Here is a 115,343-nt window from a genome sequence, read left to right as displayed (position 1 = left end):
GCCGCCGTACTCACCACACCGCTTCGACCCCCATCCGGGCGACAACATCGGCCTGATCGTCGAAGACCTCAACACCGGCGGCAAACTGTTCTACGCACCGGGCCTGGGCAAGGTGGATGAAGGGCTTCTGGAAATCATGGCCGGCAGCGATTGCCTGCTGGTCGATGGAACGTTGTGGGATGACGATGAAATGCAGCGTCGCGGCGTCGGCACCCGCACCGGTCGGGAGATGGGACACCTGGCGCAGAGCGGCCCCGGTGGCATGCTCGAAGTGCTTGAGCAATTGCCCAACCAGCGCAAAGTACTTATCCACATCAACAACACCAACCCGATTCTCGATGAAGACTCGCCAGAACGCGCGGAACTGGATCGGCGCCAGGTTGAAGTGGCGTATGACGGCATGAGTATTGTGCTGTAGCGGATGACCCTATCGCGAGCAAGCTCGCTCCCACAGTTGACCGCATTCCCCTGTGGGAGCGAGCTTGCTCGCGATGAGGCCGGCAGCAGCAACACATATCCTGGTTGTTCCCCGGAGAATCGCAATGACTGACACCCCGATGTCCCCCGCCGAATTCGAAGCGGCTCTGCGCGCCAAGGGCGCCTACTACCACATCCATCACCCCTATCACGTGGCGATGTACGAAGGCCGGGCCACCCGCGAACAGATCCAGGGCTGGGTTGCCAACCGTTTCTACTATCAGGTGAACATCCCCCTGAAGGACGCGGCCATTCTGGCTAACTGCCCGGACCGCGAGATCCGCCGCGAGTGGATTCAACGCCTGCTGGACCACGACGGTGCGCCCGGCGAAGACGGCGGCATCGAAGCCTGGCTGCGCTTGGGCCAGGCCGTGGGCCTCGACCCGGACCAACTGCGTTCCCAGGAGCTGGTACTGCCCGGCGTGCGCTTCGCCGTGGACGCCTATGTCAATTTCGCCCGCCGTGCCAGTTGGCAGGAAGCCGCGAGCAGCTCGCTGACCGAACTGTTCGCCCCGCAGATCCACCAATCGCGCCTGGACAGTTGGCCCCAGCACTACCCATGGATCGACCCGGCCGGCTACGAGTATTTCCGCACGCGCCTGGGCCAGGCACGGCGTGATGTCGAGCATGGTCTGGCGATCACGTTGCAGCACTACACCACACGTGAAGGCCAGGAGCGCATGCTGGAAATTCTCCAGTTCAAACTGGACATTCTTTGGAGCATGCTTGATGCCATGAGCATGGCCTACGAACTGAAACGCCCGCCGTATCACAGCGTGACCGGGGAACGGGTCTGGCACAAAGGAATCACCTTATGAGTTTCGATCGCAGCAAGACCCCGACCTGGCGTCCCGGCTACCGTTTCCAGTACGAACCGGCGCAAAAAGGCCACGTGCTGCTGTACCCGGAAGGCATGATCAAGCTCAACGAAAGTGCCGCGCTGATCGGCGGTTTGATTGATGGTGAACGGGATGTCGCGGCCATCATCAATGAGCTCGACCAACAGTTTCCCGGCGTGCCCGAACTCGGAGACGACATCGAGCAATTCATGGAGGTTGCCCGTGCGCAGCACTGGATCGAACTTGCCTGATTCATCAAGGCAAGTACCGCCCAAACCCGAGGTCGGCTTGCCGCTGTGGCTGCTCGCCGAGCTAACCTATCGCTGCCCGCTGCAATGCCCATACTGCTCCAATCCGCTGGATTTCGCCGAGCAAGGCAAAGAGCTGAGCACCGAGCAGTGGATCAAGGTGTTTCGTGAAGCGCGGGAAATGGGCGCCGCGCAGCTTGGCTTTTCCGGTGGCGAACCGCTGGTGCGTCAGGACCTCGCCGAGCTGATCGTTGAAGCGCGCAAGCTGGGTTTCTATACCAACCTGATCACCTCCGGCATCGGCCTGACCGAACAGAAAATCAGCGATTTCAAAAAGGCCGGTCTCGATCACATCCAGATCAGTTTCCAGGCCAGTGACGAGCAGGTGAACAATCTGCTGGCCGGCTCGAAAAAGGCCTTCGCGCAGAAACTGGAAATGGCCAGGGCGGTGAAGGCCCACGGTTATCCGATGGTGCTGAACTTCGTCACCCATCGGCACAATATCGACCAGATCGACCGCATCATCGAGTTGTGCATTGCACTGGAAGCGGACTTCGTCGAGCTCGCCACCTGCCAGTTCTACGGATGGGCGCAACTCAATCGCGTTGGGCTTTTGCCGACCAGGGAGCAACTGGTGCGCGCCGAACGCATCACCAACGAATACCGCGCAAAACTGGAAGCCGAAGGGCATCCGTGCAAGCTGATTTTCGTCACGCCGGACTATTACGAAGAACGCCCGAAAGCCTGCATGAACGGCTGGGGCAGTATTTTTCTGACGGTCACGCCAGACGGAACCGCCCTGCCCTGTCACGGTGCCCGACAGATGCCGGTGCAGTTTCCCAACGTGCGCGACCACAGCATGCAGCACATCTGGTACGACTCGTTCGGCTTCAACCGCTTTCGCGGGTACGACTGGATGCCCGAGCCGTGCCGCTCCTGTGACGAGAAAGAAAAAGACTTCGGCGGCTGCCGCTGCCAGGCGTTCATGCTTACCGGCGATGCAAGCAACGCCGACCCGGTATGCAGCAAGTCGCCACAACACGGCGTGATCCTCAAGGCTCGCGAGGAAGCCGGGCACGCGACCCAGACCATCGACCAACTGGCCTTTCGCAATGAACGAAACTCACGCCTCATCGCCAAAAGCTGAACCTTTCAGCGCTGCCAAAGCCGTGGCCGCCGGTATCGACTTTGCCGAACTGCAGGTCGGTCGACAGGGCCTGTTTTGGAACGAATACCGCCCCGAAGACGCTGCGTGCCGGATCTGGCATTGGCGTGACGGCGCAGCGAAATGCCTGACGCCACCGGGGTTCAGCGTGCGCAGTCGGGTGTACGAATATGGCGGTGGAGCGTTGTGTCTGACGGACGATGGAATCGTTTTCGTCAATGAGGCCGACCAGCAGTTGTATCGGCAATCACTGCAAGACGAAGCGCCCGAAAGGCTGACGTCCGGAGCATGCCGTTATGGCGATCTGCAGTTCGCCAACGGGCAAGTGCTGGCGGTCGAGGAGCACCGCGATCAACACCGATTGGTGGCGATCGATCTGTTGGATGGCGCACGTCACTTGCTGGCCGAGGGTGCTGATTTCTACGCGGCACCGACGCTGAGCCCTGATGCCCGGCGCCTGGCCTGGATCGAGTGGAGTCGCCCGGATCAACCATGGACAGCGACCCGCTTGATGGTTGCCGAACGCCTCGCCAACGGCGGCTTTGCCGAGGCTCGTTGTGTGGCGGGCGATGGCGTTCAAGAGTCTGTGCAACAACCGCGGTTTGATGCCAGCGGTCGACTGTATTGCCTGACGGATCGCGCGGGTTACTGGCAGCCATGGAAAGAATCTGAAAAAGGCCTGAGCCCATTGCCAAGTGCCAGCGCCGACCATGGCCCCGCGCCCTGGCAACTCGGCGGCAGCACCTGGTTGCCGCTGAGCGATAACAGCTATCTGGCCAGTTGGACCGAGGGCGGGTTTGGCCGACTGGGCATAGGCGGCGACTCCAGCGCCGACTTTACCGGCGACTACAGCCGCTTCCGCCATCTCGCCGTGGATGAGCAGTTCATCTATTGCATCGCGGCGTCGCCCGTCAGTTCAACCGCCGTCATCGCCATCGACCGTCAGAGCCGGCAAGTGCAAGTGCTGGCCGGCGGCATCGCACCGCTTGCTCCCGAACAGATCAGCCGCCCGCAAACCTTGCGCTACCCAAGTGGCTCAGGCGAAGCACACGGCTTCTTCTACCCGGCGATGACCGGCGAGGCGAAACCGCCATTGGTGGTGTTCGTCCATGGCGGACCGACTTCGGCGTGCTACCCGATGCTCGATCCGCGTATCCAGTACTGGGCACAGCGGGGCTTCGCCGTGGCCGATCTCAACTATCGCGGCAGCAGCGGTTACGGCCGGGCCTATCGCCAGGCACTGCACCTGGGCTGGGGTGATGTTGATGTGCAAGACGCCTGCGCCGTGGTCAGTTACCTCAAGCAGCGAGGCTTGATCGACGGCGACCAGGCGTTCATTCGCGGCGGCAGCGCTGGCGGCTACACCAGCCTTTGCGCCTTGGCCTTTCACAACGTGTTCCGCGCCGGCGCCAGCCTGTATGGGGTCAGCGACCCGGTGGCGCTGGGGCGCGCGACCCACAAATTCGAAAGCGACTATCTGGATTGGCTGATCGGCGATCCGCAACTGGATGCCGAACGCTACGCCGCCCGCACGCCGCTGCTGCATGCCGGCAACATCCGCGTGCCGATGATCTTCTTTCAAGGAGAACTGGACGCCGTGGTCGTCCCGCAACAGACCCGTGACATGGTCACGGCACTGCAGGACAACGGCATCCTGGTCGAAGCGCATTACTACGCCGATGAACGCCATGGCTTTCGCAAGGCCGGTAACCAGGCCCATGCGCTGGAGCAGGAGTGGTTGTTTTATCGGCGGGTGATGGATTCAGTGGACTGAAGCCTGCGTTCATTGCCGAAACGGTGGCGTCCCCTTCGCGGGCAAGCCCGCTCCCACAGGTTCTGCTGCGTGCACAAATCCTGTGGGAGCGGGCTTGCCCGCGAAAGCGATCGATCTAACGCCGCAAAAATTCAGCGCTTGGCGATGATGTACACCGCATGCACGATCCCCGGAATGTAACCGCACAACGTCAGCAGAATATTCAGCCAGAACGCTCCGCCGAATCCTACTTGCAGAAACACGCCCAATGGCGGTAACAGGATGGCGATGATGATGCGAATAAAGTCCATGGGGCAGCTCCTGATTGGGGTGGGCTCGCTCGAGCCCTACAGCTAATCGACCTGTGCCGTTTGTCAGGGTTCAGTCACTCTACTCCCAAGTTCCGCCCCTTCGTTGAATTTCGCAGACAAAAAAACGCCCCACGCCAAAAGTATCGGGCGTGGGGCGTGCGTATTACCGCGAGACGGTTCTGGAATGTGTACAGGGCGCGCCTGATCAGACGGCAATCCCTTTGCGGCACTGCAATTGTGCGGTTCGCACTCGGGAGAAGGCGCGCGCCAGGCGCAGGAGCATTTCATCGATGTTGGCGTTGCTGACGTTTAGCGCAGGGGTAAAGCGCAGGCAGTCGGGTTGCGGGGCATTGAGCAGCAAGCCTTCGTACAGCGCGGCCTTGACCACCGCGTCAGCGGAGTCGTCCGACAGCGTCAGCCCCCACAGCAGCCCTTGTCCGCGCAACTCGCCGTGACCGTAACGATGGGCCAAACGCCCTAACCCTTCACGCAGGTGTTGACCGGCCTCTGCGACGTGCTTGAGGAAAGCCTTGTCCTGCACGGTATCGAGCACCGAAAGCCCCGCCGCGGTCATCAACGCATTACCGTGATGAGTACCCGCCAACTCGCCAATGTCGAAACAGCAAGCTTTGCCCCGCGCCAGCAGCGCGGCCAATGGCACGCCGCCGCCCAAGCCTTTGCCGAGCACGACGATATCCGCCGTGACGCCACAGGACTGTTCCGCGAGCAAGGTGCCACAACGGCCGATGCCGGTTTGCACTTCGTCGAAGATCAGCAAAATGCCGAGTTCACGGCACAGGCGTTCAACGCCCTTGAGATAGTGCACGGTGGCCGGGACCACGCCGGCTTCGCTCTGGATCGGCTCGAGCATGATCGCTACGGTCCGTTCATCCACGGCCGCATGCAACGCTGGCAGGTCATTGAACGGAACACGACTGAAGCCTGGCAATTGCGGCTCGAACCGGTTGGCCAATGTCGGACTGTCCGACGCCGAAATCGTCGCCAGGCTCCGGCCGTGGCAACCGTTGTTGGCCACAATGATTCGCGACGCACCGCCGCGATGCCGTTGACCCCATTTACGCGCCAGTTTGATCGCCGCCTCGCAGGCTTCGCTGCCGGTATTGAGCAGGTAGGCCTGATCACTGCCGGTGCTGGCACACAAATGTTCGGCGAGGCTGAGCATGCCGCGGTTATGCAGGCCAAAACCCGGGTTGATCAGCGACTGAGCCTGGGCTGTGATTGCATTGACCAGTACCGAAGGGCTATGACCGAGGCTGTTGGCCCCGCCGCCTTGGGAAAAATCCAGGTACGCACGGTCATCGCTGTCCCACAACCATGAACCCTGACCACGCACAAACACCTGTTTTGGCCGCTCGACACTGGGCATCAAGTACTCGCTGGAAAGGTTAACGCCTTGGGATGGCGGAGAGGCGTCCATGACCAGATCATCAAGACTGGGAGGACTGCGGCGCAGACTGAACAGGTTCATCTGAAAAAAACCCTTTTGAGGTTTTTTGCCTTACCTATGTAAATACCATCGAAGCAAAGGGTATTCATCGCGCTCTGTGGCCCTGTAAGCCCTGTGAATGCGGTTAGACTAGGCTCAGGCGAGGCGTTCAGCCATTTCGATTTCCCAGCATTTTCGATAAGTAATACTTATGGATTTCAAGCAACTGCGTTATTTCGTCGCGGTCTATGAAGAAGGCCACGTGGGCCGGGCCGCCGAGCGCCTGTCCATCTCCCAGCCGGCGCTGTCCCAGCAAATCCGCCACCTCGAGCAAAACCTCGATGTGAGCCTGTTCGAGCGCAGTAGCAAACGCCTGTTGCCGACTCTCGCGGCCCACACGCTGTACAACCATGCCCTGCCTTTGCTCGATGGCCTGCAACGGGCACGGGAAGCGCTCGGCAACTTCAAGGGTCAGGCGCTGCGCACCCTGGCCATCGGTGTATTGCAAACCGTGCACACCAGCCTCGTTCCGCAGATGCTCGAGCGGGTGCGCAAGGCGCAGCCGCATCTGGTGGTGCAGATCTACGAACTGACCGGCCTGGAAATCGAGCGGCGACTGCTCAACGGTTCTCTGGATATCGGCATCAGCTACCTGCCGCCCCGCCAGCCTGGCTTGCATGGCGTGATGCTGTACGAAGACGAACTGACCCTGGTCATCCCGGCAGAGCATCCGCTGCGTGAATTCAAGAAAGTGTCCATGAGTCAGGCTGCCGAACTGCCGATGCTGCTGCTGGGCGAAGAGTTTCAGATCAGGCAGATCTGGCAGGCACAGCTGACAAGCCTCGGACGTCGCCCACAGGTGCAAGCCGAATTGAACAACATGGCCGGCATCCTCGACAGCCTGCCCCACACGCGCCTGGCGACGGTACTGCCCGGTCGTTCGCAAAAGACCCATGGCAACCACGAACTGCTGTGGAAACCCCTGAGCGAACCGCGAGTGCCGCTGAAAGTCGGTTTAGTGTGTCGGGATGTGCAACGGCAGCAGGCATCGCTGGCATTGCTGCGGACATTGCTGGAAGAAGTGATAAATGGCCCGGACGGGCGCTTGAACAGCGCGCAGGCTCTGGATGGGCCAAGCTGAAAACTTTTCTTCAGGCAAAAGAAAACCCCGCCGAAGCGGGGCTTTGCAGACTGTTTCCCTGACATCCATTTCACTCCGCCGTCCTGGCAGAATCCTACGTGTCCCTGTTGTTGCTTTGCGCTTCCTGCGCTACGTCCATGAGAAGTAGATTAGCTGTGGATCCAATTTGCATCTATGGGAGAACAGCAGCACGTTATGTAAGAGAATGCTTACATAACGTTACTTCATCAGAATTGTCCCGCATCCAGCAGGAACAACGATTCGCTACCGGCCTTCACCGACGCGCTCAACGAGTGAATGCGCGGTAGCAGGCGGGCAAAATAGAAGCGCGCCGTGCCCAGTTTGCTGGCGTAGAAATCGTCCTGCGCTTCCTTGCCCAAAGCCGCCTTGGCCATCAGCGCCCACATGTAGGCGTAGGCCACGTAGCCGAACACCTGCAGATACTCGACCGACGCCGCGCCGATCTCGTTCGGATTGGTTTTGACCCGATCCAGCAACCACGCGGTCAGTTCATCGAGGGTGGTCACGGCGTCGTTCAGCGGCTTGGTGAACTCCGCGAGGTCCGCGCTGGCGGTCGCTGTGAAGTGGCGGATCTCGTCGGCGAACAGGTTGTAGAACGCCCCGCCGCTACCGACGATCTTGCGCCCGACCAGGTCCAGCGCCTGGATGCCGTTGGTGCCTTCGTAGATCTGGGTGATGCGCACGTCACGCACCAGTTGCTCCTGGCCCCACTCACGGATATAGCCGTGGCCGCCGAAGACCTGCTGGCCGTGTACAGTGGTTTCCAGGCCGAGGTCGGTCAGGAACGCCTTGGCCACCGGGGTCAGCAACGCCACCAGGTCTTCCGCGCGCTTGCGGGTGGCGGCGTCTTCGCTGAACTTGGCGGTGTCCAGTTGCATCGCCACGTAGGTGGAGAATGCACGCCCCCCTTCGTTCGAGGCTTTCATGGTCAGCAGCATGCGCCGCACGTCCGGGTGGACGATGATCGGGTCAGCCACTTTGTCCTTGTTCTGCGCGCCGGTTGGCGCACGGCTTTGCAGGCGATCACGGGCGTATTCCACGGCGTTCTGGTACGAGCGCTCGCCCGTGGCCAGGCCCTGGATACCAACGCCCAGACGCTCGTAGTTCATCATGGTGAACATCGCCGCCAGGCCTTTGTTCGGCTCGCCGACCAGGTAACCCACGGCTTCATCGAAGTTCATCACGCAGGTGGCGGACGCCTGGATGCCCATCTTGTGTTCGATCGAACCGCAGTTGGCCGGGTTGCGCGCGCCGAGGCTGCCATCGGCATTGACCATGAACTTCGGCACCAGGAACAGCGAAATGCCTTTCGGCCCCGCCGGTGCATCCGGCAGCTTGGCCAGCACCAGGTGGATGATGTTTTCGGTCAGGTCGTGTTCGCCACCGGTGATGAAGATCTTGGTGCCGCTGACCTTGTAGGAACCGTCGGCCTGAGGCTCGGCCTTGGTGCGGATGATCCCCAGGTCGGTACCGGCGTGGGGTTCGGTCAGGCACATGGAACCGGCCCAGATGCCGGCGTACATGTTCGGCAGGTACGCGGCTTTCAGTTCTTCGCTGGCGTGGGCGTTGATCGACAGGCAAGCACCGGCGGTCAGCATCGGGTACAGGCCGAACGACAGGCTGGCGGAGTTGACCATTTCCTCGACCTGGGCCGAAACGGCTTTGGGCATGCCCATGCCGCCGTAGGACGGATCACCACCGACACCGACCCAGCCGCCTTCAGCGTAGGTCTGATAGGCCTGTGGGAAACCTGCCGGCGTGGTGACGGCACCGTCCGCCCAATGGCAACCTTCTTCGTCAGCGGCACGGCTCAGCGGTGCGATGCTTTTGCTGGTGACTTTGCCGGCTTCTTCCAGGATGGCTTCGACGGTTTCTGCATCCACAGTCTCGGCCAGTGCAGGCAGTTCGGCCCAGAGTTTGGCGACCTCGAAAACTTCATTGAGGACGAAGCGCATATCGCGCAGGGGCGCTTTGTAGTCAGCCATGGCAAACCTCGCAAGATCTATACAGGTGATTCACAGGAAGAGTGTTTTCGTTGGGTCGGAGTGTACCTCAACAACTTTTGCGACACATAGGGTCAACTCATGACCGTTTTGTTATTTTTAGTCATTTACGTAGGCGGGAGTGAACGGATGAAACTGTAGGAGCGAGCTCGCTCGCGAAAAACCCCAAGGCGCCACTGGGCATCTGGTTTTACGCGTTATCGTTCACGACCATCGCGAGCAGAGCTCGCTCCTACAGAGGGCGATGTCAGAGCGCAAACATCTGCGCCGGCAGTTGCATCAGGCAATCGCTACCTGCTTCGACGGCCGCCCGATGAGCGGCAGTGCGTGGCAACAGACGCTTGAAGTAAAACTCGTTGGTCGCCAGTTTGCCCCGGCAGAAGTCACCATCACCGCTGCCCGCATCGAGCTGCGCCTGAGCCACCAGCGCCATGCGCAACCACAGGTAGCCGAGGATGATGTAACCGCTGTACATCAGGTAATCCACCGACGCAGCACCGACTTCGTCCGGGTTTTTCATCGCCGCCATACCGACCCTGGTGGTCAATTCACCCCACTGCTGGTTCAGTTGATTGAGCTGCGCCACATACCCGGCCAGTTGTGGATGTTCGGCGTTCGCCGCGCAGAACTTGTGGACGATTTTGGTGAAGCCACGCAGCAGCTTGCCCTGACTGCCGAGTACCTTGCGCCCGAGCAAGTCCAGCGCCTGAATACCATTGGTACCTTCATAGATCGGCGCGATCCGGCAGTCGCGTACCAGTTGCTCCATTCCCCATTCACGAATGAACCCGTGACCGCCAAACACCTGCATGCCATGGTTGGTCACCTCCAGCCCGGTGTCGGTCATGAAGGCTTTGCAGATTGGCGTGAGGAACGCCAGCAAGTCTTCGGCATCCCGGCGCGCCGTTTCGTCCGGGCTCAGGTGTGCAACGTCGAGCAACTGTGCGGTGAAGTAGGTCAGCGCGCGGTTGCCCTCGTTGAAGGCTTTCATGGTCAACAACATCCGCCGCACATCAGGGTGCACGATGATCGGGTCGGCGGCCTTTTCCGGCGCTTTCGGGCCGGTCAGCGAGCGCATCTGCAAACGGTCGTTGGCGTATTTGATCGCGCCCTGGAAGCTCGCCTCCCCCAGACACAGCCCTTGCATGCCGGTGCCCAGTCGCGCGTGGTTCATCATGGTGAACATGCAGTTGAGGCCCTTGTTCGGCTCGCCGATCAGGTAGCCCTTGGCCTCGTCGAAGTTCAGCACGCAGGTAGCCGAAGCCTTGATGCCCATTTTGTGTTCGATCGAGCCGCAGGACACGCCGTTGCGCTCACCCGCTTCCCCCGTCGCATCAGGCAGGAACTTGGGCACGATGAACAGCGAAATGCCCTTGGTCCCGGCCGGTGCGTCCGGCAATTTGGCCAGCACCAGGTGAATGATGTTGGCGCTCATGTCGTGCTCGCCGGCGGAGATGAAGATCTTGCTGCCGGAGATCGCGTAGCTGCCATCGGCCTGAGGTACGGCGCGGGTCTTGATGATGCCCAGGTCGGTGCCGCAATGGGCTTCGGTCAGGCACATGGTGCCGGTCCATTGGCCAGCGGTGAGCTTCTTCAAATAAGTCTGTTTCTGCTCCTCGGTACCATGGGCGTGGATCGCCGACATCGCACCGTGGGTCAGACCGGGGTACATGCCCCATGAGGTGTTGCTGGAAGCCACCATCTCGCTGATCACCAGGCCCAGAGAGATCGGCAACCCTTGACCGCCGTAAACCGGATCCGCCGCCAGGCCATGCCAGCCGCCCTCGACATATTGGGCGAATGCCTGCTTGAAGCCCGCGGGCGTCGTGACCACGCCATTGTCGAAATGGCAGCCTTCTTCATCGCCACTGCGGTTCAGCGGCGACAGTACGTTTTCGCAGAACTTCGCCCCTTCTTCGAGGATCGCATTGACCATGTCCGGGCTGGCATCGGTGGCCCCCAGCGCGGCGTAGTTGCTGTGAAAGTCGAAGACGTGGTCGATCAGAAAGCGCATGTCGCGCAAGGGAGCTTTGTACTCGGGCATGGTCATTCTCCATCGGCAGATTTCTCCAACCTACTGCTGCCGACCACGCCTCACAATCACTTTGCGCTCGCTGAATGCGCCATCATCACTCAACCGTAGCGGCGTCCATGCGCACGGCGCCACGGCGGTTCTGCCCGAACGCCATCACGCAGTTGCGCCCGGCGCCCTTGGCGCTGTAGAGCGCCTGGTCAGCGGACTTGAGCACCTCTTCGGGGGTGCGTTGTTCGATCCGTTCGGCAACGCCGATACTGACCGTCACCGACACACTCGACGCACCGGAACCGGCACGCCGCTGGCGCCCCTGACTATCGTCCTGCGGGCGGTTTTCCTGATTGCGCAGCTGAATGTTGTAAGTGGCGATGGACTCGCGGATGACTTCCAGGTGCGGCATGCACTCTTCGAGGGTCTTGCCTGCAAACACCAGGGCAAATTCCTCGCCGCCATAGCGATACGCCTTACCGCCACCGCCGATTTTCGACAGCTTGCTGGCCACCAGTCGCAGCACCTGGTCGCCGACGTCGTGGCCGTGGGTGTCGTTGAATTTCTTGAAGTGGTCGACGTCGCTCATGGCCAACACGTAGTTGCGCCCCAAGCGTTGCATGCGTTCATTCAACGCGCGACGGCCCGGCAGCCCGGTCAGTTCGTCGCGGAAGGCCATTTGATAGGCCTCGTGGGCAACGGCGGCGGCAATCATCAGCATCACCTGGCTGCACATGATGTTCAGCGTGAACGGCAGGATGAAGGTTTTCGGCAACATCCAGAACAACCCGAGCAGCCCCACCCATTGCGCGGCATGCAGCGGTCGCGGGTTGCGCCAGTATTGCCAGGCCAGCAACAGGAACGCAGCGATGAACACCGGATAGGACAACTGGATCAGGCTCATCCAGGCGCCATGCAAGGTAGGCCAGCGAATCTCCGACAGCCAGATCAGCAGCGCGTGTGGATAACTTTGCTCAAGCCCCAGCGCCACGCTGCCGACCGCCAGCAAGACCGCGAAGCGCGCCACCATGTCCTGGAACAGATGGGTGCGTTCCTGCCACGCCGCGAACACGCCAAACAGCAGCGGCAGCAGCAGGCAACACAAATGAAAGACCACCGCGGCGTCGTCACGCACCTTGCCGTTGTCGCGGTAATAGTCGGTCTGGGTGTCGAGCAGGAAGTAGGCGATGTACACCGTGACCATCAGAAACAGTTCACGCTGGCGTCGGTACACCGCGCAATAGGCGCCACCGAGCAACAACACCAGGGTGGGCAGCACGTTGAACAGCGACGTGAAGAAGACGTTCAGATCCTTGATGTAAGCAGCCGCAAGCCCCGCCACCAACAGCAGCAATGACGGCAGGAAATGACTGAAACGTACAGCAGATGAGCGCGGCAAGGGTAAAGCTCCGACCCGTCAAATCAATAGATGGCAATGTGCCAACTACTGTAACGGCAGGAAGCCCGAGTTACTGAGTGAATTACTGAGGTATTTTTCAAAGGGCGTTGCAAACATTTTCCACCGCCAACCTTTAAAGCAAAAAAGCCGCTGTTCCCGAGGGAGCAGCGGCTTTTTCAAGTACTTCGCTAAGGCTTAGTAGCCCAGGTCGAAGTTCTCTTCTTTCATGTCCATCAGGTTGTTGGCGCCCGACAGCATGGTTACGACGTGAGTGCGGGTACGCGGCAGGATGCGCTGGAAGTAGAAGCGCGCAGTCTGCAGCTTGGCGGTGTAGAACGCCTCTTCGGAAGTGCCGGCAGCCAGTTTCTCGGCAGCCAGGCGCGCCATGTCGGCCCAGAAGTAGGCCAGGCAGGCGTAACCGGAGTACATCAGGTAGTCCACGGAGGCTGCGCCGACTTCTTCGCGATCTTTCATGGCGGCCATACCGACCTTCATGGTCAGCTCGCCCCATTCCTTGTTCAATGCGGCCAGCGGAGCGACGAACTCTTGAACCGCTTCGTTGCCTTCGTTGGTCTGGCAGAACTTGTGGACGATCTTGGTGAAGCCTTTCAGAGCTTCGCCCTGGGTCATCAGCACTTTACGGCCCAGCAGGTCGAGTGCCTGGATACCGGTGGTGCCTTCGTACAACATCGAGATGCGGCTGTCGCGGACGTTCTGCTCCATGCCCCACTCGGCGATGAAGCCGTGGCCGCCGTAGATCTGCACGCCGTGGTTGGCCGATTCGAAACCGACTTCGGTCATGAAGGCTTTGGCGATTGGAGTCATGAACGCCAGCAGTGCGTCGGCTTTCTTCTTCTCTTCTTCGTCCACGCCGTACTTGACGATGTCGACCTGCTTGGCGGTGAAGTAAACCATCGCGCGGTTGCCTTCGGCAAATGCCTTCATGGTCAACAGCATGCGGCGTACATCAGGGTGCACGATGATCGGGTCAGCGGCTTTGTCCGGCGCTTTGGGACCCGTCAGCGAGCGCATCTGCAGACGGTCGCGAGCGTATTTCAGGCCGCCCTGGAAACCGACTTCAGCGTGGGCCAGGCCTTGCAGCGCGGTACCCAGACGTGCGGTGTTCATGAAGGTGAACATGCAGTTCAGGCCTTTGTTCGCCGGGCCGATCAGGAAACCGGTAGCGCCGTCGAAGTTCATTACGCAGGTAGCGTTGCCGTGGATGCCCATTTTGTGTTCCAGGGAACCACAGGACACAGCGTTACGCGCGCCAACCGAACCATCGGCGTTCGGCATGAACTTCGGCACGATGAACAGGGAGATGCCTTTGGTGCCGGCCGGGGCATCCGGCAGGCGGGCCAGTACGATGTGGACGATGTTGTCGGCCATGTCGTGTTCACCGGCCGAGATGAAGATCTTGGTGCCGGAAACCTTGTAGGAACCGTCGGCCTGAGGCTCGGCCTTGGTGCGCAGCATGCCCAGGTCTGTGCCGCAGTGCGGCTCGGTCAGGCACATGGTGCCCGTCCACTCGCCGGAAACCAGCTTGGTCAGGTAAGCCTCTTGCTGCTCAGGGGTGCCGTGCTCGGAGATGGTGTTCATCGCACCGTGCGACAGGCCTGGGTACATGCCCCACGACCAGTTGGACTCGCCAACCATTTCGCTGATGGCCAGACCCAGGGACTCCGGCAGGCCTTGGCCGCCATGCTCTACGTCGTGAGCCAAGCTTGGCCAGCCACCTTCGACGAATTGCTTGTAGGCTTCCTTGAAGCCAGTCGGGGTCTTAACGCCGGACTCGCTCCAGGTGCAGCCTTCGAGATCGCCCACGCGGTTCAGCGGAGCCAGTACCTGCTCACAAAACTTGGCGCCTTCCTCAAGAATGGCGTCAACCATGTCCGGAGTTGCGTCGGCACAAGCCGGAAGGCTCTGATAGTGCGCTTCGTAGCCGAGCAGCTCGTCACGAACGAAGCGAATATCACGCAAGGGGGCCTTGTAGTCAGGCATAGCGATAAACCTCTGCTGATGTAACCGGGAATGAACGACCGCATTGATTTGTTGTTGCGATCAAACAGTTGTTTGAAACATACGTTTACGCCCAAATCTTGTCAAGCGTCGATCTTTTTCCGTTCGTCACCGAAGATCAGGCACATCTGCGCGCAACCGCACGACGGACATTGACCGAGCGAGCCACCATGCAGAAAAGATTAGTTGAGTGAGAAGGACTTACGCAGAAAAACGCCGCGAACAGGCGCGGCGTTGGAGAGACGGATTCAATGAGGATCAGGCGAAAGTATCGATCAGCGTTCCGAGCACTTCGTCGGATGCCTTGGCGACTTTGGCGCCCAGTTCGACCTGAATTTTGCCTTGGGCCATGTCGACCACATTGCTGGCCAGGTCCGATTGCCGGCTGCGATCAACCGATCGCAGACGATCGACCTGCGCCTCGGAGGACTGGCTGGTGACCGAGCGCTCGATCGTCGTGTTGGCGATCTGCCCGGCGGCTTGATCGACACGGTTCTGCCCTGTCTGAAGGGTGCTCAGACCGGCATAAAAAGCGGGGCTTCCTGAGATTTCCATGGGAGAACTCGTCCTTTCAAAGGATCAACAGTGGCCATTGAAGCAGAGTGGCCGGCAAAACACTCGACAAAAACACTAATGGCACAGTGCCTTGTCATAGGCAAAGCCCACAAGCCACTCGCCTCAGTCCAACAGGTCCAGTTGCAAGTGCTCGGCCACTGCCTCGGCCGTAACGGCCTTGAGTTTCGGCACACGCCCCAGGCACGGTGCCGGGAGGCGCTCGGCCAGGGTAGCCAGGTTTTCTTCCAGCCGCGAGGTCTTCGGGTCGATGATGTTGGCCACCCATCCCGCCAGTTGCAAACCGTCCCGGGCAATCGCTTCGGCGGTCAACAAGGCATGGCTGATACACCCCAGGCGTACACCGACCACCAGGATCACCGGCAGCTTCAATGCGATGGCCAGGTCCGACAAATTGTCCTGATCCGCCAGGGGTACGCGCCAGCCGCCAGCGCCTTCGATCAGAGTGAAGTCCGCCTGCATGCCCAGAATCTGCCGCATCGGCGCCAGCAACGACTGCACCGTCAGCGCCACGCCTGCCTCTCGCGCCGCCAGATGCGGGGCAATGGCCGGTTCGAAGGCCATCGGATTGACCTGTGCGTAGGTCAGCGGCAGCGAACACTGCGCCAGCAAGGCCAGCGCATCGGCGTTGCGCAGGCCTTTAGGTGTCACATCGCAACCGGACGCGACCGGCTTGCCCGCCGCCGTGCTCAAACCCGCCGAACGCGCCGCATGCAGCAGCCCCGCAGCGACCGTGGTTTTACCGACATCGGTATCCGTGCCGGCGATGAAATAGGCTGCGCTCATAAGGGTTTCTCCAAAACGGCGTACACCACTTGATAAGTCGCCGGCAGTCCCTGGGCCTGACGAAACTGTTCGTAAGCCTCGATCAAACCCAAAATCCGCGCCCGGCCGGTCAAGCCACCCGGTCGCCCGGGATTGAGATTGTGCGCACCCAACGCCTTGAGCTCATGGGTCAGGCTGCGCACATCCGGGTAATACAGCACGTGCGCAAGGTTTTGCAGACTGACCATCCTCAAGCCGCTGGCCGCACACAGTTGTTGATAAACACCAAACTCCCGGAAGCGGTTGACGTGCACCATGCCGTCGACTTCGCGCCAGCTGTCGCGCAATTCAAACAACGTCCCTACACACAGACTAGCAAACGCGAAAATACCGCCCGGTTTCAGTACTCGAAAGGCTTCACTGAGCACCGATTCGAAGTCCGCGCACCACTGCACCGCCAGGCTGGAGAAGATCAGGTCGCAAGACGAATCCTGCAGTGGCAGTCGCTCGGCATCGCCGGCCACGAAGTATGTGGCACCCCCCAATGGCCGGGCGTGGTTGAGCATGCCCTCGGCAATGTCCAGCGCCACCCCGTGGCTGCCCGGAAATTGCTCACCCAGGGCACGACTGAAATGCCCGGTGCCACAGCCCAGGTCCAGCCAGCGCTGCGGTACGAAGTCCTGCGGCAAGCGCCCGAGCAATTGGCTGCCCACATCACGCTGCAGCTCGGCCACGCTGTCGTAGCTTGCTGCCGCGCGGGAGAATGAGGCTGCTACCTGGCGCTTGTCGGGCAAGGCGCCGGGCAGGTTGGGAAGGGATAAATCAGTCATCGCCGGACTCATGCAAAAAGGCCTGGATCGCCCCCGCCACACCGTGGGGATCCTCCAGGAGAAACACGTGGCTGGCCTGTTCAATCAGACCGATTTCGACATCCGGCAGCAATGCCAACAACTCGCCCGCCGCTTCCACCGGCACCAGCCCGTCGAGGCCGGCGAACAGATGCAACTGCGGACCGCGGAACGAATGCAGCGCCTGTCGTGTATCCAGTTGCGCGAGCACTTGCAGACCACTCAGCAACACCGGCGCAGCGGTGTTCGGGGCACCGCCGAGCAACAACCGCGACAATCCGCGTGGGTCTTCGGCGCCTTGGGCGCAAAGCAGTGAAAAGCGTTTCAAGGTCGCGCGCGGATCGGCTTCACATCCCGCCAGAAACGCATCGAAGGTTTCCCCGGACATGGCGCTTGTCCATTGATCATGAGCGACAAAAGAAACGTTGCTGGCCAGGGTGAACACACCACAGCAGCGATCGCCACGCCGGGCCGCCAATTCGCAGGCGAGCATGCCGCCCAATGACCAACCGCCCAGCCACACGTCTTGCGGCAAGGTCGAATCAAGCTCATCGAGCCACTCCTCAAGATCGCTCGACTCCAGCTCCGGCAACGGCTCGATCTCGACGCGCAGGTGCTCATCCAAACCGCGCAAGGCCGCCGCCAGAGGCTCCAGCGGTGAAACGCCAAGGCCCCAGCCGGGCAGCAGAATCAGACGATCACGCATGGCTTGGCTCCGGCTTCAGTTGTTGAAAACAATCGGCCAGTCCGTTTAACAATAGCTGTACCTGAGTCTCACTGTGGGCAGCCGTCAACGTGACCCGCAGCCGGGCACTGCCGGCGGGTACGGTCGGCGGGCGAATCGCGGTCACCATCAACCCGCGTTCACGCAGCATTTGCGAAAGGCGCACCGCTCGCCCCGCGTCACCGATCATGATCGGCTGAATCGGCGTGAAGCTGTCCATGAGTTCCAGGCCAATCTGCTCGGCACCTTTGCGGAACTGGCGGATCAGCGTCTGCAAATGCTCGCGGCGCCAGTGTTCGCTGCGCAGCAGTTCCAGGCTTTTCAACGTGGCGCAGGCCAGCGCGGGGGGCTGGCTGGTGGTGTAGATGTAGGGGCGGGCGAACTGGATCAGGCTTTCGATCAGCTCTTCGCTGCCAGCCACAAAGGCACCTGCCGTACCGAACGCCTTGCCGAGGGTGCCGACCAGCACCGGAACGTCATCCTGGCTCAAGCCAAAGTGTTCGACGATGCCGCCACCGTTGGCACCCAGCGGTCCAAAACCATGGGCATCGTCGACCATCAACCAGGCGCCTTTGGCCTTGGCTTCTCGGGCCAGCGCTGGCAAGTCGGCAATATCACCGTCCATGCTGAACACGCCGTCGGTGACCACCAGTGTATTGCCGGTGGCTTTTTCCAGGCGCTTGGCCAGGCTCGCCGGGTCATTGTGCAGGTAGCGATTGAACCGAGCGCCGGACAACAGCCCCGCGTCGAGCAGCGACGCATGATTGAGCCGGTCTTCGAGCACCGTATCACCCTGCCCCACCAACGCCGTGACTGCGCCGAGGTTGGCCATGTAGCCGGTGGTGAACAGCAACGCCCGCGGGCGACCGGTCAGGTCGGCCAACGCTTCTTCCAGGGCATGGTGTGGGGAACTATGGCCGATGACCAGATGCGATGCCCCTCCGCCCACACCCCACTTCGAAGCGCCGGCACGCCAGGCTTCGATCACTTGCGGATGATTGGCCAGGCCCAGGTAGTCGTTGTTACAGAACGCCAGCAACGGCTGGCCATCGACCACCACTTGCGGCCCCTGCGGGCTTTCAAGCAGCGGGCGCTGGCGGTAGAGGTTTTCGGCACGACGGGCGGCAAGGCGTGCGGCGAGATCGAAAGACATGCAGGCCTCGAAGTTCAGATCACAGAAATCAAAATGAATGCGATCCCTGTGGGAGCGAGCTTGCTCGCGATGGCGGCGTCACATTCAACATTGATGTCGACGGACCTGACGCAATCGCGAGCAAGCTCGCTCCCACAGTGTTTTGCATTCCAGCCAGAGAAGTCGGTGGAAGACTCAAACAGCCGCGTTGTAAAACTGCTCGCTGCTCTTCTGCTCCACCAGCGCCTGCTCGATAGCTGCCTGATGCACCTCGTCGGCGTGCTCTTCGCGGGCTTCCGGCAGGATGCCCAGGCGCGAGAACAGTTGCATGTCCTTGTCGGCCTGCGGGTTGGCGGTGGTCAGCAGTTTTTCGCCGTAGAAAATCGAGTTGGCACCGGCGAAGAACGCCAGGGCCTGCATCTGCTCGTTCATGGCTTCGCGGCCGGCGGACAGGCGCACGTGGGATTGCGGCATCAGGATGCGCGCGACGGCGAGCATGCGGATGAAGTCGAACGGATCGACGTCGTCGGCATTTTCCAGCGGCGTACCGGCGACTTTCACCAGCATGTTGATCGGCACCGACTCCGGATGCTCAGGCAGGTTGGCCAACTGGATCAGCAGGTTGGCGCGGTCGTCCAGCGACTCGCCCATGCCCAGAATGCCGCCGGAGCAGATCTTCATCCCCGAATCACGCACGTACGCCAGGGTTTGCAGGCGTTCGCTGTAGGTGCGGGTGGTGATGATGCTGCCGTAGAACTCCGGCGAGGTATCGAGGTTGTGGTTGTAGTAGTCGAGGCCGGCCTTGGCCAGCGCTTCGGTCTGCTCCTGATCCAGGCGACCGAGGGTCATGCAGGTTTCCAGGCCCATGGCTTTCACGCCTTCGACCATCTTCAACACGTACGGCATGTCCTTGGCCGACGGATGCTTCCACGCCGCGCCCATGCAGAAGCGGGTCGAACCGATGGCCTTGGCGCGAGCGGCCTCTTCGAGGACCTTCTGCACCTCCATCAGTTTCTCTTTTTCCAGGCCGGTGTTGTAGTGACCGGACTGCGGACAATATTTGCAATCTTCCGGGCAGGCGCCGGTCTTGATCGACAGCAGGGTCGACACCTGGACGCGGTTGGCGTCGAAATGCGCACGGTGCACCGTCTGCGCCTGGAACAACAGGTCATTGAATGGTTGAACGAAGAGTGCTTTGACTTCGGCCAAAGTCCAGTCATGACGCAGGGTGGCAGTGGTGCTGGCGCTCATGGGCGTTTCCTTTGAATTATGCTTTGGCAGTCGGCTGGGTAATGGAGTTTCACAGCCGCTTCACAGATGTTTCGGCATATTTAAGGAAGAGCGATGCGCTGTCAACCACGATACGAAGGACAGGTTTACATCTGGTTAAAAAACAAACAATCATGCCTTTTGTGCGATGAAGCGGCCGACGGCATTCCTCCTGTCTGCACGGCCTGCGAAATCGAGTTGCCCTGGCTCGGTGATCACTGTCTGACCTGCGCCCTGCCGCTCCCGGCCGCGGGACTGACCTGCGGCCATTGCCTGAAGCAGCCACCGGCCTTCGAACAAGTGATTGCGCCCTGGACCTACAGCTTTCCGGTAGACAGCCTGATCACCCGCTTCAAACACAACGCCAAGTGGCCGTTTGGCCGCCTGCTCGCCGAACTTCTCGCTCAATACCTGCAACATCGCTTCGAAGACGATCTGCTGCGACCCCAGGCGCTGATCCCGGTGCCGCTGGCCAATCGGCGCCTGCGCCAGCGCGGGTTCAATCAGGCGGCGATGCTGGCTCACTGGTTGAGTGCGAGTCTCGATATCCCTTGCAACGAACGGTTGCTGCTGCGCACTCAAGACACCGACGCCCAACAGGCATTGAACGCCGAAGCCCGCCTAAGGAACCTGCGCAATGCTTTCGCCCTGGCACCCGGCGCGGTCGTCAAAGGCCGACACCTGGCTCTGGTCGACGACGTACTGACCACCGGAGCCACGGCCCAGGCCCTGGCTCGCCTGTTGATGGACGCCGGGGCGGCGAGGGTCGACGTCTATTGCCTGGCCCGCACGCCCAAACCCGGCGAGACACCCTGACTTGACTCGCGCGGCCCAAGCGACCAACGTCCTCACCATCGTCACCACCCAAAGCGACTTGTCATGTCTTTGCCAACCTTGCTGTCCCAGCACATTGTCCGCCGTCCGCAGCGCATCGCCCTGCTGCAGCACATCGCCGAACAAGGCTCGATCACCCGCGCGGCAAAAAGTGCGGGCCTGAGCTACAAGGCTGCCTGGGATGCGATCGATGAGCTAAACAACCTGGCGCAGAAGCCGCTGGTGGAGCGGATTGTCGGCGGCAAGGGCGGCGGTGGTGCGCGCCTGTCCAACGAAGGTGAGCGGGTGTTGCGCCTGTATCAGAAGCTGCAAGCCTTGCAGGCCCAAGTGCTGGAAGCAACTGAAGACGCGAGCGATCTGGATCTGCTCGGGCGCCTGATGCTGCGCACCAGCGCGCGCAATCAGTTGCACGGCAAGGTGATTGCGATCGAACCTCAGGGGCGCAACGACCTGATTCGCCTCGAAGTCGCCGAAGGCGTGATCGTCGCCGCGCAAATTACCCACGACAGCACCGAGCGCCTGGAACTGCAAATCGGCACTGAAGTCGTGGCATTGATCAAGGCCGGCTGGCTCGACGTGCTGCAAATCGACTCTGTCGAAACGCCTGAAAACAATTGCCTCAGCGGCATCATCGAAAAAATTCTCGACGCCGACGACGGTCCCAGCGAAGTGCGCATCACCCTGCCCAACGGCCTGACTCTATGCGCCTTGGCCGAACCGAGTCATCTGCAAGCATCGGGGCTGACGTGCGGCAAACCGGTGCGCGTGGAGTTTTCGCCGTCCAGGGTTCTGCTGGGCACACCACTGTAAGCAGAACTGCAACAAAAGGTTCATGACTCATCTTTAAGGTGTCTGCAAAATCCGCAGGGAGCCTGAAATGAGCCTATTAGAAGAAAACCAGTCCACCGACCTCGAAACCATGGTCGGCCTCAGCCGTCGCGGCTTCATCAGCGCAGGTGCCCTGTGCGGCGCGGCGATGTTCCTTGGCGGCAACCTGCTGAGCCGCAGCGTGATGGCCGCCAGTGTCAGTGCCGGCAACAGCCAGTTGCTGGGTTTCGACAGCATTGCCGCCGCCACCAGCGACACCATCACCCTGCCGCCGGGCTACAAGTCCTCGGTGCTGATCAGCTGGGGCCAGCCCCTGCACAAGGACGGTCCGGCGTTCGACCCGAGCGGCAACGGCAGCGCCGAACATCAGGAAGTCCAGTTCGGCGACAACAACGACGGCATGAGCCTGTTCGAGTTTCCGGGCGAAAAAGACCGGGCGCTGATGGCGATCAACAACGAATACACCAACTACCGCTACCTCTACGCCCACGGCGGCATGCCGCAATCGGCGCAAGAAGTGCGCAAGGCGCTGGCCTGCGAAGGTGTGTCGGTGATTGAAGTGCAGCGCAAGAACGGCCAATGGCAGTTCGTCCAGGGCTCACGCTACAACCGCCGCATTCACGGCAACGCACCGATCACCCTGAGCGGCCCGGCCGCCGGACATGCCCTGCTCAAAACCAGTGCCGATCCGCACGGCAAGAACGTCCTGGGCACCTTCCAGAACTGCGCCAACGGCAAGACGCCGTGGGGCACCTATCTGACCTGCGAAGAGAACTTCACCGACTGCTTCGGCAGCAGCAACGCCGAGCAGAAGTTCGACCCGGCGCAAAAACGCTACGGCGTGGTGGCCACCAGCAAAGAAATCAACTGGCACCAGCACGACGAGCGCTTCGACATGGCGAAGAACCCCAACGAGCTCAACCGTCACGGCTGGGTGGTGGAGATCGATCCGTTCGATCCGAAATCGACGCCGGTCAAACGCACGGCCCTGGGCCGCTTCAAGCACGAAAACGCCGCACTGGCCGAAACCGGCGACGGTCATGCCGTGGTGTACATGGGCGACGATGAACGCGGTGAGTTCATCTACAAATTCGTCAGCCGCGACAAGATCGACCACAAGAACCCCAAGGCCAACCGTGACATTCTCGACCACGGCACCCTGTACGTGGCGCGGTTCGATGCCGGCGACGGCAACGTCGATCACCCGAAAGGCCAGGGTGAATGGATCGAACTGACCCACGGCAAAAACGGCATCGACGCCAGCAGCGGCTTTGCCGATCAGGCCGAAGTTTTGATTCACGCGCGTCTCGCCGCCAGTGTGGTGAAAGCCACGCGCATGGACCGCCCGGAATGGATCGTGGTCAGCCCCAAGGATGGCCAGGTCTACTGCACGCTGACCAACAACGCCAAACGCGGCGAAGACGGGCAACCGGCGGGCGGGCCGAACCCGCGTGAGAAGAACGTCTACGGCCAGATCCTGCGCTGGCGCACCGAGCGTGACGATCACGGTTCGAAAACCTTTGCCTGGGACCTGTTCGTCGTCGCCGGTAATCCGGGGGTTCACGCCGGCACACCAAAAGGCGGATCGTCGAACATCACGCCGCAGAACATGTTCAACAGCCCTGACGGTCTGGGCTTCGACAAGGCCGGACGCTTGTGGATTCTCACCGACGGCGATTCGAGCAACGCCGGAGACTTTGCCGGCATGGGCAACAACCAGATGCTCTGTGCCGATCCGGTAACCGGCGAGATTCGTCGCTTCATGGTTGGCCCGGTAGGTTGTGAAGTGACGGGGATCAGCTTCTCGCCGGACCAGAAAACCCTGTTTGTCGGGATTCAGCATCCGGGTGAGAACGGCGGTTCTACCTTCCCCGAGCACCTGCCCAACGGCAAGCCGCGGTCTTCGGTGATGGCGATTTCGCGGGAAGATGGCGGGATCGTCGGCGCCTGACAACCCCTCATCGCGAGCAGGCTCGCTCCCACAGGATTGGCGCGATTTCATATCTGGCGCATGACCTGTGGGAGCGAGCTTGCTCGCGATGGCGTCAGCACATACAACGCACACCTCAAGCCCACCCCCTAAAGCCCCGCCGTCTGCGCTACCATGCCTGGCCGGACGCAGCAGCCTGCTGCGCGCAGGAGTCAGCATGGCCCACCCGTTTGAAACCCTCACACCAGACCTCGTGCTCGATGCCGTCGAAAGCATCGGCTTTCTCAGCGACGCGCGCATCCTGGCGCTCAACAGCTACGAGAACCGTGTCTATCAGGTCGGTATCGAAGACGCCGAGCCGCTGATCGCCAAGTTCTACCGGCCGCAACGCTGGAGCAACGAAGCGATCCTGGAAGAGCACCAGTTCACCGCCGAACTCGCCGACTGCGAGGTGCCGGTCGTGGCGCCGTTGATCCACAACGGTGAAACCCTGCACGAACACAACGGTTTCCGTTTCACCCTGTTCCCCCGCCGTGGCGGCCGAGCACCGGAGCCGGGCAACCTCGACCAACTCTATCGCCTGGGCCAGTTGCTCGGGCGCCTGCATGCGGTCGGCTCGACCCGGCCGTTCGAGCACCGTGAAGCGCTGGCGGTAAAAAACTTCGGCCATGACTCGCTGGCCACATTGCTCGACGGCAACTTCATCCCCCGCAGCCTGCTGCCGGCCTACGAGTCAGTGGCCCGCGATCTGCTCAAGCGTGTGGAAGATGCCTACAGCAACACGCCGCACCAGAACATCCGCATGCACGGTGACTGCCACCCCGGCAACATGATGTGCCGTGACGAGATGTTCCATATCGTCGACCTCGACGACTGCCGCATGGGCCCGGCAGTGCAGGACATCTGGATGATGCTCGCTGGCGATCGCCAGGACTGCCTGAGCCAGTTGTCGGAACTGATGGACGGCTACAACGAATTCCACGACTTCGATCCCCGTGAACTGGCCTTGATCGAACCGTTGCGCGCCCTGCGCCTGCTGCATTACAGCGCCTGGCTCGCCCGCCGCTGGGACGATCCTGCCTTCCCCCGCAGTTTTCCGTGGTTCGGCACCGAGCGTTATTGGGGTGATCAAGTGCTGGCCTTACGCGAGCAGTTGGCGGCGCTCAATGAAGAACCGCTGAAACTCTTCTAACCCCACAGGTTGTCCGTGTTCACAAATGTCCTACCTATTCAGTCAGGACATTCGCAGACAAATCTCCTTACAATCCTCTCTTTGTTAGCTGCCTAAGCAAGGATTCTGCATGCAAGCCGCCAACCCGCGTCGCGGGTACATTCTGGGCCTGAGTGCCTATATCATCTGGGGGCTTTTCCCCCTCTACTTCAAAGCCATCGCCAGCGTGCCCGCAGTGGAAATCATCATCCACCGGGTGCTGTGGTCGGCGCTGTTCGGCGCCTTGTTGCTGATGGTCTGGAAGCATCCCGGCTGGTGGCGCGAGCTGCGGGAGAACCCCAAGCGACTGGCGATCCTGGCCCTGAGCGGCGCGCTGATCGCAGCCAACTGGCTGACCTACGTCTGGTCGGTGAACAACGGCCGCATGCTGGAGGCAAGTCTCGGTTACTACATCAACCCCTTGGTGAACGTGTTGCTGGGCATGCTGATCCTCGGCGAACGGCTGCGGCGCATGCAATGGATTGCCGTCGGCCTGGCGACGGTGGGTGTGGCGCAGCAGGTCTGGCAAGTCGGCAGTCTGCCGTGGGTGTCGTTGGTGCTGGCCCTGACCTTCGGCTTCTATGGCCTGATTCGCAAGCAGGCACCGGTCAAGGCACTGCCGGGGCTCGTGGTGGAAACGTGGATGCTGGTGCCGATTGCCCTTGGCTGGTTGCTGCTCAATCCGACGGCCAGCAGCGCCCAGGCCGAATTCTGGACCACGTCCCAGGCCTGGTGGTTGGTCGCCGCCGGCCCGATCACGCTGGTGCCGCTGGTCTGCTTCAACGCTGCTGCACGGCATTTGCCCTACACGACACTGGGGTTTCTTCAGTACCTGGCGCCAACCCTGGTTCTGCTGCAAGCCGTTCTGCTGTTTGGCGAGCACCTGTCGTCCAGTACCTTGGTAGCGTTCATGTTTATCTGGGCCGGTCTGGCGGTTTACAGCATCGATGCGTGGATAAGTTTGCGCCGCCGAAGCTGATCAAAAAACACACAAAAGCCTACAGGCCACGTCTCCCGTGGCCTGCATCATTCCTTCCCAAGGTTATCCACAGCGTGATCCCCGCCGATTGTGCGCAAGTGGCTGAAACTGCTGGTTTTTTGATCAGATCATGAAGAACCCCGGTCGGCGTGGCCTGGCGGGGTGTCTCTACAGGTTATCCACAGGCCGGTGCACGTTTAACTTGGATAACCTGATCAGGGATCACTGCGTAGCACCAACTCGACCATCAGATCGTCCGCCAGGGTTTCCAGGCGCGATTGCAGCACGTCCAGCGACAGCGTCAGCGGGACGGCAAGAATCGCTTCGGCATGGAACAACGGCTCGCTGCTCATCGGGGCCGGGCGCACTTCGGTGACCAGCCGTTCCAGACTCACCCCCTGCTCGCTCAACAGGCGTGTGATGTCACGCACGATCCCCGGACGATCATTTCCCACCAGTTCCATGGCGATCGGCTTCCAGGTGCAGGATTGTTCGATGCTGCTTTCGGCGACCAACACGCGAATGCCCTGGGCGGACAAGCCCTGCAGGGCATCGACCAATTCGTCGTAGGCCTCGGCCGGCACGCCCACCCGCAGAATGCCGGCGAATTGCCCCGCCATGCGCGACATGCGGCTTTCCAGCCAGTTGCCGCCGTGCTCGGCAATGCATTGGGCAATGCGCTCGACTTGCCCGGGCTTGTCCGGAGCAAAAACAGTGAGTACGAGATGGTCCATGGCGCAGCCCTCCAGTCATGACTTTTGTTATAGAGAACCAAGTATAGGCAAGGGGAACATTGTGGCGAGGGGGCTTGCCCCCGTTCGGCTGCGCAGCAGTCGCAAAATGAGCGGATGTAATTTTTCGTGGTACATGCACGGGAGCGGCTTCGCCACTCAACGGGGGCAAGCCCCCTCGCCACAAAAACAGGCACCCCATAGCAGAGCACCAAAGATAATGTGTACAACTTTTGATATTTAACTGGAACAATCCAATAGTTTTTTGAGAACATCACGCTCCCCGACGTGACCGCAATGCGTCATGGGGTCGCAGAACGACGTAATTAGTCTAATTTTCACAACCGCAATTCATCATGTAGTATGCCGCAGCGCGCACTACATAACGTTGGTTCGATGTCTGCCGCAGGCACGTTCGCAACCCTGAAAGCCCTGTCAGCAAGGCCCCAAGCCGTTGATTGGTCCCAACCCAGCCGCCTGTCATGGGCATGTACTGGTAGAGGGGTTTGTGGTTTAAATGGCCAGAGGCTTCATTGTTAAATTGAAGAGCTGAAAAGCGAAATAGCTGAGCAGAGTGAGGCAAGCAATGACTGAACACGTTCAAGTCGGTGGCCTGCAGGTCGCCAAAGTCCTGTTCGACTTCGTGAACAACGAAGCCATTCCCGGTACCGGCCTCACCGCCGATAAGTTCTGGGCCGGTGCCGACAAGGTCATCCATGACCTGGCACCGAAGAACAAAGCCCTACTCGCCAAACGCGATGATTTCCAGGCTCGTATCGATGCCTGGCACCAGGAACGTGCAGGCCAGGCGCACGACGCCGTGGCCTACAAAGCTTTCCTGCAAGACATCGGTTATCTGCTGCCAGAAGCGGCCGATTTCCAGGCAACGACGCAAAACGTCGATGAAGAAATCGCCCGCATGGCCGGTCCACAACTCGTGGTGCCGGTGATGAACGCCCGCTTCGCTCTCAATGCTTCGAACGCCCGCTGGGGTTCGCTGTACGACGCGCTCTACGGCACCGATGCCATCAGCGAAGCTGACGGCGCGGAAAAAGGCAAAGGCTACAACAAGGTTCGCGGCGACAAGGTCATCGCCTTCGCCCGTGCGTTCCTCGATGAAGCCGCGCCATTGGCTGCCGGCACTCACGTAGACTCCACTGGCTACAAGATCGTCGACGGCAAACTGGTGCTCGCCCTCAAAGGCGGCAGCAACACCGGCCTGCGCAACGATGCGCAACTGATCGGCTTCCAGGGCGATGCCGCTGCACCGACCGCGATCCTGCTGAAAAACAACGGCCTGCATTTCGAAATCCAGGTCGACGCCAGCACCCCGGTCGGCCAGACCGACGCGGCCGGCGTCAAAGACATCCTGATGGAAGCCGCGCTGACCACCATCATGGACTGCGAAGACTCGGTTGCCGCGGTCGATGCCGATGACAAAGTGGTGATCTACCGCAACTGGCTCGGCCTGATGAAGGGCGATCTGTCGGAAGAAGTTGCCAAGGGCGGTCAGACCTTTACCCGCACCATGAACGCCGACCGCACCTACACCGCCGTCGATGGCAGTGAACTGAGCCTGCACGGTCGTTCGTTGCTGTTCGTGCGTAACGTCGGTCACCTGATGACCATCGATGCGATCCTCGACAAAGACGGTAACGAAGTGCCTGAAGGCATTCTCGATGGCCTGGTGACTTGCCTGGCATCGATGCACAACCTGAACGGCAACACCTCGCGCAAAAACACCCGCACCGGCTCGATCTACATCGTGAAGCCGAAGATGCACGGCCCTGAAGAAGCGGCGTTCACCAACGAGCTGTTCGGTCGCATCGAAGACGTGCTGGGCCTGCCGCGCAACACCCTCAAAGTCGGGATCATGGACGAGGAGCGTCGTACCACGATCAACCTCAAGGCCTGCATCAAGGCGGCGAGCGAGCGCGTGGTGTTCATCAACACCGGTTTCCTCGACCGCACGGGCGATGAAATCCACACCTCCATGGAAGCCGGCCCGATGGTGCGCAAGGCGGACATGAAGGCGGAAAAATGGATCGGCGCCTACGAGAACTCCAACGTCGATATCGGTCTGAGCACCGGCCTGCAAGGTCGCGCACAGATCGGTAAAGGCATGTGGGCCATGCCGGACCTGATGGCGGCGATGCTCGAACAGAAAATCGCTCACCCGATGGCCGGTGCCAACACCGCCTGGGTACCCTCGCCGACCGCTGCTGCCCTGCACGCGCTGCACTACCACAAGGTTGACGTGTTCGCCCGTCAGGCCGAACTGGCCAAACGTGCCCATGCTTCGGTAGACGACATCCTGACCATCCCGCTGGCGGTCAACCCGCAGTGGACCGCCGAACAGATCAAGAACGAACTGGACAACAACAGCCAGGGCATTCTCGGTTACGTGGTGCGCTGGATCGACCAGGGTGTCGGCTGTTCGAAAGTGCCGGATATCAACGACGTCGGCCTGATGGAAGACCGTGCAACGCTGCGTATTTCCAGCCAGCACATCGCCAACTGGCTGCGTCACGGCATCGTCACCGAAGAGCAAGTGATGGAAAGCCTCAAGCGCATGGCGCCGGTGGTTGACCGTCAGAACGCTGGCGACGCGCTTTACCGTCCGCTGGCCCCGAACTTCGACAGCAACATCGCCTTCCAGGCGGCGGTCGAACTGGTGGTCGAAGGCACGAAGCAGCCGAACGGCTACACCGAGCCGGTCCTGCACCGTCGTCGTCGCGAGTTCAAGGCTGCCAATGGCCTGTAACTGAGCGTCTGCGCCGGATATGAAAAAGCCCTGATCGAAAGATCAGGGCTTTTTCTTTTTGGGCTGTCCGCGATCTCCCACAGAGGTAGTTCAGGGCTGACAGGCTTGGACTAAGGCTCCACCCCAAGTTCATGCTTGACCAGTTCCAGCAGCTTGCCGGCATCAATCGGCTTGAGCAGAAAGTCCACCACATTCAAATGCATCGCGGCGATCGCATCTTTCACGTCGGCATCACCCGAGACGATGATGATCGGCAACGCCGCCCGTACCGACTCGCGCACCTGTCGGATCAGGTCCAGGCCGTCGACGAGGCCCATGCGCAGGTCGGTAATCACCAGTCCGATCGAAGGTTTCTCCTCCAGCATCTTGAGTGCCACTTCGCCACTGGCCGCCGTCATGCAGTGAATACCGTCAAGCGCCAGGATCTCTGACAGCAGTTCCCTGGCGTCTTTATCGTCATCGACGATCAGCACCCGTTGTGGCGGCAGGTCAGGTTCCAGCATGACGGCGCTCAAGGCTTCGCGCTCGGCGTCGCTCAAAATATCGTGGTCGGACATGGCTTTCTCTACATGTTCAATTCATTTCCCTAGCACAGTGACGAGACATCGCTAAGCAGGCCTTAAATGTGCGCTTCGTCGGATATTTTTCCAATAGGGGGACGGAGAGGTTTTTCGCACAGTTGCGTAGGATTCTTCCGACATTTCAGCATACCAATCGCCTACCTAGACTTACGTCCAATGGGCACTCCGGCCACAGGGGTCGACCATGTCTGGGTCATCCGACAACAACAATTCAAAAAAGACTGCGGTAATGGTTATGAGTAAAGCGGACGCCTTCACACAGGCAGGGAAAACCGCGGTGTTGCAGAACATCCAGGGCACGTTGCAATTCCTCCAGCGCTTCCCGCCTTTCAATCAGATGGAACACGCTCACCTGGCGTATCTGGTCGAGCAATGTCAGATGCGTTTTTACGCCCCCGGCGAGAGCATCATCAAACCCGCTGACGGCCCGGTCGAGCACTTCTATATCGTCAAGCAAGGCCGGGTCGTGGGCGAGCGTCCGCATACGGTAAACGGTAGCACCGAAACGGTCTTCGAGATCACCACTGGCGAATGTTTCCCTCTCGCGGCGTTGCTGGGTGAACGGGCGACCCGCACCGAGCACCTGGCGGGCGAAGACACCTTCTGCCTGCAACTGAACAAGCCGGCATTCATCCGCCTGTTTTCGCTATCGGACACCTTCCGCAACTTCGCCCTGCGCTGCGTCAGCAGCCTGCTGGATCAAGTCAACCAGCAAGTGCAGCAAAAAGCCGTGGAAACCCTGGGCACCCAATATTCGCTCAATACCCGACTGGGCGAGTTGGCCATGCGCCACCCGGTGACATGCGCCCCGCAGACGCCATTGCGCGAAGCCGTGACGTTGATGCACGAACAACAGGTCGGCAGCATCGTGGTGGTCGATGAACTCAAGGCGCCACTGGGGATTTTCACCCTGCGCGACCTGCGCCAGACCGTGGCCAACGGCAGCAGTGATTTCAACGAAGCCATCGAAGGGTACATGACCCGGGCGCCGTTCTTCCTGTCGCCGGATCAGAGTGCATTCGACGCGGCGATTGCCATGACCGAGCGGCACATCGCCCATGTCTGCCTGGTCAAGGACCAGCGTTTGTGCGGCGTGGTTTCCGAGCGCGATCTGTTTTCCCTGCAACGGGTCGACCTGGTGCACCTGGCGCGCACCATCCGCAATGCCCAGAAAGTGGAAAACCTGATGGCGCTGCGGGGCGAAATCGGTCAACTGGTCGAGCGCATGCTGGCCCACGGCGCGTCTTCGACGCAGATCACCCACATCATCACCTTGCTCAACGACCACACCGTGTGCCGAGTGATCGAACTGACCCTCGCCGAAAAAGGCGACCCCGGCGTGCCGTTCAGCTGGCTGTGTTTCGGCAGCGAAGGCCGTCGCGAGCAGACCCTGCACACCGATCAGGACAACGGCATTCTGTTCGAAGCCAGGGATGCGGCGCATGCCGCCGAGATTCGCGGCAAGCTGCTGCCCATTGCCCAGCAGATCAACCAGAGCCTGGCGCTGTGCGGCTTCACCTTGTGCAAGGGCAATATCATGGCTGGCAATCCTGAGCTGTGCCTGTCCCGGGCCGAATGGGCGCGGCGCTTTGCGGCGTTTATCCGCGAGGCAACCCCGGAGAACCTGCTGGGTTCGAGCATCTATTTCGATTTGCGCGTGGTCTGGGGCAGCGAGCAAGGTTGTGAGCAATTGCGCCGGAGCATTCTCGACCAGGTCGGCGACAACCGCTTGTTCCAGCGCATGATGGCAGAGAATGCGTTGCGCAATCGCCCGCCCGTAGGGCGTTTCCGCGAGTTCGTACTGGCGCGAAAAAATGGCGAGAAGGCCACCCTGGACCTGAAGACTCAGGGTCTGACACCCTTTGTCGACGGCGCCCGGTTGCTGGCCCTGGCCAACGGTATCGAAACAAACAACACGCTGGAGCGTTTTCGCCAGTTGGTCGACAAGGAGGTCATCGATCCCCTGGACGGCGCCGCGTACGAAGAGGCCTATCACTTCATCCAGCAAACACGCATGCAGCAACATCAACTACAGACCCGAGAGAATTTTCCTTACTCAAATCGGGTAGATCCCGACAGCCTCAATCATCTGGACCGGCGCATCCTGCGTGAGTCCCTGCGCCAGGCACAGCGCCTGCAAAGCAGCCTGACCTTGCGGTATCAGATATGAGCCTGTTTTCATGGCTGCGCCCGGCCGGCCCGAGCTTGTCCGCAGACCTGCAACAACGTCTTCAACGCCTGCCGACGGTCACCGGATTGAGTGAATGCAGCCTGCGCGAGCAGCGCTGGGTAGTGCTCGACCTGGAAACTACCGGGCTGAATATGAACAAGGACCGGGTACTGTCCATCGGCGCCGTGGTGATCGAGGATGGCGCGATCGATTTCAGTCGACAGTTCGAGCGAACCTTGCAATGCGGCGAACTCAAACTCGGCCCCAGTGTGCTGATTCACGGCTTGGGCCCCAGTGCAATTGCTGCCGGCAGCGATCCGGCCGAGGCGCTGCTCGAACTCATGGAGTTTGTCGGCGACAGCCCGGTGCTGGCCTTCCATGCGCCGTTCGACCAGCACATGTTGGCGCGCGCCCTGAAGGATCATCTGGGTTACAAGTTGCAGCATGCCTTTCTGGATGTGGCAGATATTGCGCCACTGCTATGCCCCCAGGCGCACATTCGCGAGGCCGGGCTGGACGATTGGATCGACTGGTTCAAGCTCGAAGTCTTCGAGCGCCACCACGCCAGCGCCGACGCCCTGGCCACCGCCGAACTGGCACTGATACTGTTCAGCCGTGCGCGGCAGCAGCAGATTCATAGCCCGTTGAATTTGCAACAGCGCTTGAGTCAGTGGAAGCGCCGGCAGCAGGCGCCTTCCTTCTGACCCATACGCCATCCCTGTAGGAGCGAGCTTGCTCGCGATAGTCTTGAACGGTGACGCATGCTGCCTGGAAAAATGCGTCGCCTTCAAATTCATCGCGAGCAAGCTCGCTCCTACAGGGGCCTTCGCCAAATCCCCACCCGACCAACGCCAATTGCTTACCTCCCTCGCCTCTGCCACAATCGCGAACAATTCTCGTTAGTTAATATTTCCCAATCGGTGATGCGGCGTGTCGTCAGTCCCAAGCCCCCAAAGTGAGCTCGTCGGTGCGTTATATCGCGACCATCGCGGTTGGCTATTGGCCTGGCTTCGACGCAACGTCGCCTGCCCGCAGCGGGCCGAAGACCTGAGCCAGGACACTTTCGTGCGTTTGCTGGGCCGTGAGGAACTGAAGGCACCGCGCGAGCCGCGGGCATTCCTGGTGGCGATCGCCAAGGGCCTGCTGTTCGATTATTTCCGTCGCGCCGCGCTGGAACAGGCCTACCTCACCGAGTTGATGCTGATTCCCGAAGCCGAACAACCGTCGGCGGAAGAACAGCAAATGATCCTCGAAGACCTGAAAAACATCGACCGCTTGCTTGGCAAGCTTTCCAGCAAGGCCCGGGCGGCATTCCTCTATAACCGCCTCGACGGCCTCGGTCACGCGGAAATCGCCGAGCGCCTCGGTGTGTCGGTGCCGCGGGTGCGCCAGTACCTGGCCCAAGGCATTCGCCAGTGCTATATCGCGCTGTATGGTGAGCCGACATGAACCCGGTCAGTTCCAAACCGGTATCGGCCAGCGTGCTGGACGCGGCGATTGCCTGGCAGCTGTCCATGGACTCCGCCAACCCGGTAGAGCGCGAAGAGTTCGCCAAGTGGCACGCGGCCCATGAAGAACATGCCCGCGCCTGGCGCCAGTTGGGCATGCTCGACCAGCGTTTCAGCGTGGCCAGCGGCCCGGCCCGCACTGCCTTGCTGCAATCGCGCGAAGGCATTCGCCGGCGAGTGCGCAAGCTTGGCAACGGTGTCGCCAGTATCGTTGCCGTGATTGGCCTGGCCCTGTTCGCCGGGGATCGTTACCTGCCGATCGACTATTGGCTGGCCGACCAGCGCACCGCCGTTGGCGAGCAGCGCACCCTGCGTCTGGCTGACGGCACGCTGATCAATCTCAATACCCACAGCGCGCTGGATGTGCGTTTCGATGAAAAGCAGCGGCGCATCGTGCTTCAGGAAGGCGAAATACTGGTTGAAACCGGCCATGGCGATCCCCGGCCGTTCATCGTCGAAACCCGCGAAGGCAGCATGCGTGCGCTGGGTACGCGGTTTCTGGTCAAGCGCGAGGAGGACGGAACGCGCTTGAGCGTATTGCAGTCGGCGGTGGCGGTTCACCCTGAGTCCAACCCTGACGAAAAGATTCTGCGCGAAGGCCAGCAGGTACTGATCCGCAACAACGGCCTGGGCCCGGTTCTGGCCGTCAACCTCGGTGCGGATGCCTGGACTCGCGGCATGCTGGTGGTGGACAACACACGGCTGGAAGACCTGGTGCATGAAATCGGCCGCTATCGAAACGGTTACGTCGGGGTCGCGCCGGAAGTTGCCGACCTGCGCATCACCGGCAGCTTCCCGCTGCGCGACACCGACCTGGCACTCAACGCCCTGCTGCCGACCCTGCCGGTGCAGATCGAACAGCACACACAGTGGTGGGTGAAGGTCGTGGCCAAGGCCGATACCAAGCCCTGAATCCGCACACAGAACCCTGTGGCGAGGGGGCTTGCCCCCGTTGGGTCGCGAAGCGGCCCCCTGCATTTTTCTGACTGACTGTGTTCGCTGACGTCACGACTGCTACGCAGCCGAACGGGGGCAAGCCCCCTCGCCACAAAATGCGCATGCCTGAAGCTCCTCGATGTTTATTGAATAACTGAATCGAAATTATTTTCATCCAGCTCTATCACTTTTTGATTTTCGTACGGCACACAGGCAATTGAGAAATGTTTCCATTCAGGAGCCGCTGTATGCCTCGTTCGCTAGACTCCCTGTTACGCCGCAGTTTGCTGGCGGTTGCCATTGCCCTTTGCACCCCTTTGGCCAGCAGCCAACTGGTCGCCGCTGAACAGGCGTCCAGTGTCCGCGCCTACAACCTGCCAACCGCTCCACTGGTCAACACCCTGAACCAGATTGCCAGCCAGGCCGGTCTGGCCCTGTCGTTGAACCCATCCCTAGCGGCGGGCAAGACCTCGGCACCGGTCAAAGGCCAGTTCGACGCAGCCGGCGCCCTGCGCGAAGCCCTGCGTGGCACCGGGCTGCAACTGGAACAGAGCAGTGCGGGCACCTATAGCCTGGTGGCCGTGCCCGAGGGTGTGATGGACCTGCCGGTAACCAGCGTGATTGGTGTGCAAGACACTGAAAGCGCCTGGGGCCCGGCACAGGGCTACCTGGCCAAGCGCACCGCCGCCGGCACCAAGACCGACACCGCGCTGGTCGAGGCACCGCGTTCGATTTCGGTCGTCACTCGCGAGCAGATGGACGACCGCAACGCGCACACCCTCGACGATGCCGTGCGCTACTTGCCGGGCATCACCTCCAGCAGCTTCGGCAGCGACACCCGCGCCGACTGGTTGCGCGTGCGCGGTTTCGAGCCGACTCAATTCCTCGACGGCCTGCCACTGCCAAAAGGCGTGTACTCCAACCCGAAACAGGAAACCTGGAACCTCGACCGCCTGGCGCTGCTGCGCGGCCCGGCCTCCTCCGTGTACGGCCAGACCCCGCCGGGTGGCCTGCTGGACATGGTCAGCCGTCGCCCAAGTGCTGAAGCCAGCAGCGAGATCCAGCTGCAATACGGCAGCGACAATCATCGCCAGATCAACTTCGCCAGCACCGGCAAGATCGATGACGAAGGCCAGTTCCTTTACAGCCTCAGCGGCGTGCTGCGCGACGGCGGCACGCCCATCGACCACATCGATGACAAGCGCTACAACATTGCCCCCAGCCTGACCTGGAACATCGACGAAGACACCAAATTCACCCTGCTCACGCAGTTCACCCGTGACGATACCGGTATCACCAGTCAGTTCTATCCGATCCAGGGCACCAAGATCGACATGCCGTTCGGCGATATCTCCCACCACAAGAACCTGGGTGACCCGAACTACGACTTCTACGACCGCACCTACTACGCACTGGGTTATGCCTTCGAACACCGCTTGAACGATGTCTGGCAGTTCCGCCAGAACCTGCGCTACACCAAGTCGGAGCTGTCATTCCAGGCCGTGACCGTCAATAGCTACGGCCCCTCTTACGGGTCTGTTGTTGACGATCAAGGCAATTCCGGCCGTGGCACCACCAATGTCGACGAAGACATCGCCCAATTCGCCGTGGACAACAACTTCCAGGGCGACTTCGTCACCGGCGACGTCAGTCACACCTTGTTGATCGGTCTGGACCACCAGCGCAACACCACCAACTACCTCTCGATCTTCGGCACCGCGCCGGGCATCAACGTCAACGACCCGGTCTATGGCTTGCCGATCGAGCGTCCGGCACGCTCCACAGCCTTCTATGACTACGAACAGAAGACCCAGCAGACCGGCCTGTACATCCAGGACCAGATGGCCCTCGGCCAATGGCGCCTGACCCTCGGCGGTCGTGAAGACTGGGTCCACACCGGTACCACGTTCTTCAACAAGGGCGATGCCACCAACACCGAACGTGACAAGAACTTCAGCGGCAACGCGGCGATCAGCTACGTGTTCGACTCGGGCTTCGTGCCTTACCTGTCCTACGCCGAATCGTTCCAGCCGACCAGCAATGCCGTCGCCTCGCCGACCGAGTCGTTCAAGCCGACCGAAGGCAAGCAATGGGAACTGGGGATCAAGTACCAGCCACCGGGCAGCAACACCCTGCTGACCGCGGCTGTGTATGACCTGACCCAGAAAAACGTTTCCGTCACCAACAACGTGGGCAACGTGACAGTCACCAGCCAGACCGGCGAAGTGAAAGTCAAAGGCCTGGAGCTGGAAGCCGTTTCCGACGTGACCGAAAACCTCAAGGTCACCGCTGCCTACACCCTGGCCAAATCCGAAGTGCAAGAGGGCATCTACAAGGGCAATCGCCTGCAACTGATGCCTAACCAGCAAGCGTCGGTGTGGGGCGACTACACCTGGCACAACGGCGTGCTGGATGGTTTCGGCATCGGCGCCGGCGCGCGCTACACCGGCAATACCTATGGCGACCAGGCCAACACCTGGCTGGGCAAGGCCGACGCCTACACAGTGTTCGACGCCGTGGTTCACTACGACCTCGGTCGCCTGGACAACAGCCTCAAAGGCGCTTCGCTGGCCGTCAACGCAACCAACCTGCTCGACAAGGACTACATCTCGACTTGCGACAGCTACTACTGCTACTACGGCGACCAGCGCAGTGTCGTCGCCAGTGCAACCTACAAGTGGTAACGCTTTGAGCTGACACGCCCAATGACCAGGCCGTCCTTCGTGGGCGGCTTTGGTTTTTCTGAAGGCTATGAAATGAAAAGTAAAACAATTCGCCGCTGGTCCTTCGTCCACACCTGGTCCAGCCTGATCTGCACTGCGTTTCTGCTGATGCTGGCACTGACCGGCCTGCCGTTGATCTTTCACCACGAGATCGACCACTTGCTGGGCGATGCGCCTGAAGTGAAGGTAATGTCGGCGGACACCCCGCACCTGAATTTGCAGCAGTTGGTGGACGCGGCCGAGAAACATCGTCCCGGTGAAGTCATGCAGTACTTCGGCTTCGAGGACGATGAGCCCAACGCAGTGCTGACCATCATGGCCGCGACCGCAGGCACCGAGCCGAACTCGTCCCACACCTTCATGCTCGACGCCCGTACTGGCGAAGCGCTGGAAACGCCATCGGCCAACGGCGGCTTCATGATGGTCATGTTGCGTCTGCACGTGGACATGTTCGCCGGCTTGCCGGGCAAGTTGCTGCTGGCGTTCATGGGGATTGCGTTCGTGGCAGCGATCGTTTCCGGCACGGTGCTGTACTTGCCGTTCATGCGCCGCTTGAAATTCGCCACCGTGCGCCAGGACAAATCCACTCGCCTGCGCTGGCTCGACCTGCATAACCTGATCGGCGTCGTGACGTTGACCTGGGCGCTGGTGGTCGGCGTAACCGGCGTCGTCAGTGCCTGCGCAGACCTACTGATTGCCGCATGGCGCAACGACACACTGGCCGCGATGATCGCGCCATATCGCGATGCACCACCGCTGACTCAATTGGCGCCGGCCAACCGTTTGCTCGACATCGCCAAGGAAGTCGCACCGGGCATGCAGCCGGACTTCATCGCCTTCCCCGGCACACGCTTTTCCAGTGAGCATCATTACGCAGTGTTCATGAAGGGCAGCACGCACCTGACCTCGCACCTGCTGACACCGGTTCTGATCGATGCCAGCACCCTGCAAGTCACCGCAGTGGTCGAACGCCCGTGGTACATGGACGTCATGGGCATGTCACAACCGCTGCACTTCGGTGACTACGGTGGCATGCCGATGCAGATACTCTGGGCGACCCTCGATGTGCTGACCATCATCGTGCTCGGCAGCGGGGTCTACCTGTGGGTGGTGCGGCGCAAGGCTGCCAGGCCTGTGCTGGAAAAAGCGGAGAGCGTGGCATGAAGCCCCGGCAGTCGAACTTCTGGAAAGTGTTTAGCACTCCAATCGTCATCGCCTTGTTCAGCGCGGCAGGGTTGTTTGCCGCGTTGCTCGGGGATGGTGTGTGGGATTCGCTGAGCTGGCTAGGCTTGGGCATCCCCGCCGCTGTTGCCCTGCGGGGCCTCCTGCAACGCCCCTGAAGGGACATCCCCCCTGTAGGAGCGAGCTTGCTCGCGATGCACCCGAGCACTCCCCGGGGTGTCAGTCTTCCAACGTCATCGTTGACGACCATCGCGAGCAAGCTCGCTCCCACAAGGGGTCAAGCCATGATGCTTGAGCAATCAGACCAACGCGCTATGCTGCCCGACACTGCCACCGACCGAGACGCTGCCATGTCCGCCCCGAGCATGACCCTGTACCACAACCCGCTTTCCCCCTTCGTTCGCAAAGTCATGGTGCTGCTGCACGAAACCGGACAACAGAACCGCGTAGCGTTACAGACCAGCGTGCTCACCCCGGTCAACCCGGACCTGACCCTGATCGACGACAACCCCCTGAGCAAAATCCCGGCCCTGCGCCTGGCCGATGGCAACATCATTCACGACAGCCGGGTCATCCTCGACTACCTCGACCACCAGCACGTCGGTAACCCGCTGATCCCCCGCGAAGGCTCGGCCCGCTGGCGGCGCCTGACCCTCGCTTCACTGGCCGACGGGATCATGGACGCGGCCGTGCTGGTGCGCTACGAAGTCGCCCTGCGCGCCCCGGAGAAACACTGGGACGAATGGCTCGACGGCCAACGCGACAAGATCCGCCGTGCCTTGGCGCTGCTGGAAAAAGACGCGATTGCCGAGCTGACCTGCCATTTCGACGTGGCCGCGATCAGCGTGGCCTGTGCATTGGGTTACCTGGACTTGCGCCATCCGGATCTGGACTGGCGCACAGCGAATCCGCAGTTGGCGGCGTGGTATTTCGAGGTGAGCCAGCGGCCTTCGATGATTGCGACGATGCCGAAGGTTTAGCCTGGTGACACCAACGCACTATCAGTTCTGCTAGTAGGCAAAAACTGAAAAAGCTCCGATGCTCAAGGTCCTGCTATCCGGACCTTGAACGGAGTTCAGTCAATGCCCAATTCAACCCGTGAAACCGTACTGTGCCGCTACCATTACGATCCGCTGGATCGCCAGAATGGCTGTACGGCACTTCAGCAGCCCGCCATTCAGCGTTTTCATTGCAAAAGTCGACTGGCCACTGAAATTCAGGGCTCCGCTCGGTGGAGCATCTTTCAGCAAGATGACCAACTGCTGGCGCAACACAGTCACCTCGACGCCAAGGTGACCGCCACACTGCTGACAACTGACCAACAACGATCCGTGCTCAACGCACTAGAGGCGACTCAACCTAATCCCCTCGCCTACACGCCTTACGGTCATCGCCCGGCGAAGAACAGTTTACTCAGCTTGCTCGGGTTCAACGGCGAACGGCCGGACCCGGTGACCGGGCATTATCATTTGGGCAATGGGTATCGGCAGTTCAATCCGGTGTTGATGCGGTTTAACAGCCCGGATAGTTGGAGTCCGTTTGGGGAGGGTGGGATTAATCCATATACATACTGCGGGGGTGATCCGAGGAATCGGTTCGATCCGAACGGACACGCATTTAAATTTTTCTTACCGTTCTCAAAGGCATCTGGACTATTTGAGATACCGCGACCAAAATTCACATATAAAAAAGCGGCAACGTCTTTCAGCTATAAAACAGTTACACCACTCAACTCAAGCCCTGAAATTTCAAAACTTTCAACAAAGGAATTAGTTTCGGGAGTGCACGGAGAAATAACCGCGCCCCAAGGCCTGTTAGCTAAAATTCCAGAAACAAACCCCTTGACTCGCAGACCGTCTCTCGAAAAATTGCGCTCGAAAACCTTGGCGATAATAGAGTCCAAACTTCCTGAGGCTGAAAAAAATTATGAATTTTGGAGTAAAATTGATAAAAAAAAGAGGAGTTTTTTTCGCAACAGCGCGGATATATATCATTGAGACGATGTAAATGAGTATTTACCCCAAGCCAGATTCAACTTAGACAAAATCAATTACTACCGTAAAAACATTGACACCCTCACCAAAAATCAATTTGAAGCCTTTATTATAAGATTTCAGACAACGTAAATGACTAAAATGGGGCAGCAATTAAGACCAAGTAAGGGGACATATTTATTTTAAATCAATAAATCTGCCCCCTCACTACTCTATTTCCCCCTAATCTTCCTGACAGCCGGAAACAACTCGGCAATCAGCATAGCCAAAACCCTTCCCTCCCGCTGATCCTCCCTCAAACCCAGCGCCCGGCTCACTCCGGCGCTCCAACATCGAACGCCAACGGCTTGGTCGCTTTCTGCCCAACCCCATACCAATCCAGCCTCCGCGTCAGCACCATAAACACGCCCAGCAAGCCGAACAGCAGCAGCGAGCCCATCAACAGCGCGTAATCCTCTGCACTCAACAGCCCGTAGAGCAGCCCATACAACGCCGCCAATCCCACAGAAAAACTCAAGCCGTGGCGCACGCTGCGCAACACGTGGCAAACGTAGAACCCGATCAACAACACACAACCGCTGGCGGACAACAGGTACGCCAGAGCAAAGCCGATGTGCTCGGACAACGACAGCAACAACAGGTAGAAGAACGCCAGCGCCACACCTACCAACGCATATTGCACCGGGTGCACCGTTAGGCTTTTCAGCACTTCGAACAGGAAGAAACCGGCAAAGGTCAGGACGATGAACAGCAGCGCATATTTGATCGCCCGGTCGCTTTTCAGGTACTGGTCCACGGGTTCGATGAAGCTCACGCCGAAGCTGCGACCGAACAACGCCTCACAGCCACCGCGGGACACGCAGCTGTTCAGCGTTTCTTGCAGGTTGGTGGAGAAAAACGAGGTCTGCCAATGGGCGGTAAAACCTTGATCAGTGATCTCGCGCTGGGCAGGCAGGTAGTTGCCGATGAAGCTTGGATGCGGCCAGTTGGCATTCAACGAAACTTTACTGGTCTTGCCCACCGGCAGTATTTGTAACTGGCCGGTGCCTTGCAGCTTCAGGTCAAAACCGAAGGCCAACTCCGTGGCCTGCTTTGTCTCCAACGCCGGCAGGGTCACGTGGACGCCTTCACCCAGCCAGCTCACTTGGCTGCCCGGAATGAAGTCCAGGTTCTGGCCGTTGAGTTCAAGCTTCAAAGCGTTTTCGATACCACGAATGTCGCTGATGCCAACAGCGAGGAACGGCTGGTCGAACTGGTAATCGGCAAAATCTTCCTTGATGCCCAGTTGAACCGGCAGGGAAAAGTGGCCGCTGATGCGGTTCTCTGCATGAAACAACCGCGCCTGGTAAATACCTCGGGAACGCAGTTCGGTCTGAACGTCTGCGTCGAGTTCGAAGCGCTCCGGCAGAAAATACAAACGACCGCGCTCTTCACCGATCTCCTGATAACGCTCGTTGGTTTTTTCGTGCGTCTTCCAGGTGCGCACGACTTTACGATACGGCACCACCATCAGCGGGCCGCTCAATTGCTGGCTGTAACTGGAGCTGCGGGCAATGTCTTCGAGCACACCGTCGCGCAGTTGCTGGCGCTCCTGGATCACGCCGTTGATCATCAGCAGTGGAATCAGCAACAACAGAATCAACAGGGCAATTGCCCCGAGTTTTAGGGTCAGGCTACGGTTCATGGGACTCTCCCTGTTTTGGATGGGGAGAGTCTGGATTCGGTATGTGGTGGGGCCATGGGGGGAATGTGGAGATTGTGTGGAGATTCAGCCTGCTCGCGATTGGCCGTAACTCGGTCTTAAGGCAGGTGTAACTTCACCTCCACTCCGCCGTCGACATTACCAATACTCATCGTACCGCCATGCAGCTTGACCACTTCCTCGACAAAGTTGAGCCCGAGCCCGGTGCTTTTGCGCCCACTGTCGGGACGTGGCAACGAGTAAAAACGCTCGCTCAAACGCGGCAGCGCGTAGTCGGGAATCGGCTCTGCCTGATTGAAAAGCTTGAACCCGACCTGCTCGCCTGTCCGTTCGGCGGTGAATCGCAGTACACCTTCAACAGGGGTGAAATCCAGCGCATTGTCCAGCAGATTACCCAACGCCTGACGCAGCAGAAATGGCTCGCCGATCAGCACCAGGTCCGATGGAATCGTTTGCTCTACGCGCAACTGTTTACCTTCGATTCGCGCAGATTGCGCGTTCAGCAGGCCATCCACCAAAGCCGCCAATGGCACCGCCACCCGCTGCTCCAGCCCTTGGCGTTGCTCGACCTGCGCCAGGTTCAAAAGCCGCTCGATCAGCTGCTGCATGCGCGCACTTTCACTGTCGATATTGCCGACGAAACGCTGCCGCTGTGCCAGAGGCATATCGCCCTGCAACAGTTCTGCCGCGCCACGAATCGCCGCCAACGGACTCTTCAGCTCATGGGTCAAGGTGTGCACGTAACGTTCGACGTAGGCCTTGCCTTCAAGCTGCGTGCGCATCTGCTCCACTGCCGTGGCCAATTGCTCCAACTCACCGCCGCGATAATGCGGCACTTCAACCCGCCGGCCTTCACTGACGCCTTGGGCGTACGCCGTCAATCTTCGCAGGGCTCGGCTGAGCCACCAGGATAACAATGCACCTAACAGCAGACCGAGGCCGATCAGCCCGGCGCCGTACGCCAGCAACCGGCGTTCCGTGCGATCCACATAGGGCTGCAACGAGCTGTTGGGCTTGGCCACAGTGACCACGCCGATGATCTGGCCGTTGTCGCGAATCGGCGCACCGACGTGCATCACCGAAGACCCCGGATCGTTCGGGTCATTGCGCGTGGAGCGTGCGCCGTATTCGCCACGCAGGGTCAGGTAGACGTCGTTCCAGCGCGAGTAATCCTGCCCCACCGCCGTCCCGCTGGAGTCCAGCACGACGAAGCCCTTGGCGTCGGTGACGTAGATGCGGTGGTTGACCTGATTCTTTGGCAAGCCCCAGATTTTCGCTCCGGGCTGTCGCTCACCATAGGCCTTGAGCAGTTCCGGCCAGCGGTTCTGGTTGAGGCTGCCGGCCTTGAAGTCGTCGCGCAGGATCTCGGCCATCAGGTTGGCGGTATCGACCAGGGTTTCTTCGGTGGACTGGCGCACGCCGGGGCGGATCTCCTGCATGACCGTGTTGAGCACAAAGTAGCCGGTCAGGCCGATGAACAGTGCGTAGACCAGGAAAATCCGGACTCCCAGCGGCATCAGCTTTGTCCCGGGTTGTAGCTGTAGCCGAGGCCGCGGTGGGTCTGGATCGGTTCGGCGTCAGCCTTCACCAATCGCAACTTGGCGCGCACGCTCTTGATGTGGCTGTCGATGCTGCGCTCGTAACCGGCGTCGGCGGCCACACCCAGGGCATCGAGCAACTGTTCGCGGCTGAAGACTCGCTCGGGCTGCTCCAGCAGGCATTGCAGCAGACGGAATTCATGGCGGGTCAGGGTCAGCAGTTGACCGCGATAACTGATTTGCACACGTTCACTATCGATGCGAAACAACGTCGCCGACGGTTCACTGACCGTGCGGGGCGCCATGCGCTTGAGAATCACCCGGACCCGCGCCGCCACCTCCCGAGGGCTGAACGGTTTGACCACGTAATCGTCGGCGCCGATTTCCAGGCCCACGACGCGATCGATTTCGCCATCCCGGGCGCTGAGGAACATCACCGGCACTTCGCTGAAGCGCCGCAGTTGCTTGCAGGTTTCGAAGCCGCTGATGTCCGGCAGGCCGATATCGAGAATGATCAGATCCGCCGGTGTCTGGCGCTGGTGCTCCAGCGCCGCCGCGCCCAGGCTCAGCCATGTGGTGGTGAAGCCCTCGCCTTGCAGGGCGAAAACCAGGGTATCGGCAATGGCCGCTTCGTCTTCGACAATCAGGATATGAGGCATGGCGTCCGAGCCCGGCAGTGATGTGGGCGAACGGTGACTCAAGGGGGAATCGGCGTCAATCAGGCTGAGCTGATTGTCGCTCAAGTCTGTAGTACCTAGCAGTTCTGCTAGTAGGCAATGGATGAAAACAAGCTGATTCTTATAGCCCGTCTTTTTGGTACTGACACGGAGACCAGTCAATGCCTTCGCACTCTCTCAAAACGATTCTGCTGGCAACCGATCATCAGCGCTCGGTAATAAACGCCCTGGACGAGAATCGGCCACAACCCATCGCCTACACACCCTATGGTCATCGCCCAGCCGAAAACGGCTTGCTCAGCCTGCTGGGTTTCAACGGCGAACGGCCGGACCCGCTGACCGGGCATTATCATTTGGGTAACGGATATAGGCAGTTCAATCCGGTGTTGATGCGGTTTAACAGCCCGGATAGTTGGAGTCCGTTTGGCAAGGGTGGGTTAAATGCTTATGAGTATTGTTCGGGGGATCCCGTAAATCAAAGCGATCCAAACGGACACTACAAAGTACCCACATTAACTTTCGACAATATTTTTAAAAATGCCCACCAACTAGTTACCAACAGAAAATCTTATAGATTTTCCCACTTCTCAACAGCGGAAAGAGAAGTGATCAATAACTTCGGCGGTAGTGAAAAACTTAAATTTTTAGCCGAGTCAACTAAAACCGAACCTGATGCAATAGTAGCCAAGGTTTTGGCCGAAAAGGGTAAACCTTCCCGACTTGCCCTGCTCGGCGACGGTGAAGACATCAATAAATATCTGGAAAAATTAAGCACTCACATTTCTGATCTTGTTTCACAGAGAAATACAAATCGAGAACTTCTGAAAAAACCAGAATACCGCCAACATCTAAGCACCCGAGAACTCGACAATCTCAGACTCAATCAAAGAGATGTAAAAAATGAACTCTCCTACAGCATAATTTACTCACTGAAATTCAGAAGCCCAGGTCCAGACACCACGGACTTCAATGCAGAGAAGTGGACCCAGGCAGCGATAAGGAAAGGAACCCAATAAGTCAATCAATCAACAATCCGGCTTGTCCGCCGTAAACCTTCTCGCCGGATTCACCGCCGCGCCAAACTCACGCAACGCCTTGGCCCCAATCAGCAACGGATAGTTGAAGCTGCTGCGGTCAGTCAGGTTGACCTCGACCGTGCGCTTGACGTTGCCCAGGCACAATTCCAGATCGACCACCGGACGCTTGCTGGGTGCGGCAGTGTCTTCTTCTTCGTCCTCTTCGGAACGGGTCTTGATCTTGCTGATGCGCGCGATCTTGTGCTCGTAGACCTTGTTGCTCGCATCCTTGGTCGCGAGGCGGAAACGCACCCAGTCTTCACCGTCGCGGGTAAAGGTCTCGATGTCCTTGGCCGACAGCGACGCAGTCAGCGCGCCAGTATCCATCTTGGCCTTTAGCACTTCGCCGCCGATTTCCGGCAGGGCGATGTATTCGTAACGACCATAGAGGGTCGGCTCGGCGGCCATGACCGGCAGGGCGATGAGGGAGAGCGCTGCAAGAAGGGATTTCACGTAATGGGTTTCCATGAGAGTGAGCAGTCGGATTTTAGACCGTCGTGCGCTTGATCGTTCCCACAAGGTTACCGCCCCAAAAGTGAAACATTCGTCAGCACCGATTTGGCCTGTCGCCCGAAGCTGCTTATCATGGCGCGCCCAACCGCTTCCACGAGTGACTTATGCGCCGCCTGCTCACCGGCTGTTTCGTGACCCTGCTGCTCCTGCTCAACACCTTGATCCTGATCGGACCGTTGATGGTGTTTGCCCTGCTCAAACTGATCCTGCCCGGCCGTTTTCGCGATTACGCCTCATGGTCGGTGATGTGGATCGCCGAGACCTGGTCCGAGATCGACAAGCTGATCTTCCGTGTCTGCATCCCTACCCAATGGGACATCCGTGGCGGTGACGATCTGCGTCGCGACACTTCATATCTGGTGATCAGCAACCATCAATCCTGGGTCGACATCCCGGCGCTGATCCAGACGCTGAACCGGCGCACGCCGTTCTTCAAATTCTTCCTCAAGAAAGAACTGATCTGGGTGCCCTTCCTGGGCCTGGCGTGGTGGGCGCTGGATTACCCGTTCATGAAACGCTACAGCAAGACGTTCCTGGCGAAATACCCGGAACTGGCCGGCAAGGATCTGGAAATCACCAGACAGGCCTGTGAATTGTTCAAGCGCCAGCCAGTGACGGTGGTCAACTACCTCGAAGGCACCCGCTTCACGGCGGCTAAATGTGACCAGCAACAGTCGCCGTTCAATCACCTGCTCAAGCCCAAGGCCGGCGGGGTGGCCTTTGTGCTGGCAGCGATGGGTGAGCAGCTCGACGCGATTCTCGATGTGACAGTGGTTTACCCGCAGCAGACGATTCCGGGGTTCTGGGACTTGATCAGCGGCAACGTTCCGCGGGTCATCATCGACATCAAGACTCGCGAACTCGACCCGGCACTGTGGCAGGGCGATTACGAAAACGACCCTGCGTTTCGCGAGAAGGTCCAGAACTGGGTCAACCAGCTCTGGATCGAGAAGGACCGGCGCATCGACACGTTACGCGCCGGGCGCCGCTGAATCAGCTACCGGTGCCGGTGCCCCAGATGCTGCCCAGGCTGCTCAGCAGCGAACCGCCGACGCCCTGCTGACCGAAGTATTGCAGGAGCACCGGGGCAAACTGGCCGATCATGCCGCTGTCCATACCCAGGGCGCTGAAGGCGTTGTTCAGGTCGTTGGTGTCCTTGACGTTGCCCAAGGCGTTGTCCAGCCCTGCAGCTTTGCCGCTGGAGCCGAGCAGACCGGCCAGTGCACCCAACTCCCCGCCGCCCGAGAGCATGTCGATGCCCGGCACGCTTTTGGCCAGTTCCGAGTAGTCGGTCGAGCTCAACTGGTTCTTCGCCAGCCCCAGCATCGCCCCGGCGCCGCCAACGGCTTGCTCTGGAGTGATGTCCAATTCACTGAGGGTGCTCAGCAGGTTGGCGGTCTGCGGTGTCGGTGCGGCAGTCGCGGCCTCGTCACCACCCTTCATGCCGGCAATGGCATTGACCGCATCGCCCAGATTGAACTGTGCGAAGACCGGGCTGGCTGCCAGGGTCAGGAGTGATGCCAGTGCAAAACCGCGTGAAATCTTCATTCAGACATCCTCTTGCGTCATGAAAAACGCCCGGCTTACGGGCGCAAAGCTGCCGATTTGACCGGGCATCCTCAATCATGTTCCGTGCCGCGCATCCATTTTTACCCCCGCTCACGTATAAGAAACGTGAATTCCTGGATGCCACGCGATGAATGGTACGACCGAGCAGCTGGTGGGGCCGGTATTGAATCAGGAACCTTGGCAGACGTTTGAAAAAGATATCCAAGCAAAAACGGCGACCCGAAGGTCGCCGTTTTGTATTTCGCAAAGACTTACGCAGCACTAAACATCTTATGCGGATCAATCACAAACTTCTTCGGCACGCCCGCGTCAAACTCGCCATAACCCTGCGGTGCCTGATCCAGGCTGATCACCTGCACGCCCACCACTTCGGCGATGTTGATGCGGTCCCACATGATCGCTTGCATCAGCGCGCGGTTGTACTTCATCACCGGGGTCTGGCCGGTGTGGAAGCTGTGGGATTTGGCCCAGCCCAGGCCGAAGCGGATGCTCAGGCTGCCCATTTTCGCGGCGGCGTCGACGGCACCTGGATCTTCGGTGACGTAGAGGCCAGGGATGCCGATCTTGCCGGCTACGCGCACCACACCCATCAGTGAGTTGAGTACGGTGGCCGGGGCTTCATGCTTCACGCCGTCATGGCCGTGGCCGCGGGCTTCGAAGCCTACGGCGTCGATGGCGCAATCCACTTCAGGCTCACCCAGCAGCGCGGCGATTTGCTCGTGCAGTGGGGTGTCGAGGGACAGGTCGGCGATTTCGAAACCCTGGGCCTTGGCGTGGGCCAGGCGCACGGTGTTGACGTCACCGACGATCACCACCGCTGCACCCAGCAGGCGAGCGGAAGCGGCAGCCGCCAGGCCGACCGGGCCGGCGCCAGCAATGTAGACGGTGCTGCCTGGGCCGACACCGGCGGTCACTGCGCCGTGGTAACCGGTCGGCAGGATGTCGGACAGGCAGGTCAGGTCGCGGATTTTTTCCATCGCGCGATCGCGATCCGGCAGTTTCAGCAGGTTGAAGTCGGCGTACGGCACCATGGCGTATTCGGCCTGGCCACCGGTCCAGTCGCCCATGTCGACGTAACCATAAGCACCGCCCGGACGCGCCGGGTTGACGCTCAGGCAGACGCCTGTGTGCATTTCTTTGCAGGAACGGCAGCGCCCGCAAGCCACGTTGAACGGTACGGACACCAGGTCGCCGATCTGCAGGTTCTCGACGTCGCTGCCCTTTTCGATCACTTCACCGGTGATCTCGTGACCCAGGACCAGACCGGTTTGAGCGGTGGTACGGCCGCGCACCATGTGCTGGTCGGAACCACAGATATTGGTGGAAACCACGCGCAGGATCACGGCGTGGTTAATTTTCCTGCCACGCGGGTCCTGCATTTTCGGATAATCAATACTCTGCACTTCGACCTTGCCAGCGCCGAGATACACCACACCACGATTGCCAGACATGCTTTCACCTCGCTGTTGTTTTTATGGAACCGCGTTGCCCAGGCAGGCAGCGCGTTAAATGCTCGGGTTATTGCCGTTGTCATTTGTGTTGCTTGTAAGGGCCTCATCGCGAGCAAGCTCGCTCCCACAGGTTTTTGTGTCGTTCACAAATCTTGTGTCCGCCCCCGATCCACTGTGGGAGCGAGCTTGCTCGCGATGGCGATTTAAAGAACGACCGTTCTGTTGGCGTTCAAAAACACTCTTCTCTCAATGTGATACCCGACAGCCCGCGCCAGTGTCAGCCCTTCGATATCCCGCCCCTTGGCGATCAGGTCTTCCGGATAATGGCTGTGGTCCACCGCCTCCACACCCTGGGCAATGATCGGGCCTTCATCCAGGTCGTTGTTGATGTAATGCGCGGTGGCGCCCACCAGTTTCACGCCCTTGTTGTAGGCCTGATGGTAGGGCTTGGCGCCCTTGAAACCGGGCAGCAGGGAGTGGTGGATGTTGATCGCCTTGCCATCGAGCTTGCGGCACAGCTCCGGCGACAGCACTTGCATGTAGCGCGCAAGGATCACCAGTTCCGCACCGGACTCTTCAATGACCTGCCAGACCTGACGTTCCTGGGACGGCTTGTCGTTCGGATCCAGCGGGAAGTGGTAGTACGGAATCTGGTGCCAGTCAGCCAGTGGCTTGAGGTCCGGGTGGTTGGAGACCACGGCGGCCACGTCCATCGACAACTGGCCGATGCGCTGGCGATAGAGCAAATCGTTGAGGCAGTGATCGGCCTTGGAAACCATGATCACCACTTTCGGCCGGTAGTTCGGCGCGGTCAGTTCGAAGATCATGCCAAAGGCTTCACCGCGCTCGGCGAGGCCCGCGCGGAAGGACTGCTCGTCGAAACCGTCAGGCTGGCGGAATTCCACACGAATGAAGAAACGGCCCGAGAGTCGGTCATCGAAGGAATGGTGCTCGGTGACGTAGCAGCCCTGCTCGAACAGAAAGCGGGTCACCGCGTCCACGGTGCCGAGGACGCTGGGGCAGTCGGCGGTCAGAATCCATGTGTCTGGGGCGCGGCTCATGGTGCGGTGACTCCTGTGATATCTAAAGATGACGCTGCATCTTGTGGGAGCGAGCTTGCTCGCGATGGGCGTCAACGATAACGCGTACTTACTGGATCAACGCGTCGCCCTCAAGTCCATCGCGAGCAAGCTCGCTCCCACAAGTGATCGCCTCCATGGCGGGTGGTGATCAGGCCTGAACGCTGAGGCCGAACTCGGCAGAAGCATCCTGCAACCACAGCCACCAGTAATCCGAGAAGCTGCGACGAATCAGCAGTTCCCAGGTGTCTTCGGCGGTGTGACGGATCATCAATTGCGACTTGGCGAACACCGTGCCGACGGCTTTGCCCACCGGGAAGTTGTTCGGGTGCACGTCGTAGCTGGTGGACTTCATCAGTACCTGGCGCACGTTCGGGCCGCTCAGTTCGAGGAGTTGCTGGCCGCCGCTGACATTGACGATTGCAATGTGCAAATCGCCCAGTGCTGCGCGCAGTTTTTGCTCGGCGGCAAGTTCTTCACCGGTCGGCACGATCAGCAGCCACTCATCCGGCCCCATCCATTGCAGACTGGTTTCGCCTTTGACGATGACGCTCAGCGCGCCCGGCAACTCGATGCCCAGGGCCTTGTGCACGCCCGCGGCAAACGCGGCATCGTGGCCATCGCCGCGGATGGTCAGGTGGCCGAGGAGTTTTTTCTCGCGCACGGTCACGCCGGCGTTCTTGCGACCCTTGCCCACCAGGCTGGCGAGGTCGGCGTGATGCAGCGACGACTCGGCCTTGGCCCCGGAGGTTGGGCGTTGTTGGTAAACATTGGCTGCGGTCATAAAGCACCTGTTTTGAATTCTGTTGGTTCTGGCCCTTGTGGTGGCTGTTCTATCGCCATCGCGAGCAAGCTCGCTCCCACAGGGGTTAGGCGATCTCCTGTGAGAGCGAGCTTGCTCGCGATGGCGGCAGCTCACACCCCACAGGACCCGAAGCCTTTACACGTTCTGGCGTTCGCCTTTCGGATCAAAGAACACCGAAGAAACGATTTCCGCCTCGATCACGCTGCCGTCCGCCAATGGCGCGAAGACACGCTCGCCCATGCGGTTCAGGCCGCCCTTGACCACGCCCATGGCGAACGAATAGCCCAGGGAGTTGTGCAGGTAACTGGAAGTCACGTGACCCACCATGGTCATCGGGATGGCTTGCTTGGTGTTGAACACCAGTTGCGCACCTTCCGGCAGCCATTTGGTCGGATCGATCGGTTTCAGGCCAACCAGTTGCTTGCGCTGATCACGCACGCAGTCTTCACGGTTCATGCCACGCCAGCCGATCCACGAGAACGGTTTGGTGCGACCGACACACCAGCCCATGTTCAGGTCGTCCGGGGTCATCGAGCTGTCAGTGTCCTGACCGACGATGATGAAGCCCTTCTCGGCCCGCAGCACGTGCATGGTTTCTGTGCCGTACGGCGTCAGGTTGTACTTCTTGCCGGCGTCGACGATTTTTTCCAGCACGCCCATGGCGTAGTCGGCTTGCACGTTGACTTCGTACGACAGTTCACCGGTAAACGAAATCCGGAACACCCGCGCCGGCACACCACCGACCAGACCTTCTTTCCAGGTCATGAACGGGAAGGCTTCGCTGCTCAGGTCGATGTCGGTGACTTCAGCAAGCAGCTTGCGGCTGTTCGGCCCGGACAGGGTCATGGTCGCCCAGTGGTCGGTGACGGAGGTGAAGTACACCTTCATGTCCGGCCATTCGGTCTGGTGGTACAGCTCCAGCCACTGCAGCACACGAGCCGCGCCGCCGGTGGTGGTGGTCATGACGAAATGGTTGTCGGCCAGGCAAGCCGTCACGCCGTCGTCGAAGACCATGCCGTCTTCTTTGCACATCAGGCCGTAACGAGCCTTGCCCACATCGAGCTTGGTCCAGGCGTTGGTGTAGACGCGGTTGAGGAACTCACGCGCATCCGGGCCCTGGATGTCGATCTTGCCCAGGGTCGAAGCATCGAGCAGGCCGACGCTGTCGCGCACGGCTTTGCATTCGCGCTTCACCGCGGCATGCAGATCTTCACCGGATTTCGGGAAGTACCAAGGACGCTTCCACTGGCCGACGTCTTCGAACTCGGCGCCGTTTTTCAGGTGCCATTGATGCAGTGCGGTGTAACGCACCGGCTCGAAGATGTGCCCACAGTGACGACCGGCCACGGCGCCGAAAGTCACTGGCGTGTAGTTCGGACGGAACATGGTGGTGCCCATCTGCGGGATGGTCACGTTCAGCGAGCGGGCAGCGATGGCCAGGCCGTTGACGTTGCCGAGCTTGCCCTGATCGGTGCCGAAACCCAGTGCGGTGTAGCGCTTGACGTGCTCGACCGACTCGAAGCCCTCGCGGGTCGCCAGTTCGATGGCGGCGGCGGTGACATCGTTTTGCAGGTCGACGAATTGCTTCGGTGCCCGTGCGGTGCTCTTTTCATGGGGCACCTGGAACAGCGCCAGGGTCGGCTCTTCGAGACGGCTCAGGGCTTTCGGCAGTACGCCTTCAACCGTCTGGAATCCGGCTTCAGCAGCGGCGCGAGCGCCACCTTCAAAACCGTCGGCCAGGGAATCGCCAAGGCCGTAGACGCCGTTGATGCCACCGACGCACACGCGTTTCTGCGGTGCTTCGCCCGGTACGAAACCGAGGATGTCTTCACGCCAGATCGGCTTGCCACCCAGGTGCGAAGCCAAGTGAACCACCGGGCTGTAGCCACCGGAGCTGGCGACCACGTCGCAGTCGAGCCATTCGCCTGGGCTGGTCACGGTGTGGGCTTTGACGTCGATGGCGGCCACACGGGCAGCGGTCACGTGCTTGCTGCCACGAGCCTCGATCACGGCACTGCCGGTGAGGATGCGGATGCCTTTGGCGCGGGCTTCTTCCACCAGCGCACCACGCGGATTGCTGCGGGCGTCGGCGATGGCCACCACTTGCAGGCTGGCATCGAGCCAATCCAGGGCAACGCGGTAGGCGTGGTCGTTGTTGGTCGACAGCACCAGCTTCTTGCCCGGTGCCACGCCGTAACGACGCACGTAGGTCGAGATGGCGCCGGCGAGCATGTTGCCCGGCACGTCGTTGTTGCCGTAGACCAATGGACGCTCGTGAGCGCCGGTTGCCAGTACCACGCGATTGGCGCGGACCCGGTGAATGCGCTGACGCACCTGGCCAATCGGTGCGCGGTCGCCGAGGTGATCGGTCAGGCGCTCGTGAATGGTCAGGAAGTTGTGGTCGTGGTAGCCGTTGACGGTGGCGCGCGGCAACAGCAGCACGTCCGGGGTGTTCTTCAGCTCGTCGATGACGCTGGCCACCCACTCCATCGCAGGCTTGCCGTCGAGGCTTTCGCGGGAATCGAGCAGGCTGCCGCCGAACTCTTCCTGTTCATCGGCGAGGATCACCCGGGCACCGCTGCGCGCAGCCGCCAGGGCAGCCGCCAGGCCAGCAGGGCCAGCACCGACGATCAGCACGTCGCAGTGCTGGTTCATGTAGTCGTAGGTGTCCGGATCGTTCTCGGTCGGCGAGCGGCCCAGGCCGGCAGCCTTGCGGATGTACTTCTCGTAGGTCATCCAGAACGATTGCGGGTACATGAAGGTTTTGTAGTAGAAGCCCGGCGGCATCAGCTTGCCGCCGACCTTGCCGAGAATCCCCATCATGTCGTTGTTCACGCTCGGCCAGCCGTTGGTGCTGGTGGCGACCAGGCCCTGATACAGCGCCTGTTGCGTAGCACGCACGTTCGGGATCTGCGTGGCTTCGGTGGCGCCGATCTGCAGCACCGCGTTCGGCTCTTCGGCACCAGCGGCGAAGATGCCGCGCGGACGGGAATACTTGAAGCTGCGACCGATGATATCGACGCCGTTGGCCAGCAGTGCAGCAGCCAGGGAATCGCCTTCGAAGCCTTTGTAGTTCTGGCCGTTGAAGGTGAAGGTCAAGACTTTGTTGCGGTCGATCCGTCCGCCATTGGACAGGCGATTGATCTGGCTCATACCTTCTCTCCCAGAGCCGTGCTGGCCGCTTTCGGGCTATCGGTCTTGTCGGTGAATTGTGGCTTGGTGCCGATCTTGTAGGTTTCGAGAATCTCGTAGGTCACGGTGTCGCGGGTGACGTTGAAGTACTGACGGCAACCGGCGACGTGATCCCACAGCTCGTGGTGCAGACCGCGCGGGTTATCGCGGAAGAACATGTAGTCGCCCCACTCCTCGTCGGTGCAACTGCTCGGGTCCAGTGGGCGCGGGATGTGCGCCTGGCCGGATGCATGGAATTCCTCTTCGGAGCGCAGTTCGCCGCAGTGAGGACAGAAGATATGCAACATAGGGATTTCTCCTGTTAGTGGGCGACTGCTGCAGCGCCGTGTTCGTCGATCAACGCACCGCTGTGGAAACGGTCGATGGAGAAAGGTGCGGCCAGTGGGTGCATTTCACCCTTGGCCAGGCTTGCGGCAAATACGTTGCCCGAGCCAGGTGTAGCCTTGAAGCCACCGGTGCCCCAACCGCAGTTGAAGAACATGTTCGGTACCGGGGTTTTCGAAATGATCGGGCAGGCATCCGGCGTGGTGTCGACGATGCCGCCCCACTGACGGTTCATGCGTACCCGCGACAGCACCGGGAACATCTCGACGATGGCCTGGATGGTGTGTTCGATCACCGGGTACGAACCACGCTGGCCGTAGCCGTTGTAGCCGTCGATACCGGCGCCGATCACCAGGTCGCCCTTGTCGGACTGGCTGATGTAACCGTGTACGGCGTTGGACATGATCACGCTGTCGATAATTGGCTTGATCGGCTCGGACACCAGCGCTTGCAGCGGGTGGGATTCGATCGGCAGGCGGAAACCGGCGAGCTTGGCCATGTGCCCGGAGTTACCGGCGGTCACGACGCCGACGCGCTTGGCGCCGATGAAGCCCTTGTTGGTTTCAACGCCGATGCACACGCCGTTTTCCTTGCGGAAACCGATCACTTCGGTCTGCTGGATCAGGTCCACGCCCAATGCATCGGCGGCCCGGGCAAAGCCCCAGGCCACGGCATCGTGACGGGCCACGCCGCCGCGACGCTGGACGGTGGCGCCCATCACCGGGTAGCGGGTGTTCTTGGAGCAGTCGAGGTACGGAATCTCGTCGGCAACCTGTTTGGCATCGAGCAGCTCACCGTCCACGCCGTTGAGGCGGTTGGCACTGACCCGACGCTCGGAATCACGGATGTCCTGCAGGGTGTGGCACAGGTTGTAGACGCCGCGCTGGGAGAACATCACGTTGTAGTTCAGGTCCTGGGACAGGCCTTCCCACAGTTTCATCGCGTGTTCGTACAGGTGCGCCGACTCGTCCCACAGGTAGTTGGAGCGAACGATGGTGGTGTTGCGCGCGGTGTTACCGCCGCCCAGCCAGCCTTTCTCGACCACGGCCACGTTGGTGATGCCGTGTTCCTTGGCCAGGTAGTAGGCCGTGGCCAGACCATGCCCGCCACCACCGACGATGACCACGTCGTAGACCTTTTTAGGGGTCGGCGTGCGCCACATTTTCTGCCAGTTTTCATGATGGCTGAGAGAGTGTTTGAAGAGGCCGAAGCCCGAGTAGCGTTGCATAGTCATTTACTCCAAAACCGCACTCAGCGATAAACCGGGAAGTCCGCGCACAGGGCTGCCACTTGCTCGGCGACATTGGCCTCGACATCGGCGTCGCCGAGGTTGTCGAGGATGTCGCAGATCCAGCCGGCCAGCGTGACGCACTGGGTCACCTTGAAGCCGCGAGTGGTGACCGCCGGGGTACCGATGCGCAGGCCAGAGGTCACGAACGGCGACTGTGGATCGTTCGGGACAGCGTTCTTGTTCACAGTGATGTGGGCGCGACCGAGTGCTGCATCCGCCTCTTTGCCGGTGAGGCCCTGACGGATCAGGCTGACCAGGAACAGGTGGTTATCGGTACCGCCGGACACTACATCGTAGCCGCGTTTGATAAACACGCCGGCCATGGCCTGGGCGTTGTCGATCACTTGCTGCTGATAAGCCTTGAAGCCAGGCTCCAGCGCTTCCTTGAAGCACACCGCCTTACCGGCGATCACGTGCATCAGCGGGCCGCCCTGGGCACCGGGGAAAACTGCCGCGTTGAGCTTCTTCTCGATTTCTTCGTTGGACTTGGCCAGGATCAGGCCACCACGCGGACCGCGCAGGGTCTTGTGGGTAGTGGTGGTGACCACATCGGCGTAAGGCAGCGGGTTCGGGTACAGACCAGCGGCAACCAGACCGGCCACGTGGGCCATGTCGACGAACAGCAGTGCACCGACCTTGTCGGCGATCTGGCGGAAGCGCGGGAAGTCGAGGGTCTTGGAGTAGGCCGAGAAGCCGGCAACGATCATCTTCGGCTTGTGCTCGACGGCCAGGCGCTCGACTTCGTCGTAATCGATCAGGCCGGTGTTGGTGTCGATGCCGTACTGCACGGCGTTGTACAACTTGCCCGAGGACGACACTTTGGCGCCGTGGGTCAGGTGACCGCCGTGGGCCAGGCTCATGCCGAGAATGGTGTCGCCGGCTTGCAGCAGGGCCAGGTATACGGCGCTATTGGCCGAGGAGCCGGAGTGCGGCTGGACGTTGGCGTAATCGGCGCCGAACAGTTGCTTGGCGCGCTCGATGGCCAGGGCTTCAACCTTGTCCACATGCTCGCAGCCACCGTAGTAGCGTTTACCCGGATAGCCTTCGGCGTATTTGTTGGTCAGGCCACTGCCTTGCGCTTCCATGACGCGTTTGCTGGTGTAGTTCTCTGACGCGATCAGCTCGATGTGATCTTCCTGGCGTTGCTCCTCGGCATTCATCGCCGCCAGCAGTGCATCGTCGTAACCCTGGATCTGGTCTTGCTTGCTGAACATCGCGTCTCTCCCAGCGGCGGCGGTGCGCCATTCGTCTCGGTGAGGCACTGGCTTTTCGGCAGTGCCCTTTGGTAGCGATGGTATGACTGGCTTGGAGTCGTCAAATGCCTACGGGCGCCACGCAAAGGTGCGTTTACGACATGGGAAGAAAAGGCTGGCCTGAGGATATCTCTGTGGCGAGGGGGCTTGCCCCCGTTCGGCTGCGAAGCAGTCGCGGTTTCAGCAGGTGCGGTTTATCTGAAAAACTGCCTTTTAAGCGTTTGGGGCCGCTACGCAGCCCAACGGGGGCAAGCCCCCTCGCCACAAAAGCAGGGTCAGGCGATAACCTGTCGCACTGCGAGCAACAGCAAAAAATGCAAGGGATAGAGCGCATACGCCCAGCGCCGCATCGGTGGTGGTTTTACGCCCTTTGCATGTCGCAACAAGAACAGCCCGAGCCATGGCGCAATCAGGCACGTGACGATGGCCGGAATTGCCGCGACATTGCCCAGGCGAGTGGCGTAATACAGCACCTGCCACTGATTGGCCGCCAGGCATACCAACCCCGCCAACAGCGCGAAATACCAGGGCCGTTGCGGTACCGGCAGCATCGCCAGCGGCAACAGAACGCCAAAGAAACCGAACATCAATCGCTGGGAGAAAAACCCTGCCAGCAGCAACGCGCCGACGGCCAGCAGGCGCGACGCAAGCACCGGCTGCTGCCAGCCACGAATCACCAGCAAGCCCAGGGCAAGGGTGGGCAGCACGTTCAAGGTGTCGGGATTGTGAATATACATCCGGTAAGGAATTTCACTCACCGCGCTAAACAGCAACAACCAGCCCAGATAGCGCCATTGCCCACCGTCCACCACAACAGGCTTTCGTGACAGATTGGCCGCCATTGCCAGGCAGAACCACGGGAATGCCAGCCGCCCCGGCACATACAACAGATCGGCGGAATAACCGACATATCGCAGGTGATCGAGCACCATGCTTAAAAGCGCCAGCCACTTGAGCAGATCCAGTGCCCCGTCGCGCTGCTTTAAGTGCATGGTCTTGTGCATCGTCACGTGCATAATTGCCCTTCGACTGTGTATGTTCCCGACAGCGACATCCTGTGCGCTCCACCTGACGATCTTGGGTACAGTGCGCACCCTCATTGACCACGGGACGCTTCACCATAGGCATCTCGACCACGGAAGCAGGCCATGACCGACAAGAGCCAACAATTCGCCAGCGACAACTATTCCGGCATCTGCCCTGAAGCCTGGGCAGCCATGGAGCAGGCCAACCACGGCCACCAGCGCGCATACGGCGACGACGAGTGGACCGCCCGCGCCTCCGACGGATTCCGCAAACTGTTCGAAACCGACTGCGAAGTGTTTTTTGCCTTCAACGGCACCGCCGCCAACTCGCTGGCGCTGTCGTCGTTGTGCCAGAGTTACCACAGCGTGATCTGCTCGGAAACCGCCCACGTCGAAACCGACGAATGCGGCGCCCCGGAATTCTTCTCCAACGGCTCCAAACTGCTGATCGCCCGTACTGAAAACGGCAAGTTGACCCCGGAATCGATCCGCGAGGTCGCGCTCAAGCGCCAGGACATCCACTACCCGAAACCCCGTGTGGTGACCCTGACCCAGGCCACCGAAGTCGGCAGCGTCTACACCCCGGACGAAATCCGCGCCATCAGCGCCACCTGCAAGGAACTGGGCCTGAACCTGCACATGGATGGCGCACGATTCTCCAACGCCTGCGCCTTCCTCGGCTGCACCCCGGCTGACCTGACCTGGAAGGCCGGCGTCGACGTGCTGTGCTTCGGCGGCACGAAAAACGGCATGGCCGTGGGCGAGGCGATTCTGTTCTTCAACCACAAACTGGCCGAAGACTTCGATTACCGCTGCAAACAGGCCGGGCAGCTTGCTTCAAAAATGCGCTTCCTGTCGGCGCCGTGGGTCGGGATCCTGGAAAACGACGCCTGGCTCAAATACGCCAACCACGCCAACCACTGCGCGCAATTGCTGGCTGAACTGGTCAGCGACATCCCCGGCGTGGAGCTGATGTTCCCGGTACAGGCCAACGGCGTGTTCCTGCAACTGTCGGAACCGGCCATCGCCGCACTGACCGCCAAGGGCTGGCGTTTCTACACCTTCATCGGCAATGGCGGCGCACGCTTCATGTGCTCGTGGGACACCGAGCAAGAGCGCGTGCGTGAATTGGCGAAGGACATTCGCGAAGTGATGTCTCACTAACACTCTAAACCCTGTGGGAGCGAGCTTGCTCGCGATGAGGTCAGCACATCCAGCATTGATGTCGACTGACACTCCGCTATCGCGAGCAAGCTCGCTCCCACAGGGTGTACCCACCTCTACGTCCGCACCTGAAGACTTCGTCTACATTGTTTGTCGAGCCTTTGCTCACATAACAACAATCAGGAGCGTACGCATGTCATTGCAAGGCAAAACCCTGTTCATCACCGGCGCCAGCCGCGGCATTGGTCGTGAGATTGCGCTGCGCGCCGCACGCGACGGGGCCAACATTGTGATCGCCGCCAAAAGCGCCGCCCCCCACCCCAAGCTGCCGGGCACGATTTTCAGCGTGGCCCAGGAAGTCGAAGCCGCAGGCGGCAAGGCACTGGCCCTGCAAGTGGATGTGCGCGATGAAGATGCCGTGCATCAGGCCCTGGCCCAGGCCAACGAACATTTCGGTGGCATCGATGCACTGATCAACAATGCCGGGGCGATCAAGCTCACCGGGGTTCAACACCTCGAACTCAAGCGTTTTGACCTGATGCACCAGATCAACACCCGCGCCGTATTGCTGTGCAGCCAGGCAGCGTTGCCGTACCTGAAGAAGTCCAGCGGCCATATCCTCAACCTCTCGCCGCCGCTGAACCTGGCCGCCAAGTGGTTCGCCCAATACAGCCCCTATACCGTGACCAAGTACGGCATGAGCATGCTGACCCTGGGCATGAGCGAGGAATTCAGGAATTACGGGATCAGCGTCAACTCGCTATGGCCACAGACGATGATCGCCACCGCTGCCATCGAGTTTCAGTTGGGGTCGAGGGAATCGTTCAAGCATGCGCGCCTGCCTGCGATCATGGCGGATGCGGCGCATGTGATTCTGAGCAGCGCAAACCGCAGCCTGACCGGGCGCTTGCTGATTGATGAGGAGATTCTGCGGGAAAGCGGTGTGACGGAGTTCGAACACTATCGGTTCGCGCCGGACAGCAACGACAAGCTGATGACCGACTTGTTTATCGACTAAACACCCTCCCCTGTAGGAGCGAGCCTGCTCGCGATGAACCTGAGAACACCGCGGGGGGTCAGGTTGTCAGCGTTATCGTTGACGTCCATCGCGAGCAGGCTCGCTCCTACAGGGACTATTGCGCAACCATTAGAATTCGATGCGCACGTCGCCTTTAGGCACGCTGCAGCACGAAAGAATGAACCCTTCTGCTTCGTCTTCCTCGGTGATCCCGCCGTTGTGGTCCATTTCCACTTCACCACCCAGCTTCAACACCTTGCAGGTGCCGCAGATACCCATGCCGCACGCTTTCGGAATCATCAGGCCGACCTTGGCCGCCGCCGCATGCACGGTCTCGCCCGGGGCCACACGAATGCTCTTGCCGGACGCCGTGAACTCCACCTGGTGCAGATCCGCCACGTCGACTTCCGGTGCCTCGGCCGCTTGCTCGGCGTGTTCCACGGCGTCGGCGCGCGCCTCTGGCGGGGTCGCACCGAAGGATTCTTCGTGATAACGCGACATGTCGAAGCCAGCGGCTTCCAGCAAGCGCTTGACCGCATTCATATACGGTGTCGGGCCGCAGCAGAACACTTCGCGCTCAAGGAAGTCCGGCGCCATCAATTCAAGCATTCTGTGGTTCAGGTAACCGCGATAACCGGCCCAGGGCTCACCCATACCGTGCTTCTCGCAGATCAGGTGCAGGCTGAAGTTGTCGATCCGCGACGCCATGTGTTCCAGCTCACGGTGGTAAATGATGTCTTTGGGCGAACGGGCGCTGTGGATAAACACCATGTCGACATTGCCGTTGGTGTCGTAGAACCAGCGCGCCATGGACATGACCGGCGTGATACCGACGCCGCCGCTGAGGTAAAGCACCTTTGGCGCGGTGAAGTCCATGGCATTGAACAGCCCGACCGGTCCGTGCACCGCCAGCTCCTGGCCTTCGTGCAGGGTGTCGTGCAGCCAGTTGGAGACCTTGCCACCCGGTACGCGCTTGATGGTCACCGAAAAGCTGTACGGCACCGATGGCGAGCTGGAAATGGTGTACGAACGCATGATCGGCTGGCCTTCAATCTCCAGCTCCAGGGTGACAAACTGCCCCGGTTTGAAGAAGAACATGATCGGCTGATCGGCCATGAAGCAGAAGGTGCGCACATCCCAGGTTTCCTGGATGACTTTGACGCAACGGACGATGTGCCGACCATTGGCCCAGGTCTGGGTGGTTACCGGATTCAGGAAACTATTGGACATGCTGATCTCCACGGCCGACTGCCGGCCTTCATGTTGGCGATTCTGCGTATAGCGCAGATCACCCATTTACCTATCTGCGACATTGACATGCTTATCGCGACCAGCCCCCAACGACTGGGGCTTGCGCGTCGGGAACAGATTGCACCATGTCGCCCATGGATAAGGTTCTGGCCTGCGCCGGCCCCACACTCGCCCCATACCAAGACACATTCTTTACACCTTGCGTAGCAACCCTGATCAGCCACTTTCGCGGCCACGCAGATGGCCTTGAGGAAATACACGATGGACGTCACTACTACCCTGAGCCTGGGCGATCCGCTGGAACCCGCACGCAAGGCCACCGCGCAGATGCTGCAAGAGCGCGAGCGCACGTTCTCGCTGCCGCAGCCGTTTTACTCCGACGAGCGCCTGTTTGATATCGACATGCAGGAAATCTTTCAGAAAGAGTGGTTGATCGCCGGCATGACCTGCGAGATCCCTACCAAGGGCAACTACCTGACCCTGCAGATCGGCAAGAACCCGATCATCGTGATCCGTGGCGCCGAAGGCGTGGTGCACGCGTTCCACAACGTCTGCCGTCACCGTGGCTCGCGCCTGTGCACAAGCGACAAGGGCAAGGTCGCCAAGCTGGTTTGCCACTATCACCAGTGGACCTACGAACTCGACGGCCGCCTGCTGTTCGCCGGCACCGAAATGGGCGCCGACTTCGACATGAACCAGTACGGCCTCAAGCCGGTGAACGTGAAGACCGCTGGCGGCTACATCTTCATCAGCCTGGCGGAGAACCCGCCGGCCATCGATGACTTCCTGTCGACGCTCAACCACTACATGGAACCGTACGACATGGAGAACACCAAGGTGGCGGTGCAAACCACCTTGATGGAAAAGGCCAACTGGAAACTGGTGCTGGAAAACAACCGCGAGTGCTACCACTGCAACGCGTCGCACCCGGAACTGTTGAAAACCCTGCTGGAGTGGGACGACGTCACCGACCCGCGCGCCGACCAGGCCTTCAAGGACCACGTAGCCGCCTCCGCCGCTGCCTGGGAAGCCGAGAAGATCCCTTACGCCCACGCCAGCTTCGGCCTGCGCAACCGCATCGTGCGCATGCCGCTGCTCAAGGGCACCGTGTCGATGACCATGGACGGCAAGCAGGGCTGTGCCAAGCTGATGGGCCGCATCAAGAACCCTGACCTGGGCTCGATGCGCATCCTGCACCTGCCGCACTCCTGGAACCACTGCATGGGCGACCACATCATCGTGTTCACCGTGTGGCCGATCAGCGCTCAGGAAACCATGGTCACCACCAAGTGGATCGTGCACAAGGACGCGGTCGAAGGCGTGGACTACGACGTGGAGCGCATGCGCCAGGTCTGGGACGCCACCAACGACCAGGACCGTCGCCTGGCCGAAGAAAACCAGCGCGGCATCAACTCCACCGCGTACCAGCCTGGTCCGTACTCCAAGACCTATGAGTTCGGTGTGGTGAACTTTGTGGACTGGTACAGCGAGCGCCTGCTGAGCAACTTGGGTGCCGAGCCTGCGCCTTACCTCAAAGGGGTTCCGGTTCAAGGCTAAAGCATGCCCCTGTAGGAGCGAGCTTACTCGCGAAAAATCCAGGGGCACCGCTGGTCATCTGTCTTTTCGCGTCATCGTTCACGACCATCGCGAGCAAGCTCGCTCCTACAAGGGGCTTGCTCGCAACAGGTTTTCTCCCCGCTACACATTCCTCTATCTTTAGAACTGTACGAAATATGATCTATTTCGTTCAGAGCTATGCTGCGCACGCCTCCCAGCCTTCCGCAAACAAGTTATCCACATCTCCACCCACAGCTATTGGGGACAACTGTGGAAAGACTGCAAAATCTCTTCACAAAAACCAAAGAAAAAACGTGACTTATCCAGAAGCATGCTTCCACTGGCGCACTGGTCATTTTTTAACCAGAAGCCTGAAAGTCACGGACTGCAAGGCTTTCAGAGGATGGCAAACACCTTATCCACAGAAGCGCCAACAGACTTTGGGGTTAACTTCGCAAGGGCTGTGGAAAACCGCTAAAACCCGCAGGAACTCGGCGTTTGCGCGGAGGTTCACGGCGCCAAACGGGCTTTTGATCATTTTATGATCAAAAGCCTACACGCCGCTGTTTATAAGGCCTGCAGCCGATAGCAAACATCTTATCCACAGAAGCGCCAACAGAGATTGGGGGCAAGTCTGCATCAGCAGCAGCACATATCCCCTTGAAAAAGCATGGAAAAACCACGAGCCAGGCTGGGTGTTTTTTGATCGACGCCATGCAAGGCTTGATTTGTATGGGGTGTGGCGAGGGGCGAACATGTTATCCACAGAACCACCAACAGGGATTGTGGGTAACCGTCCAAGCTGTTCAGACTCTATTGAGGCATGAGCGACCTGAATCGAGATCCAGGTTCAATTCAAAGTCTTTGAAGGCGCGCCATCCGAGTAATATCGACGGCACGTATTGTCCGTCCACCAACGACGGCGGGATGGTAAAGCCCGGGTAGTATTTGTAGCTGACCACCAAGGTGTCGCCTTGCAGGGCCAATACGCCGGTGAAGCGTTGAAAGTGCTTATTGTCGCCGTTGTAAACGTTCGAGCCTCCCGGTGTCAGCGCCTGCGCCACGCTGACGTGCCTGCCGGGCGACGCGGCCGTCAGGTAGTCGACATTTCCCGTATCGATGATGGCTTGCGTTGTCCGACGATCCAGCTGTGCGGCAACTACCAGCCGTTGGTTGAGATCCAGGCGGCTCAAGACAATTGGCGCATCACAGCGCCGGGCAGGTGGCGGATTAAGCTCCAGTGTTCTCCTGGTTATCTTCAAGCGCCCCAGCTTGCTGATCAGATCCAGCCCCAACAAATTATCCCGGTCGCTGACAAAGACCAGGACGTTCCTGAACTCACGGGTGCCGACTCTCAGTGACCCAAGAATTCCCAACCTCGCAGCCAGGCCCCTTTCGCCATAAAACGTGCTGTAACGATAATGAGCATCGGGCAACATCCTGATGCCCATCTGTTTCGCAGTCTCGATATTGACCCGGGTTTGCGGTGCCCCCGTGTCCAGTACAAAACGCGCCGAGACTCCGTTGGCCGCGCCGACCTCGATAAATGGCAGCGCCTGTTCAGCGATGTGGAAGTCATTGGCATACGGATGGAGCTGCAGCACCTCATGTCGCGCAGATCCCTTGACCGAGAAATTGCCAGCCCTCGTCAGAATAGCCAGTGATTCGCTGCCAAACATGGAGAACAGGGCATTCAGGTCGGCATCGACCGCAATCGCCCGGGCATGCTTGCCCTTGATGGCCAGATAGTATTCAGGGATTTGGTTGGCGGCCTTGGCTTCGAGCATTCTGGCCAGGACCGTCACTGAACAGCTGAGGTGCTTATCGGCATCCAGTACCTTGTCGCACTGCTGCCGTAGCTGCGCCAGAGACGCGTCGCGCCCCTGCCCGGTCTCCAGCCATTGATAAAAGTCCTGATCAGCCACGGGCACGTTTGCCGGGACAGCAGACAGCAAGCCGGTGGATATCCACAGGGTCGATGCAAAAAGCGCCGGAAGAGCGAAAGTCTTCATGTTCAAGCCAGTCATAAAAACCGGATTTCATGAGTCAGCGCTGAACGTCTGAAAACTCCCGAAAGCGTGTCGCACTCTTGATCAGCGCATAGAAAACTGTAGCTCACCGCCCTCGTCAACGTGGGACGAGGGCGCGTGGCGTTGTGGATAACCTTCGCTGGTTAGAACCCCCGCAGATTCAGGGCCTGTGCATAAGATAGGCGTCACCGGTGACGCGGATCATGGGATGAGGGGTGACCTGGCAGGTTTTGATGATCTCGAAACCGTGCCGCTCGTAAAAGCGCCGGGCGCCGGTGTTGGCGGCATAGTCGATCAGGCTCAGGCCATTGAGCCCCAGTTGGTCGGCACGTTCTTGAGCATGGGCGAGAAACTGCACGCCCAGGCCCCTGTTGCGCCAGCCCTCGTGCAGGGCAAGGCTGGAGATATAGAGCGTGTCGGGCACTTCCATGTCGGCGTAAGGCGCCAGTACCGGGTCAGTCGTCGGCTCCGCCAGTGGATCGTGGCGCATCACGTAGCTGTGCATCATGCCAATGACCTGGCCACCGGCCTCGGCAATCAGGCAATTCTGGTAGGAGAAATCCACGTCGTCCCGGGCATACCGAATGGTGCCGACGTCCAACAGATCCTGGCCGGGCTCTGCGATCTGGCTCCAGATGTAGTCTGAAGCGCCTTCGGATGAAATCTGGAACAACCGCGCAATCTCACGCGCATCCGCGCGGACTGCCGAACGAAATTCAACTGTCATTGTTTCCCCGTGAATTCTGGTAATGCAGGCATCCGGTGGGACCAGTGTTAGCGTTCACCGAAGATCAAAGTTGTAGGAGCGAGCCTGCTCGCGAAAAACCTGAGGACACCACAGTCATTCAGGCATCCCGCGTCATCGTTAACCACCATCGCGAGCAGGCTCGCTCCTACAGGAGATCTGCGCTGAAACCGGGTTAGCGGACCACACCTTCCTCAATCAGCAGCTTGAGGATCGCTTCTGCCCCCGCTTGCGCCGTAACGCCTTTGAGCACTTGCCCACCGCCACCGCTGGCCTTGGCCGTCGCGGCTTTCATGCGATCGGCGCCGCTCTTGGCCTTGATTACCTTAAGGCGCTTGGGCCGTGGCTTGGCCGGCTGCAGGGTGGCGACCGCGAGCAGTTCATCGTCGATGACCTCGACGTCCTGTGCTTGCAGCACGCCGCGTCGGGCCGGGCCGTAGGCACTCTGCCGTGGCTTGGGCGCGGCGTTATCCACAGTCGCCAGGAACGGCAAGCGAACCTTCAAGCGACGACGCTGACCACGCGGCAACGCTTGCAGCACTAGCGCCGAACCGCCATCGATGGACTCGACATGCGCCAACCCCACCACCAGCGGCCAGCCCAGGTTTTCAGCGAGGAGGAATGGCAACATGCCCGATCCTTCGCCGGTTTCCGCCTGGCTGCCGGTCAACACCACCTGGGCTCCGGCATCGCGCAGATAATCGGTCAGCGCCGGCAGCGCGTCGCCGCCTTGTGGTTGTTCCAGCACGTGCAGTTGTTCCAGGCCCATGCCCAGATACGCGCGCAATGCAGGCTCGGTGATGTCGCCGGCATGCAGCACCTGCAAGTTATCCCCAGCCAATTGCAGGCCCAGTTCCACCGCCCGCGCATCCTGTTCCGCGCGACGCGGCCGACCGGACGTCGGGTGGGCGCCGATGGACACCAGGCTGATGATTTTCGTGCTCATAACCCTTTCCTTCCCTTAAGCCGCATCGCGCTTGGCGTCGTTGCGGTAAACCGCTACCGCATCGATCAAGGCTTGAAGAATCTCGGCACTTTCGCCAATCACCGACAGGTCGGCCCGTTTGATCATGTCGCAGCCAGGGTCGAGGTTGATCGCCACCACCTTATCGCAGGCACCAATACCTTGCAGGTGCTGGATCGCCCCGGAAATCCCCACCGCCACATAGACCCGTGCGGTGACCCAGGTGCCGGACGCCCCGACCTGACGGTCGCGGGCCATGAAGCCGTCGTCCACCGCCACCCGCGATGCGCCTTCGGTCGCGCCGAGGGCTTCGGCGGTCCTGTGGAAAAGTCCCCAGTCCTTGACCCCGTTGCCGCCGGAGAAAATGAACTCGGCTTCAGCCATGGGGATTGCCGCCGGATCGACGGCCACTGCGCCCAGATCTTCGATCCGCGACAGGCTGCGTGCCACGGTTGTGGATAACTCCACGGGCAGCGCTTCGTGACGGGTTTCGCTGACCGGCTCGGCGCACTCGGCAGCCGCCAGAATCAGTCGCGCCAGCGGACGGGCAAGGTCTTGCAGGCCAGCACCGGCGCGGCCGATGCACTCCTGATCCTTGACTTGCCAGACCCGCGTGGCCGGGCGTTCGCCCAGTGCTGCGGCAAAACGTCGGCCGAGTTCGCCACCGCCACTGCGGCTATCCGGCAGCAACCAGTGATGCGGGCTGAACTGGTTATCCACAGCCCGCAGGCCCTGGACCCGTTGTTCCGGTGCATAACCGCTGAATTCTTCGCCTTCCAGCACCAACAGGCGGTCGACGCCCGCCGTGGCGAAAGCGTTTTCCTTGTGTTCGCCGAACACCACGGCCAGCACTGCACCGTCCTTGCCGGCCAGTTGATGAGCCAGGCCCAGCAGGTCGCGGTCGTGGCTGCTCAAGCGGCCGCCGACCATGTCCGGCACCACGCTGATGTAAAACGCTGGCGCGGCCACCTGATGCAGCGGCAATTGCACTTCGACGGCAGCCGAGCGTTTGGTCGCCCCGCCCTGCTGTGCGCCACTGCGGTCAATGCGCTTGATGCCGTTGGGGCCAATGAAACCGACGCCATGGGGATTCTTGCGGATGACGCCGTTAGGCCCCATCCAGCTGTGCTGCGCTGGCTGCATGGCCGCGTGCAGCGGGTGCAGACGGTTGCGGGCGATCCATTCGGCGCGAGGGTCGCGGCGGATAATGTCACTCATCAATGCACCTCCGCAGGTTCACGTTTGGCCGGTGCCGAAGGCTTTCCCGGCGCGGCGTCTTCAAGCAACGCGTCCGCCACCAGCTCGGCAATGTCCTTGATCAGCGGCCTGGGTTCGACCACGCCTTCGAGCATCGCCGTGCACTGTGGACAACCCACGGCCACCAGTTCGGCGCCGGTTTCGCGGATGTCTTCCATGCGCATGTCGGGAATGCGTTGCTTGCCAGGGATGTCGGTGATCGGCGCGCCACCACCACCGCCGCAGCAGCGGGAGCGGAAACCGGAGCGTTGCATTTCTTTCACTTCAATCCCGAGCGCGCGCAGAACCTGGCGCGGTGCCTCGTATTCGCCGTTGTAACGGCCGAGGTAGCACGGATCGTGATAGGTCACGCTGTCGCCTTTGTGCTGGCCAAGATTGAGCGCACCAGCATCGATGATTTCTGCCATGTAGGTGCTGTGGTGCTGCACCAGGTAGTTACCATCGAAGGCGCCGTACTCGTTTTTCAGCACGTGGAAACTGTGCGGATCGCAGGTGACGATACGGTTGAAACTGTATTTGGCCAGAGTCTGGATGTTGCGCTTGGCCAACAGCTGGAAGGTTGCTTCGTCGCCCAGGCGCCGGGCCACGTCACCGCTGTCGCGCTCTTCGAGGCCGAGCACGGCGAAGTCGATTTTCGCCGCCTTGAGCACTTTGACGAAGGCGCGCAGGGTGCGCTGGTTACGCATGTCGAAGGCGCCGTCGCCGACCCAGAACAGCACGTCGGTGGATTTCTTTTCGCTGAGCAGGTTGAGGTTCAGGTCCGCTGCCCAGTTCATCCGCCCGCCCGGCGCGAAACCGCCAGGGTTGTCGGTGGCAATCAGGTTTTCCAGGACTTCGGCACCCTTGTTCGGGGTCGCGCCTTTTTCCAGGGTCAGATGACGGCGCATGTCGACGATGGCATCGACGTGCTCGATCATCATCGGGCATTCCTCGACGCAAGCGCGGCAGGTGGTGCACGACCACAGCGTCTCGGCATCTACCAAACCGTTGACGATTGGCTGATGCGGATTGCCCGCGTGTTCGCCAATGGCTTTGCCTGGATACGGGCTACCGGCGAACTTGGCATCGGTGCCACCGGCCAGGCCGACGACCATGTCCTGAATCAGTTTTTTCGGGTTCAGCGGCTGACCGGCGGCGAAGGCCGGGCACGCTGCTTCGCATTTACCGCACTGGACGCAGGCGTCGAAGCCGAGCAACTGGTTCCAGGTGAAATCCTTGGGTTTTTCCACACCCAGTGGCGCGGTCAGGTCGCTAAGATCCAGCGGTTTCAACCCTGTGGAACGACCACCACCAAAGCGTTCGGCGCGGCGGTGCCAAGCCAGGTGCAAGGCACCGGCAAAGGCGTGTTTCATCGGCCCGCCCCAGGTCATGCCAAAGAACAGTTCCGACACGCCCCACAACACGCCAACCCCGAGAATCGCCGCCAACAGCCAGCCACCGAAATTTTCCGGCAGGATGCCCGCCACCGGCAGGGTCAACAGGAAGAACGAGGCCGAAAACGCCAGCAGGCTTTTCGGCAGGCGCATCCACGGGCCTTTCGACAGGCGCGACGGCGGATTGCGCCGACGCAGGTAAACGAAGATCGCACCAACGAACATCACCGCCGACATCAGCAGCAACGCATAGCCGAGGAAGCGGTTATGCAGGCCGAAACCATGCACCAGAATCGCCAGCACGATGGACGCCACCGCACCGCCAGCCGTGGCGACGTGGGTGTTGGCAATGTATTTGTCCCGCGCTACCACATGGTGCAAGTCGACCATGTAGCGCTTGGGCATGGCGAACAGGCCGCCGATCAGGTCGACCTTGGAGGCTCGGCCCCGGCGCCACATGGCCACCCGCCGCAACGCGCCCAGGACACCAAGGCCCAGGGCGGCGAACAACAGGATTGGAAGAAGGGTGTTCAACATGGTGAAGCTCCCAAAGACCTCGGGCTTAACTACCTGGATACCTTGCTCGACTCCCTGTAGGAGCGAGCTTGCTCGCGATGGGCGTTAACGATGACGCGTGCGGTCTGGAAGAACGCGGCGCCTTCAAATTCATCGCGAGCGAGCTCGCTCCTACACAGGGTTATGTGCAAGCCGTTAGAAATCCTTGCACAGCCGCAGCGCGTCGTAGATCGCCGCGTGCACGTTACGCTGGGCCACGCAGTCGCCGATGCGGAACAGCAGGTAGCCGTCGCCGCTCTGTTCCAGGCAAGGTTGCGGCTTGATCGCGAACAAGGCTTCGACGTCGATCTGGCCTTTGTTGCGCGAGCCTTCCTTCAGCGCGTAGTAGATTTCTTCGTCCGGACGCACGCCGTTTTCCACGACCACCTGGTCAACCACCCGCTCCTCTTTGGCGCCGGTGTATTCGTTTTCCAGTACCGCTACGAGCTTGTCGCCTTCGCGGTAGACCTTCTCCAGCATCATGTCGCCGGTCATGATCACTTCTTTCGGATACATGCTGCGGTAGTAAGTCGGGAACGACGTACCGCCAATCGCCACACCAGGCTTGATGTCGTCGGTCACGATCTCGACCTGGCTGCCCTTGTCGGCGAGGAAGTCGGCGGTCGACATGCCGGTGAACTCGCAAATGGTGTCGTAGACCAGCACGTTCTTGCCCGGTGCCACCTTGCCATCGAGGATGTCCCAGCTGCTGACCACCAGGCCTTCAGCCGCGCCCCAGTGTTCGTTCTGCTCGATGAACGGATGACCGCCGACGGCCAGCACCACCACGTCCGGACGCAGGTCCATGATGGTTGGCGCGTCAGCCGCGGTGCCCAGGCGCAGGTCGACTTTCAACCGCGCCAGTTCCAGTTGATACCAGCGGGTGATACCGGCGATCTGGTCCCGTTGCGGGGCTTTCGATGCGGTGGTGATCTGCCCGCCGATGAATTCCTTTTTCTCGAACAGGGTCACATCGTGGCCACGCTCGGCGGCCACGCGGGCGGCTTCCATCCCGGCAGGACCGGCGCCGACCACCACCACCTTGCGTTTCACGCCAGTGGTTTTTTCGATGATGTGCGGCAGTCCCATGTATTCACGAGAAGTCGCGGCGTTCTGAATGCACAGCACATCCAGACCCTGATACTGACGGTCGATGCAGTAGTTGGCACCGACGCATTGTTTGATCTGGTCGATCTGGCCCATTTTGATCTTGGCGATCAGGTGCGGGTCGGCGATGTGCGCGCGGGTCATGCCGACCATGTCGACGTAACCGCCTTCCAGGATACGTGTGGCCTGGTTAGGGTCCTTGATGTTCTGCGCGTGCAGCACTGGAACCTTGACCACTTCCTTGATGCCGGCAGCCAGATGCAGGAACGGTTCCGGCGGATAACTCATGTTCGGAATCACGTTGGCCAGGGTGTTGTGGGTGTCGCAACCCGAACCCACGACGCCGATGAAGTCGAGCATGCCGGTATCGTCGTAATACTTGGCGATCTGCTTCATGTCTTCGTGGGATAGACCATCCGGGTGGAACTCGTCACCGCAGATGCGCATGCCCACGCAGAAATCGTCACCGACCTCGGCGCGTACGGCTTTCAAGACTTCCAGACCGAACTTCATGCGGCCTTCGAAGGTGCCGCCCCATTCGTCGGTACGCTTGTTGACCCGTGGGCTCCAGAACTGGTCGATCATGTGCTGATGCACCGCCGACAGTTCGACACCGTCCAGGCCACCGGCCTTGGCGCGGCGGGCCGCTTGAGCGTAGTTGCCGATCACCCGCCAGATCTCTTCCGGCTCGATGGTTTTGCAAGTGGCACGGTGCACCGGCTCGCGCACGCCTGACGGCGACATCAGCGTCGGCCAGTTGAAACCGTCCCAACGCGAGCGGCGGCCCATGTGGGTAATCTGGATCATGATCTTGGCGCCGTGCTTGTGCATGGCGTCGGCAAGATTCTGGAAGTGCGGAATGATGCGGTCGGTGGACAGGTTCACCGAACTCCACCATTCCTGCGGGCTGTCGATGGCCACCACGGACGAACCGCCGCAAATCGCCAGGCCGATACCGCCCTTGGCTTTCTCTTCGTAATACTTGACGTACCGGTCAGTGGTCATGCCGCCGTCGGTGGCATAGACCTCGGCGTGCGCGGTGCTGAGCACGCGGTTGCGGATGGTCAGTTTGCCGATCTGGATCGGCTGGAACATTGCTTCGAAAGCCATGGCGGGTTCCTCGACTTACAACGGCTTGACGGTGAACAAGCCGTCTTCGTGGCCCTCTTCGGAGCCACCGTAGACTTGTTCGGCCACGGTGCGGATCTTGCTGCCGCGAGCGGCGAGGATCTGATCCATGGCCCCTGCAAACCAGCCAGTGAACATGTAGTCGACCTTGCGCCCGACCTTGCCGTACACGTAGACGAATGCCGAGTGTTCGAGCTTGACGCTGGCGGTGCCTTTGTCGAGGTCGATGTCCTGGATCTTGAACAGGCCCCAGCCGCGCTGCGACAGGCGCTTCATGTAGTGCTCGAACACCGCGACACCTTCCAGGCCGTGGCATTCGGCTTCTTTTTCACACCAGTGCCAGGCGGACTTGTAGCCGGCCTTGTAGAGGATTTCGGCATAGGCTTCAGCGCCCAGCACTTCCTCGATGCCCATGTGGTTGTTGACGAAGAAATGGCGCGGCACGTACAGCATCGGCAGGGCGTCGGAGGTCCAGACACCGGTTTCGCTGTCGACTTCGATTGGCAATTGCGGGGCGATCTTGGCCATGGAAACTTAACTCCAGAAAAATTTTGGTGTTGCCCCCGGCGCGGGCGGCCGGGGGAAAGGATTCAGAGGTGCGGCGGCTTATTCGCCCCAGACATCTTTCAAGACGTTGACCCAGTTCTCGCCCATGATCTTGCGTACCACGCGCTCGGAGTGGCCGCGCTTGAGCAGGGTCTCGGTCAGGTTCGGGAACTCGCCCACGGTGCGGATGCCCAGCGGGTTGATGATCTTGCCGAAACTGGTCAGGCGGCGGGCGTAGCCCTTGTCGTGGGTCAGGTATTCGAAGAAGTCCTGGCCATGGCCCTGGGTGAAGTCGGTGCCGATGCCGATGGCGTCTTCGCCGACGATGTTCATCACGTACTCGATGGCTTCGGCGTAGTCGTCGATGGTCGAATCGATGCCCTTGGCCAGGAACGGCGCGAACATGGTCACGCCGACAAAGCCGCCGTGGTCGGCGATGAACTTCAGTTCTTCATCGGACTTGTTGCGCGGGTGCTCTTTGAGCCCCGATGGCAGGCAGTGGGAGTAGCAGACCGGTTTCTTCGACTCGAGGATGACTTCTTCGGAAGTCTTGGAACCGACGTGGGACAGGTCGCACATCACACCAACGCGGTTCATCTCGGCGACGATTTCGCGACCGAAGCCCGACAGGCCGCCGTCACGCTCGTAACAGCCGGTGCCCACCAGGTTCTGGGTGTTGTAGCACATCTGCACAATGCCGACGCCGAGTTGCTTGAACACCTCGACATAGCCGATCTGGTCTTCGAAGGCGTGAGCGTTCTGGAAGCCGAACAGGATGCCGGTCTTGCCCTGCTCCTTGGCTTTACGGATGTCGGCGGTGGTGCGCACCGGGATCACCAGGTCGCTGTTCTCGCGAATCAGCTTCTGGCTCGCGGCGATGTTGTTGACGGTGGCCTGAAAGCCCTCCCACACCGACACGGTGCAGTTAGCCGCCGTCAGACCGCCCTTGCGCATGTCTTCGAACAGTTCACGGTTCCACTTGGCGATAATCAGCCCGTCGATAACGATGCTGTCGGCGTGCAATTCGGCTGGGCTCATCAGGCTGTCCCCTTGTTAGCGATTCATGCGCCGAATCGTGTGCCGGCGCTTTGGGGCCAGCATATGCCTCGGTGCAGGGGCAGCCGGGTGCAAAAACGACAGGGGGTTTGCCGAAAGCGTCAATCCGCGACAAAGGGTCGTCGCCAGGCACAATCATCGACCTGTTCAAGGCCCCTGGCTTGGGCCAGAATTCGCCGCATCACTGGATGCTTCACTGGACAAGAGCGGCGACGATAATGAAATCGATCATTCTGGCAATGGCACTGATTGCGACCGGCGTACACGCAGCGGAGGTAGCCGACGACAACCCGTGCGACAAAGTCGAAAACGACATCCAGACCCTCGAGTGCTCGGCCTTCAGCAAAACCTCCGCCGAAGACCTGCTCAAGGAAAACCTCCAGGGCCTGACCGAGCGCATGCAGTCGCAATACGGCAAAAACCCGTCGCAACTGGCCGACATCACCGCCAAGATCAAAGCCGCCCAACAGCAATGGCTGAAGACCCGCGACGCAGACTGCGCCGTCGAAGCCTTCCCGGCCACCAACGGCAGCAAGGCGCTCACCATTGCCCAGAACGATTGCATTGCACGGATGAGCGACGAGCGGTCGGAGTTTTTGGAGTCGATTGGGCAGGAGTGATCCGTTCCCCAGCCAGCTTGAGCTGTAAGCTGCACACCCTCTGTCACTAATGGGATTGAACATGAAAGTCTGCGGCATCGAAATCAAAGGCAGCGAAGCGATCATCGCCGTGGCCACGCTGGACAGTCAGGCGCTGAGCCATGTCGCGCTCGCCACCAAGAAAATTGCCCTGGACGATGACGACGAGGCCGCCAACGTCAAAGTATTCGCCGCTCAGGTCGCTTCGTTTGTCCGTGAGAATTCCATCGACCGCATTGCGATCAAGAAACGCAGCAAGAAAGGCGAGTTCGCTGGCGGGCCGACCACGTTCAAGATCGAGGGAGTTTTCCAGTTGCTGGAGAATTGCGAGGTGACCTTGCTGTCGCCGCAGACCATCAATGCCCAAGCCAAAAAGCACAATTTCGAGCTGCCTGGAACGCTGAACAAGTATCAGCATGAAGCTTACAAGGCTGCGTGTTCGGCATTGGTGAAGAAGTAAATAAACTTCCGGAACACCAATAACCTGTGGGAGCGAGCTTGCTCGCGATGGCGGTAAGGCAGTCGACATCTATGTTGAATGTGCCGACCTCATCGCGAGCAAGCTCGCTCCCACAGGTTTCTCGGGTGATTATGCCTTGGCGGTGCGTCGATCCTCCCGCGGACACCGCTCATATTTCGCCCGATAACTGCGGGTGAAATACGACGGCGATTCAAACCCGCAGGCAATGCTCACTTCCAGCACGCTCATGTCGGTCTGGCGTAGCAACTGCCGGGCCTTTTCCAGCCTTAATCGCAAGTAGAAATTGCTCGGCGTGTCGTTCAGATGCAGGCGAAACAGGCGCTCCAGCTGCCGCCGCGTCACCTTGATCGATTCCGCCAGTTCCAGCGTGCTCAGCGGCGGTTCGCTGTGCTGCTCCATCTCGCCGATCACGTGAACCAGCTTCTTGTTGCTGATGCCATAACGGGTGGCGACTTCCATGCGCTGATGGTCTTTGCGCGGGCGGATGCGGCCAAGCACGAATTGCTCGCTGACCTGGATCGCCAGCTCCGGGCCATGGGCCTGGGCGATCAGATCCAGCATTAAATCAATAGAGGCGGTGCCGCCAGCAGAGGTGATGCGACGGCGGTCGATCTCGAACAGTTCCTGGGTAACGCTGAGCTGTGGATAAGATTCCTTGAACGCGTCGATGGCTTCCCAGTGCAGGGTCAGGCGATGGCCGTCGAGCAAACCCGCCTCGGCGAGGATGAAGCTGCCGGTGTCGATGCCGCCGAGAGTCACGCCTTCGTGGTCCAGGCGGCGCAGCCAGTGTTCCAGCGCCGGGGTGGTGAACTTCAGGGGCTCGAACCCGGCCACCACCAGCAGCGTCACGCCTTTTTTCAACGGCTCCAGCGCCGCATCGGCGTTGACCGACATGCCGTTGCTCGCCAGCACCGCCCCGCCATCGGCGCTCAGCACATGCCAGCGATACAGCTCGCCACGAAAGCGATTGGCCACCCGTAACGGCTCGATGGCCGAGATAAATCCGATGGCCGAGAAACCCGGCATCAACAAGAAGTAGAAATCCTGGGACATGGAGCGCACTCGATTGGCAGGTAGCTAGAGGGCGAGGAGCGTGAGGACGTTGATACGCCTGTTGCTCGCGGCATTCAAGAGCACAGGTCGCTGCAGTGCAAGAGTCGGTCGCCGCAGTGCGCTTTCATGGGCGCTTAGCTGCGTAACTTGGCATCACCGGCGCATCAGACACCGGAACTCACAATAAACGAACTGCCGAGGAACCCGAGATGAAACGACTGATCAGCAGCTGTGTTCTTGCACTCAGTGGTACCGCTTTGCTGAGCGCCAGTGTCATGGCCGCCGAACCCGCCGCGTGCCAGAACGTGCGCATGGGTGTAGTGAACTGGACCGACGTGATCGCCACCAGTGCCATGACCCAGGTATTGCTCGACGGCCTCGGCTACAGCACCAAACAAACCAGCGCCTCCCAGCAAATCATCTTCGCCGGGATCCGCGACCAGCGTCTGGACCTGTTCCTCGGTTACTGGAACCCGCTGATGACCCAGACCATCACCCCGTTCGTCGACGCCAAGCAGGTCAAGGTGCTTGATGCGCCAAGCCTGCAGGACGCCCGCGCGACCCTCGCCGTGCCGACCTACCTCGCCGACAAGGGCCTGAAAACCTTCGCTGACATCGCCAAATTCGAAAAAGAACTGGGCGGCAAAATCTACGGCATCGAGCCTGGCTCGGGCGCCAACACCCAGATCAAGGCGATGATCTCCAAGAACCAGTTCGGCCTCGGCAAGTTCCAGCTGGTCGAATCCAGCGAAGCCGGCATGCTCGCCGCCGTGGATCGCGCCGTGCGTCGCAACGAAGCCGTGGTGTTCTTCGGCTGGGCGCCGCATCCGATGAACGTCAACGTGAAAATGACCTACCTCACCGGCAGTGAAAACGCCCTTGGGCCGGACGAAGGCAAGGCCACCGTGTGGACCGTCACCGCACCGACATACGCCGAACAATGCCCGAACATCGGTCGCCTGCTGAGCAACCTGACGTTCACCGCCGAAGACGAGAGTCGGATGATGCAGCCGCTGCTGGATCACAAGGACGCTTTCGAGTCGGCCAAACAATGGATCAAGGATCACCCGCAGGACAAAAAGCGCTGGCTTGAAGGCGTCACCACCTTCGATGGCAAACCGGCTGCTGAAAACCTGCAACTGACCAGTAAATAAACCGAATGAACCACCGACTCGCAGCCCCAACGGGCTGCGAACGGGATCACCACGCCCGGCCAAAACCAAAAACTCGCCTGTAAGGAACCGCCTCATGAACCACGACGTCATCATCACCTGCGCACTCACCGGTGCTGGCGACACGACCGCCAAGAGCCCGCACGTGCCGGTCACCCCGAAACAAATCGCGGCCGCCGCCGTGGAAGCCGCCAAGGCCGGTGCCACCGTGGTTCACTGCCATGTGCGCGACCCGCAAACCGGCAAGTTCAGCCGTGACGTGGCGCTGTATCGCGAAGTGATGGAGCGCATCCGCGAGGCGGACGTGGACATCATCGTCAACCTCACCGCCGGCATGGGCGGCGACCTGGAAATCGGCGCCGGCGAGAACCCGATGGAATTCGGCCCGAATACCGACCTGGTCGGCCCGCTGACCCGCCTGGCCCACGTCGAAGAACTGCTGCCGGAAATCTGCACCCTCGACTGCGGCACCCTGAACTTCGGCGACGGCGACACCATTTACGTCTCCACCCCGGCCCAACTGCGCGCTGGCGCCAAACGCATCCAGGAACTGGGCGTTAAAGCCGAGCTGGAGATCTTCGACACCGGCCACCTGTGGTTCGCCAAGCAGATGATCAAGGAAGGCCTGCTCGACAACCCGTTGTTCCAGCTATGCCTGGGCATCCCTTGGGGTGCACCGGCGGACACCACCACCATGAAAGCCATGGTCGACAACCTGCCGGCCGACGCGGTCTGGGCCGGTTTCGGTATCGGTCGCATGCAGATGCCGATGGCGGCACAAGCAGTGTTGCTCGGCGGCAACGTGCGAGTCGGGCTGGAAGACAACCTGTGGCTGGACAAGGGCGTACTGGCGACCAACGGCCAACTGGTCGAGCGCGCCACGGAAATCCTCAGCCGCCTCGGTGCCCGCGTCCTGACCCCGGCTGAAGGCCGAGCAAAAATGGGCCTGACCAAGCGCGGTTGACCCTTACACACTTTCCCCCTGTGGGAGCGAGCCTGCTCGCGATGACGTCGGTACATCCGAAGCATCATCTGCGGCAGGAATACCGCCATCGCGAGCAGGCTCGCTCCCACAGTTTTTTTTCCGAGCCAAATTCAGGAAATCGCCATGAGCTTTATCACCGAAATCAAAACCTTCGCAGCGTTAGGCAGCGGTGTCATTGGCAGCGGTTGGGTATCCCGCGCCCTCGCCCATGGCCTGGATGTAGTGGCCTGGGACCCGGCCCCCGGTGCCGAAGCGGCCCTGCGCAAGCGTGTCGCCAACGCTTGGGGCGCGCTGGAAAAACAAGGTTTGGCACCGGGTGCATCGCAGGATCGCCTGCGTTTTGTCGCGACCATCGAAGAGTGCGTGCGCGATGCCGATTTCATCCAGGAGAGCGCCCCGGAACGGCTGGAGCTGAAACTGGACCTGCACAGCAAAATCAGTGCGGCAGCCAAGCCCAATGCGTTGATCGGCTCCAGCACCTCTGGCCTGTTGCCGAGCGAGTTCTACGAGAGTTCGACGCACCCGGAACGCTGTGTGGTCGGTCACCCGTTCAACCCGGTTTACCTGCTGCCACTGGTGGAAGTGGTCGGCGGTAAAAACACCGCCCCTGAAGCGGTGCAAGCGGCCATGAAGGTCTATGAGTCCCTGGGGATGCGCCCGCTGCACGTGCGCAAGGAAGTGCCGGGTTTCATCGCCGACCGCCTGCTCGAAGCACTGTGGCGTGAGGCGCTGCACCTGGTCAACGACGGCGTGGCGACCACCGGTGAGATCGACGATGCAATCCGCTTCGGCGCCGGCTTGCGTTGGTCGTTCATGGGCACGTTCCTGACTTACACCCTGGCCGGCGGCGATGCCGGCATGCGTCACTTCATGGCGCAGTTCGGCCCGGCGTTGCAATTGCCGTGGACCTACCTGCCGGCGCCGGAGCTGACCGACAAACTGATCGATGATGTGGTCGATGGCACCAGCGATCAACTGGGTAAACACAGCATTTCGGCGCTGGAGCGCTATCGTGATGACTGCCTGCTGGCGGTGCTGGAGGCGGTGAAGACCACCAAAGAGAAGCATGGGATGGCCTTCAGCGAGTAAGCCCAAGCTTTGGGGCCAGCAGTGCTGACCCCATCGCGAGCAAGCTCGCTCCCACATTTGATCGCAGGTGTCTGATACAACTCGGTCACCTGTGGGAGCGAGCTTGCTCGCGATAGCGGCAGTCCGGTCACCACACAAATTGGATCAGAAACCATGCCCACCCTCACCACCTACCAAACCACCATCATCCCCGACTGGGTCGACTACAACGGCCACCTGCGCGACGCCTTCTACCTGCTGATTTTCAGCTACGCCACCGATGCCCTGATGGATCGCCTGGGCCTGGACAGCAACAGCCGCGAGGCCAGCGGCAACTCGCTGTTCACCCTCGAACTGCACCTCAATTACCTGCACGAGGTGAAGCTCGACGCCCAGGTCGAAGTGCACACCCAAATCATCGCCCACGACAACAAGCGCGTGCACCTCTATCACAGCCTGCATCTGGTGGGTGATGCCCGGGAACTGGCTGGCAATGAACAGATGCTGCTGCACGTGGACCTCGCCGGGCCGCGTTCGGCACCGTTCAGCGAGCAGTCCTTGAGCCAGCTGCAAGCCATCGTCGCCGAACAGGCGGACCTGCCAGCGCCCGAGTACATTGGCCGAGTGATCGCATTACCCCCAAAAAAATAACAAGGAGATCGCCATGAACACCGCCGCTGCCTTTGCCGACTTTCGTACCTATCCGTTGATCAGCGCGCTGACTGCCGTGCAGACCCTGGCGGACCGTGTTCTGGTGAAGTGGGCCGACAATCGCGTCAGCCCCTTCCACCATCAATGGCTGAGAGACAATTGCCCGTGCCCGCAGTGCGTGTACACCGTGACCCGCGAGCAAGTGCTGGAAATCGTCGATACAGCTCAAGACTTGATCCCTGACCAAGTGCACATCGACACCGAAGGTTGCCTGTCGATTGATTGGCAGGACGGCCACAGCAGCCGCTTCGACCCCGGCTGGCTGCGCGCCCACGCCTACGACGACGAGTCCCGCGCCGAGCGCCAGGCACGCAAGCCAAAAGCCAGGCTTTGGCACAGTAATTTGCAGTTGCCGGTATTCGAGTATCAGGCGCTGATGAACGACTCCGACGCCTTGTTGCAATGGTTGTTGGCGGTACGGGATGTCGGATTGACCCAAGTCCGTGGCGTGCCCACCGAACCCGGCTCTCTGAAGCTGATCGCCCAACGGATTTCCTTCATCCGCGAGAGCAATTTCGGCGTGCTGTTCAACGTGCAATCCAAGGCCGACGCCGACAGCAACGCCTACACCGCGTTCAATCTGCCGCTGCACAGCGATTTGCCAACCCGGGAGTTGCAACCGGGGCTGCAATTCCTGCATTGCCTGGTCAATGACGCCGAGGGTGGCGAGAGCATTTTTGTCGACGGGTTTGCCATTGCCGACGCCTTGCGCCGGGAAGACCCCGAATCTTTCAAAAGCCTCTGCGAAATCCCCGTGGAGTTTCGCAACAAGGACCGTCACAGCGACTACCGCTGCCTGGCACCGATCATTGCCCTGGATACGTTGGGGCAGGTGTCGGAAATCCGCATGGCCAACTTTCTGCGCGGCCCCTTCGATGCATCCGTGGAGCAGATGCCCAAGTTGTATCAGGCCTACCGGCGCTTTATCGCAATGACCCGCGAGCCTCGATTCAGGTTGATGCAGCGGCTCAATCCCGGTGAACTGTGGTGCTTCGACAACCGCCGCACCCTGCACGCCCGCAACGCCTTCGACCCCGCCACCGGGGCGCGGCATTTCCAGGGCTGCTATGTCGACCGGGATGAGTTGTTGTCGCGGATTCTGGTGTTGCAACGCTGAACCGCGTGATCGTTCATCGCGAGCAAGCTCGCTCCCACAGGGATTGCGAATAACCTGTGGGAGCGAGCTTGCTCGCGATGGCGCCAGTGCAGACACCTCCCATCTCCCGGATTCACAGGCAAAAAAAACCCCGATCAAGCCGTGACAGGATCGAGGCAGAGGGTACTGTTGAGGAGCTGCCGTGCGAGGGTGACCAAACCTTCGTGAAGCGAGCTGAGTCCAGTGTGCCCCCTCCTTTGGCCGGCAAGTTGCCCGAAAACGACCTGTTCATAGCCAATGCTGCCATTGCGACAATTCGCCCTTGCCGACACCCGGCACCCCTACCAGAATCGAACCAAGACACCGTTCCCTGAAGAAGGATTGCGTCATGATGCACGCCGATTTGATAGACCAGGAAGACCTGTTGGGCCAGCTCAAGTCGTTGGGCTTCGAGGTGCCCACCGGCGCCACCGCCGAGCAAGCCTGCGAGTGTGCGGTACGAGGTTTGAACGATGTGCGGGCGATGACCCTGCGGACCATGGTCAAACAGATGTACACCAGCAGCGCGACCATCTTGCCGGCGGTGCGCCAGGCGATCGACAAGCAGTTGTTGCCGGCGCTGGCGGAGTATCAGCAGAGCCACACAGGCCGATAAACAGCCTTCGCGAGCAAGCTCGCTCCCACATTAGATCTGTGTCGTTCACAAAACCAATGTGGGAGCGAGCTTGCTCGCGATGAAGGCGCCTCGGTCTAGAGCCTTACACTGGCAAACGTAGACTCATTACGCGCCTGGCTCAGCGCCGACAACGGCCCGGACAACGGCGACAGCACCAGCGCTTGAGGCAACGGCATCATCGCCACTTGCTGGGTGGTGTTGGACCCTACGCGCTCGTCACGCGGCGGAATGCCGAAGTATTCGCGGTAGCACTTGGAGAAGTGCGGCGTGGACACAAACCCGCACACCGAAGCCACTTCGATGATCGACATCGGCGTTTGCTTGAGCAGCTGTCGCGCGCGGATCAGGCGCAGCTTGAGGTAGTAACGCGACGGCGAGCAGTGCAGGTACTTCTGGAACAGGCGTTCGAGCTGACGACGGGACACCGCGACATACACCGCCAGTTCGTCCAGGTCGATCGGCTCTTCAAGATTGGCCTCCATCAACGCGACGATTTCCTGCAACTTCGGCTGGTTGGTGCCGAGCATGTGCTTGAGCGGCACACGCTGGTGATCCTGTTCGTTGCGGATGCGCTCGTAGACGAACATTTCCGAAATGGCCGCCGACAGTTCACGTCCGTGATCTCGACTGATCAGGTGCAGCATCATGTCCAGCGGCGCGGTGCCGCCGGAGCTGGTGAAGCGATTACGGTCGAGGGTGAACAAGCGGGTGCTCATCGCTACACGCGGGAAAGCTTCCTGCATCGCCGCCAGGCATTCCCAGTGCACGCTGCAATCGAAACCATCGAGCAGGCCGGCGCAAGCCAGGGCCCAGCTGCCGGTGCACACCGCGCCGAGGCGGCGGGACTGGCGAGCCTGGCTTTGCAGCCATGACACGTGTTCCCGGGTAACGGTGCGCTGGATGCCGATGCCGCCGCACACGATGACGGTGTCCATCGGCGGGGCTTTGTGCATGGAAGCGTCGGGGGTGATTTGCAGACCGTCACTGGCCCAGACCTGGCCGCCATCGACGGTGAGGGTGGTCCAGCGATAAAGCTCGCGACCGGACAACTGGTTGGCCATGCGCAGCGGTTCCACTGCGGAGGCCAGAGAAATCAGCGTGAAATTGTCCAGCAGCAGAAAGCCGATGGATTGAGGCGCACGGTTCTGGGGTTGGGCCCCGGAGTTGAACGTCGTCATCGCGGTATCTCCTCACACAAAGCGGGTGATGGCCTCAGGCGGAGGCTCTTTTTATTGCCATCGTTCTCGCGTGGGAGACGGGCTTTGTAATGACAGAGCAATTGCCATGCCTAAATTTGAATGCGCGTTCAATAACTCCTAAAAACGACGTCGGAATGTGTCTATGTATGTCTTGCAAGGCATGGGGATTTAAATGGCCATCAGGACTGGCAAGCGCCCCGGCCCACAAGCTGTGAGCAATTCGGTAGCACTTGTGGGAACGGCGTTTCGCCGCATCGCAGAGGAGTGTCACCGCAAGCACGGGTGACGGGCGGTCGAAGGCTGGCTGGCCCTCGATCAGTGGCAAGGCGATTTATCTGTGAGCGACGCGCCAAAAGGTGGCGCGCTTTCGAGCGGGTGTTCACTTAGCGCGCAGTTTTGACTGGTCTGGCGCTATCGCGAGCAAGCTCGCTCCCACAGGGATTTATGGTGTGTCTCACTTCTCCAATCCACACCGAATCCTGTGGGAGCGAGCTTGCTCGCGATGGGGTCAACGCGGTCTCAACACTCCACCGCACTCACCGCCAACCCACCCCGCGATGTCTCCTTATATTTGTCATGCATGTCGGCACCGGTATCGCGCATGGTGCGGATCACCCGATCCAGCGAAATGAAGTGCTGACCATCACCGCGCAATGCCATTTGCGCGGCGTTGATCGCCTTCACCGCGGCAATTGCGTTGCGCTCGATGCACGGCACCTGGACCAGCCCACCCACCGGGTCGCAGGTCAGGCCGAGGTTGTGCTCCAGACCGATCTCCGCCGCGTTGCACAGCTGCTCTGGCGTGGCGCCAAGGATTTCCGCCAGCCCGGCCGCCGCCATGGCGCAGGCCGAACCGACTTCGCCCTGACAACCGACTTCGGCACCGGAGATCGAGGCGTTCTTCTTGCACAGGATTCCCACCGCCGCCGCGCCGAGGAAGTAGTCGACGACATTGGCGTCGGTCACGGCCTCGCTGAATTTCATGAAGTAGTGCAGCACCGCCGGAATGATCCCCGCCGCGCCGTTGGTCGGTGCCGTGACCATGCGCCCGCCGGCGGCGTTTTCTTCGTTGACCGCCAGGGCGAACAGGTTGACCCATTCCATGGCGCTCAAGGTCGAGCCGATCACGTTGGGTTTGTTCAGTTCCTGCAGGCTGCGATGCAGCTTGGCCGCGCGGCGGCGCACGTTCAACCCGCCGGGCAGGATGCCTTCGTGTTTGAGGCCCTGTTCAACGCAATCCTGCATGGCGCGCCAGAGCTTCATCAGGCCGCTGCGGATTTCATCCTCGCTGCGCCACACCCTCTCGTTGGCCATCATTAACTCAGCCACGCGCAGGTTGTGTTTTTTACACAGTTCCAGCAGCTCGGCGGCGCTGGAAAAATCATAAGGCAACACAGTGCTGTCGAGGTCGACGACACCGCTGGAGGCCTGCGCTTCATCGACGACAAAACCGCCGCCGACCGAATAGTAGGTGTCGCGATGCAACTCGCCGTCATCACCCTCGACAATCAGGGTCATGGCGTTGGGATGGAATGGCAGGTTCTCGTCGATCAGGCGCATGTCCCGGCCCCAGATGAAGGGCACCGGCAAGCGACCGTCGAGCAGCAGCGTATCGGTCTCGCGCAGGTTGGCGATACAGATGCCGATTTGCGACGGATCAATCGCATCCGGCCACTCGCCCATCAGCCCCATGATCACTGCATTGTCGCTGCCGTGGCCGATACCGGTGGCCGACAACGAGCCGAACAGCTGGACTTCGACACGCCGCACCTGCTCAAGCAACCCACGCTCGCGCAGGCCCTGCACAAACAACGCCGCCGCCCGCATGGGCCCCACGGTGTGCGAACTGGATGGGCCGATGCCGATTTTGAACAGGTCGAAAACACTGATAGCCATTACTGCCGAACTCCTGGATGGGCCCACTGCGCACGCAAAAACGCACGGTGACGGAGCTGCTACGCTCAAGCTGCAATCCGCCGAGATGACCGCATCATCAAGCTTTTATCGTGTTGTTCGACGTCTCTAACCGACGCACTCATGCCCACCAGCGCCGCGTGTCTTTTACGCCGTGTTTTCGCTGTTTTTTTGCGGTTCAGAAGGGAAAAAGGGCCTGAAAAAATCTGTAAACGACGTCACCGACACTGGATGCGACCATCCCTGTACTGGATACGACGCACCCTGTAGGCGTCAGATTTTCACTGGTACATGATCATATCGACTCGATTGCAAGGCGCTGCGGTAGAGCTGTCTCCAGAACGCCATCCAACCGCAACCTATAAGTGCGGTGGTCCAGTCGGAACACTGCCAAAAAAAACACCAAGGAGTCCATCCATGAAAGGTTCCCCGTCGTTGTTGTTGGCCGCCATGCTTAGTCTGCCGGTTCTGGCGCAAGCCGCAGAACCGGCGCAGTGCAGTACCGTAAACTTCTCCGATGTCGGCTGGACCGACATCACCGCGACTACCGCGACCACCAGCGTCGTGCTCAACGCCCTCGGCTACAAGACCAAGACCACCATGATTTCCGTGCCCGTGACCTACAAGTCCCTGGCCGACGGCAAAAACATGGACGTGTTTCTGGGCAACTGGATGCCGACCATGGAAAACGACATCAAGGCCTACCGCGATGCCGGCACCGTGGAAACCGTACGCACCAACCTCAAGGGCGCCAAGTACACCCTTGCCGTCCCTCAGGCGCTGTACGACAAGGGCCTGCATGACTTCGCCGACATCGCCAAATTCAAGAAAGAGCTCGACGGCAAGATCTACGGCATCGAGCCTGGCAACGACGGTAATCGTCTGATCCAGAGCATGATCGACAAGGATGCCTTCGGTCTGAAGACCGCCGGTTTCAAAGTCGTCGAATCCTCCGAAGCAGGCATGCTGTCGCAGGTCGACCGCGCACAGAAACGCGACACCGCCGTGGTGTTCCTCGGCTGGGCGCCGCACCCGATGAACAAGCGCTTCAAAATTCAATACCTGACCGGTGGCGATGACTTCTTCGGCCCCGACTTCGGTGCCGCCACCGTGGCGACCAACACCCGCAAGGGTTACGCGCAGGAGTGCAGCAACGTTGGTCAGTTGCTGAAGAACCTGGAGTTCACCGTCGACATGGAAAGCGAACTGATGGGCAACATCCTGGACGACAAGATGAAGCCTGACGCGGCCGCCAAGGCCTGGCTGAAAAACAATCCACAGGTGCTCGATACCTGGCTCGCTGGCGTGACCACCATTGACGGTAAACCAGGCCTGGAGGCCGTGAAAGCCAAACTGGCCAAGTAATCGCTTATGCCGGGCGGCCTCGGCCGTCCGGGCTGTTTATTTCCTTGCATGCGGACGTTCACTACCATGCTGATTGATCAGAAAATCCCCTTAGGCCAGTACATCGCGGGCTTCGTTGAATGGTTGACGCAACACGGCGCCAACACCTTCGACGCCATCGCCGTGTCACTGGAAACGATGATCCACGGCGTGACGTTTGCGCTGACCTGGTTCAACCCGCTGGTACTGATCGGCGTAATCGCACTACTGGCACACTTCATTCAACGCAAATGGGGCCTGACAGCGTTTGTCGTTGCCTCCTTTCTGCTGATCCTCAATCTGGGGTACTGGCAGGAGACCATGGAAACCCTCGCCCAGGTGTTGTTCGCCACCCTGGTCTGCGTGATCATCGGCGTGCCGCTGGGCATCGTCGCCGCGCACAAACCGATGTTCTATACTTTAATGCGTCCGGTACTCGATCTGATGCAGACCGTACCGACGTTCGTGTACCTCATTCCTACCCTGACCCTCTTCGGGCTGGGTGTGGTCCCGGGTCTGATCTCCACGGTGGTGTTCGCGATTGCCGCGCCCATCCGCCTGACCTACCTGGGTATTCGCGATGTCCCGGAAGAATTGATGGACGCCGGCAAGGCCTTTGGCTGCTCGCGCCGTCAATTGCTCTCGCGAATTGAACTGCCTCATGCCATGCCAAGCATCGCGGCCGGCATCACCCAGTGCATCATGCTGTCGTTGTCGATGGTGGTGATCGCGGCACTGGTTGGCGCCGACGGTTTGGGCAAACCCGTGGTCAACGCACTGAATACCGCTGATATCGCCCTGGGCTTCGAAGCAGGTCTGGCGATCGTACTGCTGGCGATCATGCTCGACCGTATCTGCAAACAACCCGACGCCAAAGTAGGGGGTGACGCATGAGCATTATTCGCTTCGATAACGTTGACGTTATCTTCTCCAAGGATCCACGCGAGGCACTCAAGCTGCTGGATCAAGGCATGACCCGTAACGAGATCCTGAAAAAGACCGGGCAGATTGTAGGTGTTGAAAAAGCCAGCCTGGACATCGAAAAAGGTGAGATCTGCGTACTGATGGGCCTGTCCGGCTCCGGTAAATCCAGCCTGCTGCGTTGCATCAACGGCCTCAACACCGTCAGCCGCGGCAAGCTGTTCGTCGAGCACGAAGGCAAGCAGATCGACATTGCCTCCTGCACCCCGGCAGAACTGAAAATGATGCGCACCAAGCGCATTGCGATGGTGTTCCAGAAGTTCGCCCTGATGCCCTGGCTGACCGTTCGCGAGAACATCAGCTTCGGTCTGGAGATGCAGGGTCGTCCCGAGAAGGAACGCCGCAAGCTGGTGGACGACAAGCTGGAGCTGGTGGGCCTGACCCAGTGGCGCAACAAGAAACCCAACGAGCTGTCCGGTGGTATGCAACAACGCGTGGGCCTGGCCCGTGCCTTGGCGATGGACGCCGACATCCTGTTGATGGACGAACCGTTCTCGGCGCTCGACCCACTGATCCGCCAGGGTCTGCAAGACGAGCTGCTGGAACTGCAACGCAAGCTGAGCAAGACCATCGTATTCGTAAGCCACGACCTCGATGAAGCCCTGAAACTTGGCAGCCGTATCGCGATCATGAAAGACGGCCGGATCATCCAGTACAGTGTGCCGGAAGAGATCGTGCTGAACCCGGCGGACGACTACGTGCGGACCTTCGTGGCCCACACCAACCCGCTGAACGTACTGTGCGGCCGCAGCCTGATGCGCACCCTGGACAACTGCAAACGCATCAACGGTTCGGTGTGCCTCGATCCGGGCGGCGATTCGTGGCTGGACCTGGCGGAAGGCAACACTATCAAAGGGGCGCGTCAAAACGGTTCTGCTCTGGATCTGCAGAACTGGGTACCGGGTCAGGCTGTTGAAGGCCTGGGTCGTCGGCCAACCCTGGTGGACTCGAACATCGGCATGCGCGATGCGCTGCAGATTCGTTATCAGACCGGCAACAAACTGGTGCTGCACGATAACAACCATGTAGTGGGGATTCTTGGCGACAGCGAGCTGTATCACGCACTGCTCGGCAAGAACCTGGGGTAAGGCAACAGACACAAAAACGCCGCGAGAGTATCGCGGCGTTTTTGTTTGTGGGGATATCGGGTAATGCAGCTTTGCGGCCGATGGCCCCTTCGCGAGCAAGCCCGCTCCCACAGGGGGTTGCGGTGCATTCACTGCACCGCAGTTCCTCACACCTTAGCTATAAACCCGGCCAAGGAGCTGCCGATGGCTTTCAAACTGATCGAGCACGTCACGGGTGATCTGATCCTGGGTGAAGCCCATCAAGTCGTAGTCCTGGCTACCGTTGTGCAGATACACCTCGGCACGATAGTAACGCTGACGCGCCTCATCGGACTGAGCCGATTCGGTTGGCGTGGCCAGGTAGCCATCCAGGCTGACTTCGTAGACAAACGGGTTGCCCTCTTCCATCTCGACCCGTACGCCCATGCAACGCTTGGACTTGCCCAGCAGCGTCTGAACCTCCAGACCTTGGGCACGCATTTGCGCCGTCGCATCTTCCAGCGCCGGAGTCACGTGCTTGTCCATGAAGCGCTGGACCACCGACTGGCTCGGTTGCAGGTCCAACTGGGTCAAACGCTCAGTGAAGCCACGGCGACCACGTGCCGCCAGTTCCGCTTGCTCCTGTTCGATCTGCACGTCCTGGCGCATGGCCTTGTGCAAGCCGAACATGAAGAACACCAGCACCACCGAGAACGGCAGACCGGCCAGCACCACCATGGTTTGCATGGCTTCGAAGTTGCCGGCGAACAGCAGGCCGATGGTCACCAGGGTGATCACCGCCGACCAGAAGATCCGTAGCCAGTGCGGCGCGTCTTCGTCGACATTGCCGCCCTTGCACGAAAGGTTGGCCATCATCACCGCGCCGGAGTCCGCCGGGGTCAGGAACAGCACGAAACCGACAAAGATCGACACGCCGATCACAACCTTCGACGCCGGGTAATGCTCAAGCAACTGGTAGATCGCCATGGACGGCTGTTCCAGCGCCGTCTTCCCGAGCTCCACCGCCCCATGGTTCATCACCAGGTCCAGGGCCGAGTTACCGAAGATCGACAGCCACGCCAGGGTGAAGCCCAGCGGAATCAGCAGCACGCCGGCCACCAGTTCGCGCACGGTGCGACCACGGGAAATACGCGCGATGAACATGCCCACGAATGGCGCCCAGGAAATCCACCAGGCCCAGTAGAACAGGGTCCACAGGCCCAGCCAGCGGTCGGACTTCTCACTGTCGCCTTCGTACACATACAGATCGAAAGTCTTCAGCACCACGCCGTTCAGGTAGTCGCCGACGTTCTGTACGAAGCCGTTGAGCAGGTGCAAGGTCGGGCCGAACAACAGGACGAAAATCAGCAGGCCGCTGAACAGCACGATGTTGAGGTTGGACAGACGGCGGATGCCGTTTTCCACGCCCGACACGGCAGCGATGGTCGCCACGGTGCTCATCACGATGATCACGATCAGCAGGTTGGTGTTGCTGTGCTCCATGCCGAACAGGTTTTCCAGACCCGACGACACTTGCAGCGAACCGATCCCCAGGTTCGTCACCAGCCCCAGCAGGGTCACGAACATGCCGAAACCGTCCACCGCGTGCCCGGCCGCGCCCTTGACCCAACGCTCTCCCACCAGCGGATACAACGCCGAACGCAACGCCAGCGGCTGGTTGTGCCGGTAGGCAAAGTACGCCACGGCCAGGCCGACCAGCGCGTAGATCGCCCAGCCATGCAAGCCCCAGTGCAGGAAGGTCAACTGCACCGCCTGACGGGCCGCCAGGTTGCTGCCAGCCACGCCTTCCGGCGGGTTGAAGTAGTGGTCCAGCGGCTCGGACGCGCCGAAGTACAGCAGCGAAATACCGATACCCGAGGAGAACAGCATCCCCGCCCAGGCACCGTAGCTGAAGTCCGGGGTGTCGTCCTTGCTGCCCAGTTTCAATTTGCCGTAGGACGAAAACGCCAGACCAACGACAAAAATCAGGTAGGCGGCGATCACCACCATGTAGTACCAGCCGAAGCTGCGGGACAACCAGGCTTGCGCCGTACCCAGCATTCTGCCGGCCTCTTGCGGGGCGATGATCAGAATGGCGGTCAACAACAGAATCAACGCGGTAGAGGTGTAGAACACCCAACCGTTGACCGTCACCTTCTCGGGTGGGGTCTTTATTAGCGAGGCAGAACTCATGGCACAGATGCTCCGGGCAGTGCGAGAGAAGAACGCAAGACAAACGAGTTACCCGACCAATCGGTTAGTGGGCAGCCGACCGGCGGGTGATATAAAGACAGCCCGAAAAAAGCCCGAAGCCCTTGAGACGCCGTGGCGTATAGGCTTCGAGCTATTTCGGATGTCGGTTTGCCGCCATTTACATGTAGGAAAAATCTGTAAGCAGCGACGATTTGTCGCAGATCTTATTCTTTGTTGATTGAACGTTCAATCAAAACAAAATAGACTGGCCCTCAAGCCGATGGACGTTCTGCGTCTGCGGGAAGGCCTAAGGAGATGTGCAAGATGCCCAAGGTCGGTATGCAACCCATCCGCCGCCAGCAATTGATCGAAGCCACTTTGCAGGCCGTCGATCAGGTCGGAATGGGGGACGCCAGCATTGCGCTGATCGCCCGTTTGGCCGGTGTCTCGAATGGCATCATCAGTCACTACTTTCAGGACAAGAATGGCCTGATCGCCGCCACCATGGGGTACCTGATGACCGTCCTGAGCGAGAACGTCACCCTGCGCCGACAGGCGCTGACAGATGACAGCCCGAGGGCTCATCTGCAGGTGATCATCGAAGGCAACTTCGACGCCAGCCAGGTCAATGGCCCGGCAATGAAAACCTGGCTGGCCTTCTGGGCCACCAGCATGCACCAGCCGTCTTTGCACAGGTTGCAGCGGATCAACGATCACCGTCTGTATTCCAACCTGTGCTGCCAGTTTCGCCGCGTGCTGCCGCTCAATGATGCGCGCAGTGCCGCCCGAGGCCTGGCAGCGTTGATCGACGGCCTGTGGTTGCGCGGCGCGTTGTCGGGAGATGCTTTCGACACCGAGCAGGCGCAACAGATTGCTTACGAATACATGGATACCCAACTGGCCAAGCGGGTGAGTTAGAGCACACATAAACGCTCAACCACCGAACCGCGCCAGCCACTTAATGCTCTTGCGAGGACTTTATGGCCCGTTTCGAACTGCAAAAACTCTACATCGATGGCGCGTACAGCGACGCCAGCAGCGACGCCACTTTCGAAGCCATCAACCCGGCTAACGGTGAAGTCCTCGCAAAAGTGCAACGTGCTACCAAGGAAGACGTCGAACGCGCCGTCGTCAGCGCCGAAAAGGGCCAGAAGATCTGGGCCGCCATGACTGCCATGGAGCGTTCGCGCATCCTGCGTCGTGCCGTGGAAATCCTGCGCGAGCGCAACGACGAACTGGCCGCCCTGGAAACCCTGGATACCGGCAAGGCCTACTCCGAAACCCGCTACGTCGACATCGTCACCGGCGCTGACGTGCTGGAGTACTACGCAGGCCTGGTACCGGCCATCGAAGGCGAGCAGATTCCGCTGCGCACCACTTCGTTCGTCTACACCCGTCGCGAGCCGCTGGGCGTCGTGGCCGGTATCGGCGCGTGGAACTACCCGATCCAGATCGCCCTGTGGAAATCCGCACCAGCCCTGGCGGCCGGTAACGCGATGATCTTCAAGCCAAGCGAAGTCACCTCGCTGACCACCCTGAAACTGGCCGAGATCTACACCGAAGCCGGCGTACCAAATGGCGTGTTCAACGTCCTGACCGGCAGCGGCCGTGAAGTCGGCACCTGGCTGACCGAACACCCGCGCATCGAGAAAGTCTCGTTCACCGGCGGCACTGATACCGGCAAGAAAGTCATGGCCAGCGCTTCGAGCTCTTCGCTCAAGGACGTGACCATGGAACTGGGTGGCAAGTCGCCGCTGATCATCTGCGACGACGCCGACCTCGATCGCGCCGCCGACACCGCGATGATGGCCAACTTCTACAGCTCCGGCCAGGTTTGCACCAACGGCACTCGCGTGTTCGTACCGGCTCACCTGAAGGCCGCTTTCGAAGCCAAGATCGCTGAGCGCGTTGCGCGCATCCGCATCGGCAACCCGGAAGACGAAAACACCAACTTCGGTCCGCTGGTCAGCTTTGCGCACATGGAAAGCGTGCTGGGCTACATCGCCAAGGGCAAGGAAGAAGGTGCCCGCCTGCTGTGCGGCGGTGAGCGCCTGACCGACGGTGAATTCGCCAAGGGTGCGTTCGTGGCGCCGACCGTGTTCACCGACTGCACCGACGACATGACCATCGTCCGTGAAGAAATCTTTGGCCCGGTGATGGCGATCCTCTCCTACGAAACCGAAGAAGAAGTGATCCGCCGCGCCAACGACACCGACTTCGGCCTGGCCGCCGGTATCGTCACCAAGGACCTGAACCGCGCCCACCGTGTGATTCATCAGCTGGAAGCCGGTATCTGCTGGATCAACGCCTGGGGCGAATCCGACGCGAAGATGCCGGTCGGTGGCTACAAGCAGTCGGGTGTCGGCCGTGAGAACGGCATCAGTTCGCTGAACAACTTCACCCGCATCAAATCGGTACAGGTCGAGCTGGGCGATTACGTCTCGGTGTTCTAAGTACTGCGAGGTCTCTGTGGCGAGGGGGCTTGCCCCCGTTGGGCTGCGAAGCAGCCCCCTCTCCAGACACCGCAAGTCTTCAGATAGAAAGCAGTCGCTGATTTTACGACTGCTGCGCAGCCGAACGGGGGCAAGCCCCCTCGCCACAGGTTGTGCAGTGTCCCAGCGACCGCGACCTGACCAACTTCAAAGAGGGTGCATTCAATGTCCCAAGAATTCGACTACATCATCATCGGTGCCGGCTCTGCCGGTAACACCCTGGCGACCCGTCTGACCGAAGACGCAGGCGTCACCGTCCTGCTGCTCGAAGCAGGCGGCCCGGACTACCGTTCCGATTTCCGCACACAGATGCCGGCCGCCCTGGCGTTCCCGCTGCAAGGCCGTCGCTACAACTGGGCCTACGAAACCGATCCAGAGCCACACATGGACGGTCGTCGCATGGAGTGCGGTCGCGGCAAAGGTCTGGGCGGTTCCTCGCTGATCAACGGCATGTGCTACATCCGCGGCAACGCCATGGATTACGACGGCTGGGCAAAATTGCCAGGCCTTGAGGACTGGTCGTACCTGGACTGCCTGCCGTATTTCCGTAAAGCGGAAACCCGCGACATCGGCCCTAACGACTACCACGGTGGCGACGGCCCGGTCAGCGTGACCACGCCGAAAGCCGGCAACAACCCGCTGTTCCACGCCATGGTTGAAGCCGGCGTGCAGGCCGGTTACCCGCGCACAGAAGACTTGAACGGCTACCAGCAGGAAGGCTTCGGCCCGATGGACCGCACCGTGACGCCGAAAGGTCGTCGTGCCTCCACCGCCCGTGGCTACCTGGACGTCGCCAAGAAGCGTTCGACCCTGACCATCGTCACCCACGCCCTGACCGACAAGATCCTGTTCGAAGGCAAGCGTGCGGTCGGCGTGCGTTACCTGGTCGGCGCTGCCGAGGAGCGCGTTGAAGTCAAGGCGCGCAAGGAAGTACTGCTGTGCTCCGGCGCCATCGCTTCGCCGCAGATCCTGCAGCGCTCCGGCGTGGGCCCTGCCGAACTGCTGAACAAACTCGACATTCCGGTGGTCCACGATCTGCCGGGCGTCGGTGAAAACCTGCAGGATCACCTTGAGCTGTACCTGCAATACGCTTGCACCCAACCGGTCTCGCTGTACCCGTCGCTGCTCTGGTACAACCAGCCGGCCATCGGTGCCGAGTGGCTGTTCAACGGCACCGGCATCGGCGCCAGCAACCAGTTCGAAGCCGGCGGTTTCATCCGTACCCGTCCAGAGTTCGAATGGCCGAACATCCAGTACCACTTCCTGCCGGTAGCGATTAACTACAACGGCAGCAACGGTGTGAAAGAGCACGGCTTCCAGGCGCACATGGGCTCCATGCGTTCGCCAAGCCGCGGGCGCATCCAGGCCAAGTCCAAGGATCCGCGCCAGCACCCGAGCATCCTGTTCAACTACATGGCCACCGAGCAGGACTGGCAAGAGTTCCGCGACGGCATCCGCCTGACCCGGGAAATCATGCAGCAACCTGCACTGGACGCCTTCCGCGGTCGCGAGATCAGCCCGGGCATCGAGGTGCAAACCGACGAGCAACTGGACAAGTTCATCCGCGAACACGCCGAAACCGCGTTCCACCCGTCCTGCTCGTGCAAGATGGGCACCGACGAAATGGCCGTGGTCGATGGCGAAGGTCGCGTGCATGGCATGCAAGGCCTGCGTGTGGTCGATGCGTCGATCATGCCGATCATCACCACCGGCAACCTCAATGCACCGACGATCATGATGGCCGAGAAAATCGCCGACAAGATCCGTGGTCGCAAGCCATTGCCGCGCAGCACCGCCACTTACTATGTGGCGGGTGAAGCGCCGGTGAAGGGCAAGCCGGTGCGGGAAGTGAGCCAGACTGCATAAGTCGCTACACCGCGTCACGGCCAATCGCGAGCAAGCTCGCTCCCACAGGTTTCGGGTTGGATTGCAGATTTGTGATCCAGCCCGGACTACTGTGGGAGCGAGCTTGCTCGCGATGGGGCCCTGACAACCAACACACATCTTCCGGCCGAACCCGATAATCCCTCTCTACACCGCTTCACCCTTGATCCTCCCCCCTCGCAGGCCTAATCTAGCGCCACGCAATCGTTTCACCTCTCCCCTCGCAGCACCGCTCCATCGCCACTCCATACCCAGGAGGTTCACGAATGTTCGATTTCTACCCCCAGCTCAAGCAGCGCTTCGCTGCCTTGCGCACGGGTGCTGAATTCTTTTCCCTGCGTTATGTACGCGAATCCGGGCAGTACCTGTCGGTGCGCAAGAACGTCGCCGAACCACCGAGCTTGAGCCGTGACGAAGGGGCGATGCTGACCGTGCGGGTCAATGGCGTCGAGGCCTATGCGGCCACCAACGACCTGTCGCAACAGGGCTTGCAAGCCGCTCTCGAACGCGCCGAATTCCAGGCCCGTCGACTCAAGCCCCACGCCTTGCTGGACCTGCGCGAGCAGGCTGTTTCCAGCGACCGCGCCGATTACTTTTCACCCAACCTCGACCAGGCCTTCCCGTCCCTGAGCGACTGCTTCCAACTGCTTGGCACCGAGTCGGCCGCCGTGCCCAAGGACGAGCGCCTGGTGAACTGGCAGGTCAGCCTGGGTATCACCCACGTCGAGCAGATCTACCTCAACAGCGCCGGCGCCGAACTGCGCCAGGCCCAACGCTTTGTGTACCCCGGCCTGGACGTCACGGCCTACGACGGCAACGACAGCCAGACCCGCAGCCTTGGCCGCGAGAACTTCGGCCAGCAAGGCGCGGCGGACGTCATCAGCCGCTGCGGCCTGATCGGTGCCGGTGCCCAGGTGGCCGATCAGGCCCTGCAATTACTCCTGGCGCCAAACACCCCGCAAGGCAAGCGCGACCTGCTGCTGATGCCCGACCAGATGATGCTGCAAATCCACGAATCCATCGGCCATCCGCTGGAACTGGACCGCATTCTCGGCGACGAGCGCAATTACGCCGGCACCAGTTTCGTCAAAGCCAGCGATTTCGGCCACCTGCAATACGGTTCCGGCCTGCTCAACGTGACCTTCGATCCCGACATCCCCGAGGAACTCGCCAGTTACGGTCATGACGACGACGGTACGCCCGCCAGCAAACAGTTCCTGATCCGCGAAGGCCTGTTGCTGCGCCCGCTGGGCGGTGCATTGTCGCAATTCCGTGCCGGCATGGACGGCGTCGCCAACAGCCGCGCCTGCGGCTGGAACCGCCCACCCATCGACCGCATGGCCAACCTCAATATCGAGCCCGGCGATCAGTCCATCGAACAACTGATCGCTGGCATCGAACACGGCGTGCTGATGTCGACCAACCGCTCATGGTCGATCGACGATGCCCGCAACAAATTCCAGTTCGGCTGCGAATGGGGCCAACTGATCGAAAACGGCGAACTCAAGGGCGTGGTGAAGAATCCCAACTATAGGGGCATCTCCGCGCAGTTCTGGAAAAGCCTCAGCGCCGTCGGCGATGCCGGTACCCTCAAGGTCCTCGGCACACCGAACTGCGGCAAGGGCGAACCGAACCAGGTGATCCGCGTCGGCCACGCGTCACCGGCCTGCGTGTTCAGCAACGTTGATGTATTCGGAGGAGACGCCTGATGAATCCTTCAAACAGCCAGTCCGCGTCGTTCAAGGCGCTGGTCAACAGCCTGCGTGCAGCCCTGCAAGAGCCCGAGCAGTTCACCCTCAGCTACGCCGCCGAGTCGTCGGCCTTCGTGCGTTTCAACCACGCTAAGGTGCGTCAGGCCGGTCAGGTGCAGCAGGCGAGTATCGGCTTGAAGCTGATCAACGAAGGCCGCCATGCCGACCTGAACATCACCCTGGCCGGCGATCCCCAGGTTGATCTGCGACGTTTGACCGAAGGCCTGCAACAGCTGCGGGAAACCTTGCCGCTGCTGCCTCCGGATCCTTACTTACTGCTCAACCACAATGGCTGGCAGAGCAACAACGTGCAGTCGCATCCACTGCCGGACACCGAACAGGTGGTCGCGCAAATCACCCAGGCTGCCGAAGGCCTGGATCTTGTCGGTTTCTACGCTGCCGGACCGATCAGTCGCGGCTTTGCCAGTTCTTCGGGTGCCTTCGGCTGGCATCAGGCCAACAGCTTCAATTTCGACTTAAGCCTGTTCCATGAGAATGGCCAGGCCGTGAAAGCCAGCTACGCCGGGCACGACTGGAACAGCGAAGGCTTTGCCAGACGCTTCCAGCAAGCCCGCGAGCAGCTTGAGTTTCTGGGCCGGCCGCTGCGCACTTTGGCACCCGGCCAATACCGCGCCTACCTGGCACCGGCGGCGCTGGAAGAAATCATGGGCATGCTGTGCTGGGGGGGATTCTCTGCACAGTCGATTGCCAGCAAAAGCAGCCCGCTGCAAAAGCTCTACGGTGGCGACAGCACGTTCAGCCCGCTGGTCTCGCTGGATGAAAAAGTCAGCGGCTCGCTGAGCCCGGCGTTTTCCGATGAAGGTTATCCACGCAGCGACCTGGGGTTGATCGTGGACGGCAAGGCCGGGGCACAACTGGTCAGCTCGCGCAGCGCCGCGGAATACGGCTTGACCGCCAATGGCGCCAGCGGCGGTGAATCACCGAGCGCGCTGAACATGAAGGCCGGGGCATTGCCTGACGCGGACATCCTCAAGCAACTGGGCACCGGGTTGTACATCAGCAACCTGTGGTACCTGAACTTCTCGGATCAACCGGCCGCCCGCCTGACCGGCATGACCCGGTTTGCCACGTTCTGGGTCGAAAACGGCGTGATTCAGGCACCGGTCAGCACCATGCGATTTGATGACAGCGCCTTCAGCCTGCTCGGTTCGCAGCTGGAAGCGTTGACCCAGGAGCGGGAGTTGTTGCTGTCGGCGAGTACGTACAGCCAGCGGGCGACGGCGTCGGCGTTGTTGCCGGGGGCGTTGGTAAACCGGCTCACATTAACGCTGTAACCACAAACTCCCGGAACACCGGGAACCTTGTGGGAGCGAGCTTGCTCGCGATGAGGCCATTTCATTCAACATCATTGTCGACTGATCTACCGCTATCGCGAGCAAGCTCGCTCCCACAATGACTGTGATCACAAATCATTTAGCATTGACTTCATCCACAAGAGGTCCCATGCCCATCCGCCCGCCTCTCGACGCTGTGACTGCCCGCTGGATACCCTGGGTCGTCGCCATTGCCTTCTTCATGCAGTCCCTCGACGGGACGATCCTCAACACCGCCCTGCCCGCCATGGCCCGGGACCTGGCCGAAGATCCGCTACGCATGCAAGGTGTGATCATCGCCTACATGCTCACGGTCGCCTTGCTGATTCCCGCGTCCGGCTGGATCGCCGATCGCTTCGGCACCAGGAAAATCTTCTTCAGTGCGATTTTGCTGTTCAGCCTCGGCTCGCTGCTCTGCGCATTGTCGACCAGCCTGACCCAGTTGATCGGCTCCCGGGTGATCCAGGGCTTGGGCGGCGCGTTGATGCTGCCGGTCGGGCGGCTGGTGGTGTTGCGCGCCTACCCGCGCTCGGAGCTGGTGCGGATCATGGGCTTCATCACCATTCCCGGGCTGCTCGGCCCGTTGATCGGCCCGACCATGGGCGGCTGGATGGTGCAATACCTGACGTGGCACTGGATATTCCTGATCAACCTGCCGGTGGGGCTGGTCGGTTGCTACGCCGTGTGGAAGTTCATCCCGGACCTGCGCGGCACCGAGCGCACCCGTTTCGATAGCCTGGGCTTCGTGCTGTTCGGTGCGGCGATGATTCTGATCACCATCGCCATGGAAGGCCTGGGCGAACTGCACCTGCCGCACCTGCGGGTGATGTTGCTGCTGTTCGGCGGCATGGCGTGCCTGGCGGCGTACTGGCTGCGTGCCGGGCATATCGAAAACCCGCTGTTCGCGCCGTCGTTGTTCAAGACCCGGACCTTTGCCGTGGGCATTCTCGGCAACCTGTTCGCCCGCCTCGGCAGCGGCGCCCTGCCCTTTCTGGTGCCGTTGCTGCTGCAAGTGGCGCTGGGCTATTCGCCGTCCCAGGCCGGGATGAGCATGCTGCCGCTGGCGGCGGCGGCGATGATCGCCAAGTGGGTGGCGCGGCCGCTGATCGAACATCTGGGTTACCGCATCGTGCTCACCGGCAACACCCTGGCGCTGGGGATCATGCTGGCGAGCATGGGCCTGGTCAGCGAGCAGACGCCGTACTGGCTGCTGCTGTGCCAGCTGGCGATCCTTGGCGCGATCAACTCCTTGCAGTTCACCGCAATGAACACCGTGACCCTGATCGACCTCGACGATGCCAGCGCCAGCAGCGGCAACAGCCTGCTGTCGGTGGTCGCGCAATTGTCACTGAGTCTGGGGGTAGCCTGCGCCGGTGCATTGCTCGGCGGGTTCACGGCCGAGATCGGAAATGACGGCGTGGACACGGTGTTGGGCGCCTTTCAACTGACGTTTGTGACGGTTGGAATCATGGCAATGCTGGCCGCGACGATCTTTTCCCAGCTGTCACGGAATGACGGACGGCGTGTTAAACGTCCGGAAGAACACATAGAGCCTTAGGGCGAATGGCCACCGGACTGGTACACTGCGCGACATTTTGTTTTGCAGGCCAGTCCCGTGACCACCATCGCCACCGAATTTAATACTTTGCCGCTGTCCGCCGCCATGCTGGCTAACCTCGACTCCCTCGGTTATGCCCAGATGACGCCGATCCAGGCGCAAAGCTTGCCGGTGATCCTCAAGGGGATGGACCTGATCGCCCAGGCCAAGACCGGCAGCGGCAAGACCGCCGCGTTCGGCATCGGCCTGCTGAACCCGATCAATCCGCGTTACTTCGGTTGCCAGGCGCTGATCCTGTGCCCGACCCGCGAGCTGGCCGACCAGGTCGCCAAGGAAATCCGTCGCTTGGCCCGTGCCGAAGACAACATCAAGGTCCTGACCCTGTGCGGCGGCGTGTCCCTCGGCCCGCAGATCGCTTCGCTGGAACACGGCGCGCACATCATCGTCGGCACGCCGGGGCGCATCCAGCAGCACCTGCGCAAGGGCTCGCTGGTGCTCCACGGCCTGAACACCCTGATCCTCGACGAAGCCGACCGCATGCTCGACATGGGTTTCTACGATTCCATCGAAGAAATCATCATGCAGGCCCCGGAACGTCGCCAGACCTTGCTGTTCTCCGCTACCTACCCGGTAGGCATCAAGCAGTTGGCCTCGAAGTTCATGCGCAACCCGCAGCAGGTCAAGGCCGAAGCGTTCCACGACGACACGCAGATCGAGCAGCGCTTCTACGAGATTTCCCCGGACGACCGCATGAGTGCGGTGACCAAGGTGCTTGGCCACTTCCGTCCGGCCTCCTGCGTGGCCTTCTGCTTCACCAAGCAGCAAGTTCAGGAAACCGTCGATCACCTGACCGCCAAGGGCATCTCCGCCGTCGGCCTGCACGGCGATCTGGAACAACGTGACCGCGACCAGGTGCTGGCGATGTTCGCCAACCGCAGCACTTCGGTGCTGGTGGCAACCGACGTCGCAGCGCGCGGCCTCGATATCGATTCCCTGGACATGGTAATCAACGTCGAACTGGCCCGTGATTCGGAAATCCACATTCACCGCGTCGGCCGTACTGGCCGCGCCGGTGAGAAAGGCCTCGCGATCAGCCTGGTGGCGCCGTCCGAAGCACAGCGCGCCCAGGCTATCGAGCAATTGCAGAAGACACCATTGACCTGGGATCAGGTGGACAACCTCACCTCCAAGGGTGGTGGTCCGCTGTTGCCGCAGATGAGCACCCTGTGCATCGCTGGCGGCCGTAAGGACAAGGTTCGTCCGGGCGACATTCTTGGCGCACTGACCGGTGACGCCGGCATCCCTGGTGCCCAGGTCGGCAAGATCGCGATTTTCGACTTCCAGGCCTATGTGGCCGTGGAGCGCGGCGTCGCCAAGCAGGCCTTGCAGCGTTTGAACGACGGCAAGATCAAGGGCCGTTCGTTGCGCGTTCGCATCCTGTAACAACACGCCCCCCCTGTAGGAGCGAGCTTGCTCGCGATGGGCGTGAACGATAACGCTGGCAGCCTGGCTCACCGCGGTGAGCTCGGGTTTTTCGCGAGCAAGCTCGCTCCTACAGGGACCGCAATAGTTTTTTGTGAGGACACCGTTTTGCGCTCTACCGAAGTCGTGATCATTGGCGCTGGCGCCGCAGGGTTGATGTGTGCACTGACCGCCGCCGGGCGCGGGCGCAAGGTGTTGCTGCTCGACCATGCCAACAAGGCCGGCAAGAAAATCCTGATGTCGGGCGGTGGCCGCTGCAATTTCACCAACATGTACACTGAACCGAGCAATTTCCTCTCGCAGAACGCGCACTTCTGCAAATCCGCCCTGGCCCGCTATACCCAGTGGGATTTCATCGGCATGGTGGCCAAGCACGGCGTGCCGTACCACGAGAAAAAACTCGGCCAGTTGTTCTGCGATAACAAATCCAGTGACATTCTCGAAATGCTGCTCAACGAGTGCAATCAGGTCGGCGTCAGCCTGCACCTGGACACCTCGATCCAGACCATCGAGAGGCTTGAAAAAGGCTACTTGCTGGACACGACGCTTGACCAAATCACCTGCGAATCCCTAGTGATCGCCACCGGCGGCCTGTCGATCCCGACCCTGGGCGCCACCGGTTTCGGCTATCAAGTGGCCAAGCAGTTCGGCCACGAACTGCTGCCGACCCGCGCCGGCCTGGTGCCGTTCACCATTACCGATCAGCTCAAAGCCTTGTGCACCGAGTTATCCGGTACGTCGGTGGATTGCCTGGTGAGCTGCAACGACCAGAGCTTTCGCGAGAACATCCTGTTCACCCACCGCGGCCTCAGCGGTCCGGCGATTTTGCAGATCTCGTCGTTCTGGGAATCCGGCGACACCGTCGAGATCAACCTTCTGCCGGATCACGACGTACCGAGCTGGCTGCAACAGCAACAGGCCGAACGTCCCAACAGCGAGCTGAAAACCCTGCTCGGTGAAATCTTCACCAAGAAGATGGCCAACCTGCTGGCGGACAACTGGTTCGTCTCCAAACCGATGAAGCAGTACACCCACGCGGAACTGGCCGATATCGCGGAAAAACTGGCGAGCTGGAAAGTCGTGCCGGCGGGCACCGAAGGCTATCGCACCGCCGAGGTGACCCTGGGCGGCGTCAACACCAATGAAGTGTCGTCCAAGACCATGGAGTCGCTGAAGAGCCCGGGGCTGTACTTCATCGGCGAAGTACTCGACGTGACCGGGCATCTGGGCGGGTTCAACTTCCAGTGGGCGTGGGCATCGGGCTACGCGGCTGCGCAGTACGTCTGATTCAAAAATCAATACAACCCCTGTGGGAGCGAGCTTGCTCGCGATGAGGCCATAACATTCAACAGAGATGTTGACTGACAGGCCGCCATCGCGAGCAAGCTCGCTCCCACAGTGGTTTGAAGTGCCTGACAAGGAACAGATTTTGCTGTCTGATGTGATCGACGCCATTGCGTCGGCGTCATTAGTGGCTCAATTTAGCGTCATTGCCTCGGAAGGCCTTCGCATTTCATGTCATCGACTTCGTTCCGCCAGTCTCTGCGTCGCCTTTGGGCGCTGGATAAGTTCAGCTACAGCGTGCGGGTATTCATTGCCCTGACCGGCACCATGGCGCTGTGTTGGTATCAGGATGAAATGGGCCTTCTGATCCCGTTGTTCCTGGGGATCATCGCCAGTGCCCTGGCCGAGACCGACGACAGCTGGCAGGGCCGTCTCAACGCACTGGCGGTGACGCTGGTGTGTTTCGCGGTCGCCGCCCTCTCCGTCGAACTGCTCTTCCCCTACCCCCCACTGTTTATCGTCGCCTTCGCCCTGGCCGCGTTCTGCCTGACCATGCTCGGCGCCCTCGGCGAGCGCTATGGCGCGATTGCCTCGGCGACGTTGATCCTTTCGGTCTACACCATGATCGGCGTGGACCAGCGTGGCGGTGCGGTCATCGACGTCTGGCACGAGCCGATGCTACTGGTGACCGGTGCCGCCTGGTACGGCTTGCTGTCGGTGTTGTGGCAGGCGCTGTTTTCCAATCAGCCGGTGCAGCAGAGCCTGGCGCGGCTGTTCCGCGAGCTGGGTTTTTACCTGAAGCTCAAATCCTCGCTATTCGAGCCGATCCGGCAGATGGACGTGGAGGCGCGGCGCCTGGAGTTGGCCCAACAGAACGGCCGCGTGGTGGCGGCACTGAACGCCGCCAAGGAGATCATCCTGCACCGGGTCGGCAACGGGCGCCCGGGGTCGAAAGTCAGCCGCTACCTCAAACTGTACTTCCTCGCCCAGGACATCCACGAGCGTGCCAGTTCGTCGCACTACCCGTACAACGCCCTGGCCGACGCCTTCTTCCACAGCGACGTGCTGTTCCGCTGCCAGCGCCTGTTGCGCCAGCAAGGCAAGGCCTGCCGGGCCTTGGCCGAATCGATCCAGATGCGCCAGCCGTTCACCTATGACGCCAGTTTCGCCGAGGCACTGAGCGACCTGGATGCCTCTCTCGAACACCTGCGCATCCAGAGCAACCCGGCCTGGCGCGGCTTGCTGCGTTCACTGCGGGCACTGGCAGCCAACCTCGGCACCCTCGACCGCTTGCTCAGCGATGCCAGTAACCCCGACGCCCTGGCCGACGCCACCGACAGCAGCCTGCTCGACCGTTCGCCGCGCAGCCTCAAGGACGTGTGGCTTCGCTTGCGCACGCAGCTGACGCCGACCTCGCTGCTGTTCCGCCATGCCCTGCGATTGCCCCTGGCCTTGAGCATCGGCTACGCCATGGTGCATTTGATTCACCCGTCCCAAGGCTACTGGATCATCCTCACCACGCTGTTCGTTTGCCAACCGAACTACGGCGCCACTCGCCGCAAACTCGGTCAACGGATCATCGGCACCGCCATTGGCCTGACACTGGCCTGGGCGCTGTTCGACCTGTTCCCGAACCCGCTGATCCAGTCATGCTTCGCCATCGCCGCCGGGGTGGTGTTCTTTACCAACCGCACCACCCGCTACACCCTGGCGACGGCGGCAATCACCCTGATGGTGCTGTTCTGCTTCAACCAGGTAGGTGACGGTTACGGACTGTTCCTGCCACGCTTGTTCGATACCTTGCTCGGCAGCCTGATTGCCGGGCTGGCGGTGTTCCTGTTCCTGCCGGACTGGCAGGGCCGACGCCTGAACAAAGTGCTGGCCAACACCCTGGCCTGCAACAGCATCTACCTGCGCCAGATCATGCAGCAATACGCTGCGGGTAAAAGCGACGACCTGGCTTACCGCCTGGCCCGCCGCAACGCGCACAACGCCGACGCGGCACTGTCGACCACACTGGCCAACATGCTGATGGAGCCGGGACATTTCCGAAAGGAGGCGGATGTGGGCTTCCGCTTCCTGGTGCTGTCACACACGCTACTCAGTTACCTGTCGGGCCTGGGCGCGCACCGGGAAACCCAACTGCCGACGGATGTGCGTGAACATTTGATCGAAGGGGCCGGAGTGAAACTGGCCGCCAGCATCGACGAGATCGCCCAAGGGCTGGCGAGCAAGTCTTCGATTGAAATTCAGAGCGATGAAGAAGAAGCACTGGCCAATGAACTGGAACAGATGCCTGATGAAATCGATGAGGGGCAGCGGTTGGTGCAGACGCAACTGGCGCTGATCTGCCGGCAGTTGGGGCCGCTGAGGACGTTGGCGGCACATCTGATCAAGGACACCAGTGAGGATTGAGATCTGTGGTGTCTGGGCGGGCCTCATCGCGAGCAAGCTCGCTCCCACAGGGGGCTCTGGTGTTCACAAAACTTGTGTCGACTGAAGATCTACTGTGGGAGCGAGCTTGCTCGCGATGAGGCCATCAGCAACAACACAGAAACTGGCTCAACCCACTCACATCCCATGCCGTTTCATCAACTTGTCATAACTCCCGTCCGCCTTCATCGCCGCTATCTCGCGGTCGAAACCGGCGACGATCCGTGCATGCTCGGGATTCTTCAGGCTGACCATAATGTGCAGGCTGTTCTCGCTCAATGGCTTGGGCAGGAACTCCACGGCGTTTCGCACCTTGGGTGACTCACGGGCCAGGTAGTAGCGGGCGACGAATTCATCTTCCAGCGTCAGCTTGACCCGGTCGGCCGCGAGCATGCGCACCGCCATGGCGAAACTGTGCACAGGGACTTTCTGCAACGACTCGTCGTTGTCGAACGGGGGCGAATAGGCGTATCCACGCACCACGGCAATCGGATAGGTGTGCAATTGCTGCAGGTTATTGAATTCAATGGGCGCGTCCTTGCGCTTGAGAAAGCGCACTCGATTGAGCAGGTACTCGCCGGAGAACTGGCCAAGCCTGGTCCGCTCCTCCGAGTACCAGGCGTTGACCAGCACGTCGTATCGGCCCTCGCCCAATCCCATCAAGGCCCGTGCCCAGGGCACCTGCTCGAACTCACTGGCGTAGCCAGCCCTGGCGAGCGCGGTACTGACAATATCCGTCGCCAGACCGCCGTTGACGAGCGTGGAATCGGTAAAGGGAGGCCAGGCATCAGCGACCAGCCGCAGTTTTTCTGCCGCAGCTCCCTGACCCAGCAACAGCAATCCAATCAAGGCCAAAGCTCGATGCAATCGCGGCATGCCAGAAAATCCTTAGCGGGCGGCTTGCCCGACGTGTTTTCAGCCAAAACCCCAAGGCCCCTGTACCGGCAAGGCCCGGGTACTCAACATTCGCTCATCGAAGCCATAGCACAGCGCTTCGATCCAGATTACACAAAGAAGACATCCGCGCGAAAAATGAATGATGGCATTTTGGCCTTTGTCACAGATTCTTCCGCCATAAAGACTTCTGGCGTGAGTGCGCTTAGTATCGGAACGACGTTTTCAGGGAATCAAAACATGACAGTCGACTGGATCTGCAAACACCACAGCGACCTGGGCAAGGAGCAGCTGTACGCCATTTTGCAGCTGCGTGCAGAAGTGTTCGTCGTTGAACAGAAATGCGTTTACCAAGATATCGATGGCCAGGATCTGGAAGGTGACACCCTTCACGTGATGGCCTGGGACGGTAACCGGCTGGTGGCTTACCTGCGGCTGCTTGACCCGCAATCACAGGGCGGCGACGTGGTGATCGGACGGGTGATCATTGCACCCCAGGCACGCGGTGCCGGGCTGGGGCATGAGCTGATGGAACAGGCACTCAAACAGATCGAAAAATACTGGCCCGGTCTGCCGGTCTACCTCTCGGCCCAGGCGCATTTGCAGGGGTATTACGGGCGGTACGGGTTTGTCGTGGCGGGAGAGGAATATGTCGAGGATGGCATTCCACACATCGGGATGCGTCGCCCTTGAAGGCCTTATCGCGAGCAAGCTCGCTCCCACACTGGATTGGGTTCACAACTCAGATCAGATGTGGGAGCGAGCCTGCTCGCGATGGCGTCAGCTCAGGCGCCGCAAATCTCAGGGATACTCCAGCACCGCCTTGATCTGCCGCAGGTTACGCTCGATCCACCCGCGATCGATCGCACCCCACTCGCGAATCCGATAGCGCCCCGCATGGTTGCGCGCGCCCTCTTCCTGCTCGAACTCACACACAATATCCAGATCCGCCAAAGCCGCGATGGTGTCCTGTGCCGTGCGCCTGGGCATGCCGGTGACTTCGGTCAGCGCCGGGACGCTGCTGGCCAGCCCGCTGTCGATCAGGTACGCCACGTACAACCGGCGATAGAAGCTGCTCTTGGTCTTGCTCACGTCCATCCAATGCTCCTTAAAAGGTCGCAGCCTGCGGCAGCTCCTACAGATCCCGCCACGTCAGGTACACCCGCACATCAAATTCCACCTGGTGATAACCCGGCAGCATGTGTTCGCACAGTTTGTAGAATGCCTTGTTGTGGTCCGATTCCTTGAAGTGCGCCAGCTCATGCACCACGATCATTTTCAGGAACTCGCAAGGCGCTTCCTTGAACAGCGAAGCGATGCGGATTTCCTTCTTGGCCTTGAGCTTGCCACCCTGCACCCGTGAAATCGTGGTGTGCAGGCCAAGGGCACGGTGGGTCAGGTCCAGACGGTTGTCGAACAGCACCTTGTCGATGGCCGGAGCGTTACGCAAGTACTCCTGCTTGAGGTCCAGAGCATAGGTGTACAGCGCCTTGTCGCTCTGCACCCCGTGCTTTTGCGGGTAACGCTGGTTCAGGTAATCGCCCAGCCGACCGTCGGCGATCAGCTGACGTACCTGGTCCTGCAAGGTGGCGGGATAGGCCTGGAGATATTTCAACACGGTCATCGGGGCGGCAATACAGGTCACTAAAAGGTCGCCAGTGTAGCGAATTCAGCGGGGCAGCGCGCTCCAGTCAAACGGCTGGACAAAGACCCCGGTGTCTTCGGCCATCATCGGCCGGGCCACCAGAAAACCTTGCACATACTCACAGCTGTTGGCTTGCAGCCATTCATACTGAGCGACGGTTTCCACCCCTTCGGCAATCACCAATATTCCGAACTGCTTGCACAGGTCGATCACACTGCGCACCAGCGCCGCATCCCTTGCCGAATCCGGCAACCGGGCGATCAAATGGCGGTCGATCTTCAGAGTATCCAGCGCCAGGTCGCGCAAGTGCGTCAGGGAGCAGGGTCCGACCCCGAAGTCATCCAATGCCACGCGTACGCCCAGGTTGTGCAGCAGGCGCAATTGCTTGCGGGTTTCTTCAGGGTTGCGCATCAAGGCCTCTTCCGTGACCTCGACTTCCAGGTGACGCGGTTGCAGGCCATGGCGCTCCAGCACCTGGCGCAACTCGGTGACCAGGTTGGGCATGCCGAACTGCGTACTGCTCAAGCTGACGCCGAGCACCAGGTCCTCGGCAAACAGGGACTCCCAGGCTTTGCGTTGCCCGGCGCCGCGATGGTAAATCCAGCTGCCCAGGCGACTGATCAGCCGCGCCTCCTCCAGCAATGGCAAAAACAGCCCCGGGGGGACATCGCCAACGCTCGGATGCTGCCAGCGCAACAAGGCCTCGAAGCCACGAATCCGCCCGTCGGCAATCGCAACCTGAGGCTGATACACCAGATTGAAATCCCGCTTCTCGATGGCCGTGCGCACACTTTCTTCCAGCATCAGCCGCGTGCGCGCCCGGCCGTTCATTTCATGATCGTAGAAGCGATATTGCTGGCGGCCGGCACGCTTGGCTTCGTACATGGCAATGTCGGCCGCCCGCATCATCCCGTCGAGATTGGCGCCACAATCAGGGAACGTGGCAATGCCGATGCTGGCACCCAGAGCGATATCGAGGCCGTCGATCTGCTGACAGATCGACACTCGCTCGATGAGCTTCTCGGCAATCTTCGCCGCCTGCTCGGGGAACTCCAGATCCAGCAGCGCGGTGAACTCGTCGCCGCCCATCCGCGCCAGAATGTCGAAGGGCCGCAGGCAAGCCTTCAACTGTTCGGAGACCCAGCGCAGCACCCGATCGCCGGCATCGTGCCCGAGCGAATCATTAACTCGCTTGAAGCCGTCGAGGTCCAGATACATCAAAACCCAGGAGCTGTCGGAACGCTCACCGCGCAACAGCAGGTTCTCTACGGTCTGGTAGAAACCCCGGCGGTTGAGCAATCCGCTCAGCGGATCGGTGACCGCCTGAAACTCCAGTTGCTGATGCAGATGGCGCACCACCGACATGTCCAGCACGGTCACGACCATCGCATGTTGCTCGGCGGGCAATGGCGCGCAGGACAAGGCCACCGGCACTTGCTGCCCGAGTGCCGTACGTAGCAGGGCATCGTGCAGGCGCAAGGTTTCGCCTCGTTTGTATCCGGCCAGCAACTCGGAGTCGGCCCAGATCGGGATATGCGGTTTTTGCAGGTAGTCCAGAAACTCCTTGCCTTGCAGTTCCTGCACCGGGGCATTGAGCAACCGTGAAATCGCCGGATTGGCAAAACGAATCAGACCGTCCTCACCCAATACCAGAATGCCTTCGGCTGCGTTTTCCAGCACCGACGCATTAAAGGCACGAGCCGCTTCCAGATCATGACTCAGGCGCTGCAAGGCCCGGCGGTTACGCTGGTGCTCGAGCAACGCCTGGACCTTGGGCGTAAAGACCTGTGGGTCGAACGGCTTGAACAGATAATCCACCGCACCACTGGCATAGCCCTTGATCACGGCATCCTGGGACTGTTCGTTGGCGGTCAGGAAAATGATCGGCGTCAGACGGGTCCGCTGGCTACCGCGCATCAGGCGCGCCACTTCATAACCGTCCATGTCCGGCATCTGCACGTCCAGCAGCACCAGGTCGATATCGTGTTCAAGTAACAAGCCGAGGGCCTCGAAACCCGAGGTGGCAGTAATGACCCGCCAGCCCTGGCGCTGTAACAACGCGCGCATGCTGATCAGGTTTTCGGGGTAATCGTCGACGACTAAAAGGGTTGAGCTGCCTTCTACTGGCGTGGGTTGCGCGCATTCCATGCTGCTTCTCTAATTGCGGGGTGTCAGGCCGGTTTCTCGTGAAAACCGGACAAATACTGCGTCTTCACTCTAGACCCGGTTCTGCAAAAGCAGAAGGTGTCAGTAAGCCATCATTTAATCATAGTGTCTTTTTACCGACTAACGGTCGATGGTTCAGGCGATGGAAACCGGGAAAGATGTCGCTTCGACAGGATGTTGACGTCAGCCACCCGTCAGACGGGCATTAACAAAATCTCCCGCTACGCTTATAAAGGCCGCCCCCGAAGGTGCGGGCTAGAGCTTCTGGCACGTCCGTGCAGCATGAATCAAGTGGAAGAACCGACATGATCGATCTTGCAACCTGGAACCTCAGCGTCCCCGTTGGCAGCCCGCCGTACACCGTCGAAACCGCCAAGCTGGTGGACGGTTTCAAGGATCAATACTTCCATTCAGACACAGGCACATTGTTTTTCTGGACGCCCGTGACCGGCTCCCGTACCGAAAACGCAATTTATCCACGTACCGAATTGCGTGAAACCTACAGCAACGGTACGTTGAAAAACTGGTATTACCCGGAAGCCGACAATTTGTTGTATGCCACTCTGGCAGTGAACCAGGTGCCGAGTTCCGGGAAAGTCGTCATCGGCCAGATCCATGCCTATCAAAGCCAGAAACCTCTGGTGAAGGTTGAATACCAATACAAAACCAGCACAGGCACCGGCAATATCGTCGCCAAGGTCCGGATGCATCCCGATGACGATACAGGCCGGGTGATCATCGTTGCGACGGGGGTGAAACTCGACCAGGAGTTCAACTACCTCATTCACCTCAGCCCCGGTGGCGCCTTGGGCATCAGTGCGGCAGGTTATCAATGGGATACGCAAATCAGCACGACCTGGCGTGACAAACCGCTGTATTTCAAGGCCGGGGTCTATGTACAGGACAACACCGGGTACACCACTGAAGGCGGCAAAGTGACCTTCAGCAAGCTGGATATCGATCACAACAATTGATATCGAGGCACTGTTGATCTTGTGGGAGCGGGCTTGCTCGCGAAGGCGTAATGTCAGACGACATTAATGTTGAATGACCCACCGCTTTCGCGAGCAAGCCCGCTCCCACACTGACCGCGTCGATCCTGGATCATCGCCCACAAAAAACCCGCCTCTCGGCGGGTTTTTCATGAAGGCAGTTTAACGCTCAGGCTTAGTTGACCTTGGCGTTCAACTCACCTTTCAGGTAACGCTGATACATGCCTTCCAGCGAGATCGCCTTGATCTTCGAAGCGTTGCCGGCAGTACCGAAGGCTTCGTAGCGAGCGATACACACATCGCGCATGGCGGTGACGGTGGCGCCGAAGAATTTACGTGGGTCGAACTCGCTCGGGTTGGTGGCCATCAGGCGACGCATTGCGCCAGTGGACGCCAGGCGCAGGTCGGTGTCGATGTTGACCTTGCGCACGCCGTGCTTGATGCCTTCGACGATTTCTTCAACCGGAACGCCGTAGGTTTCCTTGATGTCGCCGCCGTACTGGTTGATGATCGCCAGCCACTCTTGCGGAACCGAAGACGAACCGTGCATCACCAGGTGAGTGTTCGGAATGCGCTTGTGGATTTCTTTGATACGGTCGATGGCCAGCACGTCGCCGGTAGGCGGCTTGGTGAACTTGTAGGCGCCGTGGCTGGTGCCGATGGCGATGGCCAGGGCATCCACCTGAGTGCGTTTTACGAAGTCAGCGGCTTCTTCCGGGTCGGTCAGCATCTGGCTGTGATCCAGAACGCCTTCGGCGCCGATGCCGTCTTCTTCACCGGCCATGCCGGTTTCCAGCGAACCCAGGCAGCCCAGCTCGCCTTCTACCGAAACGCCGCAGGCGTGAGCCATGGCTACGGTTTGTTGGGTCACACGGACGTTGTAGTCGTAGTCGGTCGGAGTCTTGCCGTCTTCACCCAGGGAACCGTCCATCATCACCGAGCTGAAACCCAGCTGGATGGAGCGCTGGCAGACGTCAGGGCTGGTGCCGTGGTCCTGGTGCATGCACACCGGGATGTGCGGGAATTCTTCGATGGCTGCCAGGATCAGGTGACGCAGGAACGGTGCGCCGGCGTATTTGCGAGCACCGGCCGAAGCCTGGACGATCACCGGGGAGTCAGTCTTGTCAGCGGCTTCCATGATGGCGCGCATCTGCTCAAGGTTGTTGACGTTGAAGGCTGGAACGCCGTAGCCGAACTCGGCTGCGTGGTCCAGCATCTGGCGCATGCTGATAAGTGCCATTGTGTATATCTCTCCCGGTTGAGGGTCGTTAATCGTGCCAGCCTGCCGTAGCGGCGGCGGCTATTCAAGTTATTGCAGATCGGGGGTTGGGCCCGGCTGCGAATTCAGGTGTTACCAAAATCTTAAATACGACACAAAAACCCTGTGGGAGCGAGCTTGCTCGCGATGGGGGCGGCACATTCAGCATTGATGTGACTGTGATACCGCTATCGCGAGCAAGCTCGCTCCCACAATTGGATCTCTGTATACCAAATCAATCGTATTATTCAGCCTTACAGCCACGCCCAATCAAATCATTGGTGGCGACCCAGTAAACCAGGCCTTCCTCACCTTTTATGTGAAACGCCAGCATGTCATTGCTGTACAGCGAACCCGATGCACCCGGCTCCTGTTTCAAGCGGTAGACCTGATCGGCACCGCCCAGACGCACGTCGACTTCCCTAAGGCTGTCGTCGGTGTAGCGCCACAGCACTTTGGCCTGGCTGTCGCAGGTCCAGGTGGTCCAGTTATCCACAGGCGCGGACGACTGGAACGGGTTCAACTGAGCACAACCAGCCAACAGCGCCAGCGCCGTAACGGCGATAAAACCTTTCATCCATGTCCCTCGACCGACGGCGCATGCCATCAGCCCTGAGTAAAGAGTCAGACCCGTCAAGGGCAGCCATGTTCCTTGGCGAGTGCCCGGGTCTCGTATTTGTCCAGGCCCTCGGGCCCGGAGCGCTTGTTGAGCACCGGGTTGGTTTCCGCCTGCCAGTCGGCCTGATAACAGCCGTTGCGCGACGCAGGCGCCTCGGGTTCCGGCGTGGCTTTCGGGCTGCTCCCGCAAGCCGCCAGTGAACCCGCGACGATCAACAGCGCTAACGTCTTGACCATGTCAACACTCCCTTGCCTGGTCAAACGGGCGACCCTCAGGCCTTGGCCCGGCTTTCCAGGACTTCCACGGCTGGCAGGACCTTGCCTTCGACGAATTCGAGGAACGCACCGCCACCGGTAGAAATGTAGGAGATCTGCTCTGCCACGCCATACTTGTCGATGGCCGCCAGGGTGTCGCCACCGCCGGCAATGGAGAACGCCGCGCTGTCCGCGATGGCCTGGGCCAGCACCTTGGTGCCATTGCCGAACTGATCGAATTCGAACACGCCGACCGGACCGTTCCACAGGATAGTCTTGGACGACTTCAGCAGCTCGGCGAAATTCGCCGCGGTCTGCGGACCGATGTCCAGGATCATGTCGTCGGCAGCGACGTCAGCGATCAGCTTGACGGTCGCAGCGGCGCTTTCCGCGAATTCCTTGGCAACCACTACGTCCACTGGCAGCGGTACGCTGACCTTGGCGGCGATGGCGCGAGCGGTGTCCAGCAGGTCCGGCTCGTACAGGGATTTACCGACCGGGTGACCGGCAGCGGCCAGGAAGGTGTTGGCGATGCCGCCACCGACGATCAACTGGTTGCAGATCTGGCTCAGGCTATTCAGCACGTCGAGTTTGGTCGACACCTTGGAGCCGGCAACGATAGCCGCCATCGGCTGGGCCGGGGCACCCAGGGCTTTGCCCAGTGCGTCCAGTTCAGCGGCCAGCAGCGGGCCGGCAGCAGCGACTTTGGCGAACTTGGCCACGCCGTGGGTCGAACCCTCGGCACGGTGAGCGGTGCCGAAGGCGTCCATCACGAACACGTCGCACAGGGCGGCGTATTGCTGGGCCAGTTCGTCAGCGTTCTTTTTCTCGCCTTTGTTGAAGCGCACGTTTTCGAACAGCACGATGTCGCCCGCTTTCACGTCAACACCGCCCAGATAATCGGCCACCAGCGGCACTTCACGACCCAGAGCACGGCTCAGGTAGTCGGCGACTGGCTTGAGGCTGTTCTCGGCCGAGAACTCGCCTTCGGTCGGACGGCCAAGGTGCGAGCAGACCATCACGGCCGCGCCTTTTTCCAGGGCCAGCTTGATGGTCGGCAGCGAGGCCAGGATACGCGCATCGCTGGTGACAACACCGTCCTTGACTGGAACGTTGAGGTCTTCGCGGATCAATACGCGCTTACCTTGCAGATCGAGGTCGGACATCTTCAACACGGTCATGGGTCGCACTTCCTACGGTTTTTTTGAAGTTGCTGTTTGCAGATAGTGTTCTGCAACGTCCAGCATTCGGTTGGCAAAACCCCATTCATTGTCGAACCAGGCCAGGATGTTCACCAGCCGAGGGCCGGAAACGCGGGTCTGACTGGCATCGACGATCGCCGAATGTGGGTCATGGTTGAAATCACAGCTTGCGTGGGGTAGCTCGGTGTAGGCCAGCAGGCCTTTGAGCGGGCCGCTGGTGGCGGCTTCGCGCAGGATCCGGTTTACCTCGGTGGCGTCGGTCGCGGTGGCGGTCTGCATCGTGATATCGAGGCAGGACACGTTGACCGTCGGCACCCGCACGGCTTTGGCCTGAATTCGTCCGGCAAGTTCCGGCAGCAGGCGTTCGATACCTCGCGCCAGACCGGTGGACACCGGAATCACCGACTGGAACGCCGAACGGGTACGGCGCAGGTCTTCGTGGTGATAGGCATCGATGACCGGCTGATCGTTCATCGCCGAGTGAATGGTGGTGATCGACACGTAGTCCAGACCAATGGCCTGATTCAGCAGGCGCAACAGCGGCACGCCGCAGTTGGTGGTGCAGGACGCGTTGGACACCAGCAATTCGTCGCCGGTCAGGCAGTCCTGGTTCACGCCGTAGACGATGGTCGCGTCAACGTCCGTCTCGCTGGCCATCGGCTGGGAAAACAACACACGCGGGGCGCCGGCGTCGAGGAAACGCTGGCCGTCTTCGCGAGTGTGATAAGCGCCGGAGCACTCCAGCACCAGATCGACGCCCAGGGACGCCCAATCGATGCCTTCGGGGGTGGCACTGCGCAGGACCTTCACGCAGTCGCCATTAATATGCAGACAATCGCCCTCGACCTTCACTTCGCCGGGGAACCGGCCATGGGTGGAGTCAAAGCGTGTCAGGTATTCGATACTGGCCATGTCCGCCAGATCGTTGATCGCGACAATCTCGAACCCGGCCTTTTCGCCTCGCTCGAACAACGCACGCAAGACGCAACGACCAATCCGGCCGTAGCCGTTGAGTGCAACTTTGTAGGGACGCGGTTGAGGCATGGGGTTCTCGATAGACGCAGGCAAACGAATTCTCGTTAACAACACAACCCCCCTGTAGGAGCGAGCTTGCTCGCGATGGTGGCCCAGACAACGCGGGCATTCAGGCATCCAGCGTTATCGTTAACGACCATCGCGAGCGAGCTCGCTCCTACAGGGGGTTCGCGGTGGTCAGAAACCACCGCGTCGTGCTTAGTCTTCCAGCAGCTCTTCAGCCTGACCCAGGATGTTTTCCAGGGTGAAGCCGAACTCTTCGAACAAGGCCGGCGCAGGCGCCGACTCGCCGTAGGTGGTCATGCCGATCACGCGGCCTTCCAGGCCCACGTACTTGTACCAGTAGTCCGCGTGGGAAGCTTCGATGGCGATACGGGCGCTGACCTGCAACGGCAGGACCGATTGCTTGTAGCCGGCGTCCTGCGCATCGAACACGCTGGTGCACGGCATGGAAACCACACGCACCTTGCGGCCCTGCTCGGTCAGTTTGTCGAAGGCCTGAACGGCCAGGCCGACTTCCGAGCCGGTGGCGATCAGGATCAGCTCAGGCTCGCCTGCGCAGTCCTTCAACACGTAACCGCCACGCGCGATCTCTTCGATCTGAATCGCATTGCGGGTTTGGTGCTGCAGGTTCTGACGCGAGAAGATCAGGGCCGAAGGACCGTCCTTGCGCTCCAATGCGCACTTCCAG

Annotated in this window: 98 protein-coding genes (2 of these 98 running past the window's edge); 48 read left to right on the top strand and 50 right to left on the bottom strand. The window is 60.4% G+C overall.

What is annotated here, in order from left to right; translation table 11 throughout:
• The 5 genes from pqqB to KW840_RS07085 form a co-directional block, all read left to right on the top strand.
• Window positions 1–418, top strand: partial view of a pyrroloquinoline quinone biosynthesis protein PqqB gene (gene pqqB / locus KW840_RS07105; RefSeq protein WP_090451766.1) — the 3' portion only. 494 nt of this gene lie to the left of the window's left edge; the window shows 418 of its 912 coding nt (coding positions 495–912); the start codon falls outside the window, past its left edge; its stop codon occupies window positions 416–418.
• A gap of 124 nt (window positions 419–542) precedes the next feature.
• Window positions 543–1,295 (top strand): pyrroloquinoline-quinone synthase PqqC, encoded by a 753-nt coding sequence (gene pqqC / locus KW840_RS07100; protein WP_007993179.1) that lies wholly within the window; start codon window positions 543–545, stop codon window positions 1,293–1,295.
• A complete protein-coding gene (pqqD, locus tag KW840_RS07095) occupies window positions 1,292–1,567 on the top strand; it encodes a pyrroloquinoline quinone biosynthesis peptide chaperone PqqD (protein WP_015097086.1) in 276 nt (91 codons plus the stop codon). The genes pqqC and pqqD overlap by 4 nt, the downstream gene beginning before the upstream one ends.
• Complete coding sequence (pqqE, locus tag KW840_RS07090; protein ID WP_090451770.1) at window positions 1,539–2,711, top strand: pyrroloquinoline quinone biosynthesis protein PqqE; 1,173 nt, start codon at window positions 1,539–1,541, stop codon at window positions 2,709–2,711. The genes pqqD and pqqE overlap by 29 nt, the downstream gene beginning before the upstream one ends.
• Window positions 2,677–4,503 (top strand): S9 family peptidase, encoded by a 1,827-nt coding sequence (locus KW840_RS07085; RefSeq protein ID WP_218494760.1) that lies wholly within the window; start codon window positions 2,677–2,679, stop codon window positions 4,501–4,503. The genes pqqE and KW840_RS07085 overlap by 35 nt, the downstream gene beginning before the upstream one ends.
• Before the next feature lie 131 nt (window positions 4,504–4,634).
• Here KW840_RS07085 and KW840_RS07080 read toward each other — a convergent pair whose 3' ends face one another.
• Together KW840_RS07080 and KW840_RS07075 are read right to left on the bottom strand one after the other, a co-directional pair.
• Window positions 4,635–4,793: a YqaE/Pmp3 family membrane protein gene (locus KW840_RS07080; protein ID WP_003228885.1), complete on the bottom strand. Its 159-nt coding sequence runs from the start codon at window positions 4,791–4,793 to the stop codon at window positions 4,635–4,637.
• Window positions 4,794–4,998: 205 nt separating this feature from the next.
• Window positions 4,999–6,282, bottom strand: a complete 1,284-nt coding sequence (locus KW840_RS07075) for an aspartate aminotransferase family protein (protein WP_218494759.1) — start codon at window positions 6,280–6,282, stop codon at window positions 4,999–5,001.
• A 169-nt stretch (window positions 6,283–6,451) separates the two neighbouring features.
• Here KW840_RS07075 and KW840_RS07070 point away from each other — a divergent pair, with 169 nt between their 5' ends.
• Entirely contained in the window at window positions 6,452–7,381 is a 930-nt protein-coding gene (locus tag KW840_RS07070) for a LysR family transcriptional regulator (protein WP_057713036.1), read from the top strand.
• Window positions 7,382–7,608: 227 nt separating this feature from the next.
• Here the strand turns inward: KW840_RS07070 and KW840_RS07065 are convergent, their stop codons facing one another.
• The 10 genes from KW840_RS07065 to bioB form a co-directional block, all read right to left on the bottom strand.
• The gene (locus KW840_RS07065) at window positions 7,609–9,387 is read right to left on the bottom strand and encodes an acyl-CoA dehydrogenase C-terminal domain-containing protein (RefSeq protein WP_218494758.1); all 1,779 of its coding nucleotides are present in this window, start codon (window positions 9,385–9,387) and stop codon (window positions 7,609–7,611) included.
• A 265-nt stretch (window positions 9,388–9,652) separates the two neighbouring features.
• Window positions 9,653–11,449 (bottom strand): acyl-CoA dehydrogenase C-terminal domain-containing protein, encoded by a 1,797-nt coding sequence (locus KW840_RS07060; RefSeq protein WP_218494755.1) that lies wholly within the window; start codon window positions 11,447–11,449, stop codon window positions 9,653–9,655.
• Window positions 11,450–11,534: 85 nt separating this feature from the next.
• Window positions 11,535–12,827: a GGDEF domain-containing protein gene (locus KW840_RS07055; RefSeq protein WP_218494753.1), complete on the bottom strand. Its 1,293-nt coding sequence runs from the start codon at window positions 12,825–12,827 to the stop codon at window positions 11,535–11,537.
• A 195-nt stretch (window positions 12,828–13,022) separates the two neighbouring features.
• Window positions 13,023–14,828, bottom strand: a complete 1,806-nt coding sequence (locus KW840_RS07050; protein WP_095944826.1) for a phenylacyl-CoA dehydrogenase — start codon at window positions 14,826–14,828, stop codon at window positions 13,023–13,025.
• A 276-nt stretch (window positions 14,829–15,104) separates the two neighbouring features.
• Window positions 15,105–15,401, bottom strand: coding sequence for a pyrroloquinoline quinone biosynthesis protein PqqE (locus tag KW840_RS07045; protein WP_218494751.1), 297 nt, complete (start codon window positions 15,399–15,401; stop codon window positions 15,105–15,107).
• Between the two features lie 123 nt (window positions 15,402–15,524).
• Window positions 15,525–16,205: a dethiobiotin synthase gene (bioD, locus tag KW840_RS07040; RefSeq protein ID WP_090451781.1), complete on the bottom strand. Its 681-nt coding sequence runs from the start codon at window positions 16,203–16,205 to the stop codon at window positions 15,525–15,527.
• On the bottom strand, window positions 16,202–17,014 hold the full coding sequence (gene bioC / locus KW840_RS07035; protein WP_218494749.1) for a malonyl-ACP O-methyltransferase BioC: 813 nt from the start codon (window positions 17,012–17,014) through the stop codon (window positions 16,202–16,204). Before bioC ends, bioD begins: the two co-directional genes overlap by 4 nt.
• The gene (locus tag KW840_RS07030; RefSeq protein ID WP_154946847.1) at window positions 17,007–17,738 is read right to left on the bottom strand and encodes an alpha/beta fold hydrolase; all 732 of its coding nucleotides are present in this window, start codon (window positions 17,736–17,738) and stop codon (window positions 17,007–17,009) included. Before KW840_RS07030 ends, bioC begins: the two co-directional genes overlap by 8 nt.
• Window positions 17,731–18,909 carry an 8-amino-7-oxononanoate synthase gene (gene bioF, locus KW840_RS07025; protein WP_218494747.1) on the bottom strand — a complete coding sequence of 393 codons (1,179 nt, stop codon included), beginning with the start codon at window positions 18,907–18,909 and terminating at the stop codon, window positions 17,731–17,733. The genes KW840_RS07030 and bioF overlap by 8 nt, the downstream gene beginning before the upstream one ends.
• Window positions 18,910–19,083: 174 nt before the next feature.
• Window positions 19,084–20,139, bottom strand: a complete 1,056-nt coding sequence (bioB, locus tag KW840_RS07020; protein WP_057713026.1) for a biotin synthase BioB — start codon at window positions 20,137–20,139, stop codon at window positions 19,084–19,086.
• Window positions 20,140–20,232: 93 nt separating this feature from the next.
• On the opposite strand from bioB, the gene KW840_RS07015 reads away from it, so the two are divergent.
• The 5 genes from KW840_RS07015 to rarD all read left to right on the top strand — a co-directional run bounded on the left by KW840_RS07015 (window position 20,233) and on the right by rarD (window position 25,938).
• Window positions 20,233–20,973 (top strand): ComF family protein, encoded by a 741-nt coding sequence (locus tag KW840_RS07015; RefSeq protein ID WP_218494745.1) that lies wholly within the window; start codon window positions 20,233–20,235, stop codon window positions 20,971–20,973.
• Between the two features lie 63 nt (window positions 20,974–21,036).
• Entirely contained in the window at window positions 21,037–21,801 is a 765-nt protein-coding gene (locus KW840_RS07010) for a TOBE domain-containing protein (RefSeq protein WP_218494744.1), read from the top strand.
• A gap of 67 nt (window positions 21,802–21,868) precedes the next feature.
• Window positions 21,869–23,770, top strand: a complete 1,902-nt coding sequence (locus KW840_RS07005) for a PhoX family phosphatase (RefSeq protein ID WP_218494743.1) — start codon at window positions 21,869–21,871, stop codon at window positions 23,768–23,770.
• 196 nt (window positions 23,771–23,966) lie between these two features.
• Window positions 23,967–24,941: a serine/threonine protein kinase gene (locus KW840_RS07000; protein WP_057713022.1), complete on the top strand. Its 975-nt coding sequence runs from the start codon at window positions 23,967–23,969 to the stop codon at window positions 24,939–24,941.
• Window positions 24,942–25,050: 109 nt separating this feature from the next.
• Window positions 25,051–25,938, top strand: a complete 888-nt coding sequence (gene rarD, locus KW840_RS06995) for an EamA family transporter RarD (protein ID WP_218494742.1) — start codon at window positions 25,051–25,053, stop codon at window positions 25,936–25,938.
• A 215-nt stretch (window positions 25,939–26,153) separates the two neighbouring features.
• Here rarD and KW840_RS06990 read toward each other — a convergent pair whose 3' ends face one another.
• Window positions 26,154–26,672, bottom strand: coding sequence for a glycine cleavage system protein R (locus tag KW840_RS06990; protein ID WP_008017358.1), 519 nt, complete (start codon window positions 26,670–26,672; stop codon window positions 26,154–26,156).
• A 583-nt stretch (window positions 26,673–27,255) separates the two neighbouring features.
• On the opposite strand from KW840_RS06990, the gene KW840_RS06985 reads away from it, so the two are divergent.
• A complete protein-coding gene (locus KW840_RS06985) occupies window positions 27,256–29,433 on the top strand; it encodes a malate synthase G (RefSeq protein WP_218494741.1) in 2,178 nt (725 codons plus the stop codon).
• A 110-nt stretch (window positions 29,434–29,543) separates the two neighbouring features.
• Here KW840_RS06985 and KW840_RS06980 read toward each other — a convergent pair whose 3' ends face one another.
• A complete protein-coding gene (locus KW840_RS06980) occupies window positions 29,544–29,990 on the bottom strand; it encodes a response regulator (RefSeq protein WP_102670834.1) in 447 nt (148 codons plus the stop codon).
• 253 nt (window positions 29,991–30,243) lie between these two features.
• On the opposite strand from KW840_RS06980, the gene KW840_RS06975 reads away from it, so the two are divergent.
• From KW840_RS06975 to KW840_RS06935, 9 genes are all read left to right on the top strand, one after another.
• On the top strand, window positions 30,244–32,184 hold the full coding sequence (locus KW840_RS06975) for a putative nucleotidyltransferase substrate binding domain-containing protein (RefSeq protein ID WP_218494740.1): 1,941 nt from the start codon (window positions 30,244–30,246) through the stop codon (window positions 32,182–32,184).
• A complete protein-coding gene (locus tag KW840_RS06970) occupies window positions 32,181–32,888 on the top strand; it encodes a PolC-type DNA polymerase III (protein WP_218494739.1) in 708 nt (235 codons plus the stop codon). The genes KW840_RS06975 and KW840_RS06970 overlap by 4 nt, the downstream gene beginning before the upstream one ends.
• A 226-nt stretch (window positions 32,889–33,114) precedes the next feature.
• The gene (locus KW840_RS06965) at window positions 33,115–33,633 is read left to right on the top strand and encodes an RNA polymerase sigma factor (RefSeq protein WP_090451802.1); all 519 of its coding nucleotides are present in this window, start codon (window positions 33,115–33,117) and stop codon (window positions 33,631–33,633) included.
• A complete protein-coding gene (locus KW840_RS06960; protein WP_057713014.1) occupies window positions 33,630–34,604 on the top strand; it encodes a FecR domain-containing protein in 975 nt (324 codons plus the stop codon). The genes KW840_RS06965 and KW840_RS06960 overlap by 4 nt, the downstream gene beginning before the upstream one ends.
• A gap of 272 nt (window positions 34,605–34,876) precedes the next feature.
• On the top strand, window positions 34,877–37,312 hold the full coding sequence (locus tag KW840_RS06955) for a TonB-dependent siderophore receptor (protein WP_218494738.1): 2,436 nt from the start codon (window positions 34,877–34,879) through the stop codon (window positions 37,310–37,312).
• Between the two features lie 72 nt (window positions 37,313–37,384).
• On the top strand, window positions 37,385–38,515 hold the full coding sequence (locus KW840_RS06950) for a PepSY domain-containing protein (RefSeq protein WP_057716549.1): 1,131 nt from the start codon (window positions 37,385–37,387) through the stop codon (window positions 38,513–38,515).
• Window positions 38,512–38,691, top strand: coding sequence for a hypothetical protein (locus tag KW840_RS06945; RefSeq protein ID WP_057713012.1), 180 nt, complete (start codon window positions 38,512–38,514; stop codon window positions 38,689–38,691). Before KW840_RS06950 ends, KW840_RS06945 begins: the two co-directional genes overlap by 4 nt.
• 192 nt (window positions 38,692–38,883) lie before the next feature.
• Window positions 38,884–39,513 (top strand): glutathione S-transferase family protein, encoded by a 630-nt coding sequence (locus KW840_RS06940; protein ID WP_057716548.1) that lies wholly within the window; start codon window positions 38,884–38,886, stop codon window positions 39,511–39,513.
• Window positions 39,514–39,615: 102 nt separating this feature from the next.
• A complete protein-coding gene (locus KW840_RS06935) occupies window positions 39,616–40,530 on the top strand; it encodes an RHS repeat-associated core domain-containing protein (RefSeq protein ID WP_218494737.1) in 915 nt (304 codons plus the stop codon).
• 310 nt (window positions 40,531–40,840) lie between these two features.
• On the opposite strand, the gene creD is transcribed toward KW840_RS06935, so the two are convergent.
• The 3 genes from creD to creB all read right to left on the bottom strand — a co-directional run bounded on the left by creD (window position 40,841) and on the right by creB (window position 44,426).
• Entirely contained in the window at window positions 40,841–42,211 is a 1,371-nt protein-coding gene (creD, locus tag KW840_RS06930) for a cell envelope integrity protein CreD (protein ID WP_218494736.1), read from the bottom strand.
• A 116-nt stretch (window positions 42,212–42,327) separates the two neighbouring features.
• A complete protein-coding gene (gene creC, locus KW840_RS06925; protein WP_218494735.1) occupies window positions 42,328–43,746 on the bottom strand; it encodes a two-component system sensor histidine kinase CreC in 1,419 nt (472 codons plus the stop codon).
• Window positions 43,746–44,426, bottom strand: coding sequence for a two-component system response regulator CreB (gene creB / locus KW840_RS06920; protein WP_218494818.1), 681 nt, complete (start codon window positions 44,424–44,426; stop codon window positions 43,746–43,748). The genes creC and creB overlap by 1 nt, the downstream gene beginning before the upstream one ends.
• Window positions 44,427–44,605: 179 nt before the next feature.
• Between creB and KW840_RS28450 the strand changes: the two genes are divergently transcribed.
• Entirely contained in the window at window positions 44,606–45,460 is an 855-nt protein-coding gene (locus KW840_RS28450) for an RHS repeat-associated core domain-containing protein (RefSeq protein ID WP_256353207.1), read from the top strand.
• Between the two features lie 9 nt (window positions 45,461–45,469).
• On the opposite strand, the gene KW840_RS06910 is transcribed toward KW840_RS28450, so the two are convergent.
• Window positions 45,470–45,973 (bottom strand): ATP-dependent zinc protease, encoded by a 504-nt coding sequence (locus KW840_RS06910; RefSeq protein ID WP_218494734.1) that lies wholly within the window; start codon window positions 45,971–45,973, stop codon window positions 45,470–45,472.
• Between the two features lie 164 nt (window positions 45,974–46,137).
• Here KW840_RS06910 and KW840_RS06905 point away from each other — a divergent pair, with 164 nt between their 5' ends.
• Window positions 46,138–47,025: an acyltransferase gene (locus KW840_RS06905; RefSeq protein ID WP_218494733.1), complete on the top strand. Its 888-nt coding sequence runs from the start codon at window positions 46,138–46,140 to the stop codon at window positions 47,023–47,025.
• Window position 47,026: 1 nt separating this feature from the next.
• Here the strand turns inward: KW840_RS06905 and KW840_RS06900 are convergent, their stop codons facing one another.
• The 9 genes from KW840_RS06900 to KW840_RS06860 all read right to left on the bottom strand — a co-directional run bounded on the left by KW840_RS06900 (window position 47,027) and on the right by KW840_RS06860 (window position 58,013).
• Window positions 47,027–47,581 (bottom strand): DUF2780 domain-containing protein, encoded by a 555-nt coding sequence (locus KW840_RS06900; RefSeq protein ID WP_090451821.1) that lies wholly within the window; start codon window positions 47,579–47,581, stop codon window positions 47,027–47,029.
• A gap of 272 nt (window positions 47,582–47,853) precedes the next feature.
• Window positions 47,854–49,053: a formaldehyde dehydrogenase, glutathione-independent gene (gene fdhA, locus KW840_RS06895; RefSeq protein ID WP_056726583.1), complete on the bottom strand. Its 1,200-nt coding sequence runs from the start codon at window positions 49,051–49,053 to the stop codon at window positions 47,854–47,856.
• Window positions 49,054–49,256: 203 nt separating this feature from the next.
• Window positions 49,257–50,114: a formyltetrahydrofolate deformylase gene (gene purU, locus KW840_RS06890; RefSeq protein WP_007981374.1), complete on the bottom strand. Its 858-nt coding sequence runs from the start codon at window positions 50,112–50,114 to the stop codon at window positions 49,257–49,259.
• 169 nt (window positions 50,115–50,283) lie between these two features.
• Window positions 50,284–50,916, bottom strand: a complete 633-nt coding sequence (locus KW840_RS06885; RefSeq protein WP_150813795.1) for a sarcosine oxidase subunit gamma — start codon at window positions 50,914–50,916, stop codon at window positions 50,284–50,286.
• Window positions 50,917–51,072: 156 nt separating this feature from the next.
• Window positions 51,073–54,090, bottom strand: a complete 3,018-nt coding sequence (locus KW840_RS06880; RefSeq protein ID WP_090451827.1) for a sarcosine oxidase subunit alpha — start codon at window positions 54,088–54,090, stop codon at window positions 51,073–51,075.
• Entirely contained in the window at window positions 54,087–54,416 is a 330-nt protein-coding gene (locus KW840_RS06875; protein ID WP_057713000.1) for a sarcosine oxidase subunit delta, read from the bottom strand. Before KW840_RS06875 ends, KW840_RS06880 begins: the two co-directional genes overlap by 4 nt.
• 14 nt (window positions 54,417–54,430) lie before the next feature.
• Window positions 54,431–55,681, bottom strand: coding sequence for a sarcosine oxidase subunit beta (locus KW840_RS06870; protein WP_007907561.1), 1,251 nt, complete (start codon window positions 55,679–55,681; stop codon window positions 54,431–54,433).
• Window positions 55,682–55,704: 23 nt separating this feature from the next.
• Window positions 55,705–56,958, bottom strand: coding sequence for a serine hydroxymethyltransferase (gene glyA / locus KW840_RS06865; protein ID WP_057712999.1), 1,254 nt, complete (start codon window positions 56,956–56,958; stop codon window positions 55,705–55,707).
• A gap of 314 nt (window positions 56,959–57,272) precedes the next feature.
• Window positions 57,273–58,013, bottom strand: coding sequence for a TraX family protein (locus tag KW840_RS06860; protein ID WP_256353205.1), 741 nt, complete (start codon window positions 58,011–58,013; stop codon window positions 57,273–57,275).
• A 132-nt stretch (window positions 58,014–58,145) separates the two neighbouring features.
• On the opposite strand from KW840_RS06860, the gene KW840_RS06855 reads away from it, so the two are divergent.
• Window positions 58,146–59,186, top strand: coding sequence for a low specificity L-threonine aldolase (locus KW840_RS06855; protein ID WP_090451829.1), 1,041 nt, complete (start codon window positions 58,146–58,148; stop codon window positions 59,184–59,186).
• Window positions 59,187–59,379: 193 nt separating this feature from the next.
• Complete coding sequence (locus KW840_RS06850) at window positions 59,380–60,204, top strand: NAD(P)-dependent oxidoreductase (protein WP_057712997.1); 825 nt, start codon at window positions 59,380–59,382, stop codon at window positions 60,202–60,204.
• Between the two features lie 129 nt (window positions 60,205–60,333).
• Here the strand turns inward: KW840_RS06850 and gbcB are convergent, their stop codons facing one another.
• Window positions 60,334–61,434 carry a glycine-betaine demethylase subunit GbcB gene (gene gbcB / locus KW840_RS06845; protein ID WP_090451831.1) on the bottom strand — a complete coding sequence of 367 codons (1,101 nt, stop codon included), beginning with the start codon at window positions 61,432–61,434 and terminating at the stop codon, window positions 60,334–60,336.
• Between the two features lie 282 nt (window positions 61,435–61,716).
• Between gbcB and gbcA the strand changes: the two genes are divergently transcribed.
• Window positions 61,717–63,012 carry a glycine-betaine demethylase subunit GbcA gene (gene gbcA / locus KW840_RS06840; protein ID WP_057712996.1) on the top strand — a complete coding sequence of 432 codons (1,296 nt, stop codon included), beginning with the start codon at window positions 61,717–61,719 and terminating at the stop codon, window positions 63,010–63,012.
• A gap of 806 nt (window positions 63,013–63,818) precedes the next feature.
• On the opposite strand, the gene KW840_RS06835 is transcribed toward gbcA, so the two are convergent.
• The 8 genes from KW840_RS06835 to KW840_RS06800 form a co-directional block, all read right to left on the bottom strand.
• Window positions 63,819–65,024, bottom strand: a complete 1,206-nt coding sequence (locus KW840_RS06835) for a retropepsin-like aspartic protease (protein WP_256353204.1) — start codon at window positions 65,022–65,024, stop codon at window positions 63,819–63,821.
• A 178-nt stretch (window positions 65,025–65,202) separates the two neighbouring features.
• Window positions 65,203–65,769 carry a GNAT family N-acetyltransferase gene (locus KW840_RS06830; RefSeq protein ID WP_218494731.1) on the bottom strand — a complete coding sequence of 189 codons (567 nt, stop codon included), beginning with the start codon at window positions 65,767–65,769 and terminating at the stop codon, window positions 65,203–65,205.
• 193 nt (window positions 65,770–65,962) lie between these two features.
• Window positions 65,963–66,733, bottom strand: a complete 771-nt coding sequence (locus KW840_RS06825; protein WP_218494730.1) for an electron transfer flavoprotein subunit beta — start codon at window positions 66,731–66,733, stop codon at window positions 65,963–65,965.
• A gap of 15 nt (window positions 66,734–66,748) precedes the next feature.
• On the bottom strand, window positions 66,749–67,969 hold the full coding sequence (locus KW840_RS06820) for an electron transfer flavoprotein subunit alpha/FixB family protein (RefSeq protein ID WP_218494729.1): 1,221 nt from the start codon (window positions 67,967–67,969) through the stop codon (window positions 66,749–66,751).
• Window positions 67,969–69,918 (bottom strand): dimethylglycine demethylation protein DgcB, encoded by a 1,950-nt coding sequence (gene dgcB / locus KW840_RS06815; RefSeq protein ID WP_057712991.1) that lies wholly within the window; start codon window positions 69,916–69,918, stop codon window positions 67,969–67,971. Before dgcB ends, KW840_RS06820 begins: the two co-directional genes overlap by 1 nt.
• A gap of 174 nt (window positions 69,919–70,092) precedes the next feature.
• Window positions 70,093–72,153 (bottom strand): dimethylglycine demethylation protein DgcA, encoded by a 2,061-nt coding sequence (dgcA, locus tag KW840_RS06810; RefSeq protein WP_057712990.1) that lies wholly within the window; start codon window positions 72,151–72,153, stop codon window positions 70,093–70,095.
• Window positions 72,154–72,168: 15 nt separating this feature from the next.
• Complete coding sequence (locus KW840_RS06805) at window positions 72,169–72,699, bottom strand: DUF5943 domain-containing protein (protein ID WP_008048169.1); 531 nt, start codon at window positions 72,697–72,699, stop codon at window positions 72,169–72,171.
• 78 nt (window positions 72,700–72,777) lie between these two features.
• Window positions 72,778–73,755, bottom strand: a complete 978-nt coding sequence (locus KW840_RS06800; RefSeq protein ID WP_032829497.1) for a dipeptidase — start codon at window positions 73,753–73,755, stop codon at window positions 72,778–72,780.
• A 236-nt stretch (window positions 73,756–73,991) separates the two neighbouring features.
• Between KW840_RS06800 and KW840_RS06795 the strand changes: the two genes are divergently transcribed.
• Complete coding sequence (locus tag KW840_RS06795; protein ID WP_218494728.1) at window positions 73,992–74,393, top strand: lysozyme inhibitor LprI family protein; 402 nt, start codon at window positions 73,992–73,994, stop codon at window positions 74,391–74,393.
• A gap of 61 nt (window positions 74,394–74,454) precedes the next feature.
• Window positions 74,455–74,871: a DUF3010 family protein gene (locus tag KW840_RS06790; RefSeq protein WP_057716545.1), complete on the top strand. Its 417-nt coding sequence runs from the start codon at window positions 74,455–74,457 to the stop codon at window positions 74,869–74,871.
• A gap of 129 nt (window positions 74,872–75,000) precedes the next feature.
• On the opposite strand, the gene KW840_RS06785 is transcribed toward KW840_RS06790, so the two are convergent.
• Window positions 75,001–75,945 (bottom strand): GlxA family transcriptional regulator, encoded by a 945-nt coding sequence (locus KW840_RS06785; RefSeq protein WP_057712988.1) that lies wholly within the window; start codon window positions 75,943–75,945, stop codon window positions 75,001–75,003.
• 209 nt (window positions 75,946–76,154) lie between these two features.
• Here KW840_RS06785 and KW840_RS06780 point away from each other — a divergent pair, with 209 nt between their 5' ends.
• The 6 genes from KW840_RS06780 (at window position 76,155) to KW840_RS06755 (ending at window position 81,632) form a co-directional block, all read left to right on the top strand.
• Window positions 76,155–77,099 (top strand): choline ABC transporter substrate-binding protein, encoded by a 945-nt coding sequence (locus KW840_RS06780; protein WP_057712987.1) that lies wholly within the window; start codon window positions 76,155–76,157, stop codon window positions 77,097–77,099.
• A 94-nt stretch (window positions 77,100–77,193) separates the two neighbouring features.
• The gene (locus tag KW840_RS06775) at window positions 77,194–78,081 is read left to right on the top strand and encodes a 3-keto-5-aminohexanoate cleavage protein (RefSeq protein ID WP_007994462.1); all 888 of its coding nucleotides are present in this window, start codon (window positions 77,194–77,196) and stop codon (window positions 78,079–78,081) included.
• A gap of 144 nt (window positions 78,082–78,225) precedes the next feature.
• The gene (locus KW840_RS06770) at window positions 78,226–79,191 is read left to right on the top strand and encodes an L-carnitine dehydrogenase (RefSeq protein ID WP_090451847.1); all 966 of its coding nucleotides are present in this window, start codon (window positions 78,226–78,228) and stop codon (window positions 79,189–79,191) included.
• A gap of 153 nt (window positions 79,192–79,344) precedes the next feature.
• Window positions 79,345–79,821 carry a thioesterase family protein gene (locus KW840_RS06765; RefSeq protein ID WP_057712984.1) on the top strand — a complete coding sequence of 159 codons (477 nt, stop codon included), beginning with the start codon at window positions 79,345–79,347 and terminating at the stop codon, window positions 79,819–79,821.
• Window positions 79,822–79,834: 13 nt separating this feature from the next.
• Window positions 79,835–80,998, top strand: a complete 1,164-nt coding sequence (locus tag KW840_RS06760; protein WP_218494727.1) for a gamma-butyrobetaine dioxygenase — start codon at window positions 79,835–79,837, stop codon at window positions 80,996–80,998.
• Window positions 80,999–81,365: 367 nt separating this feature from the next.
• Window positions 81,366–81,632, top strand: a complete 267-nt coding sequence (locus KW840_RS06755) for a hypothetical protein (RefSeq protein WP_007995656.1) — start codon at window positions 81,366–81,368, stop codon at window positions 81,630–81,632.
• A 95-nt stretch (window positions 81,633–81,727) separates the two neighbouring features.
• On the opposite strand, the gene KW840_RS06750 is transcribed toward KW840_RS06755, so the two are convergent.
• The gene (locus KW840_RS06750) at window positions 81,728–82,831 is read right to left on the bottom strand and encodes a GlxA family transcriptional regulator (RefSeq protein ID WP_007975492.1); all 1,104 of its coding nucleotides are present in this window, start codon (window positions 82,829–82,831) and stop codon (window positions 81,728–81,730) included.
• Between the two features lie 540 nt (window positions 82,832–83,371).
• Window positions 83,372–84,748, bottom strand: coding sequence for an L-serine ammonia-lyase (locus KW840_RS06745; RefSeq protein WP_057712982.1), 1,377 nt, complete (start codon window positions 84,746–84,748; stop codon window positions 83,372–83,374).
• A 435-nt stretch (window positions 84,749–85,183) separates the two neighbouring features.
• On the opposite strand from KW840_RS06745, the gene KW840_RS06740 reads away from it, so the two are divergent.
• From KW840_RS06740 to choV, 3 genes are all read left to right on the top strand, one after another.
• Window positions 85,184–86,131: a choline ABC transporter substrate-binding protein gene (locus KW840_RS06740; protein ID WP_057712981.1), complete on the top strand. Its 948-nt coding sequence runs from the start codon at window positions 85,184–85,186 to the stop codon at window positions 86,129–86,131.
• 66 nt (window positions 86,132–86,197) lie between these two features.
• Window positions 86,198–87,043 carry a choline ABC transporter permease subunit gene (gene choW, locus KW840_RS06735; protein WP_057716544.1) on the top strand — a complete coding sequence of 282 codons (846 nt, stop codon included), beginning with the start codon at window positions 86,198–86,200 and terminating at the stop codon, window positions 87,041–87,043.
• On the top strand, window positions 87,040–88,218 hold the full coding sequence (gene choV / locus KW840_RS06730) for a choline ABC transporter ATP-binding protein (protein ID WP_047534342.1): 1,179 nt from the start codon (window positions 87,040–87,042) through the stop codon (window positions 88,216–88,218). The genes choW and choV overlap by 4 nt, the downstream gene beginning before the upstream one ends.
• Window positions 88,219–88,371: 153 nt before the next feature.
• Here choV and KW840_RS06725 read toward each other — a convergent pair whose 3' ends face one another.
• Complete coding sequence (locus KW840_RS06725; protein ID WP_224795436.1) at window positions 88,372–90,312, bottom strand: BCCT family transporter; 1,941 nt, start codon at window positions 90,310–90,312, stop codon at window positions 88,372–88,374.
• A gap of 381 nt (window positions 90,313–90,693) precedes the next feature.
• Between KW840_RS06725 and betI the strand changes: the two genes are divergently transcribed.
• From betI to yccS, 9 genes are all read left to right on the top strand, one after another.
• Window positions 90,694–91,287 carry a transcriptional regulator BetI gene (gene betI, locus KW840_RS06720; RefSeq protein WP_007985937.1) on the top strand — a complete coding sequence of 198 codons (594 nt, stop codon included), beginning with the start codon at window positions 90,694–90,696 and terminating at the stop codon, window positions 91,285–91,287.
• A gap of 62 nt (window positions 91,288–91,349) precedes the next feature.
• The gene (gene betB, locus KW840_RS06715; RefSeq protein ID WP_057712979.1) at window positions 91,350–92,822 is read left to right on the top strand and encodes a betaine-aldehyde dehydrogenase; all 1,473 of its coding nucleotides are present in this window, start codon (window positions 91,350–91,352) and stop codon (window positions 92,820–92,822) included.
• Between the two features lie 204 nt (window positions 92,823–93,026).
• Window positions 93,027–94,727: a choline dehydrogenase gene (betA, locus tag KW840_RS06710; protein ID WP_218494726.1), complete on the top strand. Its 1,701-nt coding sequence runs from the start codon at window positions 93,027–93,029 to the stop codon at window positions 94,725–94,727.
• Between the two features lie 284 nt (window positions 94,728–95,011).
• Window positions 95,012–96,454, top strand: a complete 1,443-nt coding sequence (locus KW840_RS06705) for a TldD/PmbA family protein (RefSeq protein ID WP_057712977.1) — start codon at window positions 95,012–95,014, stop codon at window positions 96,452–96,454.
• Window positions 96,454–97,791: a TldD/PmbA family protein gene (locus KW840_RS06700; RefSeq protein WP_218494725.1), complete on the top strand. Its 1,338-nt coding sequence runs from the start codon at window positions 96,454–96,456 to the stop codon at window positions 97,789–97,791. The genes KW840_RS06705 and KW840_RS06700 overlap by 1 nt, the downstream gene beginning before the upstream one ends.
• 169 nt (window positions 97,792–97,960) lie before the next feature.
• The gene (gene mdtD / locus KW840_RS06695) at window positions 97,961–99,388 is read left to right on the top strand and encodes a multidrug transporter subunit MdtD (RefSeq protein ID WP_218494724.1); all 1,428 of its coding nucleotides are present in this window, start codon (window positions 97,961–97,963) and stop codon (window positions 99,386–99,388) included.
• Between the two features lie 105 nt (window positions 99,389–99,493).
• Window positions 99,494–100,831, top strand: a complete 1,338-nt coding sequence (gene dbpA / locus KW840_RS06690; protein ID WP_235863953.1) for an ATP-dependent RNA helicase DbpA — start codon at window positions 99,494–99,496, stop codon at window positions 100,829–100,831.
• Window positions 100,832–100,978: 147 nt separating this feature from the next.
• Window positions 100,979–102,157 (top strand): NAD(P)/FAD-dependent oxidoreductase, encoded by a 1,179-nt coding sequence (locus KW840_RS06685; RefSeq protein ID WP_057712973.1) that lies wholly within the window; start codon window positions 100,979–100,981, stop codon window positions 102,155–102,157.
• 228 nt (window positions 102,158–102,385) lie between these two features.
• Window positions 102,386–104,569: a YccS family putative transporter gene (gene yccS / locus KW840_RS06680; RefSeq protein WP_218494723.1), complete on the top strand. Its 2,184-nt coding sequence runs from the start codon at window positions 102,386–102,388 to the stop codon at window positions 104,567–104,569.
• Window positions 104,570–104,725: 156 nt separating this feature from the next.
• Here yccS and KW840_RS06675 read toward each other — a convergent pair whose 3' ends face one another.
• Entirely contained in the window at window positions 104,726–105,463 is a 738-nt protein-coding gene (locus tag KW840_RS06675) for an ABC transporter substrate-binding protein (protein ID WP_218494722.1), read from the bottom strand.
• 258 nt (window positions 105,464–105,721) lie between these two features.
• Between KW840_RS06675 and KW840_RS06670 the strand changes: the two genes are divergently transcribed.
• On the top strand, window positions 105,722–106,174 hold the full coding sequence (locus KW840_RS06670; protein WP_057712970.1) for a GNAT family N-acetyltransferase: 453 nt from the start codon (window positions 105,722–105,724) through the stop codon (window positions 106,172–106,174).
• 108 nt (window positions 106,175–106,282) lie between these two features.
• On the opposite strand, the gene KW840_RS06665 is transcribed toward KW840_RS06670, so the two are convergent.
• From KW840_RS06665 to KW840_RS06655, 3 genes are read right to left on the bottom strand one after another with little or no spacing between them, the layout of a single operon-like run.
• Window positions 106,283–106,579, bottom strand: a complete 297-nt coding sequence (locus tag KW840_RS06665; protein ID WP_007894945.1) for a helix-turn-helix domain-containing protein — start codon at window positions 106,577–106,579, stop codon at window positions 106,283–106,285.
• Window positions 106,580–106,616: 37 nt separating this feature from the next.
• A complete protein-coding gene (locus KW840_RS06660) occupies window positions 106,617–107,105 on the bottom strand; it encodes a YgjP-like metallopeptidase domain-containing protein (protein WP_057712969.1) in 489 nt (162 codons plus the stop codon).
• Window positions 107,106–107,150: 45 nt separating this feature from the next.
• Window positions 107,151–109,274 (bottom strand): bifunctional diguanylate cyclase/phosphodiesterase, encoded by a 2,124-nt coding sequence (locus KW840_RS06655; RefSeq protein ID WP_218494721.1) that lies wholly within the window; start codon window positions 109,272–109,274, stop codon window positions 107,151–107,153.
• 323 nt (window positions 109,275–109,597) lie between these two features.
• Here KW840_RS06655 and KW840_RS06650 point away from each other — a divergent pair, with 323 nt between their 5' ends.
• Complete coding sequence (locus KW840_RS06650; RefSeq protein ID WP_057712967.1) at window positions 109,598–110,266, top strand: polysaccharide lyase family 7 protein; 669 nt, start codon at window positions 109,598–109,600, stop codon at window positions 110,264–110,266.
• A 193-nt stretch (window positions 110,267–110,459) separates the two neighbouring features.
• On the opposite strand, the gene fba is transcribed toward KW840_RS06650, so the two are convergent.
• The 6 genes from fba to tkt all read right to left on the bottom strand — a co-directional run.
• A complete protein-coding gene (fba, locus tag KW840_RS06645) occupies window positions 110,460–111,524 on the bottom strand; it encodes a class II fructose-bisphosphate aldolase (protein ID WP_007981624.1) in 1,065 nt (354 codons plus the stop codon).
• Between the two features lie 262 nt (window positions 111,525–111,786).
• Window positions 111,787–112,119, bottom strand: coding sequence for an MliC family protein (locus tag KW840_RS06640; RefSeq protein WP_090451874.1), 333 nt, complete (start codon window positions 112,117–112,119; stop codon window positions 111,787–111,789).
• 56 nt (window positions 112,120–112,175) lie between these two features.
• On the bottom strand, window positions 112,176–112,397 hold the full coding sequence (locus KW840_RS06635) for a hypothetical protein (RefSeq protein WP_218494720.1): 222 nt from the start codon (window positions 112,395–112,397) through the stop codon (window positions 112,176–112,178).
• A 35-nt stretch (window positions 112,398–112,432) separates the two neighbouring features.
• Complete coding sequence (locus tag KW840_RS06630) at window positions 112,433–113,596, bottom strand: phosphoglycerate kinase (protein WP_057712964.1); 1,164 nt, start codon at window positions 113,594–113,596, stop codon at window positions 112,433–112,435.
• Window positions 113,597–113,608: 12 nt separating this feature from the next.
• The gene (gene epd, locus KW840_RS06625) at window positions 113,609–114,661 is read right to left on the bottom strand and encodes an erythrose-4-phosphate dehydrogenase (RefSeq protein ID WP_057716543.1); all 1,053 of its coding nucleotides are present in this window, start codon (window positions 114,659–114,661) and stop codon (window positions 113,609–113,611) included.
• A gap of 189 nt (window positions 114,662–114,850) precedes the next feature.
• A protein-coding gene (gene tkt, locus KW840_RS06620) for a transketolase (protein ID WP_057712963.1) crosses the window boundary here: on the bottom strand, window positions 114,851–115,343 show its 3' end. The gene runs 1,505 nt beyond the window's last position; 493 of the gene's 1,998 nt are visible here — the last part of the coding sequence; its start codon lies beyond the right edge, outside the window; its stop codon occupies window positions 114,851–114,853.

Source organism: Pseudomonas sp. PDM30 (assembly GCF_019218985.1).
Lineage (GTDB): Bacteria > Pseudomonadota > Gammaproteobacteria > Pseudomonadales > Pseudomonadaceae > Aquipseudomonas > Aquipseudomonas jessenii.
This window is presented reverse-complemented; position numbering and strand designations above follow the sequence as displayed.

Excerpts from the sequence above, each read along its gene's own strand:
- KW840_RS07015 (WP_218494745.1), top strand. The coding sequence starts at position 20,233 with ATGCGCTGTCAACCACGATACGAAGGACAGGTTTACATCTGGTTAAAA.
- gbcB (WP_090451831.1), bottom strand. The coding sequence starts at position 61,434 with ATGTCCAATAGTTTCCTGAATCCGGTAACCACCCAGACCTGGGCCAAT.
- KW840_RS06870 (WP_007907561.1), bottom strand. The coding sequence starts at position 55,681 with ATGCAACGCTACTCGGGCTTCGGCCTCTTCAAACACTCTCTCAGCCAT.
- KW840_RS06945 (WP_057713012.1), top strand. The coding sequence starts at position 38,512 with ATGAAGCCCCGGCAGTCGAACTTCTGGAAAGTGTTTAGCACTCCAATC.
- KW840_RS06670 (WP_057712970.1), top strand. The coding sequence starts at position 105,722 with ATGACAGTCGACTGGATCTGCAAACACCACAGCGACCTGGGCAAGGAG.
- dgcA (WP_057712990.1), bottom strand. The coding sequence starts at position 72,153 with ATGGCTTTCGAAGCAATGTTCCAGCCGATCCAGATCGGCAAACTGACC.
- KW840_RS06835 (WP_256353204.1), bottom strand. The coding sequence starts at position 65,024 with ATGAAGACTTTCGCTCTTCCGGCGCTTTTTGCATCGACCCTGTGGATA.
- KW840_RS06650 (WP_057712967.1), top strand. The coding sequence starts at position 109,598 with ATGATCGATCTTGCAACCTGGAACCTCAGCGTCCCCGTTGGCAGCCCG.
- purU (WP_007981374.1), bottom strand. The coding sequence starts at position 50,114 with ATGAGCCGCGCCCCAGACACATGGATTCTGACCGCCGACTGCCCCAGC.
- KW840_RS06740 (WP_057712981.1), top strand. The coding sequence starts at position 85,184 with ATGAAAGGTTCCCCGTCGTTGTTGTTGGCCGCCATGCTTAGTCTGCCG.
- KW840_RS06660 (WP_057712969.1), bottom strand. The coding sequence starts at position 107,105 with ATGACCGTGTTGAAATATCTCCAGGCCTATCCCGCCACCTTGCAGGAC.
- creB (WP_218494818.1), bottom strand. The coding sequence starts at position 44,426 with ATGCCTCATATCCTGATTGTCGAAGACGAAGCGGCCATTGCCGATACC.
- KW840_RS07070 (WP_057713036.1), top strand. The coding sequence starts at position 6,452 with ATGGATTTCAAGCAACTGCGTTATTTCGTCGCGGTCTATGAAGAAGGC.
- KW840_RS06950 (WP_057716549.1), top strand. The coding sequence starts at position 37,385 with ATGAAAAGTAAAACAATTCGCCGCTGGTCCTTCGTCCACACCTGGTCC.
- KW840_RS06775 (WP_007994462.1), top strand. The coding sequence starts at position 77,194 with ATGAACCACGACGTCATCATCACCTGCGCACTCACCGGTGCTGGCGAC.
- KW840_RS07050 (WP_095944826.1), bottom strand. The coding sequence starts at position 14,828 with ATGCCTGACTACAAGGCCCCCTTGCGTGATATTCGCTTCGTTCGTGAC.
- KW840_RS06635 (WP_218494720.1), bottom strand. The coding sequence starts at position 112,397 with ATGGTCAAGACGTTAGCGCTGTTGATCGTCGCGGGTTCACTGGCGGCT.
- KW840_RS06785 (WP_057712988.1), bottom strand. The coding sequence starts at position 75,945 with ATGTCCCAGGATTTCTACTTCTTGTTGATGCCGGGTTTCTCGGCCATC.
- KW840_RS07080 (WP_003228885.1), bottom strand. The coding sequence starts at position 4,793 with ATGGACTTTATTCGCATCATCATCGCCATCCTGTTACCGCCATTGGGC.
- KW840_RS07005 (WP_218494743.1), top strand. The coding sequence starts at position 21,869 with ATGAGCCTATTAGAAGAAAACCAGTCCACCGACCTCGAAACCATGGTC.
- KW840_RS06990 (WP_008017358.1), bottom strand. The coding sequence starts at position 26,672 with ATGGACCATCTCGTACTCACTGTTTTTGCTCCGGACAAGCCCGGGCAA.
- betI (WP_007985937.1), top strand. The coding sequence starts at position 90,694 with ATGCCCAAGGTCGGTATGCAACCCATCCGCCGCCAGCAATTGATCGAA.
- KW840_RS06770 (WP_090451847.1), top strand. The coding sequence starts at position 78,226 with ATGAGCTTTATCACCGAAATCAAAACCTTCGCAGCGTTAGGCAGCGGT.
- KW840_RS06850 (WP_057712997.1), top strand. The coding sequence starts at position 59,380 with ATGTCATTGCAAGGCAAAACCCTGTTCATCACCGGCGCCAGCCGCGGC.
- KW840_RS06705 (WP_057712977.1), top strand. The coding sequence starts at position 95,012 with ATGTTCGATTTCTACCCCCAGCTCAAGCAGCGCTTCGCTGCCTTGCGC.
- KW840_RS06940 (WP_057716548.1), top strand. The coding sequence starts at position 38,884 with ATGTCCGCCCCGAGCATGACCCTGTACCACAACCCGCTTTCCCCCTTC.
- KW840_RS06970 (WP_218494739.1), top strand. The coding sequence starts at position 32,181 with ATGAGCCTGTTTTCATGGCTGCGCCCGGCCGGCCCGAGCTTGTCCGCA.
- pqqC (WP_007993179.1), top strand. The coding sequence starts at position 543 with ATGACTGACACCCCGATGTCCCCCGCCGAATTCGAAGCGGCTCTGCGC.
- KW840_RS06640 (WP_090451874.1), bottom strand. The coding sequence starts at position 112,119 with ATGAAAGGTTTTATCGCCGTTACGGCGCTGGCGCTGTTGGCTGGTTGT.
- bioC (WP_218494749.1), bottom strand. The coding sequence starts at position 17,014 with ATGACTGATTTATCCCTTCCCAACCTGCCCGGCGCCTTGCCCGACAAG.
- KW840_RS06960 (WP_057713014.1), top strand. The coding sequence starts at position 33,630 with ATGAACCCGGTCAGTTCCAAACCGGTATCGGCCAGCGTGCTGGACGCG.
- bioF (WP_218494747.1), bottom strand. The coding sequence starts at position 18,909 with ATGTCTTTCGATCTCGCCGCACGCCTTGCCGCCCGTCGTGCCGAAAAC.
- betA (WP_218494726.1), top strand. The coding sequence starts at position 93,027 with ATGTCCCAAGAATTCGACTACATCATCATCGGTGCCGGCTCTGCCGGT.
- KW840_RS06820 (WP_218494729.1), bottom strand. The coding sequence starts at position 67,969 with ATGAGTGACATTATCCGCCGCGACCCTCGCGCCGAATGGATCGCCCGC.
- rarD (WP_218494742.1), top strand. The coding sequence starts at position 25,051 with ATGCAAGCCGCCAACCCGCGTCGCGGGTACATTCTGGGCCTGAGTGCC.
- gbcA (WP_057712996.1), top strand. The coding sequence starts at position 61,717 with ATGGACGTCACTACTACCCTGAGCCTGGGCGATCCGCTGGAACCCGCA.
- KW840_RS06675 (WP_218494722.1), bottom strand. The coding sequence starts at position 105,463 with ATGCCGCGATTGCATCGAGCTTTGGCCTTGATTGGATTGCTGTTGCTG.
- fdhA (WP_056726583.1), bottom strand. The coding sequence starts at position 49,053 with ATGTCTGGCAATCGTGGTGTGGTGTATCTCGGCGCTGGCAAGGTCGAA.
- KW840_RS06955 (WP_218494738.1), top strand. The coding sequence starts at position 34,877 with ATGCCTCGTTCGCTAGACTCCCTGTTACGCCGCAGTTTGCTGGCGGTT.
- KW840_RS06905 (WP_218494733.1), top strand. The coding sequence starts at position 46,138 with ATGCGCCGCCTGCTCACCGGCTGTTTCGTGACCCTGCTGCTCCTGCTC.
- KW840_RS06860 (WP_256353205.1), bottom strand. The coding sequence starts at position 58,013 with ATGCACGTGACGATGCACAAGACCATGCACTTAAAGCAGCGCGACGGG.
- mdtD (WP_218494724.1), top strand. The coding sequence starts at position 97,961 with ATGCCCATCCGCCCGCCTCTCGACGCTGTGACTGCCCGCTGGATACCC.
- KW840_RS06665 (WP_007894945.1), bottom strand. The coding sequence starts at position 106,579 with ATGGACGTGAGCAAGACCAAGAGCAGCTTCTATCGCCGGTTGTACGTG.
- KW840_RS06825 (WP_218494730.1), bottom strand. The coding sequence starts at position 66,733 with ATGAGCACGAAAATCATCAGCCTGGTGTCCATCGGCGCCCACCCGACG.
- epd (WP_057716543.1), bottom strand. The coding sequence starts at position 114,661 with ATGCCTCAACCGCGTCCCTACAAAGTTGCACTCAACGGCTACGGCCGG.
- KW840_RS06655 (WP_218494721.1), bottom strand. The coding sequence starts at position 109,274 with ATGGAATGCGCGCAACCCACGCCAGTAGAAGGCAGCTCAACCCTTTTA.
- glyA (WP_057712999.1), bottom strand. The coding sequence starts at position 56,958 with ATGTTCAGCAAGCAAGACCAGATCCAGGGTTACGACGATGCACTGCTG.
- KW840_RS06935 (WP_218494737.1), top strand. The coding sequence starts at position 39,616 with ATGCCCAATTCAACCCGTGAAACCGTACTGTGCCGCTACCATTACGAT.
- KW840_RS06805 (WP_008048169.1), bottom strand. The coding sequence starts at position 72,699 with ATGGCCAAGATCGCCCCGCAATTGCCAATCGAAGTCGACAGCGAAACC.
- betB (WP_057712979.1), top strand. The coding sequence starts at position 91,350 with ATGGCCCGTTTCGAACTGCAAAAACTCTACATCGATGGCGCGTACAGC.
- KW840_RS06700 (WP_218494725.1), top strand. The coding sequence starts at position 96,454 with ATGAATCCTTCAAACAGCCAGTCCGCGTCGTTCAAGGCGCTGGTCAAC.
- KW840_RS06780 (WP_057712987.1), top strand. The coding sequence starts at position 76,155 with ATGAAACGACTGATCAGCAGCTGTGTTCTTGCACTCAGTGGTACCGCT.
- KW840_RS07045 (WP_218494751.1), bottom strand. The coding sequence starts at position 15,401 with ATGGAAATCTCAGGAAGCCCCGCTTTTTATGCCGGTCTGAGCACCCTT.
- choV (WP_047534342.1), top strand. The coding sequence starts at position 87,040 with ATGAGCATTATTCGCTTCGATAACGTTGACGTTATCTTCTCCAAGGAT.
- KW840_RS06760 (WP_218494727.1), top strand. The coding sequence starts at position 79,835 with ATGAACACCGCCGCTGCCTTTGCCGACTTTCGTACCTATCCGTTGATC.
- KW840_RS06880 (WP_090451827.1), bottom strand. The coding sequence starts at position 54,090 with ATGAGCCAGATCAATCGCCTGTCCAATGGCGGACGGATCGACCGCAAC.
- creD (WP_218494736.1), bottom strand. The coding sequence starts at position 42,211 with ATGAACCGTAGCCTGACCCTAAAACTCGGGGCAATTGCCCTGTTGATT.
- KW840_RS07010 (WP_218494744.1), top strand. The coding sequence starts at position 21,037 with ATGTCTTTGCCAACCTTGCTGTCCCAGCACATTGTCCGCCGTCCGCAG.
- KW840_RS06800 (WP_032829497.1), bottom strand. The coding sequence starts at position 73,755 with ATGAGCCCAGCCGAATTGCACGCCGACAGCATCGTTATCGACGGGCTG.
- choW (WP_057716544.1), top strand. The coding sequence starts at position 86,198 with ATGCTGATTGATCAGAAAATCCCCTTAGGCCAGTACATCGCGGGCTTC.
- KW840_RS06795 (WP_218494728.1), top strand. The coding sequence starts at position 73,992 with ATGAAATCGATCATTCTGGCAATGGCACTGATTGCGACCGGCGTACAC.
- KW840_RS07060 (WP_218494755.1), bottom strand. The coding sequence starts at position 11,449 with ATGCCCGAGTACAAAGCTCCCTTGCGCGACATGCGCTTTCTGATCGAC.
- KW840_RS07085 (WP_218494760.1), top strand. The coding sequence starts at position 2,677 with ATGAACGAAACTCACGCCTCATCGCCAAAAGCTGAACCTTTCAGCGCT.
- KW840_RS28450 (WP_256353207.1), top strand. The coding sequence starts at position 44,606 with ATGCCTTCGCACTCTCTCAAAACGATTCTGCTGGCAACCGATCATCAG.
- KW840_RS06790 (WP_057716545.1), top strand. The coding sequence starts at position 74,455 with ATGAAAGTCTGCGGCATCGAAATCAAAGGCAGCGAAGCGATCATCGCC.
- KW840_RS07030 (WP_154946847.1), bottom strand. The coding sequence starts at position 17,738 with ATGCGTGATCGTCTGATTCTGCTGCCCGGCTGGGGCCTTGGCGTTTCA.
- KW840_RS06875 (WP_057713000.1), bottom strand. The coding sequence starts at position 54,416 with ATGTTGCATATCTTCTGTCCTCACTGCGGCGAACTGCGCTCCGAAGAG.
- pqqD (WP_015097086.1), top strand. The coding sequence starts at position 1,292 with ATGAGTTTCGATCGCAGCAAGACCCCGACCTGGCGTCCCGGCTACCGT.
- KW840_RS06855 (WP_090451829.1), top strand. The coding sequence starts at position 58,146 with ATGACCGACAAGAGCCAACAATTCGCCAGCGACAACTATTCCGGCATC.
- KW840_RS06900 (WP_090451821.1), bottom strand. The coding sequence starts at position 47,581 with ATGAAGATTTCACGCGGTTTTGCACTGGCATCACTCCTGACCCTGGCA.
- KW840_RS06975 (WP_218494740.1), top strand. The coding sequence starts at position 30,244 with ATGGTTATGAGTAAAGCGGACGCCTTCACACAGGCAGGGAAAACCGCG.
- bioD (WP_090451781.1), bottom strand. The coding sequence starts at position 16,205 with ATGAGCGCAGCCTATTTCATCGCCGGCACGGATACCGATGTCGGTAAA.
- KW840_RS06745 (WP_057712982.1), bottom strand. The coding sequence starts at position 84,748 with ATGGCTATCAGTGTTTTCGACCTGTTCAAAATCGGCATCGGCCCATCC.
- creC (WP_218494735.1), bottom strand. The coding sequence starts at position 43,746 with ATGCCGCTGGGAGTCCGGATTTTCCTGGTCTACGCACTGTTCATCGGC.
- KW840_RS06980 (WP_102670834.1), bottom strand. The coding sequence starts at position 29,990 with ATGTCCGACCACGATATTTTGAGCGACGCCGAGCGCGAAGCCTTGAGC.
- KW840_RS06630 (WP_057712964.1), bottom strand. The coding sequence starts at position 113,596 with ATGACCGTGTTGAAGATGTCCGACCTCGATCTGCAAGGTAAGCGCGTA.
- dbpA (WP_235863953.1), top strand. The coding sequence starts at position 99,494 with ATGCTGGCTAACCTCGACTCCCTCGGTTATGCCCAGATGACGCCGATC.
- dgcB (WP_057712991.1), bottom strand. The coding sequence starts at position 69,918 with ATGTTGAACACCCTTCTTCCAATCCTGTTGTTCGCCGCCCTGGGCCTT.
- yccS (WP_218494723.1), top strand. The coding sequence starts at position 102,386 with ATGTCATCGACTTCGTTCCGCCAGTCTCTGCGTCGCCTTTGGGCGCTG.
- KW840_RS06830 (WP_218494731.1), bottom strand. The coding sequence starts at position 65,769 with ATGACAGTTGAATTTCGTTCGGCAGTCCGCGCGGATGCGCGTGAGATT.
- KW840_RS06755 (WP_007995656.1), top strand. The coding sequence starts at position 81,366 with ATGATGCACGCCGATTTGATAGACCAGGAAGACCTGTTGGGCCAGCTC.
- KW840_RS06885 (WP_150813795.1), bottom strand. The coding sequence starts at position 50,916 with ATGACCGCAGCCAATGTTTACCAACAACGCCCAACCTCCGGGGCCAAG.
- KW840_RS06750 (WP_007975492.1), bottom strand. The coding sequence starts at position 82,831 with ATGACGACGTTCAACTCCGGGGCCCAACCCCAGAACCGTGCGCCTCAA.
- KW840_RS06985 (WP_218494741.1), top strand. The coding sequence starts at position 27,256 with ATGACTGAACACGTTCAAGTCGGTGGCCTGCAGGTCGCCAAAGTCCTG.
- KW840_RS06765 (WP_057712984.1), top strand. The coding sequence starts at position 79,345 with ATGCCCACCCTCACCACCTACCAAACCACCATCATCCCCGACTGGGTC.
- KW840_RS07075 (WP_218494759.1), bottom strand. The coding sequence starts at position 6,282 with ATGAACCTGTTCAGTCTGCGCCGCAGTCCTCCCAGTCTTGATGATCTG.
- KW840_RS07065 (WP_218494758.1), bottom strand. The coding sequence starts at position 9,387 with ATGGCTGACTACAAAGCGCCCCTGCGCGATATGCGCTTCGTCCTCAAT.
- bioB (WP_057713026.1), bottom strand. The coding sequence starts at position 20,139 with ATGAGCGCCAGCACCACTGCCACCCTGCGTCATGACTGGACTTTGGCC.
- fba (WP_007981624.1), bottom strand. The coding sequence starts at position 111,524 with ATGGCACTTATCAGCATGCGCCAGATGCTGGACCACGCAGCCGAGTTC.
- KW840_RS07000 (WP_057713022.1), top strand. The coding sequence starts at position 23,967 with ATGGCCCACCCGTTTGAAACCCTCACACCAGACCTCGTGCTCGATGCC.